Source organism: Inquilinus sp. KBS0705 (assembly GCA_005938025.2).
GTDB lineage: Bacteria > Bacteroidota > Bacteroidia > Sphingobacteriales > Sphingobacteriaceae > Mucilaginibacter.
The window spans coordinates 2074986-2190328 of sequence record VCCI02000001.1 but is presented as its reverse complement, the minus strand read 5'-3'; the positions used below and the strand labels follow the sequence as shown (position 1 = coordinate 2190328).

Below are 115343 nucleotides of genomic sequence, written 5' to 3'. Positions count from 1 at the left end.
TGTTATTTATAACATAAACTACATCACAAAATGCAATCTGACCTTAAAGAGTTTCTTGTAACAAATAATTATGAATTTGTCGAAAACATATTTGACGGAATAGATTGGGCAAAAAATGAATTTGTTAAAGGAAATACCACTGACGACAGAAAACTGGCCAAAAGCGCTAATGGCGGTAACACAATTATTTATCTTGGAGCAAACAAAGACTTCTTTATAAATAATTACAATTCCAAATACAATATAGCATTTGGGGGAACTGCGTTAAGGGAAGGTGACGGTGCTCAGGTCAACCATTTTATTTCAAAGTCAAATTTACTATCAATTGCAGGTCACACATACAATCATTTAAAAACAAATGCGGCTCTTTATAAAAATCCCAATTTTGACCCGGCGGTTTATTTAGATAGTATATCGGCACAGCCACAAGTAATCAAATTTGAGTCTGAGGTTACTTTTATAAAAGACACAACTAATACAAAACCTTATTTCAAATTTTTCAAACCAGCCGGAATACTTTTTTTAAGAGAACTTTTGATTCCATACCAGGTAGGTTACCAAATCGGGATTTATAAAAACCCTACTGGTGAATTTGCTTTTGCCTGGACATTATATTTTAAAGATTCAGTGGAATTGGCTAAAATCACTGACCTTAAAATTACCTCGCCTCATAACATTATTGTTTACGGCGCACCCGGCACTGGAAAAAGCCACTTTTTGGAAGACAAATCGATTGTTTTCGGGAACAGAAAGTCTCGCGTTACATTTTATCCTGATTACTCCTATGCCAAATTTGTCGGTAATTACAAACCGTCTACCTACTATAAGAAAGATGTAACAGGACATGAGTACCATGATTCAAAAGAATCACTGGCGAAGAATACTTCTATAATAAATGAACCGGTTATTGATTATGCATTTTCACCAGGACCGTTTCTTAAAGCGCTAACTGAAGCATTTCTATCGGCGGAACCCTATCTTTTATTGATTGAAGAAATTAACCGAGCTAATGCAGCAGCCGTGTTTGGAGAGACTTTCCAGTTACTCGACCGTAAAAACGGGCAGAGCGTGTATAAAGTTATGCTATCAGAGGAAGGAATGAAGTATCTGAAAAACAGATTAGGAGATAAGTACACTCAAATTGAAAACGGAATCTTTCTTCCAGCTAATCTTTATATTTGGGCTACCATGAACAGCGCTGATCAGGGGGTATTTCATATGGATGCGGCATTCAAAAGGCGTTGGAATTTTGAATATATACCACTAAACGAACATGAGTCAGAACATACTGACACTGAGATTCGCTTTGGTTTAAAAAAATACAAATGGAATCAGTTCAGAAAAGTCGTCAATGATTTCCTGATCGCGAAAAAGATTCCTGAAGACCGCCTAATAGGTCCATTTTTCATGGACAATGAAGAACTTACTAAAAGCAACTCTATAAGGAATAAACTTCTGCTTTATCTTCGGGAGGACGTAATGCGGCATAATCACCGCCAATTTTTCAAATATGATACGTTCAGTGAAATTACAGAACATTACGATGATACTAACGGCATTTTGACACATGAACTTCAACAGGCTTTAGATGCCATTGAAATTAAATAGTATCTATGCAAATTGAAGAAAACGGCATAGCTTACTTGTTTGAACAAGTTGAGGATTACAGTTTAGAATATGTTAAATCTAAACTGGGGATGTTGTTTAACCCTTTTTTACAGGCAGGGTTCCTTACCGTTAAAAACGATCTTGTAAAATTCAACTATGTGGGGATAGCAGCAAATGCTCGTAATGTTATCTGTGTTCTTCCTAAATATATGTTTCGCAAAACGATTCTTGAAGAAAACCTCATTAATGAGGGACGAACACTTATTAAAATCCTTAAACAATATGACATCAATACCAGCTATTTTGGGAACAGAATGGAATTTTATGATCAGTCTTCTTCGTCCGAGACCAGCGAAATAGCCATTGCAGATTTTCTACTGAAGGATTACCTGAGCCATGGGATATGGAGTTACCAAAATAAATACATAGCAGAGGACGATTCAAATGAAGTTTTATGGGAATATACAGTAGAAAGATCACAGCCGGTTATTTCAAAATACCCATATTATTTTAATGTCTTTTCCCAAGGAAATGAAACACTGTCTAACACAGTTATAAGCAGAATTCACAAGTGGGGGATTTCCTATGTTGCTTCACGTTATTGCGAAATCCTTGACCTTGAGATCACTTTTGATGAAATAGAATCTACTGATATCGAGGAACTCGGCGATCAGGAATACCTCATTGAAATAATTAATAAGGAGTTAAGGATAACGTTCAACGACAGGGATATTACGCTGTTAAAAAGCCTTAAAGAACTATTGAAAATCGGGACAAGTACAAATGTACAGGACTATACTCTTTATGGAAAAAATAAATTTGAACACGTCTGGGAAGATGCTGTTTCGTTTAATTTCAGGAATGAATATCGAGAATTTGCTGGATTTATTTCAAAGCCAGAATGGGTTGATTCGGACTTTGGTAAAATAACTGAAAAAAATACACTTCGGCCCGATGTTATTAAGTGGATTAAAAACGATACAAGGTCGGTAGTACTGATAATAGATGCAAAATATTACCTATTTGATTTTAACACAATAAATCAGAAAGCGGAAAACAATCCTGGCGTTGGGGATTTAGTGAAACAGTACTTTTATGAACTTGTCCTTAATCGCGCTACATCTAATGCAGATTGGTTAAAATACAAAACCAGTTACAGAAATATATTAATGTTTCCCGGACGTAATAGAAGCGCTCCTGCAATGACAAAAATTGGTGCTGTATCTCTTGAAAATTCAGCAATAGAAAAGCCAATCCATAATTTCCATCTGAATCCCTATATAATTTTTGATAATTATATCAAACAACAACCACTATCAGATTCCATGATAGAAACGCTTGCTGATCTCTGATAGGACAGCACAGAAAAGATTTGCATCAAACAAATTTCTATTTTTGTTCGGTTTGGAGACTTGTTGCATATCCTTACCTTTAAATATTATAACTTTATGGATTAGCGTAACTGCAAATAATGAAAAGCATCTCAATAAATAACAAGCTTTATACAGTTCAGGACACAAAAACCAGGATTACAATTGCTGATTCATTCGTTTTAGGTCCCAACAAAATTGGTGAAGGAAACGGAGAGGCAAAGTTATATGTAGGGTATGATAATGAAGATCTGAAGTCTTTCTTTGGTGAGCGGGGATTTGAAATAGACTGTTTTCTGCTCAGGAATGACCTTAATCTTTATCTTGATGAGTCCCGTACCGAATATCTACACCCAACTCAGGAATACAGACACAAAGACGAACTGCTTGAATATTGGGATGAAAGAAAACATCAGATTAATGCTTTAAACCAAACAATTTTCTTTACAGCTAAGGATCAGGATCAGATTGCCGGCCCCCGAGTGTACGTTAATTCAAATGATGCCGGGTATAAGCTCATAAGGGAAATATCTCTACCTGTTATCTCTTATCTGAATATCAGTAAAATGATTTCTGAAAGAGGGGACGTTTTATATTATTTCCAGCTATTTTCTGATTACAGCGATGAGTCGGTTGACGAGGAGGACGAAATAACACCTGATAATGAGGACTTTGTCCCGTTTGATCCAATGAAGATTTCCATTGATACTAAAGGTATTTCTATGGACACCATTCTAAGGAGAATTAAGCAGGGTACAATTAATCTTAATCCGGATTTTCAGCGAAATGAAGTATGGACTGATGAGAAAAAATGCAGGCTAATCGAAAGTTTGATGCTTAAAATTCCGCTTCCAATGTTTTACGTTTCGATCGATGACGATGGTAATTTTAACGTTGTAGACGGCCTTCAAAGACTAAGTACAATTAGAGATTTTGTACTGGGCAAAAGCTATTTAGAGACAAAAGATGAAAGCCTAAGCGGTTTTGGTATTAAATTAAAGAATCTCGAATTTTGGGGGCCGAGTTTTAATAATTTCCAATTTAAAGAGCTACCGGTACATATCCAAAACCGAATTATGGAAACGGAGTTTTCTTTCACAATCATCAATCCCGGAACACCGGAAGATGTGAAAAGAAATATATTTAAAAGAATAAACACGGGCGGAGTGCCCCTTACTGACCAGGAAATACGTCATGCATTGTACGTAGGTAACTCCACAGATTTGCTGAAATTACTGGCATCTAAACAAACATTTAAGAATGCCACCGATAACAAACTCAAAGCGAACAGAATGGTCGACCGTGAGTTCATCCTACGCTGTATTGCATTCATGATAAGGGATTATTCAAAATATCCCAAAAGCGGCGACGTTGACACATTTTTGAGTGATACAATGAGAATTATTAATGCAATGCCTGATTTTGCCCCTTCAACTACTAAAAAGCTATTTAATGAAAGGATTCATCGGGACGATATACAGATTGATTCTTTGAAAATGATAGAAGTAAGATTTCTGTCTGCCATGAAACGAACACAACTAATTTTCGGAGAACATAATTTCCGAACCAGTTATTACGGGCTTCGTAAAACTCCTGTTAACAAAGCCCTTTTTGAAACATGGGGAGCAATTTTTTCTAAACTTGAAAGTGAAGAATTTGAGATACTGGTCGAAAATAAAAAGGAGTTTATTAATGACTATAACCTTAATTATCTTTCTAAAGACAGTTTCAAGCAAGTAGTTTCTCGTAACGCGCTGAAACAAACTTCAGTTATTGAGCGCCATTCAAAATTAAATACATTAGTTAAAAAATACCTGTTATGATAAAATCCATTCGCCTATCTGGGTTCAAGTCTTTTTTGGAACGAGATATCAATCTCAGCCCACTTACGGTTTTGACAGGTTTGAACAGCAGCGGAAAAAGTTCGGTAATCCAGGCATTGCTTATGCTCGAAAAGGCTTCGAAAAGAGAAAAAAGTGTGTTGCTTTATGGGCATGGAACAGCCAAAGAATTAAGGAACTCAAATTCATCAGGCAATATTGGATTATCTGTGCAGCTTGAAAACGGCGAACTTTCGATCGAGATTCCGGTTGAAGAAACAGATTATAAAATAACAAGTGACGGAATACCTTCAGACTTTCCTGAAATAATTTATATAGCAGCAGATAGGTTCGGCCCAAGAGGTGGTATTCAGATTTATAATGATGCAAACCTCATAAATAAAATAGGGCCTAATGGTGAGAACGTTCTTCAGTGCATAAGATCTTACGAATACGAACATCTTGCTGAGACTCTTGTATTAAAAGAATCTGAAAATGATCAGTTTATATTTGTACTTCAGTCCTGGTTAAATAAAATATCACCTAACACTAAGTTCAGCTTTGAATTAGTTGAACTGAGTGATATTTCTTACAGTATGTTTAATCAACACAGGTCGACTAACGTAGGCTTCGGTCTTAGCTATATATTGCCGGTAATAACAGCACTTTTGGTAGGGACCCTTATAAAGAACAGTGTTGTAATAATAGAAAATCCTGAGGCTCATCTTCACCCAAAAGGTCAAACAGAAATTGCGAACCTGATAGCTTTATGCACACGTGCAGGATCACAGGTTATTATAGAAACGCACAGTGACCATATTTTTGATGGAATAAGAATTGCGGCGAAACGCTTCGGCGATTTTGGTGATAATGTGCAATTCCATTGGTTTGAATTGGATAAAAATCAGCTTACTGATGTTGCATCACCGATACTTGATAATGATGGTAGATTAGATGAATGGCCAACAAACTTTTTTGACCAGTTTGAAAAGAACTCCTCTGAACTTTTGTAAATGAATTTATTTTACTTAAACACCCTTACGCCGGACGGAATTACCCATGAAGTTATATCCTCAGCATTTTCAGCAACCTACAGTGAATATAATACACTGAAAAAAAAATATCCTGACGATGTAGACGGGATTGTCACCGTTACGGATGCTCAGCAAGTGATGCTTTCTGCTGATAACTTTTCGCTTGCGATGTGCATAGGCAGTTTGGATCGAACTATGAGATCTGCGGCATACAGCGCTTTTACAAAATATCCATTTAATTCTCACTTTATAGAAGCTAACGAAGAGGAAATGATAATGAACGACTACACTTTGTTAGTCGGCCTAAATCCAAAAGATGCGTATTACCTTAAAGTTGTGGCAGATAATGCTGGGTATGCTTTCAGTATGGGTCTGAATGAAGAACTTAGAGTGCATCCTTTATCAATACCAGGAAGTGATGGAAGTATTACAGAACTTAATAACCTGTATGGCGAACCTGCAAATACTAATGAAATTGAAAAAATAATTGTCTTAGCGAGACGTGAGAAATTAGGAAATTTTGAGAGGTTACTTGATATTTCGGGAGATAACCATTTCAGTCCAAAATTTCAAAATGGTTTTGAAAAACTTGATGCAGATACGCAAATGGCAGTTATCAGTAGGGTAGAAAAAGCAATAAAACGAGACGGAACATCAAAGTTTTTTCCTGATAATGATCTTATTAAAGATGTTACCCCTGACAATGAAAAAGAAATTAATGTTTGCGAACTTCGAATATTTAATCCTGCTGCATACAGACTATATTTTTATGAAACAAAAACGGAGGTGATTTTTGCGTCTATAGATAAAAAACCGACGAAAGAAGGCAAGACCAAAGAGCAGGATAATCAAATCAAAAATGCTGCATCGACAATTAAACAAACATTGATTCTTAATGGTCTTATATAACCAAAATTATTATTATTTGAGGCTTCAAATTACCCATGTATAATAGTGTTTTTAAATTTCATCAAATTAATGAACATTCGCTTGAGGGATTAAAAAAAAGTGAAGTTTTTTGTAATCATTACCAGGCATTTAATGATCCGTTTGAATGCTGGTCAATTATTCAAAAAGGAATTCCGCATTCAGTAAATGAGAAAAGTCGCTATGCTGACGTTTACCGGGCATGGGGTTTTGATGAACCAGATTATAGTGCAGAAGGTATAAACCGATTATTTGAATACTGTGAACAGTTTATTAATGATTATTCACAAAGTATATCAAAGTATCTTGATAGTGCTCGCATTTGCTGTTTTAGCAGAGAGATTTCAAATTTACTTATGTGGTCGCATTACACTGATGGTCTTCGTGGTTTTTGTATCGAATTTGATGCAGATGAATTGGTAAAGCTGTCAAATAGAGCTTTGGTTCTTAAAGTTAAATACAAAAGAAAACCTGTATATTTCGATACAATGGTTTACAATGTTGCAGCTGATCAAGTTGACTTCCACGAGATGGCCATCGATGAAGAACTGTCTTACAGAAGGTATGTCAAAAGCCATAACACACAGAATATTAGAAATTATTCTGATTGGCTGAAAAAATCGAAAAAATTATTATTTGATTTATATACAAAACAATTTGGTGTTAAACCACTTGAATGGTGCTATGAAAAGGAAATGCGGCTAATATTTCATTCTGAGAATAATGAACTTTCAGGTGAACTTTTCAACTACCCTAATTCTGCCGTTAAATCCATCATATTCGGCGAAAAGATCAATAGCGAAAACCGAATTTATATAACTGATTTAGCTCGTGCGATATATCCAAACGTTCGTTTTGGTATGGCTATTCGAAATATAGTTGATTACCAAATAAACATCAATTTTTTATAATACAAAATAGAATTTATTATGAGTATTAGACACTGATTATTAGAAAAAGACCTCAATCGTATGTTTTTACGATCTTTGAATTCCAATTCATATTTCTCAAAAACTAAATTTACCTACTATTAATCGCTGGTAAAATGGCAACCAATTACAATGGGTATAGTGGTATGATCTGGGCTTTGTCCCCACTGATAGATGTAGGGACTCGCTATCCTCACCACTTATAAAAGTGGTCCTGGCCTTCCACTGCTATCGCAAACGCGGTATGTTGGCTATGGCACACAGGACATGCGTGCGCAAGTGATTGGGTGTTTTAATATTTGAATTATTTTATTGATGCTTTTACAATTGTAAAATAAACAACCGCAAGCCAATTAATAAAATGTTCGTTTAATAATTTATAAAAATCGTTAGGCTCAATCATTTCAGATGAAGTAATATTGCGTTGGCCTCCGGAAGCAAAATGAAAATATCTATTTCTCAAATGAATCAAAAGATTAATAGTATCGCGGTTCTCCATTGTGATATCAGAAAACTCATTGAATCCGACAATATTTATAGCAGGATCATTTGACTTACAAAGCATATTTAAAATTTTATAATAGCTTTCCCTTATATCTTCATTATGAGCAGTTATGTTAATTTTAACCTTATACTCTAAAAATTCATCTTCAAAAAAGTCATTGATAAAAAGGTTGAAAAACTTCAATTCTGAATTAGACCCTTTAAAAAAATTCTGCAACTTGTTAAACGTTCCAACATAATCGGTCGCTTTTGACGCATAGAGCATTGGAAATGTATATGACATACGCTCCAATATTCTATAAATATGTAGAAAAGCCAGCGTATGGACACCATTTAATTTATAATAATGATAAAAACAATACTCATTAATCAAATCTTTAAATAATGGGATATTGCTGGGATTACTAGCAGTTAAATACTTGTCTAAAATACCTAAAGTGGTCGTCGAAGAAAGCGGTTCGGTAAACAAATTATTTGAAAAGCGCTTTCTATCCCTTTTACCTAAAACCGAATAATTTGTTTTTTGCTTAATTATTTCCCCTGTGATATTATTTTTAATATCCAAAGAACCTATTAACAGTCTATATAATTTTCCTTCTTCCTTAATAGTTTTATCTAACCTTAAAGAATTTGGAAGCTTTTCATAGTTTGACAAACTAAAAGGTTCACATAATTCAAATTGTTCAAACTTTGGCATTATATCTCTTGCGATAATACATCAATTAATGTTGTATCATTTAACTCAAACAAATCTTCAAAGTGTTTTATATAATAGTACACTGTTTTTCTCCTTATATCGCCAACTCGTATCTTAGAAACATCAAAATATTCAAAAGCTGTTTCATAAATTTTAACATGTTGTTCGAATTCATTATCTGATAATTTTACTACAATATCATAGGACTTCGAAATCGCTGCACTAAATCCCAATAAATTGTTAACATTTTGAAACCATTTTTTTAAGTAATTATTTTTGTTTGTAAAATTATCAATCAAGTCTATTATCTGAGTAAATTCAATTACTTGTTCTTTTATATTAGTATCAAGGATTTTATCTGCAATTAACTCATCCATTTTTTCCTCGATAATTTTCGCATTATCTATATTGATAGACTTGCTTAAAAAGGCTAAATATGCTTTTATAAAATCAGCTTGCTTAAACGCACCTGGTATAGGCTTTTTTGATTTTAACTTCTCGGTTTGGATAGCCACGGATGAATTAGAAAAATCATAAACGTTACTCGCAATAATTTCAATCTGATGCCGTGCAGTCATTGGCTTCTGACCATTATTTAGAGTTATCATTCGATACAATAATTTATCCATCGAATCACATAATATAATATTGACAAAAACGGGCCTAGACATTTCAATTGAATAATCCTTTCTATGTGCAGCTCTTTGTAGAGTTCTCAATCTTTGTAAACCATCTAAAATAAAAGCACTCTCGATTTCAGTATTTATTATTTTTTCTACCTGTGTCAATTCCATCGTTGTCAACTCCAAACCGACAAAAGCCAATGTAATTGGCGGCATAACGCACCCCTTTAAAATGTCATTTTCGAGCCTACTATAAAACTTTGGGTCTTGTCCTTTACGCTGTATTTCCAGCCGATCTATAAGAGGTAGAAAATTAGATAATGCAAAGTCGTAATTTGTTTTACCGGTAATGAAATCACCATTTATCACTTCGTCTTTATCAATCGAAAAAAGCTTGATTGCCATTTTATCTTCTTTAGAAATTTATATAATGTTATTAAATTAATTCAACAAAACAAATTAATATATAACCCATTTCGAAGTGTAAGTTTTCATTGCTCTTCTGTAAAGTTTTCCCAACCTGCCGAAATTTGTGATCATAAATTAAATAATCTTCTATGAAACTTTCAGTAATCCTTTCTCTCCAAAAATTTTACTTTCTAATACTGCCATGTTATTGCTGATTTTACGCTTAGTGATCTTAGCATAAATCTGCGTTGAGCGCAAATCTTTGTGGCCTAATAACTTTCCGACAGTTTCTATTGGAACATCATTTTCAAGAAGAACAGTTGTCGCGAAAGTATGTCTCGCTGTATGAGTAGTAAGTTGCTTTTTGATGCCGCAAATTGTTGCTACTTCTTTGATATAGGCATTATATCGAACGTTGCTATTAACGGGAAGTAATTTATTTTCATTCACGCAATAAGAATGATTTCTATACTTTTCGATTATTGCCAGGGCAATGGGTAATAATGGTACTGTTTCTTCAACGCCAGTTTTCTGCCGATCTTTTGTAATCCATAATTTACCATCCAGCCCCTTGAAAATATTTGCCGGTTCAAGTTTGTAAACAGTTTCGTAGGCATAACCCGTAAAGCAGCAAAAGACATATACATCCCGTACCTCTGCCAAACGTTCTACTGAAATTTCTTTTTCATACATTCCAACTAACTCATGCATTTCAAGTGTTTCTCTATCAGGATCTTTATAGGTGCATTTAAACCCCGAAATAGTATTATGTTTAATCCAGCCTTCATCAATGGCACGATCTATAATCTGCTTTAAAGTTTTCACATATTTCATAGCGGTGTTATCCCCAACATTTTCCATAGTTAAGTAATGGAAGAAATTAACAGCAAATGCCATTTCAATGTCTTCTAACGCTATATCACCGAGTTTAAGTTTTTTCTTTAGGAAATCCAGTACTTTATCTTTCAGTCGCTCATAGCGCCCCAATGTACCCTTGGTGCCTTTGTTTTTATTTACCCGCTCGGCAAATTCTTCATTGTGTAATTTAAAAGCTTGCATAAGCGTTTTTTGTATTACCTCTTTTGGCATGTAAGCTTCCTTAACCATAGATGCTGTTACCTTTTTATTTACAGCAACAAGTTGATTATAGTGTTTTTCTAACTCTACCCTTGTTTTTGCTAAATAACTATTTATCATCTTATAATCTGGACAATTCATTCCAGCTATAGCCGCTTTTTCGTCCCAGGCATCGGGATGTATTTTTTTACCGGATGAAAAACCGTCGCGTTTTCCGTTTATGGTAATTCTTACCCAAATTGGTACTAAACCATCTTTGGATGCCTTTTGACGGTTTAGCCAAAATAGAATTGATAGATCTTCATTTACTTTCATGAGATTTTGTTTAAAAAAATGATACAATACGTTTTTAAACTGAAAATCAAACTGATACAAGGCACCAGTATTAATTCGGTAACCTAATTTCGGAATAATTGATAGGTTACCGAATAGGTTACCGATTACTTTGAATTAGATTGAACTAACCTGCATTAAAATTCTTGAGAAAAATAGAGAGTGAGATTTCCAAAAAGTTGGTTTCTAAGCTAAAAACCGCGTTTAAACAAAAAAGAGCCTCTTTTTCAAGAGGCTCTTACTTCAAAACAGCTGAGAAACCCTGGTTATTTTGTTTCTCTCGTGATCCCGCTGGGATTCGAACCCAGGACCCCAACATTAAAAGTGTTATGCTCTACCAGCTGAGCTACGGAATCAACTTTTCCGTTTCCGTTAAAGTGGTGCAAATATAGGATTTATTGGTATTGCCTGCAAGCCCTTTTATAAATATTTGTAAAGTTTATAATAAGTGCCTAAAACACACAAAATTACATTTTAAATAAACCTAACTTACCTCTGTCGCCTGCTAATAAGATCAATTTGCCGTGCTTTGCCTTGCGGCAAACGTTGTAACTGGCGGCATCTATCTTTTGCCATGTTTTACCACCATCGGTAGTTAAGTTACTGCCAGATGTACCCGTAGCAAGGTAGGTATCGCCCCAAACATACTCTACACACGATTGAAAACCGGCCGGCCCCTTAAGCGGTGTATTGCCTTTATATAGGGCATTTTTATTAGGTAACAGGTATGCAACCGAGTCTGTACGGGTATCTTTGGCGTAATCGCCGCCTGCTATAATGGTTTGGTTTTTACCCCATGCAAACGAAAAGGCCCCCATACTTTGTTTGCCGTTTGTTAAAGGCAATACAGTAGCTGTCCAATATAATGCTTTGGTAGGCGAGCTTAAAATGCGGCTGTTGCCACCACCGGTAACAATGGTTATGGTGTTTTTATTTACCCGCAGGCAGGTGCCGCTGGCTGCAAACGATGCTTCGCCTTGCAGGGCAACAGGTGCGTTGGCGGGTTGCTGCCAGGTTTCGCCACCATCAATAGTTTGCAGTAATAGTAGCTTACCGTTTATAGGGTCGCCCAATATCCAGCCGTGTTTGGCATCGGCAAAATCCATGGCATCTAAAAAGTAAGCGCTATCGGCCATATGGTATGTTTGCTGCCAGGTGAGGCCACCATCAATGGTTTTTAACACCACTGCTGGCGTACCCGAAGCCATTATTACCGCTTCTTTATCCGAAAACGCCTCAATATCTCTAAATTCAGCCTTTTCGTGATCTTTTACCTGCGACCATATCCAGTTTTTGCCGCCGTTTGAGGTAATACCAATTGTGCCTTTGCTGCCGCTAACCCAGGCTACGCTATCATCAACAATCGATAGGCCACGTATGCTTGTTGGCCTTGCTTGCGCTAAAGGGATTATACTTTGCGCTTTTACTGCCGATGAGATCAATATTAACGCTATAAATAGCAAGTGCTTTGTTTTCATATTTATTTTACGCGGGTCCAATTTTCTGTTCTGCCCAATAACGATATACCCACATAGCCGCGCATTTTTAAGACATCGCCCTTAAGTGTCATTTTACAACTATAAGTTTTCCCCGATTTTGGGTCGTAAATGGTGCCGCCTTCGTAAGTGTCTTCACCGTCGAAGGTAAAATCCTTTAACAGTTCGATACCTTGCTTTGGGCGAGACTGCAGGGCTTTATCGGGATTGAATTTATCTAACTTGGGCTTTCCGTCCTCTTCGTTCGGGAATTTAAGCCATACCAGTTTACCAAAAAACTTATCGCCCCGTTTATATATCTGTACATGGCCTTCGCCTGTTGAATTTAACCATTTTCCGATAATGGCATCGGCATTTTGGGCAGATGCTAGGGTTGTACAAACCAGCGCGAAAAGAATTAAGATAGTTGCTTTTTTTATCATTATGATAGTAATTATTTACCCGAAGTTAGCCTTTAACAAGCGCTTTACAAAGCGTATTTTATTTAACAATTATTTAAATAGCAATACATAAAAATTTATATTTGCAGCCTTGTACCAGCCCGGATGGCGAAATTGGTAAACGTTGCGGTCTCAGAAGCCGTTGAGAATTGTCTCTTGAGAGTTCGAGTCTCTCTTCGGGCACATCCATCTAATTGAAAGTCTTAAGTTTAAGTTTTAACCTTTGCGGTTAGTAACTTTAAGCTTAAGGCTTTTTGCATATAAGGCCCGGGTGGCGAAATTGGTAGACGCACCATCTTGAGGGGGTGGCATTCGTAAGGATGTACGAGTTCGAATCTCGTTCCGGGCACACCTAAAGCTTAATAATTTGTTAAAATTATCAGAACATTTATAATACTTGGTTGTAGTATTTTTATCAAAACTATATACCATGTCAACCTCGTCTAATTACGATCCTAAATCAACTACTTTATCTCTGGATAGGGATAATGGTAAAATACTTAACCTGTATTTTGAACCGCTTTACAGCCGCATAAATAAGGCAGTAAGGGCATTTAAATTGTACCGTTCTAACAGAAACGGCGACAGTATTTTTAACCACCTGAGCATCCCCGGCGAGATAGGGGATAACATACCCGGATTGGATGTGGTAAACAGCAAAGATTATTTAGGCGAGTTTACCTTTTTTGATGATACCGATAGCGGCTGGAAATATAGCGGCAAGCTATTGTCTGTTCGCGAGCAACAGCGTGTTGCCGCTTACATAAAAGCGATCTCTAAAAAGTTCAAGGCGTTTATTTCGCATTAAAAACCTGTAAAGTATCGCTGTGCAAAGCGATTTTTACTAACAATATAACTAAAGGGGCCGGTTTGTTAACAAATTGGCCCCTTTGCTTTAATATTTAGGTGTTGTAACTAAAAAATATAAAAAACGTTTATATTTTTACAGATACCAAAACTATTGCAATATGAAATTAAACAAATCGATCTACATTTCGGCTTTAATTGTATTATCAATTGCCGTTTTTCCGGCATGTAAAACCAAAAAGGCATTGCCGCCGCCACCGCCGGTTACTGAGCCTGCACCAACGCCGCCGCCAGCTCCGGCACCCGCACCAACACCTGCTCCAACACCACCGCCGCCACCACCAGCGCCGCCTAAACCCGATTACAACTTTAGCAACATACAGTTTGAGTTTAACTCAGGGATATTAAAAACCAGCGCTTACCCTATTTTAGATAAAGCCGCTGCTGCCATGAAAATGGATAACTCGGTTAAATTTGCTTTAGAGGGTAACTCATCGGCCGAAGGTACCGAGGCACATAACCAGGCACTTTCGTTAGAAAGAGCTAATTCGGTTAAAACTTACCTGGTTAACACAGGTGTTAATGCCGATAATTTATCTGTAAAGGGTAATGGCGAATCTAAACCGATTGCACCGAACACTACTGAAGAAGGCAGGGTATTAAACCGCCGCGTAGAAATAAAAAGACTTTGGTAAAAAGTAATTAATACAGTAACAAAAAGCCCGGCCTAATTTTAGGCCGGGCTTTTTTATATAGTTATTTTTTTAATAAACTCTCAGGATTTACCGGGTTGCTAAGTAATTGCTCAAATAATTCCCAGCGCTTTTGCGTATTGTTGGCGGTGCCGCCATTGCGTTCGATGTAGTTTTTAACAATATCTTGCCCATAGTTGTAATTGATAACATAGCTTCGGTTTTTTTTAATAAAGCTGATAGATTTCTGTGCAGTCTCGTCATTCATCAGGCAATATTTTTTTAGGTAGCTTAATGCTTTACTTTGCGACATGCTGCCATCCAGCAAGCCACGGGCGGCCTCGTTACGGGCGTAGTTTAATTGATTTTTGATAGCCAGGGCTTTAAAGTATAAATCTACGCCAGCGGTATCTAACCCGGCAAGGGGCAGTAATACACTTTTGGCAAAGCGCACTTTATCATCGCCCGGAAAAGCAAGTTCTATACCATAATTGGCACTGCCTTCGGCTATTAACGATTGGGGACTAAACAGCGGGTAAAGTGAAATTTCTACCCATCGTCTATCATGATACAGGTTTTTCTCTAACAGGCTGTTGTATACATGGTGCCCGGGATAGCTCTCGTGGCTGCCTACATCAATGGCCCTGTCAATAAAAATTTTGATATCGGTATTTATTTGTACTACGCTTTTATAATTGCCTTTATACCAGTTATAGCCATTCCAGGGCTTGTTGTTTACAAACTCCAAATCTAAACTTTCGCCGGCCGGTAGTTTGTAATGGCTTTGCGTGCGTTTACGGGCCTCGGCAATAGCGGTTTTAAATACCGTATCCAACTTATCTTTTGGGATGACAAACTTATTGGCCAATTTTTGAAACCTATCGTTAACGTTTCCTTTGCCGGGTAATAGGCTATCCAGGTTATCAATAGCGGTTTTAAAATGGTCTTCATCGTATACCGGTGCGGCAACGCCAAACAATTCTTTAGATTCCTGGTCAAAGGGTTCTTCCTCACCCGAGTAGATGCGTATGCGCCTGCCAAAGGCAAGTAACTGACCATATATCCACCCGGCCCTTATACGGTTACTATCAACGTCGGATTTACGGGCAATAGGCTTCACATCATTCATTAGTTCGTTGATAGATGCCAGCAGGCTATCTTTAGGGAACTCCCCGGCAACTGTTGTTTTAGGTTTTAAGGAGTCGGGGCCATAGTAAGCATCCACAAAATCGGTGTCGTACTGGCCAATGCTTAGGCCCAGCCTTACATATTCGGCTGCCATTTGGTTCAGCTTTTTTGTTTCGGCTTTGTTTGCTTCACTTTGCTTGCACGATACTGCAAACAACGCTATTGATAATAGCACTAATAACTTTTTCATATAGGTAGGTATTCTGCCGGCAAGGTAGCAATTCCGGTTAAAACCTTAATTACCGGTTATCAATTAACATCTAAACCCTTAATTTGTGATTTATATTCTGCAGGCAGTAAAGCGCCTTTTAAAACACTATCAATTTTTAATGCCCGGCTTAATTTATAGCCCGCTAAAACGGGCCTAATCCACACTCTTTTATCAATTGCCAGCATATGGCTTACAATTTTTGGGGTAACAATAGCTTGTACCTGTAACAATAGGCTATAACGAATGGCACCGAGGTGCTTTTTATACTGCTTGTACAGGTCGGTTGTGAAATCGCTTTTCAGCAGGTTGTTTTCCAGGTGACCGGCGCGCATTATTACCCAATCCATATAGGTAAGCGGGAGGCCTTTCAGGCCCATACGATCGCCGACACGATAAAAAACATCAAACACATCCTGCTTTTCGGCTTCGGTAAGTTTACGCTCCAGCAACTCGAATGACCGGATAGAGTAATCTATCAGCATGAACAACACATCGCGGTAAGCCCAGTCGGGTATTTGCGCGCCACGGGCATTTTCAACTGATTGGTGTATGGCGGTAATTTTATCAATGGCTTTTAAGGCGTCGTCAAGTTCTGAGAAGATGATCTGCCGGGCGTAGGTAACCGTAGAGAACAGCCTGCCCAGCGGGTCGGCAGGTAGTTTACCGGTAAAATATAACCAGTCTACCGCCTTGTTTAAGGCAAACTCGGCGGCCGAGCCTGCAAAAATAAACAGCACTGTATCGGCCTTACCCCAAATGGTACGCACAATTGAATTTTTGGCTACAAATTGTTGCATACCGCATTAACGTTTAAAAACCGGTTTACTGTTAAATACCCTCGGATTATTTATCCATTCGATAAACAGCACCAACAAGATACCTAAAATGTAAACCAAAATATCCGTCCACGAAAAAAAGGTGCCTAATATCATCCTGGCAGGTTTTGAATTTTGCAACCCCAATAAACTAACCAAGTGCAGGTATTGTAATCCTTCAACAATAAAGGATATAACTAACACTACTAAAGCAGCCGTAAGTACACGGATGTTGGTGAAGCTTTTTATAAAGCAATACATTAATATCACTACTAAAAAATCGCCTCCAAACGGGCGTATATAATTATCATGTACATACACGCCAATATAAACCTCGGTAATGAACAATAGAATGGTAAGGAAAAAATATTTGATGTGGAATTGGAACATTAGCTATAGCTGTATTGTCTTTGAAATAATATATATGTATTAACTGCGCTTAAATTTAACTACTGAGTTTCGTTTATTTACTAATGTATTCCTATATAGTAAGCATATTAGTCTGTTTCCTTAAAATAGCCAGCTTACGGTATAATTAAGTTTAAATTATTATTAATATCTGGCACTTTCACTATAACATACTCTTAAAAGTGGTAGGAGGCACATTTTGCCTGCTTATAATTATACTATAAGTAAATGCCCCAACCACAAAAAGCAAAACCCAAATACAGGCACTCGCTTTGCAAGCCCATGTATACAATGATATTTTTTATAAAAAACATGGTGTGCCTTAGTTGCCAAATGGTAGTGAAGCACGAACTGGAAAAACTTGACCTAACCTTATATATAGTTGAGTCGGGAAAGGTTGAAATATTAGAACCTATCTCGATAGATAAAATACAAAAATTTAAAGAGGCATTGGTACGTTCGGGCTTAGAGTTGATAGATAACCGTAAAGATATTCTGATAGAAAAGATCATACATGTAATAACAGAAATGATAGATTACTCTAACTATGATCTGAATACTACCTTCTCGTACTACTTAAGTAAAAAACTAAACCTTGATTATACTTATTTAGCCAATGTTTTTTCGGAAGTAAAGGGTACTACCATAGAGCAGTATATTATTTCAACTAAAATACAAAGGGTAAAGCAGCTTATTTGCCACAAAGAGCTTAACATGACCGAGATATCCTGGAAACTGCACTATAGTAGTGTGGCCCACTTGTCTACCCAATTTAAAAAAATAACCGGCATCACTCCATCACAGTTCAAGCACATTGAATGCAATAGCCAGTTACTACCTCAAATGTGTGAATTATAGAACTTATTTAAAGAATTGTGTAACAGCCGGGCTTTAGTTACAAGGTAGGTTTGTAGCGTATTAAAATCTGCCTAATATTTTTTTAATACACTAACAATTTTAAAATCAACCTACATGAACAAAAAAACTACCCCTACTACGGATGGCTCTTATATGCGTAAAAGCATAGAGTACACCGGAGTAATTAAAGCCATCTGGTCAATCGCACTGCTCCTGACCATTATAACTGCTTGTAAAAAAGACAACTACAAAGGCGAAATAACCGGTAACTGCCCTGTAGTGGTTTCGACTGATCCTACGGATAAAGCTATCGACGTTGTGCTTAATAAAGTAATAACGGCAACCTTCAATACTAATATGGCTGCTGCAAGCATTAACGATAAGACTTTTCTGATTAAACAGGGAAGTAATATTGTTAGCGGAAAAGTAGCCGCAACTGCCGATGCTAAAGTATTTACTTTTACACCAGACCAACCCCTTTTGCCATTTGTGTTATATAACGGTACTATTACAACGGGTGCCACTGATAGCTTACGCACAGCGATGGTAAGCAACTATACATGGTCGTTTACTACCATACCGCAGGTAACCCTAACATCAAACCCTGTAGCAGGGGGTGTATCTACAGGTGCCGGTTTATTTGCCCAAGGTTCGGATGTTACCGTAACCGCTACACCAAACACAGGTTACACCTTTACCAACTGGACAAAGAACAAAGTAATTGTTTCTACCAGTTCGGACTATTTGTTTAAAATGGCCGGTAACGCTGCTTTGGTAGCTAACTACGCGGCAGTACCCGCCGGCAAATTCGCGGTTAATTTATCGTCAAGCCCGGTAGCAGGCGGTACAACTACGGGTGCAGGCTCATTTACTGCAGGTACAACTGTAACGGTAACAGCTAAGGCTAGCTCAGGTTACACCTTTACCAATTGGACACAAGCCGGAACGGTAGCTTCTACCAGTACCAGTTATCCGTTTAAAATAACCGGCAACCGCAGCCTTGTAGCACACTTCACAAAAGTTGCCGCGGGTAGCTTCGCTTTAAATTTATCATCAAGCCCTACCGCCGGTGGCACTACAACTGGTTCGGGGCCTTATACCTCCGGTGCAACTGCAACTGCAACAGCCAAGGCTAATGCAGGTTATAACTTTAAAAATTGGACCAATAATGGCGCAATTGTATCTGCCAGTACCAGCTACCAGGTTGTAATGAACAGCGATGTTACGCTTGTAGCCAACTTTGTAAAGGTTACACCAGGCAATGTGGCGCTTAACCTATCATCAAACCCTGCTATTGGCGGTACAACTACCGGCTCAGGCTCGTACGTTATAGGTACTACGGCCACCGCTACTGCTAAAGCCAACACAGGCTATAGTTTTACTAACTGGACACGTGCCGGCAATATCGTATCTACCAGTACCAGCTATCAGGTTGTAATGACTGCTAATACCACACTTGTGGCCAACTTTACTAAAGTTGTAGCAGGTAACTTTGCGCTTAATCTTTCATCCAGCCCGTTTGCCGGTGGTAAAACTGTAGGTTCCGGTTCGTTTGCTTCGGGCACATTAGTAACTGCTACGGCAACAGCTAATATAGGTTATACCTTTACAAATTGGACAGATAACGGTGTGGTTGCCTCAATAGCTGCCAGTTATAAATTCGCGTTACTTGCCAACAGAACGTTAGTGGCTAACTTTACACTTATCCCACCTATTGGCCCGCCGCCAATAAATTTAGGTACAGCCGGCAACTTTACAGCATTGACTAAATCAGGCATATCTACAACAGGTGTAACATCTATAGTAGGTAACATTGGTGTAAGCCCTATATCGGCTACATCTATCACCGGATTTGGGTTAATTATGGATGCCAACGGGCAATCTTCGCACACGCCGATTGTTACAGGTAAAGTATTTGCAGCAGATTACGCTGCCCCTACACCAGCTAAGATGACCACCGCTGTTAATGATATGCAAACCGCATATACAACCGGCATGGGCCTGGTAACACCAGCACCTATTGTAGACTTATATGCAGGTAACATTAGCGGCAGAATATTGCCTCCAGGGTTATATAAGTATAATACAGGCGTTTTAATTACAAACGCCGGGGTTACACTAACGGGTGGCCCGAATGATACCTGGGTTTTCCAGATATCTCAAAACCTTACTGTAAATGGTAGTGCGAAAATTACCCTGTTGGGTGGTGCACAAGCTAAAAACATATTTTGGGTAGTAGCAGGCCAGGCAACATTGGGGACCAATGTAAACTTTAGCGGTATTATATTAAGCAAAACGCTGATATCGTTAAACACAGGCGCAAGGGTTAATGGTAAACTACTGGCGCAAACAGCAGTTACCTTAAACGCAGCTACAGTTACAACGCCATAATATTCAAATATATCAGGCCGGCCCGTTATGTTGACGGCCGGCCTTTACCCCTTTAATCACTTAAAAAATATTATATCATGTCATCCATTAATAATTTAAAACAAAAGTTTTCCATCCTGTTAACGATGGTGCTTTTTGCCTGCACTACAGTGCATGCGCAAACTACACAGCCTACCTGGTGGTATGGCCTTTCGGGCGCTGCAAATTTTAACTTTTACACCGGTACAACACAAGTATTAAGCAATGGCCTTATTGCGCCAACTGCTTTCCATAAAGGTAATGGTGTACGCCCTTACGGGTCAATATTATTAGAGTACCGCCCTAAAAGTGTTGTAGGCCTTATGTTAAATGTGGCTTATGATGGGCGTGGTGGTAAATTTAAAGATGTTGTAGCGCCATGTAACTGCCCCGCTACATTGAGTACCAATACCAGCTATGTTGCTATTGAGCCCAGCATACGTTTAGGTATACCACAGTCTGGCCTATACTTTTTTGCAGGTCCGCGTGTAGCTTTTAATGTTAGCAAAAGTTATGCTTACACACAGCTTAAACAACCCGATGCTAACGGTGATCTTAGCGATATGCGCAAGTCCCTGCTTTCGGGCCAGGTGGGTGTTGGCTACGATATCATGACCACATCACCTGCAAGCAGCACACAAATGAGCATATCGCCGTTTGTTTCGTTCCACCCTTATTTTGGACAGGATCCGCGCAGTATCGAAAGCTGGTCGGTAACTACCGTTCGCGCAGGTATAGCATTAAAGTTTGGCAAGTCTAAAAAGACGATTTCTGAAGTAACAATTACACCGGCCTACCGCGATTTCCTTTTTACGGTTCAAGCACCAAAAAACATCCCTGTAAAACGCGAGGTAAGCGAAACCCTGCCGTTGCGTAATTCGGTATTTTTTGATGAAGGGTCAACCCAGATTTCGCCACGATATGTAACCCTGACCACAGCTAATGCTGCTGCTTTTAAAGAAACCAAATTGCAAACCGCATCAGAAGAAAGCATGAGAGGCCGATCTGCAAGGCAATTAAATGTTTACCACAACATTCTGAATATACTAGGTGATCGTTTACGGTCAAACCCAAGCGCGGTGATCACCCTTACCGGTGCATCGTTACGTGGCCCTGCCGAAGGCGAAATGCTTGCCCAATCGGTAAAGCAATACCTGGTTACAGCATATGCCATTGATGGTTCACGGATAGCAGTTGTTGGCCGGACTAAGCCGCTTATCTCTTCAGAACAGCCGGGCGGCAGCAAAGAGCTTTTGCTTTTACGTGAAGGCGACCGACGAGTTGATATTACAAGTGCATCACCCGAGCTACTAATGGAAGTTGGTGGCGGCATGATGAAGCCGGTTAACTTTACAACCATACAGCCCGATCCGCTTGACAGCCGCGTAGTTTTAACGGTTGATAGCGCGCAGCAGTTGCTTAAATCATGGTCAGTAGATGTTGCCGATAATGCCGGCACTGTTCAACACTACGGCCCTTACACACGTAACCAGGAAAGTATACCCGGTTCGGCTATATTAGGCAATAACACCCAGGGTGATTACAAAGTGGTAATGACCGGCGAAACACGTAAAGGCCAACCCATACGTAAGGAAAGTACTGTTCATCTGACACGCCAAACCGAAACTATAGGAAAGGCTTTACGCTACAGCATTTTGTACGATTTTGATAGCTCAAATTCAACAGCATCGTATGATAAATTTTTAACCAATGTGGTAGCTCCTGCTATTGCCGATGGCTCGACAGTTATTATACATGGGCATACTGATGTGATAGGCGAAGAAGAATATAACATGAAATTATCGCAGCAACGTGCCAATGATGTACAAACTACATTATCCCGTGCATTAACTGCAGCCGGTAAAAACAATGTTAAGTTTGAAACCTTGGGATTTGGCGAGGATACCAGCCATGCACCATTTGAAAACACCGTTCCCGAAGAGCGCTTTTACAACCGTACCGTTATTATAGATATTATACCGGTTAAATAACAAAGCATTTAAACCAAAAAGGCGGGAGTGATCCCGCCTTTTTTGGTTTACAATAAAATTTTTTAATAATTATATGTTCCACCAATACGTCCACTTAACGGTTAGCTGCCGGTTTTTGACTGTAAAGGGCGATGGTATGGAGTTGTCGCCATAAACTATAAAAAAGTCGGATGCTGGTTTGTAGCGCCATTGCAAACGGCTGTTAATATTCATGTTTTTAGCCTGTTCGTTGTACTGCACAAAAGTGGTAAAGTACAGGGTGTTGGTAAATGTAACATCAGCCCGTGGTCCTATCAGCCAAAATTTGTTACGACCATAGGGGGCAGGCAGGTTCAAATTGGTATAGGTGGTGTTCAGTATCAAATTTACATAAGGCTGAAAGCGATAGCCTATTTGCCCGGTAACGCTAAACCTGTCGCCATTTTGATAATATCCGCCGCGGGCTACATCAAACAGATAAGTAAATACACTTTGTGGTTTTGATGCAAATTGCACATCAATGGTTTGCCAGTGATTTACGCTGCCGGTTGGTAGCATACCTTTGCCGGTATTGGTAGGGTCAAAAGGGCGCAGTAGCTTTACATAATCATCAAGGCCCGAAACAGTGAAGGTAGCGCGGCTGCGTAGAGTGATTATGTAAGATAGGATGCTTTCGTTATCGGTACGTTTAAAGCTTTCATCAAAAAAGTATACGCCAGAGTATTGTAAGCCATGCGATAGTACACCGCCACTCTTAGGAAAAAAATTATGCAGCAGCAAAGGGCTAAGCTTATTATACCCTGTGCGCGGTACGTAGCCTACTTCGGCATTGTAGTTACGGCCCACATACTCTTGCTGTATATATGCCGTCCAGTATTTACTAAGGTATTGTACGTGGCCGGCGCCAACGTAATCATGGCCGCTTACGCCGGGGCTGAAAGATTTCATCCCCATAAGCTTACCCGTTATTAAATTGTTTGACGATGCAAGGTTAAATTCGGCCCCAATATTACGATTATAACCCGGTGCTGTGTTACCTGCAGCGGGAGCACTACCCGTAGCGTCCTTATTCACAAACATAAAGGCGATGTTTGATCGCGATAATACACGCCTTTGCAGGGTAACAATGCCAAAGTTTTGCCCCGGCAAGTTAGCTGTGCCGGATTGCCCGGTTTGCACATCCATTACGCCTACACGCCAGTCTTTATCTATTTTCCCGGTAAGTCTTGTGCCAAAGCGTATGGGTGCATTTAAACCTATTCTGCGCGAAAAGAAAGGACGGATATCACTATAGCCAAAGTTGGCGAACAAATCGCCGTTCTCTAAAAAAAACTGACGCTTTTCGGGAAAGAAAAGCTCGTACCTGTTAAGGTTAATTACCTGCTGGTCTACATCTACCTGCGAAAAATCGGGGTTAACCGTCATGTCTAGGTTAAGCGACGAGTTGAGGGCCACTTTTACATCGCCTCCGATATCTTTACGCCAAACGGCAGGCTTGCCCCCGTTCTCAAAATCTTTGGTAACACCGCCCAATACGTAGGGTATAACCGATACATTGCTACTGGCAACGGGTGGCTCTTCGTCCCAAACCAGGGTGCCGGTATAGGCCAGTGATGCCGTAGGGAACTGCCTTGGCACAGGTGCCCAGCTCGATTTTTCGGTAGTGACAAGGTCATTGCGGCTAAAGTTGATACCCCACTCGCGTATGCCCTTTTTATAACGGATACTTTTAAAGGGAATGGCCGCTTCCAGTACCCATTTATCGGGGTAGTTTTTTACCTGTGAGTACCACTTGTTATCCCAGCTAAGGTCAACCTTCCCACCTTCGTACATCGTTCCGTCCCATTGTGCGCCGGCAGCGTTAGCGCCAAAGCTAAAGCCATCGGTACGGGCATCAAAGGGGTCCATAAACAGCAAAAAGTTATCATTTTTTACAAAGCTAAAATCGCGCTTAAGCGACTCGACCATATATGGCCCCGGGTTGGGTGTATAACACGTAGCCACTAAATAAAGGTTGTCTTTATCATAAGCCATACGTACGGCGGTTTTTACTTTGGCAAAACTGGTATCCATGGGCAATACCAAAAAGAAATCAGCAGCCGAGTCGGCGCGTGTCCAGTCGGCTTCGTCGGCTACACCATCAATTTTTATAGGACCGGTAGTTTTTTTTATATGCAGCCGGTAATTGGCATTCTTTTTTTGTTGGCCAAACAAGGTGCCGCAAAACAGGCACAAGCATAGCAGTAGTAAGGTGAGTTTAGCTGTTGACAATGTTGAAATAGGTTATAAAATTATATCAGGGGTATATAAAAACAATAATATGGATTAAAACCCATATTATAAATGCATAACACTATTAATACAAAAAGCCCGTTAATGGGCCTTGTTTTTGCTTCTTAAGATTATATTGCGGTTGACAGTAAATGCTTAATAAATTTGCATGTAGCAGACACTATTTGGCAAACACTGCGTCTTAACCTTTTATCTTAGCAAAAACACACTAGATACCATATGGAAAATACGTTACAGCAACTTTACGGTAACATTGATATATACCTGTTCGATCAGCTTTTAAAAGGCCGTTTCGACGATTGCAGAAAGGTGCTTGATGCCGGATGTGGCGGTGGACGCAATCTTATTTATTTTTTAAAGAATGGTTTTGAAGTATTTGGCATCGACCCGAATCCCGAAGCGATAACAGCAGTGAAGGTATTATCGCAAACACTTGCTCCATTTAACCCCGTTAAAAATTTTGTAACAGGTATCGCCGAAGATATGCCATTTGATAATGAAACATTCGATTTGGTGATTGCAAGCGCTGTGTTGCATTTTGCCGAAAATACCGGGCATTTTGATGCCATGCTGCGCTCGATATTTAGGGTGCTTAAACCAGGCGGTTACTTTTTTGCCCGCCTGGCATCAGACATAGGTATTGAGGAACAGGTGACACTGCTTAGCGACCGCCGCTATATTTTGCCCGACGGATCTGAACGCTTTTTGGTGAACGAACAAATGCTACTCGCTTATACCGATGTTTTAGGCGGAGAGCTTTTTGAACCACTTAAAACTACCAACGTACAAAATTTAAGATGTATGACAACCTGGTGCGTACGGAAAAAATAGCACCCTAAATTGTATTTTAAGATTGGGATTACTGCTATTACCTATTTTTTAAAGCCTGTAAATCGCATTGTAAACTATTATCCCAATTGCCTGTAACTGCCGCGGCGTTGTAAGTAGATTGAAGGAACTTTAATAATGTTTCTTCGGGATGGGCTGATTGTTGTACCACTTCGTAGGTTAAAAAAAATTCGCCCATTTCGGCGCTGTAAAATGCCTCAGGCGGGCTCACTTGCTGTAGTCCAAATGTTTGTGGAGTTGGGTAGCAGTACGAATAAAAAGCCGGTTGCGGGAAAGTATCGCTACCGGGCCAAAAGCCACATGAGCTTACCTCGTGAGAATAAGCCTCCTGCATTATCTCCAATGGTATATTGGGTGCACCACCGGGATGCAGTGGGGCGGTACGGCCGCTAAAACGTGTAACTGCCAGATCGAACGCGCCCCAAAAAAAGTGTACCGGGCTACATTTACCTGTAAACCCGGCTCTAAAAATTGTAAACACATTATTTATCTTCACCAATGCCTGCCATAAGTTATGCATCGCATCAGCATTATAAGTACAAGCCGTATGGTTATCAGCAAAAGGTATGGCTGGGTCAACCTCGTTAGGTACTGCATAAATTTCAACATCAATACCCGTGGCTTTTAGGTTATCCATTAAATCAATATAAAAAGCAGCTATAGTTTTGGCTCCCAGCGGTACCGAGCGTTTATTACCTGTACTGGTAATAATATGCAATTGATGATCAATAAGATCGAGGTTTATCTCGAAAACACCATCAGCATATGGAATGCTACCAGTGGTTAAACCGTTGGCGCTCACATATAGTGTTACATGCCAACTATGGTTTATCCAGGGTGTTTTGGCAAGGCGTACCTTGCCTATCATCTGCGCCCACATATGTACGGTCGCAACTGTGTCTTTTATATAATGGTAATCGAGTATTGGCCAGGCAGAATTGGTAGATGTGCTCATACCATAAAGGTAATGAACCAGCTTGTGATATTTACAGGAATAATGGGAGAAATATATTGCCCTACACAATTTACACCATTTCGGGAATCGTTATCAGATCAATGTTCTTTACCAAAAGCTTTTTCTCCTGCTTGCAGGGCAATGGTTAAATGGTTGCCATCTGGTGGTTTAGGGCAGGCATAACCGCTACCAAAAGCACAATACGGATTGTAAGCTTTGTTAAAATCAATGATTACTGTGCCATCTTTAATATCTCCTTCGCGTAAATCTATGTAACGACCGCCGGCATACGTTTCTTTACCGTTGGTTTCATCGGTAAATGGTAAAAATAAATAATCTTTATAAGCCTGGGTTTTAGCCAATGCTACACTACGATAAACAGTAAGTTGCATCGGTTGGCCTTTAAGCGTAAATTTAAGTAATGCATAAGGCACATACTCGCTGCCTGTGCCGCTAAATACAGGCATAATAAACGATTGATTATTTAACATTAGCGCTGATTTTGCCTCCACTTTATATGTACTATCTGCATCATAAAAGCGCAGGTAGGACAGGTCTTCCTTTTTTAGCGGAGAACGTTTATCTTCCAAAAAATCATTCATATAGCCTTGCCGATAGCTGGCGATTTGAGCCTGGTAGGTTTGGGCTAAACTACTAAGGGCGGTGCTTAATATTAACAATAAACTTAATGCGTATTTCATTAGTTGTTATTTATCTATTGCATTATACTGGTGCAATATATAAATAACCGTGATATTAAGTTGCAATGAGCCTGGCATTGTGCTTAAAGTTATTTTGGTAATACCATTCAACGATACATACTCCGTCGCTCCACGTTAATTGCCCGTCGGCAGCCAGTTTTGATATAAGTACAGAAAGGTTATGTAAAGTCGCGCTTTTAATATCGCCATCTAAATTTTGTATTATTCGAATAGTGCATCTGGTAATTTCCTGTGGGTCGTTTAAATCACTGCATTTGTCCGTTAATTTTAAATTGGTTAATATGAGCGGGATACCAGCGCGTAAGACTTGCTTTATTTTATCGTCGATATCACCCGGTATTATTAAAGTAAGCATATCAGTAAAAGGTGATTCGACAATAGTTTTAATATTCTCTGTTATAACAACGCCAATGTGTACCGCTTTTTTAAGATCGGCAGGAAAGTGATTAAACAATAACCGAATGCTGTTCCATATTTTGTAGATAAGTGATGTTAAACTCATAATAGAATGGTTAATATTTTTTAGTTTTAATGTTTTCTACTTCGCGCTGTAATAAGGCTACCTGGCCCTCCAAAACCTTTAATCTGATTTCGTTTACCCTATTTTGGGCATCCTGGGTTACCTGAACGTCGCGTATTGCGCCCTTCAATTCAAAATAGGTCGTCATTACCGATACTACTATACTGGCGGTACTAATAATAGTTACTACAATATTTTTGATAGTTATACCTTTTAGTTGCCTGTGTTCTATTGATGTCATGATAAAAATAATGCGCGCTCCTGTTCGCGGCGTTTAGAAAGTGTTTTGCAAATTATTTTTTTGCCATTTTGTTGGTCTGTTATTTTATCCCATAAAAGGAATTGATCTGCGGCAGCGGTATAATCGCCTTTGTTAAGCATTTTAACTAATGTAGATGTTGCCATTACTCCCGTGCCTAAATTGTAGGTGAACGATACCAGCGCATCAAATTGATTTTGATTAAGCGGAACTTTAACCCCGTTATTAACCGCATCAACATATTTGCCTAACGTATTTTTAAACAGGGCATCGGCTTGTTCCTCGCCGGTCAATTTATCGCCAGGTTTAATGGCTTTGTCATCGTGGTACTTAGTAGACCCATAACCGATGGTCCAAATGCCGGCAACGTCGCGGTAGGCGTTTAGCCTCAACCCTTCAAAGTTTTTGATTACCGCTATACCGTGATCACTTAACTTCATTTTTTTCATGGTTGATGGGTTCATATTGTTCAACTGCGAATTGACTGATTACTGTTATTGTTGTACCTGCAGTTATTAAAATAGTACAAAGTTTTACAGGTATACCTATTACTTGGGTAAGAGAAGTACCCAACCCAGCCAGGCTGACACCAAATAATTGCGCCCGTTTAAAAAATGCAGGTGTAGCGCTTAACAGGCGCTTGCCTAAGCTTAATTTTTTTTTCATTGTGAAATTGTTTACTTTGTAAACAGTGAAGAAGTTGGATTATATAACCGTGCTACGGGCCATAGCTATTCTAGGTGTACTAATTGTTCATGTGAGTCTGCAATCAATTAATATTGAAAAGATACACCCTTACATAATTGCCATAATAAATAACGGAGCACGTGGTGTACAATTATTTTATTTACTAAGTGCTTTTACGTTATTTCTTTCTTTTAGCAATAGGGTAAATGAAAAAAAGACTGTAAGGAACTATTTTATTAGGAGATTTTTTAGGATAGCACCTTTGTATTATATAGCAATAGTTTATTATTTATGGCAGGATGGCTTTGGACCTCGCTATTGGTTGGGGAATGATCCCAGTATTTCATTAGGGAATATAATATCAAACTTCACTTTTACCCATGGCTTTAGTCCATATTGGATAGCAAGCTTGGTGCCTGGCGGGTGGTCGGTAGCAATCGAAGTTGCATTTTACTGCTTAGTCCCTTTTTTATATTATAGAATCAAAAATATCCAACAAGCATATAATTTTTTATTAGTCACGTTGGCAATTAGGTTTATTTTACTCTTAATTTTCCAACATATAATTTTAATACCCGAAAATCGTTTATGGAACGAGTACCTCTTTTTATATTTCCCAAATCAATTGCCCATTTTTGCATTAGGTATTATCTTATATTTTCTCATATATAGTGAAACGTATGAAATTAATTTAAAATCCCTTTTATTGGGGGCGATTTTTTTGCTTGTGGGATTTTCTCTTGAGCAGCAATTGTTAATATATAATTTATTTCTCTTCGGGCTATCCTTTATATTATTAGTAATTGCTTTACAGAAATATCATCCTAAGATATTATTCAATCAAGCATTTTTGTACATAGGGAAGGTTAGTTATACACTTTATTTAACACATTGGGCAGCAATTTATTTTTTGAATAAATTCAGGCTTATCAACTTTTTCGAGAAAGTAAATGAACCATTTGCAATTATTAATTTAATAATAAATTATTTAATAGTATTATCAATAAGTTTATTTTTTTCGTGTATTCTAAATTACTTTATTGAAGAGCCCTTGCAAAAATTTGGCAAAAAAATCATTAATCACACCTCTGAGAAAATTTGTTAGATTGCTCTACCTAAAGTTGTTTGAAAAGCTTGAATTGCTGCATAATGAGCGGCTTCCTCTGTCGCTGTTAGTCCATAACCTATTGCTGCATAAGAACATAGCCTCTCTGAGGCATATTGCACGCTATCGCCATTGTTAAGACAACCAATCCAGATATTATTTCCAGAGGCACCACTTATGTTTACATTAGTATCTCGGACTAAAGTGCCATTTTTATATAAACTTCGTTTATTATAGTTCACCCGACTAGTTGTAAAGAATCCCAAATCAGAATATGATTCAGAAACTCCAGTTCCTGTACTATCACCAATTGATGTGTAACTATTACCTCCAAGTTTTATACCTAACCAAAAAGGACTGGTGCTGTAAACCCCTATGTCAATACCCGCTGATGTTACCGCTCCAGAATAATAATGTAAGCTACAATTTAAGTAATTAAAAACATCGGCACCAATGCCTCCAAAATGGGTATCAGCATATGAACCACTATGCCATGTGACGCCATTTAGACTATAAAATGGGCTTCCGATAAAATCCAAACGATATGCAACGTCTAAATCCCTTGGATCTCTAAGATTTAATTTATTGGATGTTTCGGTGGCACCAACAAATGGATAAATAGCAGGTAATTTATGCCAAATATTCGCTTCTATTAAATCAGATACTAATGTTTGTATAGCTGATATTTGTGTGGCGTCTGTAATTCCGGCTGCATCTATAAAATTAGATGCATAATCAACAGGGATTATGGGTATAGAACCAGTTCCCGCCAAAGCAGTTATAGTATCAGCTACAGCAATGGCTAATATATCAGCTCCTGCATCTGTTAAATGGACCTTATTGTAACCGTCCGAGTCAGGGTCTTTAAAATAAGTAGTATTATCCGGGGCATTGTCTGCAAATATTTCTGGATGCTCCGAAAGGTCAACATAAGCATCACAAATAGTAGCATAATTAGATGCTAGCCACGCGTTAAAAGTATTTCGTCTGGAAATATTATTATAGCTAATGGATGCTGCATATGTGTCTTTTCTAGAAAGCACAGGTACAAGTATAACTTTAGCGCCTGCATCTTTTAAGGTACCGCATGTTTCAGTAATTGCTGTAACAAAAGCTGTTGAGTCCATTGTGCAAAGATCATTAGCGCCAAAAAAGACGATACAGTAGATATCAGTATAAAGCTCTTTGTTAAAACGACCAATAGTTGGAATTAAATAGTTTGGGTTAAAATCGACAGCCCTCCTGCCGGGGTATGCCATATTATAGCCATCAATATCCAAGCCTGTTAATTTTGATATAGTTTTAACTGGATAAGAATTAACGCCAAAATAGTTGCCGCTTGCGCTTGTACCAACACCGGTTGTACCAATTCCCGCAGTCAAACTATCACCTATAAAAAATGCTTGTATTTTTTTGGGAGCTAATGGGGCGTTAAAGGCTACAGCATTTTTAAGTGCAGCACTTGCCGGGGTATCTCCAATTGCTTTTACACGTACCTTTAATTGATCTATAGGAATATCCACGTTTAACCCTTGGGTAATAGTATAAGATCCATCGCTATTATTTAAAGTGTTTCCAGTATTACATGCTATCCATAAACCATCGTTGATTTGATATTCGTGATCTGTTAAAATTCTAATTGCCATATGTTTTAAGGTAAAAATGTATATTCCCCACCAATAAAAGTGAATGTATCTTCGTTATTATCAACCACCCCAGCCGTTGGTGGCAAGGGAGGCGTTGGTAATTTATACCTTAATTCACCTGTTGATGTTCTATACATGGTATATGTATCAATGTTAGCTATTATTGCTTCTTCTTCATTTTCATGTATTGGGGCACTATGAATAGCAGCCAACAAATCAAATGTGTCAGGTATTTCAGCCCACTCAGTATCAAAATTACTATTTGATGCTTTTTTTAGCACCTGGCCGGCTGTCCCGCCTGTAGCTACTCCCGGGCCGGTGCTGCCTGTTGGGCCGGTTGGCCCTGTAGCTCCGGTTGCGCCAGTGACACCTGTGGGGCCGGTTAAACCGGTTTCGCCTTGTTCGCCTTGCGGGCCTACAACTTGTATTCCCGTGCCCCATGCGCCCGCTGTTTTTGGGCCGAAGAACCGATAAGCAGTAGTATTAAGATAGAAATCGCCGTTGGCACCGGTAGTGTTTGGCGGATTGCCTGCTCCATTCAAAATGGTCCTTCCGGCTATGCCTGCACTACCTGTATCTCCTTTTGCACCCTTTGGGCCTTGCGGACCGGTTTGCATTGAAAATTCCTGAGACCATGTACCGCTTGCTTTTTTGTAAAAAATACCCGCTTCGGTATCAATGTAGGTATCGCCGTTTTTGCCGGTTGCTGTTGTAGGTGTGCCGGGCCCATATAAGGTTGTTCCATCGGCTGGGTCATCAATTGCGGGGAGAGTGAAAACAACGGCCCACGCACCCGATATTTTTTGAGCGAACTGGCCGGAATTAGTTTTTAAAAATACATCTCCGTTTTTGCCCGAACTGTTTTGTGGCAAAACAGTGCCAAATGTGATGCTTGAACCTGTAGATAAATTGGCAGCAAGATATTGCAGTAGCAGATTAACTGAAAATTGATAATCTACGCCACTTTTAACCAAAACAGATATATCGGTAGACGCTATGCTTGTAGCTATGGGCAGCTCACTTATTTTTTTGTCAGTAGCCATTAGTTTAAAAATTCAGTTAGTAATTGATAGTTGCAGCGGTTATAGCCGGTATAGTTAAAGTCAGACCGATCGATACCCCTTATGCGTGGGCCGGCTTGCCTGCTACTTTTGTTTTTTTGATTGTAATGCCATGCCGGAAAGTTTTCCTGATGATCCGCTAAAAACCTTTCGGTTTCGTTAGCATAGGCATTTGCTGTACTGCGTTGTTGTTGTACCAATTTTACAATATCTTTTATGGCAATTGCATTGGCATTATCGTAACGTTTGATAACCGGGCCGGTTGCGGTATAGTGTACAGCATCCGCTTCAATAAAGCGTGCGAAGGTGAAGTAGGCCAGTACGGGTTGTAAACCTTGGTATAAAACAATATGTCCGTGCTCATCTAAATACTCAGTGCCATTTAATAAATCTTTGTAGTGTTGTGGAGCATCATCTTTTAAGGTGGCATCTGTATCCAGGTATTTAATAAGGTCGTAATACAAGGCATAGCCTAAAAATGGTTTAATATCTAATTCCTGCGCTTTTTGTATAAATACTTTTATGCGCCCGGGTTTTATGTTTGCCGCGATATCCTCGTATCGTTGCAGTGTGGCAGGTATAATCAGGTTTAGCATATCGAAGCCCCCCAACTTCCGCCGGCTGGCAGCGGAATATTTAAAGTTTTGTTCATGTTTGTGGATATAATGAGGTTAATAATCCCCTCGGATTTAAATAGCGCACATTGCCGTAGCCTCTTCCTGTTTAAAGCCATAAGCATACATTAGTGTAGCAATTTTGCTTTGGGCAGGTATGGTAGACTGTAACAATTGGTTAATTGCCGGTCCGGCTTTTATACCAGCCAAATCATCGGATACATCGGCTGGTATAGGGATAATGTTCCAGTTATCAGTTGGGTTAAGGTTGGTATAAAAGTGACTAAACAGTTCTTTTAATGTTTCAGCTAACTCCAACCTGTCGGGTGCGGTGTTGTCGTTAAATTGCCTTATGGCTTCTGCTTTTTCGCCGCCATTGCTTAATCCCGATGATTTTTCGGCGTTTACCAATTCCTTAGGTACCGAAAACCCTTTTATAATTCTGGCCTCTACTGATCTTTCTGTTGTTTCAAAAAGCTTGTCGTTGTTTTGAATTGCATACGGCTGAAATTCGGGTTTGGCACTTTCGTCTTCATATTCAATCACAATTATTTTTTGAGCGCTTTTGGTGCCCTGGAAACTGCCCAGGTCTTTCTCTAATTGCGAAGGCCTGTTCGCCGTATCGCCATAATCGCTACTATTATCAGCTTCCTCGCGGCGCGCCTGCATAAACAACATGGTTGATGGCAAAAAGCCGGTGGTTACTTCGCGGTTGTTAAATATTTTGATACCGGCCTCGGTCTCAAAATCTTCCCAAACCGAATCAGCTTCTATCAAGGGGTAATCATCAACTTCGGGGTTAAAGTAAAGTAATTGCCCTTTGTATTTTTCCCATCCGCCAACGGCTTTTACCTGCTGCCTAATTATTTCTTCATCAGGATTGTAGGGCTCCAGAAAGGTGATTTTGCTGCGCATGATATTTTTCCAGGTTTTGCGGCCCCAATCATTGTAAATGGCAAACTTGCAGGCAGTATCTGCGTTATCGGTATCACCCATGCGGATGTCCTCGAACTTTACATAGTTTACCGATGCTATTTTAAAGTTAGCGTTGTAATTTTTATGGATACCAAAGCCGCTAAACAATGCTTTATCCGTTGCTATTACTTTTAATAATTTAGCCAGGGTAAGGCCCTTGTTATTGATAGCTGTTTTGCCCAACCCGCCATCTTCGAATCCGTTACCGGCAATAAATTTAGCCCGCTTGTTCCAGCAATCTTTGGCGGTGGGCGATTGTGCTACCAGTTCCAGCATACGCTGCGGATAGGCATTATCCGAATCGTAATTTAATATGCCGAAAGTTTGGTTGGGCCTTACCAGTATACGCGGTTCAATTTGTGGTAAGTAGGTTTTCATATTATTGGGAGATTACACTGATTGTTGATGATTGCACAGGTTCTTTTTGCGCGGATATCCTGATTCGTTTAGCTCTTCGCTTAGGTGTAGTTACTTCCTGACTTTCGACTTTACCTTCTTCTGGACTCGCTTCAAACAACCCAGCTATATGCGGGTATCGTTCCAGGTACCATTCGGCTTCTTCATCGGTCAGGTTATCATTACTATGTACCGCCGGCGAACCGGGGACAAACTGATGCAGGCCTGGTTTTAATATGTATTTTTTCATGGTTTGGTTAATGGCTAATAGTTTATAGTTGATGGGTTATGATGGTTCATGATCAGTGCTGATCATGAACCATCAACTATGAAACAATTAATCTACCAGTGCTTCAATTGCAGCAATAGTGCTGGCATAAGTTGCGGTACCGCTTGTTGGTGGTATTAAAACAGCACGTGGTGGGTAAGGCTCTTTTAGCTTATCGGGGTTGGTTAATTTTATTTTGTAACCACCGTCTACTGTTTCTTCGGCTGCGCTACGCTCAGCTTCAGATACAATAAGGCCGTTTACTGCTCCGAATAACTCAATAGCCGAATCGCCTTGTTTATGGTTGTTTACTGCTATTGCGCATACACGGCCATAGCCCATTGCCATTAATTGTGCCTTTACGTCGGTTGATATACCTGCTATGTTAAAATCAATTTCTTCGGTGTAACGTGGGCCAACCTGTGTTTTGGCCAGCTTGCTCATGGTGTTAAAGCTGTTGTTGGTACCCTCGAATTTGTAAATTTTAGCTGCGCTGACGGCCGTTAGGCCTTTAATTATCAGCGGATTTGTAGTGTCGTAGGTAAAGGTGATATCATCCTGGTTAAAAATGTATATCGCATCTTCTATACCGGCTGTAATTGGCGCGCCTGTTCCAAGGGCGAACCCTGCATTTATTTTGTTGTAAATTGACATTTGTTAATTATTAAATTAGTGATTTAAAGAATTAGTGATTGAGTTATTGATTAATAAAGAAGCTGGATTACCATTTTTAGGTTAATTCACTAAATCAGTTAATTCAATAACTCAATGAGTGAGTTTACGCGCTTAAATAGAATAACTCGTTAGCAAATTTGTAGTTAACTGCTGCTTTCATGCGGGCTTTCATACGTACCACGTTATCGTTGGTGTAAGGCTTCATGTAAACGGTTGATAGTTCTGATGCATCACCTAACAGATCGACACCCAAGAACAGGTTTGACGACCGCGCACCCAATATAGTATTGGCCTGCCAGTGGTTCATTAGTTGTAAAGGTACACCCAGGTAATCCATCTTTTTAGGATCGGTGAAGGCGTTTAGCACGTTTACTGCTTTATCGGCCTGGGCCTGTGCATAAGCATAGCCAACATGTAAGGGTATCTGCAGATTAAAATCTTCCTGACTGCGGTCGGCAGGATCAAGCTGGGCATAGATGCCGGTTAACACATCCAGTACGTTGCTGCTGTTAATGTAGCTGATGGTTGCCCCGCTTGATGTACTGCTGAATGTGGCCGGTTTGCGGGTGTTTACGTCGTTGTAGTTGCGCACCAGCTTAAAGGTGGTTGCACTTAGTACTTGTATAAAGTACGACTGCCCCTGCACATCGATACCTGCGCCGCCGTTGGTGGTGTCTTTGCTGGTGCCGGTTACTGCCGTAACGGTTACCACATCGCCATCTTTTAAAGTAGCGGTAGAGCTTACGGTTACTACGCCCGATGCACTGATGGCGGTAGCCGCCATAGAGGTGTTTGATTTACCCAGACCTACTTTATATACGCCGCTTGCCGCTGCAATAGTTGGTAATAAACCGGTGAAGGGCGCGGTAAAAGCTGCTTCTTTGGTGGCACTTTTGCCCAGCCAGTACAAACGCTCATTAGCTATTTGTATTTTGGTTAAGTAGCGCTGCACCATAAAGTCGCTAAGGTCTACTACGCCTTCGTAATCCTGGAAAGCACCGGGTTTAAGCTGCTGGGTTTCCCACGATTGTACCAGCTTGTCCCATTGTTCCTGTTTCATAAATTCGTAAACTACAGGGTCAAGGTAGCTTTCGTGCTGGGCGGCGGTGGTGGCCTGGTCTGTAAAGGTGCCCGATGGGTCTTGCAGTACCACATCATCGTCAACATCAAGTATTGCCTTGCGTGCCTTAACGTCGTTAATAACGGTGAGCAGTCCACGCTTTACGGAGTCGGCCTCCAGCAGCGTGCTTGCCATAAAACCCGCCAGCGCTTCGCCGGCATAGGTGTTGTTTGTAAATGTAAATTGAGCCATGTTTGTTGTTGTAATGTTTAAATGTTCTAAGGTTGTAATGTTGATGTATGGTAGGTAAGAATGGGATAGTAAGGGCAAACCTTACAACATTCTAACTTTCCAACCTTACAACATCATTTTGCTACCGCCTTTTTAACCGCGCTTTTGGCCAGCGGACTTTGCGGGGCAAAAAAGGGCTGGGTTTCAGTTTTGGCCTTGCTGCTGCGTTTTGATCCTTCGGGCGTAAAGTCGCTTTTTATCTCGTTTTTCACTTCCTCGCGGGTTTGTTTCAGGCGGTTTTGTGCATCCTCAAGCGCGGCTTTGGCCTCGGTTAGTAAGGCGTTTTGGGCATGCAGGCGGGCCTTTACTTCCTGCAGGCGGTTTTGTATGGCGGCGGGTTTTTGTAGCGATTTGGTTTTTGCTACTGGTACGCCATCTTCATCTTCCTTATCATCCGCAGGTATTACACTTTGTACCTTGCCTTCTTTTACGGCTAATTGCTGTCCATCGGCGGTGGTGTAGGTGTCGGTAATGGCGGGCGACGTAAGGTCTTCGTCCTGGTAAACCTCGGCACCGGTGCAAAGCTCGCCGCTGTGGTGCAGGGTGATTTTGTCTGTAATGGTTTGCTTGTGCATTACTTTTTTAAAGAAATTCATGATCTTGTCTAAAACCGATGTGGTCCGTTCGATCAGGTCTTTGTTGTCCGTGTTCATATTGCTTTTGTTGGTTAAGATTTTGTTGATACAGCGCTGGTAAACCGCGGGCGCTGTATCGGTATATTTTTTAATTAAGGCACTGTTGATTATGGTATCTGTATAATCCTCAATGGCATCTACAAAGCCCAGGTTTAGGGCCTGGTCGGCTGTCATCCAGGTAACGGAGTTGATCAGGCTGTTAACCGTTACTCCGTCAAGGCCGCTTTTGTCCATGTATATCTGCGCCAGGCGCGATTGCACTACATTCAGCATCTGCACATCTTTCAGCAACTCATCGGCATTGCCGCCGCTGCCTACCATGGGCTTGTGTATCATTAGCAGGGCGTATTTACTCATTACTATTTTGTTGCCTGCCATGGCTACTATTGATGCTGCCGACGCTGCCAGGGCATCTATGTAAGTGGTTACATGGCCGGTGTATTTCTTTAGCAGGTCGTATATGGTAATGGCATCAAAGGCACTGCCGCCAACCGAGCTGATGTGTACCTCGACATCCGCGCCCGCTGCTGCCTGCAACTGGGTTTGGATATAGGCGGACGACAGGCTGCCCGAGCCAATGCAATCCTTTTCGGTATCGTATAGGTATAGTTTCATGTTTGTTTTTTTGTGATTACTTTGATTACGATGATTTCACCGATTGGATGACCTCACTGATTTACCTTGTTGGTTCGCTTGAACGGTGATTATGGGATTATCCTGATGCGCTTGATTTGAAATCCTTGCCTCCTTTAATCAGGAAAATCAAGGTTGAGATAGCTATTGGTTTTGTATGCCGATTGGCATAAATCAAAGGTCGGGATAATGTTTTAAATAGTTCGTGACACTATTTTGTCACATGGTTGGTTTTTGTCTGAACCTTGATTTATGGGATTATCCTGATGCCCTTGAGTGAAATCCTTACATCCTGTAATCTTTAAATCAAGTAAATCATGGTTCAGACAACTGGTATATAACAAATGTCGGGATAAGTTCTCAAATAGTTCGTGACACTATTTTGTCACATGCCGTCGAAACTATCCAAAGCGCGCCAAATAGTGCGTTTATCTTTATCAAATTTTAGTTCGGCTTCTAATACGGCCTGGTACTTGGTTAGGCCGCGGGTTTGCATTTGCGCGTTTATCCATAAAAATATCTCGCGGTACAAAAAAACCTTGGTAGTAATAAAACCGGCCTTATACATGGCCGAAAATACCCCTTCATCAAACAGGGTGTTGGCAAGTTGGATGTTCATGTGTTGGTGTTTATAAGTTCATAGTTGATGGTTTATAGATCATGGTAGCTTCTTTAGTTGAATCGGCAATTGACATGAACCATCAACTATGATCTATGAACAATTGCAGCTACCTTTTAGCTTTCACCTTTTACCTCTTACCTCTTACCTCTGCACCTTACAGGTTCACCCTGTTAACCGTTTGGGCCAGTATGTTTTGCTGGTTGTTTACGTCCTTCACGTCCACATAAATAGGGGGGAAGTTGTTGATCATCTGGTAGGCCAGGGTGTTGGCCATGTCCTGTATATCGTTAACAGTCTGGTTGTAGTAGCGGTTGGCGTTACCGCCATCGGTGTAAATACCGCCTATGGCATAGCCCCTACCGGTATTGGGTACCGAAAAATCCCTGCCGCCGTGGGCCACGTTTATGGCACTTACCAGGTTGCGGGCCCAGGGGTTGCGCATGGCTTCAGACACCACCACCGCCTCGCCGCTTCGCAAAAAGGCATTGGTATTATCGGTACGACTATAGCCGGGCAAAACCGCCCCGCGACCGTCGGACACGAAGTGCCCGCCCCTGGCATAAGCAGGTGGTTTTTGGGCCACTATGGTGGCTACCTGCAGAGCGGTAGATGCAATAATGCCCGGTATAACAAATGGCGCCAGTATGCCTGTTTGCGATGTTGCCTTGGTAATGGCCAGCGCGCCGTTTACAATGGCCTGCAGTACCGAAGCACGCTGCTCGGCTTTAAAGGCCTTCACTTTCTCCTGCGCCTCTTTTTGCTTGTACTTATCCTCAATGGCTTTGCGTTGTGTGGCGGTAAGGCTGGTGTTGCTTAGCTCGCTGGTTTTTTGTGCCTCCAGGCCCTTTATTTTGGCATCACTCTGGCTTTTAATGTTATTGCTGATGATAGAGAAGGCCTTATCAGACACCTGCTGCGCCGTGTTTAAGGCAAACTCCTTACGCTGCTGCTCGTATTGTTGGATAGTGGCTGTAATTTCTTGTTCATATTGCTTTCTTATCTCAGCTGTGTCTTGCCCTGCTTCGGCAGCTTTCTGTATCTCAAAATTGTACTTATCTGTAATTAGTTTCTTTTCTGCTTCAAGCTTACTTCCGGGCACCAAGGCATTATTTATAGCTTTTTCGTCACTGCTGATGAGTTCACTTTGTTTTTGTGCTTCTACAAGATCTTGCTGGTGTTGTAAGGTTTTTTCCAGGTCATCCTCGTTCCATATTTTTACAAGTTCGCCAATGCCAAGGCGATATTTTTCTTCGAGTTTGCGACTTTCAGTATAATATTCATCCTGGCTTATTATTTTTTGCTCCCGCTGTTTTTTGAGCTCATCCGTTTCTTTTTTATAACTATTGATTTGCAATTCAAATTTTGCGCTAATAAAATCTGAAATTTTAATAAGCTCCATGCCCGGCTGGCTATTCTGATGCGAATCACTTTTCCCGCGGAAATTTTGTACAGCGTCAGGGCTATTGCCCGTTTTAGTAGTTGATGTAGTAGTATTGGTGCTTTTGTTATCCGTGAGGGTATTTGTACCGTACTTTTCCACCATCGTATCAATTCCTTGCTCAAATTTTCGATTTTGTTTATTCAACAAGTCATTATCGGTAAACAAATTGTAAATAATTTTATCACTTGCCTCAATTTGTTCGTTAAGCTTATATATATCACCATACAATACTCGAGAAGATTTGTCAAACATTTTTTTATCAAGTTCATTTTTTATTTTTACTTTTCGCTCATCTATTTCCTTCTCGAGACTTTCTCGCTTACTTAATAAGGTTAAATTATTTGCTCTTTCGGTCGTTATTTTTTGTTCATTATCTATAGAGCGTGTTGCATTTGCAGTAATTTTATTTTTATATGCTTCAGCATACGCAGTAGCTAATATTTGTTCTTTTAGATATTTGTAGGCATCGCCTGCTTTACCGGCAATTATAGTTTCATCGCTGGTATTTTTGAATGATTGCGGCCACTGCTCTCTTAACGCTCCTATTACTTTTTTTCTATCTTCCAAAGATAAGTTGTGATTTTGTGTAGCCCGGTATAAACTATTCAGAGCGGTGAGTTCGGCCTGTGCAGATTGTGTTCCTTTTATTCTTGTTTGTATTATACCATCTGTAATGATAGCATTATCTTTCATAGCCTTGCCAAAAGAACTTAACCGCGTCTCGCCCTTTAAAAGATTGCTTACCCAATCTATAATTGCCCCGCTGTAAGACGCTAATAAAGTAACCCCAACGGAAATTATGGCGTTCCACGAAAACATGGATGAAGCTAATTCTTTTAAAATGCTCTTTGGCTTCTGACCGGATTCGGCCAGCTCTTTATTTTGTGCGTTAAGTTTTATTAATGAATCTACTACATCCGGCAACTTTTCACCAATCGCTTTTAAACCACTTTTTATACCATCAGCAAATTCCGGTAGTTTACTATTTAATCCGTTTATGGATCCTTTTAAATTATCTAAAGCATCTTTATAATCTTTAGCTTTTTTGATGTTATCGTCTGTAATCGGGTTATTAGTTTGGTCTGCCATGTTTAAATGTTTTATATGCCATTTGGCATAAAATTATCGTTTTGTTAATTATGTTTTATTTTTCGGTTTTATTTGTCCGAGGTATCCCAGTACATGATATAATAATTTTTATCGGCATAAATATAGCCGGGAGGTACATCTCCGGGAATAAGGTATTTTTCCGCTAAAATATTTTTTACCGGTTCTGTGCTATACAAAAGTAACGTTAGTTTTTCGCCTGTATGAGCGATATCTGTAATAAAAACCTTATCCTTAAATATGCCAAGTAAACGATTTTTATTTTTCCGTAAATTATCTAATAATATAACAGCACCTGATGAAACTATTTTCAGATCAGAAGAGTTATTCAGGCCTTGCCTGGCTAACATTTTTTTGCCGTTATCCAAATTAGCTTCATCTATATCTTTGTCTGTAAGGGGCCTTAACAATCTGTATAGCGTAATGGCTTTAAAAGATGTGTCTTTAAAAACCTTGTCTCGTGCGTAAACACTATCGCCCGTACCAAAGTGATGGATTTTAGAATAATGATAATAACGCATTACCAAATCCTTATTTATCCAGCCAATAGCTGCAAGAAAAACTATAGCGATAAAGATATATAAGAAATATTTTTTTTTGGGATAAGAGCTACTATCTGTTAACATTGATTTACGTTTGCTAATATTATTGGTAAATATAAAAAACTGGTTTGTTAAAAGCAAGTGGTTCTTAAATAATTGAGGTGCGGTATAAAACGACTTTATGCTGTAAGTAATTAATACTTATCCATAACTGCTTTTTGTAATTCGTTGAGCGCGGTTTTATACTCCTGTGCTTTTTTAATGTTGCCGCCGGTAATACCGGCGTTTGTTTGTTCTGCAGTAGTTATTATGTTTTATATGTTAATTGGAATATGCATGATTAATTTGAATGTATATTTTACTACTATTTTATTTATTTGATCGTTCTGAATTTTTTTAATTCCTGATTAGTTACATCAAAGGGGGGGATGTAATACTTATTGTCAGCCCAAACATAACCGATAGGTAAGTCATTGATTTTAAGATCACCTTGTATGAGCGCTTTTTTATTTGGTAATATCTCATAGAATGTATTTGGGTAATAGTCTTCGTTTTCGTTTTCGAGTAAAATATTACTTCCTTTATATTTGCCAATACATGCCGTTTTATATTTGCAAAGACTATCGGTACTTATATAACAATTAGACCTAATAATATAAGATTTTCTGTTGGTTTTAATACTTTGTATAGCTAACGCTTTTTGATCTGCAGATAATGGCAACCTATCAATTTCATTTGGGCCTATAGGACGAATAATCCGGTAAAAAGTTATCTTGAAAGAGCCATATTTCCCGATGGAATTGACCATTCCGCCGGGCGCATAAACGTTAGAATTAGATGTGAAAGGGTTAGTTTTAAAGTCATAATATTTTAAAAGTAGATAATCACGATAGTAATAACCTGTACATATTGTTACAATTAAAACAGCTAGTACAGCTAAAGTAACTCTGGAACCCTTCTTTTTTTTGGTAGCCGGGTTGTTCATGATTGACATAATAACGATTAATTTAGGTTTGCTAATATTATTGGTAAATATAAAAAACTGGTTTGTTAAAAGCAAGTGGTTGTTAAAAACTTTAAGCTCATTTGAGCAGTTTCAAAATAGCCCCTAAACCCTTAACCCCCAATCACCAACCTCCAATCACCACCCTACAACCTCATCAGCTCTACCTTTACCGGCTGGCCCTTACGCCAGCTGTCTATTTTATTAATGTAGTAGTAGGCGCCATCCTGCTGCAGGTAAATGGGTATCAGCAGGTCCAGCTCTAAAATATCGCGGGGGCTTAGCATAAAGTAGCGCACCACTTTTTTGGTTTGCTGTAATATCTTCTCCAGTTCGGGGTAGTATTGTTTGCGCAGCTCATCCCATAGCAGGCTATACTGGCCGCCGGTTTTGGCAAAATAGGGTACAGATATCCAATCGTTTACCGGTATATCATTAGCGGCATTGCCGTCGGTAAATTTAATGGTTTTAAACTCGGGCAGTTTTAGCTTTTGGTCTATCAGTATACGGGGCGATACGCCGGTGTTAAAATCGCCGTTCTCGTCGGCCATTTTTATTTGGGCAATGCTGCCGCCAATATAAGGGCGATTTAGGGTGGGGGCAAACTGGCTCTCCAGTAGGTCGGCAGTGGCGGGCAGGGTTTTATCGGCTACGTTTATCTGCGCATCGGCAAAGCCTTTGGGCAGCACGGCATCATCCTCTTTATACTTTAGGTAATTTACCTGTGCGTAATTACCCAGCTGAAAGCTGACGGTCTTACCCTGATCGATGCATTTTTTTGTCCAGTTGTTGGCTACCGGTATATTATTCACAATATCGCGAAACGACGCGAAGTTAATGGTGCGGGTATTGGTATCGGTTTGGCAAATAATGCCAAAGCGCTGCAACACATCCTTCAGCAAATCCTTCTGACTGATATCGGGGAAAATGCGCTCGCACTGTACCTCCTGGCCGTAAAGCACGCCCTGTTTAGTGGGGGTAACCTCTAAAGTAGCCCCCGCGTAAATGGTAAAGTAGGCGGGGCGGTCGCCGGTAAATTCATACCAAACGCTTAGCTGGTCGCCAATGGATAGGTCAACCGTGGCCGATATAACGGTATTCTGAGTGTCTTTGTAGCCCACAATACCACCGCCCGTGCCACTCAGCCGTTCATAAGGGTCGGCAAGGTCAAATCGGGATTCGGTTAGGGTTACTTCGCTACCGGTAGTATTTACTTTAATAAAAATACGTAGTGCCGACGGGTCCTTACTATTTACCCGCCCCTGGAAACGTATTTTAGGTATGGTTACCTTTACATCAACTGTGCTTATTTGCTTTGCCGTAAACACCGTGCCCGAAAACTGGCCGGCCGGGTCGGCATTTACCGCCGGGAAGGGTATAACGCGAATGTTGTCTTCCTTTGGGATATGGCTTACTGCATAGTTGAGCGCAATAGCCGTTTGCAGACCGTTTTGGTTAGGCTGGTTTTGGTAATCGCTGCCATGCTCAAAACTGCTATTGCTAAACTGGGCTATTAGCAGGGGGTATAAAGGGTTGCTTAGTAACCAACCGGTGCCTTTGTAGCCATTGGTAGCCAGCATCAGGTCGATAGCGGTTTTAATAAAAAAGCCGGGGCGCAGGTGGCGCACATCTACCTCGCAATCGCCGGCAAAATTATATACCAGGTTGCCATAATCAACCACGGGCCATATCCAGCCTTCGGTATGTGTTTGCGATTTAACTACATTATCTACATTCCAGGTATGCTGGTAGGGCAAAAAGGGTTGTTTAGCTCCATAGGGCGTTGTTTTATCGCCCATATTGTAAATACTGCCGCTAATGGCATCAAAAAAATCTACATTGCCGCTTAGTACGGTAATGGCCGCGCTATCCTGCTCCACCTCGTTTAAAACGGCTATGCCATAAGGCACTATTTCTAAACCGTCCTGCACAATTTTGGCCTGGTAGTTAGTATAGGGCAGGTTGGTGGTAAAGGCCACATCATCCGGGAAACCCAGTATTTGCCGGTTGCGCTGTGTTAAAGGCAGCCTAAACTGGTTGCTGGTATTGCCCTGCTGATTTTTTACCTCGGCCAGGTTGTTGATCTGGAAGGTAAGGGCAATAGGGCTATCGTCGGCGGTATCAACCAGTTGGTCGTTTAGGTATAGTTGGAGGGTGTTCATTTTTTTATTTGGGGCGATAATTCTTTAAGAAATTGATTATGTTAGCGTAAATTATTAACCAGATCATTATAGATGAAAAGCAAGTACTTGCTGTTTATTTGCTTGTTAGCTTTAGGCTTTGCTGCCTGTAAAAAGGAGGACAGTTATCCAAAAAAAATAATTGGCAAATGGCGTATAAAAGAAATTAGACGCCAGGTATTTGACACTACCGGAGTTAAGATTAGTGATACAGTTGTAATTGCCGGAGCCAGTGCTGGAAATTACTTTCTATTTAATGCTGACGGAACCGGCGAAAAGCATCCTGCGGATGGGATTGGTGCTGCAAAAAATGACTTTACTTACAAAATTGAAGGCAATAACTTAAACCTTATGTTACATACCACTGAATCAGGGACACCTTATGAAGATACTTATATTATATTAAAATTAAGCAGCGCGGAAATGACTTTAAGTCATGGTGAAGATTATATTAATCCTAAGCGTCATTGGGTGGTAGACGTTACCTGGAAAAAATAAACCTTTAGAACCAGTTAACCTTTTTACATGAAATACAAATACCTAATATTCATCTGCTTAATAACTTTTGGTTTTGCTGCCTGTAAAAAGGAGGACAGTTATCCAAAAAAAATAGTGGGCAATTGGAGTCCTGGTGATACAAGGAGACAGTTAGTTAAGAATGGTGTCACTACATATGATTCTACATTTGTTTTTTCCGAGCCAGCATATATTTATTTAACTTTTAATAGTGATGGGAGCGGTAAGTATTCTCAGCGAATTCCATTTAATTATAAAATAGTCAATAATAAGCTAATGCTTGAAAGGCTTATTGATAACGCTTACATGGAAAGGGATACTTTTACCATTGCTAAAATATCTGATGCTGAAATGATATTACATTGGGATGTGCCGTTCGAGGGCCAACGTTTTGTGGAAGATCGTCATTACAATAGATTTAAGTAATTACAAACTACTTCCTACTGCCCCTGCACATTTATAGCCGGTAAATTAAACGTTACACTAAAAGGTGCCCGGCCGTTGCGGGTTTCGTACTCGCTGTAGGTGGCTGTATTAATGACGATGGTTTGCCACTTTACCGGGTTTTTGTTCACCATTATTTGCACCTTGGGCGAGTACTTGATAGACTGCAGCCCCTTAATATCGGCTACGGAGAGGTCTTCGGCTATCACCTTCATTTTTTGCCCCGCCGTTTTGCTGATTACCTCTTCAATGCCTTCCTGGTTCTCCCAATCCAGTACGTAGCTTTTAATGATGGTAGCGTTTTGGACATCGAGGCTAACCTCCTGGTTAAAAACAAAGCGATAGTAGTTCCAACTTCCTGTTAAACCCACCCACCGCAAGTAAACCGACTGGTCGTCAATGGCATCGTCTACCCGTATGGTTTGGGTTTGGGTGATAGCGCGTACAGTGCCACCATCGTTATATTTAAGGGTGATGTTGATAAAATATACCTCATCGCCAAAGCTTGTATCTATCAGCATGCGGTTTAGGCCCGCGCTGCCGGAGATGGGCAGGTTTTGTATGGTGTTGCGCGCCAATACCAGCTTGCTGCCATCCTCGCTTAATAACCATGATCCACTGTTGTTTAAATAATGGCTGTCGCCGGCGGGCAGGGCCAGGGGCTTGCGGTTAATATCAAGCGGTACAATTTCGCAGTATACGTTGTTGCCGTCCAGTTCATCGCTGTAAATAAAGCCGATATCAAAAGGGTAGCCGTTGCTGTAGGCCGGTTCGGTAAAGTCGCTTAGCCATTTGGCTTTAGGGGTGCCGGTTACTGTAGTTAAAAAGGGCACATACTCCAGCAAATTACCGCCGTTGGCCTGCCCTAATTGTCGGGCGGCATAAACTACGTAGTAAGGGTCGGGTATGTTTACAAAGCCCGATGTTTGCGTTTCGCCGCCCTCGTCCCATTGCTCGGCGTAGGCTATTGTATAACCGGCGCACAGGTTACTATCGTTATAGTAGGGCTGGGTATAATCGCTGGCATCGGCAGCGCGTAAAAGGCTTTGCAAAAAGTTTGAGATATCTGCCCGGGTAATGCCTTTGCCATCGGGGCGGTTGGTGGCCGTAATGCTGCTTTGTATGCCTATTATTTTATCGGTAAAGGTGATTTTTGTAGCCACACTGTAATATGGTCTAAGGCGGTTAATGTTGATAAAACCCGTAGCCGTACCGGTATAAGCTGCATCAATAATAAGCCCTGTGGATCCGTTATTGCCCAAAACTTTGTAGGTGCCGGTATATTTATTAGTTTCTACGTATACCATATCGCCGCTTACTACCGTGCTAACATTGGTATTTACAGTTAAACGCACTTTTTGGGTAACGCTATCTAAAGCTGCGGCGCTTATGCTAAAATCTTTCCGCTGATAGGTAAAAATCACCGGGTTAAACGCCGCGTTCCAGCGCGAGGTGTTGCCGTGCAGGGTTACCGAAGGACCGCTAAGCAACAAGTTTTTTACCACCGGTACCGTAACGTACGTTTGTGTTTTGCAGCCGTCGCCATCTTTGGCGTATACGGTTATAAAACCCGCGCTAAGGCCGGTAAATGTGGCCGACGATTGGTAGTTATCATCATCCAAACTATAAGTGATGGGGCCGTTGCTTGATGTAGCCTGTACGGTTATCCGCGCATTATTTGCGCCCGGTGCCGATTCGGCCTGGTTAATGGTCACCTTTTGTATAGCCAGGTCGCAATTGGGTGCAGCGGGCTCGGGGTTGGTATCAGGTGGGGGGCTGGTGTTAAAGCCGGTTATTTTAAAATCGGTGTAATAAGGGTTTAAGGGGTCGCTGTCGTCCAGTTTGCCGTTGTAGATACTCAAACTCTCGCCCGATATGTATACCGTATAGCTATCGATGTACGAATTAATGGTTTGCTGATAGGTAACCGCTATGCCGTTGCCATTGGCAAACTGGCCGGTATTGCTGTCGTAAATTTGTATGCTAACAATGCCAAAAAAGCCGGTGCCGGTTGTAGACAGGTATTTGATGTTTATTCTGGGGATTAATGCCATGGTGGTAATTAATGGTTTAGTTGATTTTAGCTGATCAGATCGGAATACATGGTGGTTAGGGTGATGGTGAGGCCAATACCGGTGGTGTTTACATCAAACTTGTTGTAAACTGGCACACATTTGGCCTTTTCGCCTGCCTTAACGCGGAAGTAACGGCCATCGCCGTCGCGGTATTTGGCCGCCTTTACCATAAACTCGTTGGCCATTTGCAGGGCCTGCTGCACATAGGTTTCGTTTTCGGCGGTGTATTGGCCAAATTCGGTTTTGTACAAAAACTCCAGGTACAGGCTAAATACGTTATTTACCGAGCCATTTACCTGCGGCGATACCACTATGGGCTGCAAAGGGTAAAGCATTACACAGGGAAAGGCGGCATCATCTGCCAGGGTGTTCAATTCATTTTCGGTGCCGTATAAAAAGGATGGCGAGGCGCTCAGGCTATCCGCAATGGCGTTTATTTGGTTACGCATGGTGTTGTTTTGGCCCCCCAACCCCCTGAAGGGGGAGCAATTAAGGTTATCAGTTACAGGGATGTTATGTTAAATATTAAGTTCCCCTTTGGGGGGTTAGGGGGCTACCACCTCGCTATATTTCCGCTGATATTCCGCTTCGGTTTTGTTGAGCAGTAGCTTGGTGAGTACGCGCTCGTAGGGTAGTGCAAGTACGGCGGCCCATTTGGTTACATCGCCGCCGGCTAAGGCGTTAATGGTGTTGATGTATTTAAACTTTTCGAAAGCTTGTATGCCCGCCCGCTTTTCCAGAGCTGTAGCAGCCGATGCCAGCAGCTTGTTCTCGGTTTCGATAAGGCGGGATAGTTCATAAAAAAATGTTTGGCTATGGGCAGTGCCTCCGTTACCCCAAGTGTTTTAATGGTTTCGGTAAAAGCGGCGGCGGCATATTCGTCGTATCGGTTGCCTGTGGCGCGGCAATAAAAATAATAGCCCAATACCTTGCAGCAAGCCTTAAGCGATGGGTTAAAATGCTTCTGCCAGTTGTCTTCGCCGGTTTGTTTAATGTGTTCGGCTATCTCGTCGGCTATAATGTCTTTAGCGGCCATAAAGGCACCCGCGGGCTCTACTGCTAAGTTTTTTATAACGCTTACTGTTACCGGCTTGCCATCTATACGCAGCGTTATCTTTTTTGGGATGGTATCGCTATTGTACAAATATTTTATCTGCTGCGATAAGCCCAGCACCGCATCGGCAAATACCGCGAAATCGTTTGCATCACGCACGTTTTGCAGATCGGTAAGTGGTATGCCCGATAGTATGCTTATAGCATCCAGGTCGGTAAGCAACGCACTATCCTGCAGGGCCATCATTTGCCCCAGCGTAACCTCGTGCAAGGCCGATGGTATGCGCACAGGCAATTTATCATCAATGGTTTTAAGTGTTTTTTCTATCATATGCTGCCCCCTGCCCCCTGAAGGGGGAGTTATCCACGGGAATGGTTTTTTATATCAATTAATAAGAAATTAGTTCTTCAAAAACTCCCCCTTCAGGGGGCGGGGGGGCGGGCAGCCTGCTTTTGATGCCTTTACCGGCCTTTATTTTTAGTTTGCCCAGTGCTACATAACGCAGGGGGTCTATCAGGTGGTTGCAGGTATCTATGGGCGTGTTAAGGCTTTTACCGGTTGCGTCGGTTTTCCATTTATACTTGTCCAATTCTTTACGCAGGTTAACACTGCCACGGGTTACGTTAATGCGGTATCGTTTTAAAATATCTATAGAGTTGTTAATACTATCGGCACCTTTTTTTGCGCCGGTTATGTACCAGCCCAATCGCTTAAGCTCCTCTATCGATTTTGGTTCGGCGCTATCGGCAATAATTTCGGTACTTTGGCTTATGCCTGCCTTTAAAAGCTTTTTTGATATATCGGTATTGGTTAGGCCTGTTTTATACAGCACTTCATCAACCCATAGCTCGCCGTTTTGCTTATAAACCAGCAGGCATCCGGTTTCGTCGTTAGTAAAGCCAAAATCAAGCCCTGCAGCCAATAATTTGGCATCGGGTGGTATGGCATCGCACACGTACCAGTTTTTAAATACAAGGCCGGTTATTTTGCCCGTAAGCCCGCGGGCATAAACCTTCCATAATTCTATATCTTCGTATTTAAGTGCTTCTATCTTTTGGCGTAGCTCGTCGGTAATAAAGGGGTTGTGCCTATGGTCCGATATAAAAAGCTGTACGCCATCATTCCCTATCAGCTTGTTATGTACCCAAAAGCTGCTGTTAGGGTTATAATCAATAAAAATACGCTTACGGGTGCGCAGGGCCAATTCGTGGTACACGCCCCATTTAATGCCGTTGGCTTCGTTTATAAACAGGTGATCGCGCTTGCCCGATTTGGCATCCTGCGCATCGGCATAGCTCTTGTACTCTATAATGCTGCCGTTCCAAAATTCAAATACCCTATCGGTACTGTTAAATTTTTTGATGGCGCGTTGCAGTGAAGGCGATTCGGCCAGTATGCTTTTAGCATCGCGCAGTACACCGCTTTTAAGGTTAGGTATATCCTGCCCAACAACGGTAATAACCTGTTTGGGGGTCTCGTAGGCCAGGCAAAACAATACCTGCTGTATGGCGTATGTTTTACCTGAGCTGGTACCACCCTGGTTAACAACAACCTGCGCGCTTGCATCATAATTGTATTTAAACAGGGCGGCTGTTTGTTTGTAAAATAAGGTAGACATATTGGTAGTAATTTAATGGGCAATAGCGTGCTTATTCATCTATCAGTACATCCTTTTCGGTAGCGGCAGGGTGGGGGCCCGATATCACTATCTCTATTTGTGGGTTGTCTGTTAATTGTTCAGGGGTATCTGCAGCCTTCTCTTTCCAGCCCATGGTTTTTAAGGCAAAAATTGCGGCAGTGGCCGATGGCTGGTGCAGGCGTTTTTCGTATTCGATCTCCACTTTTAACTTAGCCCGTTTCACAATGTCGGCGTTTGCGCCTTTAATTAGGTATTCTTCAAAATCGGCGAGGCTATTAAAGCCAAGTGCCGCGGCCAGGCCGGTAAAGGTTGGCGGTTCGGGTGTTATAGTGTAAACTTTTTTGCCTTTAAGATTATAGTATTTGCCTTTAATGCGCACAAAATAGGCATCAATAAGGGCTGTGCAATCCCTTGCTGTTAAGTAGTGTTTCATAAAATGGTTAGTTTATGTATAATATGCCGATTGGCATAAAGTATATACAAATGTAGTGAATATATTTTAGAATTGCTAATATTTTTAGATTTATTTTTTGTATAATAGTTATAGCGATCCGTTGATTAACATAGTAACAATCTCCCGGCGATATATGCCGCTTGTCCTACGTGCCGTTGACTCACCCCGACATCGCTGCGCTCGTCGACCCTCTCTCCGCTTTGCGGAAAGAGGGTTAAGAAACTAAAGCTCCCCTCTCTACTGCGTAAAGAGGGGGCAGGGGGTGAGTTAACTCGCCGGGCGGATATGCCGCGCCGTTGTCTCACCCCGACATCGCTGCGCTTGTTACCCCTCTCTCCGCTGCGCGGAAAGAGGGGTAATATAAAAGAAGTTCCCCTCTCTGCCCAATAGAAAGGGGGCAGGGGTTGAGTTAACTTGTAAAGCTGATGTGCCGCCGTGCATGTAATAAGTTTGATACGCTACATTTTTACTTTTTCGGCAGCAAACCTTTTATGCCCGGCTTCCGTTTAATATATAACGTTAAAAAATGTTAAAATAACAGTTGTTTGGATTCGCCGGGGTTGTTGCAATCGGTAAATTTTCATAATTTTATAACATTATTATACCTATGCAAGCAAAAAGGTTTACAAGCTGGTGTATTTATCTTGTTATGCTCCTCACGGTTATGGCTACCTCATGCCAAAAAGATACCGGCGAAAAGGAGCTGGATAAGCGTAAATCTGCCATGAACGCCGATAGTGCTATCAGCGACGTTGGCGCTCCGGATAACTTCCTGGCCGACTCGGGAAAGGTAACCTTTAAGCTGCAAGACAGTACTTACACCTTTGATGCCACTACAGATTCGGTTGCGTTTGTAAACATGGTGATAAATAAAGAACGCTATTTTGGTATAACAGCCATTAACAAGGCGCATACGCTAAGCTTTGGTATTAGCTCTAAGGGTTCAGCAGCATCTAGGGTTAAAAAAAATGTTGCAGGAGCACAGCTTTTATTTAAGCCTGATGAATTGCATGCCGAGCAATTTACCCTAACACCTTATGCAGAAGCAGATGATGCCGGCAAGATAAAACTATCGGTATACCGGCAAAAAAAGGTATTGGCCAAGGGTACTTTCAGCACTTACTTTTCTAAAAACGGTAAAGAAAATTCTACCCTTTACCCTGTTGAGGGCAGCTTTGAACTACTGATAAAATAGCAAGCTTATATATTGACACTGCATTGTAAAAAACATCTTACAAGCCCATCAATCCTACCGCCATCCTTTAAAAAACCGCCTTTTTTACGTACCTTTACACAAAAATAAAGGAGATTAATGAAAGTATTTATTGGAGGCCTTCCACTGGAAGTAAGTGAGGCCGAACTAAATGCGGTTTTTGGTGATTTTGGGCCGGTTAAGTCGCTCAGAATAGTTAAAGACCGTGAAACAAAAGAGAGTAGGGGTTTTGGGTTTGTTGAGATGGTGAACGAAGATGAAGCTAAGGAAGCAATAAGGTGCATGAACGGTCAAAGCTATTACGGCAAACGTATTACTGTTAACATAGCCGAGGATAAAGGCCCGGGGTTTAACAGTGGCGGTAATAACAGAGGTTTTAGCCGCAACTAATACAAAAGCGCTACAATATTTTTAAAGCCCTGGCAAAAGCCCGGGCTTTTTTAATTTCAGTTAATTTTTGGTTTACTAATAGTTATATAATAGTAAATTAACTCCTTTCCTGCCCTAATAGCCATTTTTTTGGTTTTTTCTTTGTAAGCTTGTGTAGCACTACAATGCTATTGATAAAAATTGGGCTTTATTGGAAGTATAAAACGCCGATGGATCAGGTTAACCGGGTCTTCGTCAGATTTTCCGTTAGAATACAGGATATTTCACTCGTTGTGTATAATTGCCGTACTGGCACTTGCCTATAACGTTCCGTTTAATTACCTTATTGGGTTACCTACTGTTGGGCTGCTTAGTTTAGTAGCCTGTATTGGGTTTACTGCACTTTACTATCGTTCGCGCTTTTAGGTAAAATACAATCTACCATTATTATTTTCACGGCGCTGGGCAACCTGCTTTTCATCACCAACTTTGTACTCAATTCGGGCACGCTGGGCCCGTCGGATTTGCTAATGGGGCTTTGCATATTTCTGATACTTTGCGTGGTGCCCAAAAATCAGCAAAAGGTGTGGATAGCCATCAACATCTTTATTATGCTGAGCCTGCATTTTATAGAGTATTATTACCCGCATTTTATACCCGATACATACAGCAGCCGCCAGGCGCGTTACTGGGATATTTCATCCGCTTATGCGGTGGTAGTGATTGTGTTGTATTACACCGTAAACTATTTAAGGCATAACTACGAGGTTGAAAAGCGGTCGGCAGCCGATAAGGCCGCAGCCATTGAGTTAAAAAACCACCAGATAGTACAGCAAAACCAGGAATTGGAACGCATCAACTCCGAGCGTAATAAGCTTATGTCTATCATAGCGCATGACCTGCGCTCGCCTTTAAGCAATATTCAAAACTACCTGGAACTGGTTACAGAATATGAACTGGATACCACCGAAAGGCAAATGGTAGAGGGCGACTTGTTAAAAGTTACTCGCAGCACCATTGATATGCTGGGCAAACTGCTGGTATGGTCAAAGGCGCAAATGGATGGTGTAAACGTTAAGCTGGGCTACATTACCCTGCGCGACGCCCTGTATAACACCATCGAGCTTGAAAAAGCCATCGCGCTTAAAAAGAACATCACCCTAACCGCCCAGCTAAACTGGGATGTTAAAATTATAGCCGATAACGATATGCTGCAGATGGTTATACGCAACCTGCTTAGCAACGCCATTAAGTTTACACCAGAGGGTGGCCAGGTAACTTTTAAAGCCAAACAAATTGGTGCCGAGTGCTGGCTGATCATCCGGGATAACGGCATCGGCATATCTGCCGAAAAACAGGCCGAGCTATTCTCGTTAAGGGCACAATCAACCTTTGGTACTAACAACGAGCGTGGTGTGGGCCTGGGCCTGCTACTATGTAAAGAGTTTACTGAGCTGCAAGGCGGCCGCATATGGCTTGAAAGCCACCCCGATGGGGGTACTGTGTTTTATGTATCGATGCCGGCGGGATAGGTGGAAGTTAAAAGTTTAAAGTCAAAAGTCTCCGGATCACTTTAACTAATGCTAAGGATACTGTGATACGGTGATCATCTTTGAATAGCAACCGATACACCATATTTGCAAACAATAACGCCTTTATGACCGTTTGTTAAAATAAGCTTTTTAACTTTGCTGTTATGAAACCGGGTGATAAGGTAATTTGCATAAACGATAAAATTGATCCAGACAAAAGCGAGGAAATACGCCGCGATTTTGAAATATGGATAACCAGGGACAAGGAGTATACCATCCGCGAGATACTGGACAACAATGGTATTGTAACCGGTGTATTGTTGGATGAGGTACACAACTTTCCCAAATTCTTTAAACTTATAAACCGTTACCAGGAGCCTGCCTTTGCCATCTGGCGTTTCCGCAAGCTAAGCTACGCCACCAAACCTTCCGAAGCCCTTAGCGAAACCGAGGAACTTGTTGAGGTTGAGCAGGAGATAGACAGGCTGGTGAAGAGTAAGTAAACACTCCCATTTTCAATACCGTCATTTTTGGCACTAAATCATCTGAACATCTAAAGCAATTCCAGTTTATGCTATATATGCTATATGGCATAATATTAATCAAAGGTTTCGTTCTCTACCAGGTAGGTAAGCACATTGCGCAGGGCTGCTTCGCGGGCCCAGGTTTGCTCGGTAGGGCTGGCGTCGTCGCGGTACCAGGTAAGGGCTTCGCTTATCTGTACGCGTGTTTTGTAAACAAACTGTTTGTTAGGGTGTAGTCTGTTACCCTCGTAGCTGTTCAGGTTTTCGTCTTTAATTACTTTGGCAAACTGTTTGGCGGTTAGGGTAAGTAACAGGCATTCGTCAAGAGAGTTCTTAAAATCGTGTTTGTCTTCCAGCCAAAGGGTTAGGGTATCGTCGGCCAGGTCGTGTTCGGCAATGCTTATGCGGCTGTAGTCGTAATCAACAGATATGATGAGCCACCATAGCTGGTCTTTTAGTTTTTGAGATAGTTTCATGAGTTTATTTTTTTACTGTTTGTTTGTTTATTGGTCGGTTGCGTTGATAGTTGTTGTGGAGTTGCGTTTGGGCTTTATCCCTTGGCCTCAAAAGGCGGCAACCAGCCGGGCATGTATTTTTGTATTTCGATTATCTGCTGCTTATATTTTTGGCAGGTGGCCTGGTAGGCCCGGATGCGGTGTTGTAAATTCTGATCGAGGTTTTTGATTTTACCATTTTTGGTTTGGGGGCGAAGGGCGGAGTAAGCGATGTACATAATTTTTTATTTATTTTTTCTTTAATTTCTTTAAGTAATAATTTGCTTTGTAAATATTTTGTGTTACATTAGCATTGTATAACGGGACAAATATAAAGAAATATCTTTATTATAATCAAGAAAAAATTGTAAAATAATTCTGTGTGATATGGAAGACTCATTAAAGCCTAATAAAATTAAAACGGTACGCCCTGAAACGCTGGAGTTTATAATTTTATATAATCAATTACGGGGGAAAGCTTTTAGCAATAATTCGGAGCTGGCCGAGACGCTTGGCTTTAATTCGGCAAGTTCTATTACCGAAATTATTAAGAGCAGGCAAAATATTGATCCTGAGAAATTAAGAGTTTTTAAAGAAAAATACAGAGATTTATTAGGTGGTAAAAAATATACGGAGAAGCCTGTAGTTTCTGTGTTGCGTGAGGAAGGTATACCGATGTATGAGATAACTGCAACTGCCTCGGGTGTTGAGGTTTACAACGATATTAATGATGCTCACCCGGTAGGGCGTATGAATTTTCCGGGTATTGAGGAATGTGATTTTGCCTTGCCGGTTTGGGGGCATTCTATGTATCCTTACTTAGAAAACGGCTGTTGGGTGGCTTTAAAGATAATATCTGATAAAAAGATACTTCCCGGCGAGGTTTACTATATTGAATGGGGCGATTACCGCATGTATAAACGCCTGTTAGCCAGCGATAACCCCGAGGAGGTTATAGCCCATTCGGATAATGTTACCGAGATGGTGGGTAACCGTTTAAAGTACGCGCCGTTCTCTATCCGTATAGATGAAATTAAGAAGCTTTGCCTGGTTAAGGACATTCATAAAAAGCATAATCATTAATAGATGTGCAGATAATCAGTTATATATGGTCATACGACTTGCAACCCTAACAGATATACCTCAGATAATGCAGATCATAGCCGAGGTGGTGCCTTTAATGCGTGCTGCAGGCAATATGCAGTGGGATAGCACTTACCCTAACCCTGATGTTTTTAGGCAGGATATTGAGCTTGGCCAACTATGGGTAGCTGATATTGAGGGAGATATAGCCGGGGTTACGGCTATCACTACCGAGCAATATCCCGAATATGAGCAGGTTGGCTGGGATACTAGCGAAACGGCTATTGTTACACACAGGCTGGCGGTTAGTCCGCGGCATAGGGGTAAGGGCATTGCAGAGGCTTTACTGTTACAGGCAGATAAGGTGGCTGCAGAGCGTGGCATTAATTTAGTACGTGTTGATACTAATAGCCAAAATGCTGCAACCCAAAGGCTTTTCCCCAAGGTGGGTTACACATTTGGCGGCGAAATAACCCTTGCGTTTAGGCCCGGATTAAGTTTTTATGTTTACGAGAAACGACTATAAGGGTTAATTTTCTTTATGGTTTTTATATGATATAAGTTTGGTCGCTATCAGCTAGATTTGAACTTGTAGGGATGAAAAATACTGCTTACATCAAAATTCATACACTATGGAATACAGACAATTAGGCGGCTCGGGTTTACAGGTGCCTGTGCTTAGTTTTGGTACTGCTACATTTGGCGGCACTAACAAGTTTTTTAAAGCCTGGGGCAATACCCAACTGGACGACGCTAAGAAGATGGTAGGCCTTTGCCTCGACGCGGGCGTAAACATGTTTGATACGGCGGATGTTTACTCAAACGGCACATCTGAAGAGATATTAGGCCAGGCGCTGGAAGGCCTGCGCGACAGGGTTTTAATATCTACCAAGGCTACTTTTAGGATGAGTGACGATGCCAATGATGTAGGCTCATCAAGGTTTCATCTTATTAAATCGGCCGAGAATAGCCTGCGCCGCTTGCAAACAGATCATATAGATATTTACCACATGCATGGCTTTGACGGTAACACACCTGTTGAGGAAACCCTGCGTGCTTTAGATGACCTAATTAGCAGCGGTAAAGTACGTTACATTGCCTGTTCCAACTTTTCGGGCTGGCATTTAATGAAATCACTTTCTGTATCCGAGCGTTATGGCTGGGCCAAATATATAGGCCACCAGGCATATTACTCGCTGTTAGACAGGGAATTTGAATGGGAACTTATGCCTTTAGGTATCGACCAAAAAGTGAGCACCATTGTATGGAGCCCACTGGCATCCGGCCAGTTGGGAGGTAAGTTCCGCAGGGGGCAGCCTATACCGCAGGATAACCGACGTAGCCAGGGTGGCAGCCATGGCCCCGAAACTGATTTTGAGCGCCTTTATAAGATTGTGGATGTATTAGACGAGGTAGCCGAAGAAACCGGCAAATCGGTAGCGCAAGTGGCCATTAACTGGCTGATAAAGAGGCCGACAGTAGCTAATATTGTTATTGGGGCCCGTAACGAAGAGCAGCTAAAGCAAAACCTTGGCGCAGTAGGATGGAGCCTTACTATCGACCAAATTAAGAAGCTGGATGCGGCAAGTGAGGTGCCGCCAATATACCCATACTGGCATCAAAGGCAGGATACTAAGCTAAACCCACTACCAAAATTTTATTAATAAAAAGAGGCTATCTTTAAAGGTAGCCTCTTTTTTTATCCCTCTTTGTATTCCACAGCCTTACTTAAAGCTTTCCACTTTTTTTGGTTGCTATGGGGAGATCTATTCTTTTTTTTTGTCCCTGATTGGTTAACTAATATAAAATTATATTCCATTAATACAAGTACTAAAAAAGAAAAAGCCAGGCGGGGTGATTTTTCATGATGAGATTTTCGGCCTATTTTGGAGGCGTATTTTACAATTTAAGTGACCAAAAAGTTCACGGAAAAAATAACGATAACCAAGCATTGACAACTTCTTTTAAAAAGTTGTCAATGCTGTAATTTTAATTGTTACAATTGCTTTAGCATTATGTTTTTAAAGTAGGCCTTATGCCCGTGGTCTTGCAGGGCAATGTGGCCTATTTTGGCCAGGCCGTATTCGGGGTGGTCTTTCCACTTGCCTTCGGCTTTTTTCTTTTGCCAGTCGGCATCCCAGGCAGTAAACTCTAGTATCTTTTTGCCGTTTAGCCAGTGCTCTACATGGCCGTGGTCAAATACAATTTTACTGGTGTTCCATTGGCCAACGGGCATTATCTTTTTTTGATCGTTGGGGATGTGCATGGCATAATCGGCACCAGTTTTTTGCCACTCTTCTAAAACATCAGGTACCCAGCCAATATCATCAATTATCTGGTACTCGGGGCCGGTCACATAACTGGCATTGTACTTTTTGTCTTCAACAACATGGTATAAAACGCCACTGTTGCTGGCTTTGTCAATCTTCCATTGCCAGGTAAGTTCAAAGTTATCGTACTGGCCATCGCTAATAATGTCGCCGCCGGTATCGGTGCCTTTTACCGCGCCAAGGCAAACCAGGGCGCCATCTTCAATTTCCCAGTTTTGTACCGGCGTGGTCTTATTAAAGCTGTGCCAGCCGGTAAGGTCCTTACCATTAAACAAGCTTACCCACTGGCCCTTTTTTGCCTGTGCAAAGCTTTGCGCAAAGGTAAAAGCCATAGCTGCTGCAAGGCTTAAGGTTTTTAATTTATGCTGCATATAAATATTATGATTTCACCATTTTCATTTTTTCAGGATCCCAAAACATTGGGGCGTTTTTAAAGTAACTATCGTTACATAGCAGGGCAGGGGCAGCCGCGCGATAGCCAAAAATAGCATCCTCGGTTACTTTGCCGTTGGTACGTATAGCGGTTATAAAGTTGTTCATGTGGTCGTAAGGGCCGCCCAAATAACCTTTTTCAGCGTCGAAGGTTATTTGCTCGGGTGGCAGCATTTGCTTGCGCCCGCTGGTAGCCTGGCCCATTTGTTTCATTTTTTCGATATAGAAAGGGTCGGTGTTATCAATTACCTTGTTACGTTTAAGGGTAACCCTGTCCCATTCAACATCCATAGCACCTTCGCTGCCCACTAAGCGCAGGTAGGTAGTGCCACTGGTGCCATCAACAAAGTTACAGCGCAGGCTTAGGTTAAACGCCGGGTGTGCGGCAGCTTTAGCATAATCAAATGTACCCAGCAAAACATCAGGTACTTCGCGGCCATCGTTCCAGTAGCGTAAACCGCCTGACGCGTATATTTTATTAGGGCCCATTGAGCCGGTTATAAAGTGCAGGCTGCTAAACAGGTGCACAAATAAGTCGCCTGCCATACCGGTACCGTAATCGGTATAATTCCTCCAGCGGAAGAACCTTTTTGAATCAAACGGGCGTTTTGGCGCGTTGCTGATATAGGTTTCCCAATCAACCGTTTGTGTTGAAGCATCATCGGGTATAGGGTATTGCCAAACTTCTACCGCGCCGCGGCGTGCCCAAAAGCCTTCGGCGTAGTTTAATTCGCCTATGGCGCCTGATTTTAGCAGTTCGCGGGCTTTCTCGTTACCTAAGCTGGAAACACCCTGGCTGCCAACCTGGAAAACCTTGCCGGTTTCCTGCTGCGCTTTTATTACTGCAGGGCCTTCCATTACCGAGTGTACCATCGGCTTTTCGCAATAAACGTGCTTGCCTGCATGCATAGCATCAACAGAAATTTGCTGGTGCCAGTGGTCGGGCGTGGCTATAATTACCGCATCTACATCTTTACGGTTAAGTATCTCCTTGTAAACTTTGGTGGTATAAATATCTGCACCCCATTTGGTTTTGGCGTCTTTTAAGCGGCCATCGTATAAATCGCATACGGCAACCAGTTTTACGCCGGGTATTTGCAGGGCGGTGTTAGTATCCGACGAGCCCATACCGCCGGCACCTATCAGGGCAATGTTCACCTGGTCGTTAGCGCCAATGCGGTTATACTGTTGTTTCAGATAATGAAAACTGCCTTGATTTTTATCTGCTGCAATTAAGCTGCTGCCTGCTGTTACTGCCGCGGCAGTAGTGGCCAGCTTTTTAATAAAGCCCCTGCGGGATGCTTCCGGGTTTTCTTCTTTCATGATGGAATTAGCATTAGGTTTGTTGTACGGTGAAGATATAGGTTTCCCGTAATATTTCATAATTGAGTTCGTATTTGAGGGTTTATAGTGAAGTAAGTAGCATTAACGATTAGCCTTTTTAGACTAATTTAGCTGAAATTAGCCTTTTTATGCTAATGTTGATGCTGCAACTTGCGATGCCAAGTTTAAAAAACAGGGACTTAATAATCTCAAGTTACAACGGTGTGACTTCAACTAAACCAAAACCGTTATCTTTGCCGCCACAACACATGAGCAAAACTGTAACACCGTACCAGGACAAGCAGGGCACCAAAAAAGAGCAGGTGGCCGATATGTTTAACAATATATCAAAAACCTACGATTTTTTGAACCACTTTATGTCGCTGGGTATTGATATCATCTGGCGCAAAATAGCAATTAACGAGCTGAAGGAACTTAAACCACAGCTGATATTGGACGTGGCTACCGGCACCGGCGATTTTGCCTTTGAAGCTTTATCCATACTTAAGCCTAAAAAGATCATCGGTGTAGATATCTCCCGGGGCATGCTGGATATTGCCGACCAAAAGATATTGAAACGCAAACTATCTGATAAGTTTGAAGTAAGGCTCGGCGATTCGGAAAAGCTGCCCTTTGAGGCTGATGAGTTTGATGCCGTAACTGTGGCTTATGGCGTACGCAATTTTGAGGACCTTGAAAAAGGCCTTACCGATATATACAGGGTGTTAAAACCCGGTGGTAAAGCAGTGGTGCTTGAGTTTTCAAAACCAAAGGGCTTCCCCGTAAAGCAGCTTTATCAATTCTACTTTAATTATATTACCCCGGGTATTGGCAAGCTTTTTTCAAAGGATGCCAGGGCTTATACTTACCTGCCCGAGTCGGTAGCGGCCTTCCCTGATGGAGCGGCTTTTACCGCTATAATGGATAAGGCAGGCTTTAAACATACCAAAAGCAGGCCTTTAGCGTTTGGTATCTGTTCAATATATACCGGTATTAAATGATCAAAACCCGCTACTTCATCTTTATTTTATTGATGGGCTGCAGCAATTTGCTATTTGCGCAGGCATACGGTGGCGGCGCCGACCAAAACGACCTGAGTTTTGGTTTTACATTCTCGTTTGTACAAAGCAGTTTTAAAATTGTAAAAAAGCCCGATTGGCGCAAACCATATTTTGATGCTGATGTGAACCGAAACATTACCGACTCGTTAAACAGCATCAGCTCAAAAACACTACCCGGCTTTGCAGTGGGGTTTATAACCCGCTACCGCCTTACCGACCATTTAGAGGCACGTATTACCCCGGCTTTGGTGTTTGCCGACCGGTCGCTTAGTTATGCCTATAAAACCCCATCGCAGGATGTAGATAAATCGGTACAAACCACCACAGTTGATTTCCCGCTGCAGCTAAAGCTGAAGTCTGATCGTGTGGGTAACGTTAGGGCTTATTTAATAGGTGGGGCCAAATTTTCGAATGCTATCGGTTCCAAAAAAAACAGCGATGCCAATGCAAGTCCGCTTGAAAAAGCGGTTAAAAATGTAAAGAGCTACTCATCGTATGAGGCTGGTTTTGGCTTTGACATTTATTTTGAATACTTTAAGCTATCGCCCGAAGTAAAATTAAGTAACAGCTTTACCAATATGCTGGTTCCCGAAAATCACCCCTATTCAACCCCTATAAGCTCGCTTGGCCTGCATACCATTATGTTTAGCCTTTACTTTGAGTAATGGTTACCTAAGCTTTACATTCTTTTATCGGGTACAACAAAATAAAAAACATAATTTCGCTGCGGATAGTTATTATACCTATGGCTAAAATTGCATTGATAACAGGAGCTACCGCCGGGATAGGCGAGGCCTGCGCACATACCTTTGCCCGCGAGGGTTTTAACTTAATACTTACCGGCCGCCGTATGCAACGGCTTGAACGCCTTGCCCAGCAACTAAACGATAAGTACAATGTAGAGATAGCGATTTGCTGCTTTGATGTACGCAGCCGCCAGGCCGTTATTGATAACCTTAACAACCTGCCCGCCGAATGGAAACAGGTAAACGTTTTGGTAAACAACGCGGGCCTTAGCCAGGGGCTCGACCCCATTGATAAGGGCGATATTGACGATTGGGAAACAATGATAGATACCAACATAAAGGGTTTATTATACGTAAGCAAAGTGGTAAGCAACTGGATGATAGATAATGGCTTTGGCCACATTATTAATTTAGGGTCGATAGCCGGGAAAGAGGTTTACCCTAACGGCAACGTATATTGCGCCACCAAGCATGCGGTTGATGCGCTTAATAAAGGTATGCGGCTTGATTTGGTAAACCACGGCATACGGGTTACCGCTGTACACCCGGGCGCTGTAGAAACCGAATTTTCGGAAGTGCGCTTTAAGGGCGATAAAGACAGAGCAAAAAAGGTATACGACGGGTTTGAGCCATTAGTAGCACAGGATGTAGCCGAAACCATTTGGTTTGCAGCATCGCGCCCGGCACATGTTAATATAAACGAACTAACTATAATGCCTACCGCGCAAGCGGCTGCAACTGTAATAAACAGGAAGTAGATTTGCAGATGTGCAGATTACAGATGTGCAGATGAAAAAAAGTATGTCATGCTGAGCTTGTCGAAGCACAATTAGATAGGTCCTCGACGGGCTCAGACTGACAAGTGAAAATATATATGTCATGCTGAGCTTGTCGAAGCATAACTGGATAGGTCTTCGACGGGCTCAGACTGACAAGTGGAAATCATAAATAAGAATAAAATCTAAGATCGTAAATCTAAAATCACAAACAGGATGTCTCTTATCACTCAAATAGACCAGGATATTAAACAAGCTATGCTGGCCAAACAACCCGACAGGCTTAGGGGCTTGCGTGCCATTAAATCGGCATTATTAGTAGCAAAAACCGAAAAAGGCGCCGCTGACGAATTAACCCAGGAGGCCGAAATAAAAGTTTTGCAAAAGCTGATAAAGCAGCGTAAAGAGTCGGCAGATATTTACAAGACGCAAAACCGCGAGGATCTGTACGAGATAGAGATGGCCGAAATGTATGTAATAGAGCCCTACTTGCCGCAGCAAATGAGCCGTTTTGAAATTGAAGGCTATATACAACAGTTGATAGAGCGCCTTGGCGTAACCTCTGTTAAGGATATGGGCCGCGTGATGGGGGTTGCTAATAAAGAACTTGCCGGCCAGGCCGATGGTAAAACAGTATCGGAAGTGGTAAAGCAACTGTTAGGATAATTTATTAGTATTATATTGCAAGCTATCGGTATTAAACTAATTTTATATCGATATTTCACAAATTTTAGACTGATGTTAAAAACGGTCTGATATATTTACACATAAAAAAGATATCAAGTATATATGGATCTGGCACTTAAAGAAGAACAAGGTTTTAGTTACATTGAAGCAGGCGAAGGCCAGCCGCTGCTGCTTTTACACGGTTTAATGGGCGCGCTTAGCAACTGGGAAAGAGTTGTTGAAGAATTTAGCCCAAATTACCGCGTTATTTTGCCAATGCTACCTATTTATGACCTGCCGTTGCTAACTACCGGGGTTCGTGCTTTATCAAAGTATATACATAAATTTATAAAGTTTAAAAAGCTTAGTAATGTAGTGCTGTTGGGTAACTCGTTAGGCGGGCACGTAGGCTTAATATATGTATTGGCGCATCCGGGGTATGTAAAGGCCCTTGTTTTAACCGGCAGTTCGGGCTTATACGAGAACGCTTTTGGCGGCTCGTTCCCGCGACGCGAGAGTATAGAGTTTGTGCGCGAAAAAGTGGCTTATACCTTTTACGACCCCGCTACAGCAACTGATGAGCTGGTTAACGAGGTATTTGCAACCATTAACGACAGGCATAAGGTAATACGCATATTGGCCATGGCAAAATCGGCCATACGCCATAACATGAAAAAAGACCTGCGTAAAATAACCATGCCGGTATCGTTAATATGGGGCCGCGACGATAAAATTACACCACCCGAAGTGGCTGTTGAGTTTAACGAATTGCTGCCAAATGCCGAATTGCACTGGATAGATAAGTGCGGGCATGCGCCAATGATGGAGCGCCCCGAAGAATTTAATAAGTACCTTGGGATGTTTTTAGATAAAATAAAAAAATAATATGCTTGCAATTGAGCTGATAAGCGATGCGATACCCCCTGTACACACTTCTGATACCATACAGAAAGTGTTTGACCGTATGGCGGAGTTTCGTGTGCGCCATTTGCCAATTGTAAACGAAGAGCAGTTTTTAGGCCTTTTATCTGACGATGACCTTATACAGGAGCCCGATTACCAGGCGCAGATAGGTTCGCTGGCACTGTCGCTGGTTAACCCTTATGTTTTGGAAGAGCAGCACATATACGATGTGATACGCTTGTTTCACGAGCAGCAATTAAGCGTTGTGCCGGTACTTAATGCTAAAAAGGACTACCAGGGCTTAATATCTATTAATACCATGAACGAGTATTTTGCCAAGCTAACATCGGTATCGCAACCGGGTGGTATCATTGTGCTCGAGATCAATAATAAGAACAACTCACTGGCGCACATGAGCCAGATAGTAGAATCGGATAACGCGCAGGTGCTAAGCTCCTATACCCGTACCTTCCCCGATTCGACCCGGATGGAGGTTACTCTTAAAGTTAACAAGCAGGATATATCTAATATTATAGCTACTTTTTTACGCTACGAGTATGATGTTAAGGCTACCTTTAATTACACCGACCATAACGACAACTCGATGGACCGGTTTGATTCGTTTATGAATTACCTGAATTTGTAGCATGAAAATAGCAGTTTACGGCAGGCAGTTTAACGACCCATCGGTGTTCCCATACATCCGCCAGGTGTTCGACAGCCTTTTGGCGCATAAGGTAGATATCTACATCCATCACCAGTTAAACGATTATTTGCAGGGTAATATAGATACCTCGGCCTATAATGTACTGGAGTGTAACGAAAGTATACAAGACCATATTGATGTATTTATAACCCTTGGCGGCGACGGCACACTGCTGGATATGGTCACTGTTATCCGCGATTCGGGCATCCCCGTTATCGGTATAAACTTTGGCAGGCTGGGCTTTTTGGCCAGCATAAACAAAAGTGATATAGCCGCTGCCATACACGCGGTGGTAAATAAAGAATTTACCCTGGACAGCCGCGAGCTGCTGGTGATAGACTCTGAACAAAAGATATTTGGCGATAATAACTTCGCGCTTAATGATGTAACCATCCACAAGCGCGACGACTCGGCCATGATCACTACACATGTATCGCTTAACGGCGAATTTTTAAACTCCTACTGGGGCGATGGTATCATCGTATCAACATCAACAGGTTCAACAGCTTATTCGCTAAGCTGCGGCGGCCCCATTATCTTTCCGCAATCAAACAGTATAGCGCTCACACCGGTAGCGCCGCACAATCTTAATGTAAGGCCCATTATATTGGCAGACACCAGCTCATTATCGTTTGAAGTGGAGTGCAGGGGTAACAATTACCTGGTATCGTGCGATAGCCGTACCGCCATCATTGATAAAAGCATGACGTTTAAGGTATACAAAGCCGATTTTACCCTCAATTTAGTACGCTTAAATAATGAAAGCTACTTATCCACGTTAAGGAACAAGTTATTATGGGGATTAGACGCCCGTAATTATTAAATTTGCCTTAATGCCCAAATTTTTAACCGCATTATTATTACTGTTTATAGCCCTTAACGCAAACGCCCAAACCTGGGAAATAGGTGGTGGTGCAGGCGCGGCAGGTTACATAGGCGATTTAAACGCCAACCCGGTAAAGCCAAGCGGTGCATCGGGCGGGGTTTTTGTTAAACGTAACTTTAACGGATACCTTGGTTTAAAACTCAACTACGCCTTAGGGCAAATTGGTGCCGATGATGCCAAATCTTCTATAGAGCAGTTCCGTAACCGTAATTTAAGCTTCACCGACCCCTTAAAGGAGCTAAGCATACTGCTGGAGTTTAACTTTATGAAGTATATACCCGATGCCGGCCATAACAGATATACACCTTATGTATATATAGGCGGCGGGCTTGCCTCATATAACCCACGTACCATTTTTAACGGACAAACCATTTACCTGCGCTGGCTACGTACCGAGGGGCAGACTAAAGAGTACTCAAAAAATGCCATCGTAATACCTTATGGCGCCGGTATAAAATACAACCTGGGCGGTAAATGGACAGTTGCCGCCGATGTAGGTTACCGCTATACCAATACCGATTTTTTAGATGATGTTAGCGGGGTTTATGCCGCGCATGATAAGCTGCCTTTTGGTCCCTCGGTTAAGCTGGCAGATAGGTCGGGCGAAAAAACCGGTGTATATATAGGTACGCCGGGCTCCCAGCGCGGCGATTTTAGGGCTAAGGATATTTATATGTTTGCCGGGTTTACCATATCATACACCTTTGTTACCGAGAAGTGTTATTTTGAGCAGTAAAAAGCCGTTATATAAAATATAATATCTTATTTGTTTCAATAGACAAAATATAATTTTGTCTATTGAAACAAAGCATTACATTTATACGTTTTATAATTAATAAACCAATTGTTTAACCTTAAACTGTAATGCCATGGCCGAATTAAACTCAACCCCCGAAAAAAGCGGTAATAAACCCCGTGCTAAAAAGCCACAGTTACGTGTAGACCTAACGGCAATGGTTGACCTGGCTTTTCTACTAATCACCTTTTTTATGCTTACTACCACGCTTAGCAAACCACGCGCAATGAAGATTGCCATGCCCGTGGGCGACGAACCCGCGGGTAGTGCCGCATCGCGCAGCATGACCATTTGCCTGGGCAAAAATAACCAGGCCATATGGTACTTAGGCGAAGCCGATAAACCCATAATACCGGCAACAATTACCAATTACACCCGCTACGGTTTGCGAAGGGCGATAAACGAGACCCGCCAAAAAGTAAGGAAAGAAACAGGTAAAAGTATGCTGGTGATCATCAAACCGTCTAACAGCTCTATTTACAGCGATCTGGTAAACACACTGGATGAAATGAATATAGCCGATGTGCAGCAATACGCCATTGCCGATATTGCCCCAAAAGATATCAACTTGTTAAAACAGAATAAGGCCTATTAATAGGTATATACAAAACACTGTCACCAAAAGCTTTTAAATTTATACCGATATTTACATTGTTAAGCTGCAGGTATATATAGCAAATTCCCCGTTGTTTTGGTGACAGTGTTTTTCTTCTCCTCGTGGATTTCTCTCAAAAAGTCCGATTTATTTCTTTTTCACTGCATACTAAAATAATACAAAGTAAGTTTTACCTTTGTCACCTGAAAAAAATAGCATAAGTTATTGAAAGCTTTGCTAAAAACGTGTTTGAATTTAACAAAGCCGTGTGTTTAACAGCCCTAAAAAGGCGGTTAAAAACGATGATAAAATGAGTTATAAAGATCAGATTGATTTGCAAAAATTGCCCCGCCATGTAGCTGTAATTATGGATGGCAATGGCAGGTGGGCAAAAGGTAAAGGCAAATTAAGGGTTTTTGGCCACCACAATGGTGTGCTTTCTGTTAGGGACGTTGTAGAAGGCGCGGGCGAATTGGGTATACAATATTTAACCTTATATACCTTTAGCGCCGAAAACTGGAACAGGCCTAAATTTGAGGTTACTGCTATAATGGAATTGCTTATCAGCACAATAAATAAAGAGATTGATAAGCTAATGCGCAATAATGTACGTTTAAATGCCATCGGCGATTTAAACATGTTGCCCGGCAAATGCCACCAGGAACTTAACAATGCAATAAATAAAACATCAGTAAATACAGGGCTGGTGCTAACACTGGCGTTAAGCTACAGCTCGAGGCGCGAAATTGTGCACGCTGCTAAAAGCCTGGCTGCCAAGGTACAAAGCGGGGAGGTACAACTTGCCGATATTGATGAAAATATGTTTGAAGATAATTTATATACCGGCGGTATGCCAAACCCCGAACTGTTGATCAGAACGAGCGGCGAGTACCGTATTAGTAACTATCTGCTTTGGCAAATTGCCTATGCCGAGCTTTATTTCACATCAAAACTATGGCCCGATTTCAGGCGCGAAGATTTGTTTGAAGCTATACTGGATTACCAGAAACGCGAACGCCGTTTTGGTATGACAAGTGAGCAGGTAAACTAAATTTTTTCTTTTAACACTTTTTAACAACTGTATAAATTATTTTTAGCCCACTAAAATATTCGAATGAATAAAGTTTTTTTTGCTATTCTTTTCTCCGTTATAAGCACCGCCGCAATGGCTCAGGTTACGGGTACAGCGCAACCTACATCGTTGACGAGGGCTGCTGCTGATACTACTTTAAGCTACCTTAATCCTAAAGAATATATCATTGGTGATGTTACCATAACAGGCGCCAAATTTTTAGATAAGGATGTTTTATTGCAAATATCTAAGCTAAATAAAGGCGATAGGATATCCTTGCCCGGCGAGCAAAATGCCAACGTAATAAAGGACTTGTACAAACAAGGCCTTTTTGATGATGTGCAGCTAAACGTTACCCGCATAAACATGGATACCATTTACCTTGAAATTGCTGTGGTGGAGCGCCCGCGTTTATCGCGCCTGCACATCACCGGTATACGTAAAGGCGAAATTGAGGATGTGACCAAAAAGCTAAACGATAAAACAGGTAAGATTGTAAACGAGAATTTGATAAGCACTACAAGCGCTATCATTATTAAGCACTTTAACGAAAAGGGTTATTACAACGCAACTGTAAGTATCAAGCAAACCAAAGACCCCGGCGACCCCAATAGTGTGATACTGGATGTTGCGGTTGATAAGAAGAAGAAGGTAAAAATAAACAGCGTAACGTTTGAAGGCAACAAGGCTTTTTCGAGTTCGAAACTGCGTAAGTTTTTACCAAAAACACGCGAGCGTAAGTTTTATAACATATTTGGTTCTAAAAAATTCAAAGAAGAGCAATACGCCGAAGATAAAGTAACCCTGGTTGAAAAAATGCAGGCTAAAGGTTACAGGGATGCTGAGGTGGTTAGCGATACTGTTACCAAACGCCCCGATAATACCGTTGATGTAAGGATAAAAGTTTACGAAGGCCCTAAATACTACTTTGGTAATATCAAATTTTCGGGTAATGCCAGGTTTGGTTCAGAGTTGCTTACCAGAGTACTGCAGATAGAAAAAGGGCAGGCATTTAGCGAAGAAGAATTAGGCAAGCGTTTAACAGGCCCAACGCCTAATAATGATGACGTGTCTTCATTATACTTAAACGATGGTTATTTAACCTTTAATGCCGACCCTGTACAAACAAGGATACATAATGATACTGTTGACCTTGATATACGTATTTACGAGGGGCCGCAGTACACTATTAACCGTGTTATATTAAAAGGTAACGATGTTACCAATGATAAGGTAGTAATGCGCGAGATACGTACTAAACCGGGCCAAAAATTCAACAAGGAATTGTTGATACGCAGCGCGCGCGAAATTGGCCAGTTAGGTAACTTCGACGAGCAAAAAACCGAACCAAGGCCAACAAATATTAACCCGGGTGATGGTACGGTTGATTTGGTATACAATGTGGTTGAAAAGCCTTCCGATCAGATCGAGCTTTCGGGTGGTTTTGGTGGTGGCCAGTTAGTGGGTACTTTAGGCTTAACGTTCAACAACTTCTCGTTACGTAATTTATTTAATGGTAAGGCTTACCGCCCGCTGCCAAAAGGCGATGGACAAAAACTTAGCTTAAGGGGTCAATCAAGTGGCAGGACGTATCAAAACTTCTCGTTCACTTTCTCCGAGCCATGGTTAGGTGGTAAAAAACCTATTTACTTTGCGGTATCAGCTTATACACAAGGTAGCTCAACAGGGCAGTACTATCCAAAAACAAGCCCTAACTATAACAACCTGCGTATAAACGGTGTGGGTGTTACATTGGGTAAAAAGCTAAACTGGCCGGATAACTATTTCCAGTTAAACTACTCGCTTAACTTCGACCACTATAATTTGGATAACTATCCGGGTTACCTGTTCCAAAACGGTACATCATATAACATTAAGCTAACCCAGGAGCTGAGCCGTAACTCGATAGATATGCCTTTGTACCCTACATCGGGTTCAAACATAAAGTTAACTATACAGGCTACGCCACCGTACTCGTTGCTTAATAACCTCAATTACAAGGTTGCCACTCCCGAAGAAAGATACCACTTTGTAGAATACTACAAATGGAAATTTGATGCGCAATGGTTTGAAAGGATAACCGGTAAGTTGGTATTAATGTCGCAGGCACGCTTTGGTTATTTAGGCCAGTATAATTCACTGGTTGGTCCATCTCCGTTCGAAAGGTTTAAACTGGGTGGTGATGGTATGCAAAGCTACCAGTTTTTACAGGGTACAGATATCATTGGTTTAAGGGGTTACGAAAACTTCTCTATAGTGCCAATTGGTTCAAACTTTAATGCAAACACCAACCAGGGAAGCGCCATATACGATAAGTTTACCATGGAGTTAAGGCACCCTGTTATTACAGGGCAGTCGGCTACAATATACTTACTGGCCTTTGCCGAAGGTGGTAACGTTTGGGATAATATAAACCAGTTTAATCCGTTTAACGTTCGACGCTCGGTAGGTTTTGGCGCGAGGATATTTTTACCGATATTTGGCTTGCTTGGGCTTGATTATGGTTACGGCTTTGATCAAATACCCGGGGCTCCTACAGCAAACAAAGGTCACTTCCATTTTACAATTTCACAGAGTTTAAATGGCGGATTTAATTAATTTTGCTAACCGTTTATGAAAAAAATAATTTTAATACTGTTTTTTACGTTTACAGCTTTCACAGCGGCATTAGCGCAGCGCTTTGCTTATGTAGACTCTGATTACATCCTGAAACACATGCCCGAGTATGCTTCATCGCAAAAGCAACTGGCAGCATTATCAGACCAATATCAAAAAGATGTTGACGCCCGTTTTCAGGAGATTGACCGTTTATACAAAGCTTATCAGGCCGACCAGGTGCTGATGACAGCTGATATGCGTAAACGCCGCGAAGCCGAAATTGTAGACAAAGAAAAAGCAGCTAAAGATTATCAGCGCAGTATATTTGGCCCTGATGGAGAGCTTTCAAAGAAAAGTAATTCGCTAATTAAACCAATACAGGATAAAGTGTCTAAAGCTGTACAAGCAGTTGCCGAAAGCGATAACCTTGATATGATATTTGACAAAAATGGCGAGGTTATAATGCTTTACGCTAACCCACGTTACAACAAAAGCGATGATGTAGTAACACGTTTAGGGCTTAAGCCTGGTGTATTTGCCAAATAAAAATTTATATTTAAAAAATCAGAACTATTATTAAACACAGAACAGGAAAAATGAAAAAATTATTTAAAGTTGCTTTAGTTGCAGCAGGAATGTTATTTGCAGGCAACTTTGCCCAGGCTCAGTCTAAAATTGGTCATATAAACTTTAGCCAGTTGATTGATATGATGCCAGAAACTAAAACAGTTAAGTCTCAGTTAGAAATTTACCAAAAGCAATTTATTGATCAGTTAACAGCAATTAATACTGAATATCAAACTAAAGGCCAGGCTTACCAAACAAAAAGAGCTACCATGACCGATGCTGCACGTACAGCTGCAGAAAACGAATTGCAAGATATTGCTAAACGTTTACAAGATTACCAGGCATCTTCTCAACAACAAGTAGAAGCTAAACAACGCGAATTAGGTAAACCACTTATAGACAAAGCACGTGGCGCCGTACAATCGGTAGCTAAAGCTAAAGGTTATACCTACGTGTTAGATACTACAAGCGATTACCTTGTTGTAGCACCAGAAGCTGACGATTTGATGCCGGCTGTAAAATTGCAGTTAGGTTTAAAATAATTCTAAAAATTTAATTATGTACAAAAGCGCCCTCATTGCAGGGCGCTTTTTTTATGTTTGTATATGTCATCTGCTAAACCAATAGGGGTATTTGATTCGGGTATAGGCGGCCTAACGGTTTTTCGCTCAATTATTGAGCAATTGCCTGGTTACGACTACATCTACCTGGGCGATAACGGCCGGGCGCCGTATGGTAACCGATCTTTTAAAACTATACACCAGTATACCTGGGAATGTGTGCAGTGGATGTTTAAGCAGGGTTGCCCGTTAGTTATTTTGGCCTGTAACACCGCGTCAGCTAAGGCATTACGCACCATACAACAACAGGATTTGCCCAAACAGCATGCAGATAAGCGTGTATTAGGCGTTATACGCCCTACTGCCGAAGTTATTGGCAATTATACCAAAACCAAACAGATCGGCGTATTAGGCACAACCGGCACTGTACAATCCGAATCGTATTTGATAGAGATAGCACACTTTTTCCCTGAATTACAGGTTTACCAGCAGGCTTGCCCACTATGGGTACCGCTGATAGAGAACGGCGAATACAACAAGCCCGGTGCCGACTACTATGTACAAATGTACCTGGACGAGCTAATAGCACAGTCGGCAGATATTGATACTATATTGCTGGCCTGCACCCATTACCCTTTGCTTCAGGATAAGATAAAGGCACATTTGCCTGCTAATGTAAACGTTGTGGCGCAGGGCGATATAGTAGCCAAAAGCCTTGTAGACTACCTGCAGCGGCATCCCGAAATTGAAAATAACCTTACCAAAACCGCCGAAAGGCAGTTTTTTACTACTGTAGACGATACCCCGCAGTTTGACCACCATGCATCTATGTTTTTTGGTAACGAGGTTAAAAGCAGCTTTGTTGATGTAAGGGAAGGCTGCGAGTAATAGATGTGCACAGCTATTGCACGCTTAGCTGTGGCGCATTCCATTTTTTTGCATTGGTAGCTATAAACTTTTCTTTTTTTTTGCACTTGTGCGGTTAACTAATATAGTATTATTTTTGATATAAAAAAGTTTAAAGTGCCAATTGGGTAAAATTTCAAGACACTACTACCTACTAATGAAACGGGGGTGGGCGGGACGCCTCCAAAAAATCAACTACTAAACTGGTCAACTAAATATACAGCAACGGCCAAACTATCGGCGGCATTTATTAAGTTTGCACCCAAAGCAAACGCCCTTGAATTTTTACCTTACATATTTTATTATCGCCGCCGGTTTATTTGCTTTTGTAGGCTTATTTACCATGGTGGGCGTATATGCCGAGCGTAAGGTAAGTGCCTTTATACAAAACCGCCTCGGCCCAATGGAAACGGGTAAATACGGCTGGCTGCAAGTGCCTGCCGATATTATGAAGATGGTCCAAAAAGAGCTTATCATCCCGGCGGCGGCAGATAAGACTTTGTTTTTGCTGGCACCCGCAATTATATTTTTAGCCGTATATATGGCTTTTGCCGCCCTGCCATGGGGGCCGGGCCTGGTACCTGCCAAGATCAATATTGGCTTGTATTACATTTTCGCTATTATATCTATCGAAACGCTGGGCATACTGATGGCCGGCTGGGGATCAAACAATAAGTATTCTATATTAGGCGCAATGCGCTCGGCGGCGCAGATCATATCATATGAGATACCGGCCGGTTTTGCCCTGATATCTGTAGTAATGATTGCGCAGAGCCTGGATCTGCAGGTTATTGCTATACAACAGGGTATCCTGGCAACCGAAGTTAACAGGTTTTTTGGGGTATGGGATGTATCGCACATTGGGGGGATATTCGCATGGAATGTATTTAAAGCCCCGCACCTGCTTATTGCTTTTGTGATATACTTTATAGCCTCGCTGGCCGAAAGTAACCGCGCGCCATTTGATATCCCCGAGGCCGAATCGGAGCTGGTAGCGGGTTTTCATACCGAGTTTACCGGGGTACAGTTCGCGCTGGTGTTTTTAGCCGAGTATTCGATGATGTTTTTGGTTTCGATGATTGGGGCCATACTGTTTTTAGGTGCCTGGAACACGCCTTTACCCAATATTGGGTCGGTGGCATTGGCTACATGGACAACAGGCACCATTTGGGGCATTTTATGGATTTTGATAAAAACCCTTGCGTTGGTAGGGGTGCAAATGTGGATAAGGTGGACGCTGCCCCGCCTGCGTGTTGATCAGCTGATGAACCTGTGCTGGAAGGTGCTTACACCACTGGCATTTGTATGTATGCTGATATCGGGCGTATGGCGTTTGTGGGTAATGTGATGAAGAAGTTAAAAGTCGAAAGTTAAAAGTCGAAGGTCAATAGGTACGGTAGGAATAGTAGTCGGTGAAATCAAAAAAATAACATCGGTGTAATCAAGTATGATAAAGAGAACATTAAACGGTTTTACAACTGCATGGAAAGGATTAAGCCTTACCATAAAGCAGCTTTTTGCGTCAAACGCTAAGCGGCCTGTTGTATCCGTTACCGATAATAACTACTTCAAACAAAAGGAAAGCACCAACACCATACAATACCCGCACCAGGCACTGCCTGTGCCCGAAGTGGGCCGTTACCAGTTGGATGTAGAGATTGACGATTGCATTGTATGCGACCTGTGTGCCAAAATATGCCCGGTTAGCTGTATCGATATCGAATCGATAAAATCTACCGAGGGCTCGATAGGCGAAACATCCGACGGATCTAAAAAGCTGCTGTACGCGGCCAAGTTTGATATTGATATGGCCAAGTGCATGTACTGCGGCCTGTGTACCATTGTGTGCCCAACCGAGTGTATTGTAATGACCAACCAGTACGATAAAACGGTATTTGAACTAAAGGACCTGAACTACGAATTTTCGGACATGGCGCCCGAGGTTGCTGCCGAAAAACGCGAGCTGTTAGAAAAACAACAAGCCGAAAAGGCCGCCGCTAAAGCCGCCGCCCTAAAAGCTAAGGAGGGCGGGGCATGAGCTTGATACAGGTGCTGTTTTACCTAATGAGTTTTGTTACGCTTGGCTCGGCGGTGTTGGTGGCTGTTGGCAAAAACCTGGTGCGCAGCATTTTTATGTTTTTTATCACCTTATTTGGCCTGGCGGGTTTATATGTATTGGCCCTGGCCGATTTTGTGGCCGTTACCCAGATAGTGATATATGTAGGCGGCATATTGGTGCTGATACTGTTTGCCTTTATGCTATCGGGTAAAGAATCGTTGGAAGCCGCAGGTAAGCAAACCAACCGTTTCATCAGCCTTGGGAATGTGCCCGCTTTTTTATTATCCGGACTGTTTTTGGTGGTGCTGCTAAACGTGGTTTTAAAAGTCGATGTAAATAACCTGCCCTGGGTAAAAACCGCCATACATGCCCATAATGTAATAGGGGTTAACGATACGGGCATCAACAACATCGGTATTAATTTAATGACAAGGTATTTGCTGCCCTTTGAGGCTATATCGGTATTGCTGATGATAGCCTTGGTAGGTGCCGCTCATTTATCCCGGAAGGAGGATAGCCGCGTATGATCACTTTAAACGATTTTATGCTGGTGAGCGCCATGCTGTTTTGCCTGGGGCTGTTCATCATCGTATCAAAAAAGAATGCCATACAAATACTGATAGGGATAGAATTGATGCTGAATGCCGCCATTTTAAACCTGGTGGCCTTTGGTAAGTACGACCGTATTAACAACAGCGGGCAAATGTTCGCGTTGTTTGCCATAGTACTGGCCGCGGCAACAACCGCCGTAGCACTGGCTATTATACTAAATGTATACCGCCGGTACAAAACCATTAACCCGGATAAAATTAACCAGTTAAAAGATTAGGGATGAGGAAAATGGCCTGCATAACAATTAATAAAATGTCATCTCGAACGAGGTACGAGGAGAGATCCTGTTCATTATGCAATATCGTATACCTGTCAATCGAACAAGATCTCTCGTCGCTACGCTCACTCGAGATGACAAACACCAAAATGCCATCTTAAATGATGTAATTGTTATCACTAAAAAGCTAAAACAAAAAATTGACCCCAACCATCTCCCATACCGACGCGCAAACTATAACCCTTGCTATTATAGCAGTGGTATTGCCTTTTGCTGCGTTTGTAAAAAACTTTTTTATCCTCAATAAAAGTAAATGGGCGGCATGGGCATCTACTATAGCTATTTTCATCAGTACTGTATTAGCCATTACCGTATTTTTTAGGGTTTGGAACAAACCTGCCATACACGTGCAACAGGTGTGGTTTACCATTGGGGCAACCAAAGTGCAGGCGGGTATATTGCTAAATAACCTTTCGGTACTATTGTTGGCACTGGTATCGGTTATTGCGCTGCCGGTGCATATTTACTCTACCGCCTACATGAAGGGCGACGAGGGCTACCACCGTTACTTCCGTTACCTTAGCTTTTTTTGCTTTAGCATGCTGGCTTTGGTGGTAGTAGATAACTTAATATTATTTTACGCTTTTTGGGAACTGGTGGGCTTTTCGTCTTACCTGCTCATTGGCTTTTGGTACACCCGCGATAGCGCCGTACAAGCCAACAAAAAAGCCTTTATCATGAACAGGATAGGGGATATTGGTTTATTGACTGCCATCATTATCCTGTACACCCAATTTGGCACTTTTGATATTGATGCGCTTTTTGGCAGCCACGGGTTGGTGGTTAATTCCACCATAGTAAACGGCGAGTGGGTATCGGGCATCAATCATATCCCGGCTGTTTGGCAATACATTACCTTTGGCGGTATATTTTTAGGGGTTGCGGCAAAATCGGCCCAGTTCCCGCTGCATACCTGGCTGCCCGATGCCATGGAGGGCCCAACATCTGTATCGGCACTCATACACGCGGCAACTATGGTGGCTGCTGGCGTGTTTTTACTGGGCAGGGTGTATCCATTATTTAACGATGTCGAACTAACTACCCTCGCTATCATCGGCTGTTTTACAGCCTTTATGGCGGCTACAATAGCCCTTACCCAAAACGATCTGAAACGTATACTGGCCTACTCTACCATATCGCAATTAGGGTTTATGGTAATGGCCATGGGTGTTGGCGCTTATTCATCATCGCTGTTCCATTTGGCTACGCATGCCTTTTTTAAATGTCTGTTGTTTTTGGTAGCGGGTATCGTTATCCACCAGGTAAAGCATATTAAGGACGATAATAACCTCGACATCGATCCGCAGAACATTCTGCATATGGGCGGCCTGCGCAAAAAACTGCCCTTAACGTTTATTGCAGCTTTGGTAGGTGGGTTGGCCCTTGTGGGCTTGCCGTTTACATCGGGCTACCTGTCAAAAGATGGGATATTGATACAGGCCTTCGACTGGAGCGACGGCAGGAGCGGCATTTTTAAACTGGTGCCTGCATTAGCTTTATTAACCAGTTGGCTAACGGCTTTTTATGTGGCAAGGCTTATAGTAAAAGTATTTTTTGGCGAGTTCCGCCTACAAAAGGTTAATCCGCACATCAGCATACACATGGGCGATGGCGGCTGGCAGTATAAACTGCCGCTGGTACTGCTGAGCATTTGCTGCCTGTTCCCCCTGTTTTCATGGAATCCTTTTCTTTACGAGCATGCCTGGGTATTTGAGGGATTTATCCCCGCTAACTATTTGGCGCGTTACAATATGTATCATACCATCATCCCTGTGCTGGTAACTATTTTGGGCGTGGTGGTAATGTATGGTGCGTACGCAATTTATGTAAAACGCAATAGCTGGTCGTTCCCGCAAACGGGGCTGCTGTACCGCCTGTCGTTCCACGAGTGGTATATCGATACATTTTATACCCGTGTAGTTGTTAAATTTATACTGATATTGAGCAATGCCCTGTATTGGTTCGACCGCAAGGTGATAGATGGTTTTGTAAACCTGTTAGAACGTATAGGCCGTTGCATAGCCGGTTGTGCCGCCTGGTTTGATAAATACATTGTAGACGGTTTGCTGCACCTGTTTGCCGGTATAGTGCAGTATATTGGTAATTTTGCGCGCCGGTTTCAAAGTGGTAAAATTCAATACTATATATTTAGCATGCTGCTGGCGGTAATTGCTGTATTTATTTTAAAACTGATCTGGACCTGATGAACATATTAACCCTGCTCATATTTTCGCCCATACTGTTTGGCTTCATTATTTTGCTGCTGCCATCATCTGTACGTGCAAGTTTTAAATACATTACCCTGTTTGCTACCCTGCTGCAATTATGCTTCGCGGTTTATATATACCTTAACTTTAAAACCGGGGCAGCCTACGCGGGTGTTAACCAGCAAGACCAATTTCAGTTTGTGCAAAAGCTACCCTGGATAAGTCTTGATTTAGGTGGCGTTGGTAAAATGCAGATAGAATATTTTGTAGGGATAGACGGTATATCGGTAACCTTATTAGTCATGACCTCGCTGGTGATGGTGATAGCCGCTATAGCGTCCTGGGAGATAAAGAGTAACCTCAAAGGTTTCTTCGCGCTATTTCTATTACTGGATATGGCCGTTATCGGCGTATTCTGCGCGCTTGATTTTTTCCTCTTCTATACCTTTTACGAATTAATGTTGCTGCCACTATACTTTTTAATAGGCATGTGGGGCGGCGTACGGCGCGAGTACGCGGCTATCAAATTCTTTTTGTACACCTTGTTCGGCTCGGTGTTTATGCTGCTGGTGATGGTGGGTTTATACCTTTCGGTTAAAGACCCGGTTACGGGTAGCCATACCTTTAATATCATTTATATGATGGACCCGGCCAATTATGTGGAAGGCTCTGTATTTTCGGTATTGGGCCATGCAACCATATTTGGTATGCCTGCGCGTACGGTGGGCTTTGTGGTGCTGTTCATCGCCTTTGCTATTAAAGTGCCGGTAGTGCCGCTACATACCTGGCTGCCCGACGCGCACGTTGAAGCGCCAACGCCGGTATCTATCATACTGGCGGGTATCTTATTAAAAATTGGCGGTTACGGTATTATTCGTATCTGCATGGGTATATTCCCTGATGTGGCTTTTTCCGGTGCCTACTGGCTGGGCCTGCTTGGGGTAATATCTATATTATACGGGGCCTTTAACGCTCTGGCACAGCGCGACCTGAAACGGATGATCGCCTACTCGTCGGTATCGCACATGGGTTTTGTGCTATTGGGCATAGCCTCGGGCACTGCCGAAGGTGTAAGCGGCGCGGTGCTGCAAATGGTAAGCCACGGCTTTTTATCAACCATGCTGTTCTTTTTAGTGGGGGTAATATACAACCGCGTACACGACAGGGACATCTACAACTTCCGCGGCTTGGGCACATTAATGCCTAAGTATACGGTATATATCATGGTAGCTTTCTTTGCCTCGTTAGGCTTGCCGGGTTTCTCGGCATTCGTAGCCGAAGCATTTACACTGGCCGGCGCGTTTAAATCACACTCGGTTAACGGGCTGCTGCCTTACTGGTTTGCATTGGCCGGGTCGGTAGGTATCTTACTAAGCGCCGCCTACTTTTTGTGGACATTGCAACGCATGTTCTTCGGCGGCTTGTCGCTAAAAGGCGGCGATGTTTGGAAAACCGCTTTAAGCGATATCAACTTCCGCGAAACTATTACCCTGTTGCCGTTGGCTCTGATGGCCCTGGCCCTGGGTATCATGCCATCCCTTGTACTGGGCAAAATAAACGATTCGGTGCTGGCGCTGATACAGTTTATGCATATTAAATAATATTTATTTGCCGGTGGTTTATGGAAATGGCGACAGCCATGCATCCTGTAATAAAATTAACCACCATGACCAGATCTTTATTATTTGCAGTATGCCTTATCATGTGCATAAACGGTACCCTAAAAGCTGACGACAGCCAAAAAGTATCATCAAAAGTTGAAAAAGTAACTTTGTTTTTAAACGGCGCGCAGGTAACGCGCACCTCAACGGTAAGCATTGCACCGGGTACCAGTACGCTGGTATTCGAAAATATATCGCCGGGGCTTGATGTGCAAAGCATACAGGTAAAAGCCAATGGCGATTTTACTATACTATCGGTAAAACACGAACTTAATTACCTGAACGAGCAAGCTAAACAGGTCCGCATTAACGAGCTGCAGGCGCAGCAAAAGATATTGCGTGATAAGCAGTCGTTGTTGAATGCCTCACTTGCTATAAACCAGGAAGAATATAATATGCTGGTAAAAAACCAGGTAGTAGCCGGCCAAAACTCCGGGCTGGATATCCTTAAACTAAAACAAGCACTCGATTTTCAAACACAGCGACTTACTGATATTAAAAAGCGGGAGCAGACCATTAATAATCAAATTGCTGATTTGAATATTGAACTACAAAAATACGACAAACAAATAGCCGATATATTAAAAGGCAGCAGCACGGCCACCAGCAATATACTGGTAACGGTATCCTCAAAAATTACAACGCAATCGCAATTTGTGTTAACCTATTTGGTAAATAATGCCAGCTGGTACCCCACTTATGATATTAGAGCGAAGAACGTAAACAGCCCTATAACGATATCGTACAAAGCCAATGTAACCCAGCAAAGCGGCGAGGACTGGAAAAATATAAAACTTACGCTATCTACCGGCAACCCCTCAGTTAGTGGCGGCAAGCCGGAATTGACCCCATACTTTTTAAACTACGGGATGTATTACGCAGGGCAGCAAGGCTCCATTACCAAAGTTACCGGCCGTGTGTTTGACCCGGCTGATAATTCTGCAATTGTGGGCGTAAGTATACGTGTAAAAGGCACATCAATAGGTACACAGACAGATGCGGCGGGCAATTACTCTTTACAGGTACCAGCCGGTAACCCTATGCTGGAATACAGCTATATAGGTTATGAAAGCGTGGATCGTGCAGTTAACATGCCAGTAATGAATGTGGCTTTAAAGGTCGCTAACAATGCTTTAAATGAGGTGGTGGTAACCGGTTATTCTTCGGGATATTTAGAAGGACGTGCCGCAGGAGTTCAGGTTGATAAAGCAACTCAAGTAAGGTTACGTGGGAAATCTGAATTTAGTTCAACCCCTATTGAAGTTGCACAAACCGAAAACCAAACCAACGTGGAGTTTGCTATTGCCAACCCCTACACAGTACCCAGCGATGGCAAGCAGTACCTGGTAGAGATAAACGAAGTAAATACCAACGCGATTTACCAGTACTACGTAGCACCAAAGGTAAGTACCGATGTGTTCCTAACCGCCCGCATTACCGATTGGAATAAATACAATTTTCTTTCGGGCGAGGCTAATTTGTTTTTTGAGGGTACGTTCATCGGCAAATCGCTGATTGATACGCACGCCACTAACGATACGCTTAGCCTATCCTTAGGTACTGATAAAAACATTGTGGTTACCCGCACCCTGCAAAAGGATCTTACCGAGAAACAAACCTTCGGCTCAAATAAAAAGGATACCCGCGATTGGTTGATAACCGTTAAGAACCGGAAAAGCCAGGCTATAAACCTGTTAGTAGAAGACCAGATACCCGTAACCCTTAACTCGGATATTGAGGTAGAGGCTCAGGAGGTAAGCGGCGCGCAAACAGATAAAATTACTGGCAAAATTTCATGGAATTTAACATTAAATTCGCAGGCAGAAAAACAACTGCATTTGAAGTACCAGGTTAAATATCCTAAAAATCAATCAGTCATAGTTCAATAATAAATGAAGGATCTGTTCCCAAACATACCCAGCCAGTTAAATGATGTTTTAGGCAGCTTGCCCTACTTTGTGCCCGAGCTTTATTTGACCGCGTTGTTTATTGTGGTATTGGTAACAGATCTTTTATTTGGAAAAAACTCGGCCAAACTATGCCGTACCGTTGCCTATGCAGGTATGGCTATAGTAATGTTTAAGGATATTGAGCAATTGCCCCTGGTGGGCGGCAATGCCAACTTTTTATTCAATGGCATGCTGCTGCTGCATAAAACAGCTATTGTATTTAAGTTTATAATTGATTTGCTGGCAGTAGTGCTACTCATGTATTTTGCCTGGGACAACCGCCTTAAGGCCCATAAAAAAGGTTTGTCGGATTTATATACCATTGTGGTGGGTTCGGTTTTGGGTTTGCATTTAATGACCATGGCCGTTAACCTGCTATCTATTTACCTGGCTATCGAAATGGTATCCATCGCATCGTACCTGCTGGCATCATACCGCACCGAGAATGCTTTAAGCGCCGAGGCAGGTTTAAAGTACGTGCTGTTTGGCGCTGCTGCTTCGGCGGTAATGTTGTATGGTATATCGCTTATTTATGCTTACAGCGGCTCTTTAGATGTGCTGTCGCAGGATATGGCAAGTGGATTGGTACAGGCTAATACGCTGAGCGTATCGTTCGCGCTTACGCTGGTGTTTGTGGGTATAGGCTTTAAGCTATCGTTTGTGCCGGTACATTTTTATGTACCCGATGTTTATGAAGGTGCGGCCACCCCGGTTACGGCCTACCTGTCAACACTGCCCAAAATAGCTGCCTTTGCTTTAACGGTTAACTTTATGTCCATCTTCATATCGCCCAACGGCTTCTACGCCAACTGGAAAGGCTTTGATTTTGAGTTGGTATTGTCGGCTATTGGTATCGTTACCATGGTGGTGGGTAATTTTGCGGCGGTATGGCAAAACAATGTAAAGCGTATGCTGGCCTACTCGGGTATAGGGCATACGGGTTTCGCGCTAATGGCATTGGTTACCTTTACGCCGCAGGGCCTTTTGGCATTAAGCTATTATTTGTTGATGTATGGGCTGGCTAACATAGCGGCACTGGCACTGGCCAACTATTTTGAAAACACCGAAGGCATTACCGATGTACGCGACTACAAAGGCCTGGGCTTTAAATACCCGGTAGCTTCGGTAGCGTTTGTTATCGTATTGATATCCCTTACAGGTATACCGGTTAGCGCGGGTTTTACAGGTAAATTGTTTGTGTTTTCGGCAGTATACAGCATATATCAGCAAACACATAACGTTTGGTTAATGGCGCTAATGGCCACCGGTGCGCTAACTACGGTGGTAGGCTTATTCTATTATATCAAAATTCCGCTTAACCTGTTCCTTAAACGTACCGAACTGGTAGTAAGCGAGCATAAACGTTCCTTTACATTAGTTATTCTATCATCAATTATTGCGTTGCTATTAATTATTTTCGGCATATTCCCTAATTTGTTGATAAAGTACATGTAATTTGTAGTTTTTTTTACAATTTTCATTTTTAGTAGCATAAATTTTCTAAATTCAGGCCGTTTTAAATAAATGGTTTTAATTTGATATGAAACGTTACTTCCCTTTCTTCGTTATCCTGGTTATTTTAGCCCTCACGTTTATTTTTCCATCGGTTGAGTATGATAAATCGGTAAAGCCCGAATTTAATACAGGCGATATTGCATGGATGCTGATGTCTACCGCGCTGGTGCTGATAATGACACCTGGCCTTGCCTTCTTCTATGGCGGTATGGTAAACAAAAAGAACGTGATATCTACCATGCTGCAAAGCATTGTATGTATGGTTATCATTACGGTATTATGGGGTATATTTGGATTTAGCCTGGCCTTTGGCGATAGCATTGGTGGTATCATAGGCAACCCATCTACCTATTTTATGATGAAGGGTATGTTAGGTAACGCATCATGGAAACTGGCACCAACCATTCCCTTGCTGTTGTTTGCCATGTACCAGTTAAAGTTTGCCATTATTACCCCGGCGCTCATTACCGGCGCCTTTGCCGAGCGCATCCGTTTTAATTCATATATCATCTTTTTGGTGCTTTTTTCGGTATTCATATTTTCGCCGCTGGCACATGCCACCTGGCATCCCGATGGCGTTTTGGCCAAATTGGGTGTATTGGATTTTGCCGGGGGAACGGTTGTACATATGTCGGCAGGATGGGCGGCTCTTGCCTCTGCGCTGTATTTAAAACGCCGTAACGAGGCTAACCACTCGCCGGCACGCATTACTTATGTAATGATAGGTACGGGCTTGCTTTGGTTTGGATGGTTTGGTTTTAACGCGGGTTCGGCATTTGGTGCCAACCATTTGGCGGTAACCGCGCTGGCTACCAGCACAACGGCGTCGGCAGCAGCAGGCGTTACCTGGATATTTTTTGATATGCTACGCGGTCGTAAGCCATCGGCAATGGGTACCTGTATTGGTGCCGTGGTAGGTTTGGTGGCTATAACCCCGGCCGCAGGCTTTGTAACTGTTCCGCACTCGCTGGCTATTGGTATCATATCGGCGGTGGTGAGTAATTTGGTGGTTGAATGGCGCACCCGTACATCAATTGACGATACGCTGGATGTGTTCCCCTGCCATGGGGTAGGTGGTATGGTGGGTATGCTGCTAACCGGCGTATTTGCCAACCAGGCAGTAAACCCGGCCAATGTTACCGGCGACGGCTTATTTTTTGGCCATACCCATTTGTTTTTGATTCAATTGCTGGCTTTGGTGGCAACTTCTATATTCTCGTTCTTTGGTTCGTTGCTGTTATTAAAAGTAACCGATATGATATCGCCGCTGCGTGTATCGGCAGAAGATGAAATATTGGGGCTGGATATTAGCCAGCACGGGGAGAAGTTGTAAACCTTTTAAAGGAAAGCCCGGTAATGCCGGGCTTTTTTTATTTGCAATAGATTATATTTGGGTATCAACAACCCTTATCATCTATGAAAAAGCTTTTATCATCTGTTCCCTTGCTTTTAATAGTCATAGCCGCAACCGCGCAAAATAAACCCGACGAGGGTGGTGTGTTTTTGTTGCATAAGTTTGAGCAGCATATAGGTAAAGAAACCTACACCGTAGAGAATAATAAAGACGCCAAAAAGTATACAGTCGATTTTAAGTTTGTGGATAGGGGCAGCCCGGTGCCGCTAAAGGCCGAAATAAAGGTAAACCCCGCCGGTGACCCGCTGGAGCTGACCATTAAGGGGAACACTTCCAGGTTCTCTACAATAGATGAACATATCACCCTAAAAGGGAACACTGCAGAAATAAGGGTGGGCGATTCTACCTATCAAAAGGCTATCAGTGCGTTTACTTTTCCAATAGCGGGTTATTCGCCTGCTACGGTGCAGCAGTTGCTGTTGCAATATTGGAACAATAAAAAGCAACCAGCCAGAATTAACACCTTGCCTTATGGTGCTTTGCAAATTAAAAAGGACGGGATAGACCAACTGACTTTTAAAAATAAACCGATCACCTTTAACCGCTATCTCATCAGCGGATTGATATGGGGTAACGAGTTTGTATGGACGGATAATAACAACAGGTTGATATGTGTTTTAACCATTGATGCCGAGGGCGACAAAACCGAAATGATGCGTGAAGAATATGAGTCGTTGCTGCCCGAGCTGATCCATCGCGCGGCGGGCTACGGTATGGCGGCCTTTACTAAAAAAGCACCTATTGCTAAAGCCGCTAAAGGGATTGTAATTATTGGCGGTACTATTATTAATGTTGAGGATGGCACCAAAACGCACAATGGTTACCTATTAATAGAGGATGGTGTAATAAAACGCATGACCCAACCGGGGGAAGTCAACCTTAAATACAAACCACAGGTGATAGAGGCCGACGGCAAATACATATTGCCCGGCCTGTGGGATATGCACGCGCATTTTGAGCAAACCGAGTGGGGCCCTGCCTATTTAGCAGCAGGCGTAACCACCGTGCGCGATTGCGGTAACGAATTGGGTTTTATTGATGGTATACAAAAAGCGATAGATAGCGGAAAAGGCATTGGGCCTAAAATATTAATGGCTGGTATTATTGATGGTAAAGGCCCAACTGCCCTGGGTATTATACAGGCCGATACCAAAGAGGAGGCCATTAAAGCGGTTGATACTTATAAAGCCCGTGGTTTTGACCAAATAAAGGTGTACAGCTCGGTTAAACCGGATATTTTAAAGGCTATTTGCGACGAGGCCCACAAAGTAGGCTTTACAGTAACCGGCCATATACCCAATAAAATGACCTTACAGGCGGGGGTAGACTCGGGTATGAATATGGTGAACCATATACAATATGTGTACTCGATGATGAAACGGAATAAAGACCGGTCGGTGAATTTTGAGGACTCTACCACTATTGCAGCAATTAAATTTATTAAGGATCATCATACCGTTATCGACCCGACTATTGGGGTCTATGACCTATCGTACCGAAGCCTGAGCGAAGATGTAACTAAAATGGAGCCCGCGTTTTACACGCTGCCTTTACCGCTGCAAACACAGTTTAAAACTACGGGAGAGGACTCGGCCACAGCAGCCAGATTTAAGCCTTTATTAACAAGTATGAAGCATATTGTTAAGCTATTATACGATGCAGGTGTACCCGTAGTAGCCGGTACTGATATGGGTTTCCCGGGCTTTAGCGTTGCACGCGAGTTGGAACTGTATGTTGATGCAGGCCTTAGTCCTGCACAAGCCCTAAAAACAGGCACACTTATCCCGGCGCAGGTAATGGGTTTAGATAAAAAAACAGGCTCTATCGCTACCGGTAAAAATGCGGATATAATTATTGTAGATGGCAACCCGCTAACCAATATACGCAATGTGCGCAATGTTAAAGTAGTAATAAAAGGCGGCAAAGTTTACGGCCCGGGTACATTGCATAAAATGGTTGGGTTTAGTAAGTAGCGATGTGGCAGGCCTGTAGGCGAGTGGTTCGACAAATACTATTACTTCGTTTACTGATACAACCCTGCCTTAAATCGTTTTGCCAAAAAGCCGGTTGCCTTATTTAGGTCAATATCTGCTACTACAACTCCCGCCTGTCCGTAGGGCTGGTGGGCAATACATTTACCATCAGGCGATATAATGGATGATGTTGATTCCTGGTATTTGGTGGCATAACCTGCACTGGCAAAGTAAATGGTGTTTTCCATCGCGCGCATCATCATGGCTTTTTCGTAGTATGGGCTGTTTTTGTCGCCCCACTCAGTTATTTGTACACCTTCAAAATCGTTGCCGGTAAAATGCGGATGAAACACCACTTGTGCACCTTCGCGCGCTGCCCAGCGTACCGATTCGGGATAGCGGAAACCTTCATGGCAAATGGTAATGCCAAATTTTAAACCGTTCACTTCAAAAATATGGCGCTGGGTGCCGGGTATCCATATAATGTCTTCACTTGGGTCCAACTGATTTTTGGTTTGATAGCCTAATACCTCGCCGGTTTTTGATACAACATGCGCAATGTTCAGTAATTTATTGCCATCGTACCAGTCCATTGGTATAATAACGGCAATGGCATACGCGGCAGCAATTTCACAAACTTCAGCCAGGGCCGTTTCCATTTTTTCTGCCGAGCCCGCTTCGGGGGTGTAAGGCTTCATGGGGTAGCCGGGTAAAAAACTCTCAGGGAAACAAACAATTTCGGCACCCTGGTCCGCGGCATCTTTGGCCATGCTTTTTATTTGCGCTAAACCATTGTTAATAGATGTTGGGTAAACAGGGGAAGCCAGCGCTATTTTCATTTTTGTAGTTTTTAAGCGGTATCACCAAAGTTAGCACAAATGTTTAAATGTGATAGTGTTGGATATGTATCGCGTAATTAACTCTTTTAACTCGCAATTGGGGTTATTGCTTTATGTGATAAAGCGTTATTAAAATAAAAAATTAACGTTAATAAAAAGTACCAATTAATGACAATCGGTTTAAACACTATTCATTATAATTTATAACTTTGCGGGCTCATTACCAATCATGAGCGATCAGATTAAACATGAATGCGGTGTGGCATTTATCCGCCTTTTAAAGCCACTCTCTTTTTATCAGCAAAAGTACGGCACTGCGCTGTATGGTTTAAACAAGCTTTACCTTTTAATGGAAAAACAGCACAATCGCGGGCAAGATGGCGCGGGCGTTGCTACCATTAAACTGGATATAAAGCCGGGTAAACGATACATTAGCAGGCACCGATCGATGGCATCAAATGCCGTGGCTGATATATTCGAGTATATCCAGAAAAAATTTGCGGAGATACAAAAGGAAACGCCAGAGAAAATGGCCGATACCGAATGGCTCAAAGAGCACGTAAGCTTTACCGGCGAAGTGTTATTGGGCCATTTGCGTTATGGTACTCATGGTAAAAACAGCATCGAAAGCTGCCACCCTTTTCTGCGCCAAAACAACTGGATGACCCGAAACCTGGTTATTGCCGGTAACTTTAACATGACCAATGTTGACGAACTGCTGCAACAATTGTACGACCTTGGCCAGCACCCCAAAGAGCAAGCCGATACCATTACAGTGCTGGAAAAAATAGGGCACTTTATTGATACCGAAAACCAGGGCTTATTTGACCAGTACAAACGCGAAGGGCTTGACGATAACATGGAGATCAGTAAAATGATAGCCAATGATATGGATGTTGCCAAAATTTTGCGTAAAAGTGCTAAAAACTGGGATGGTGGTTACACCATAGCCGGTATACTCGGCCACGGCGACGCCTTTGTAATGCGCGACCCTGTAGGCATACGCCCGGCTTATTATTATTATAACGACGAGATTGTAGTTGCCGCCAGCGAACGCCCGGCCATACAAACCGCCTTTAACATCCCTATTGACCAGATACGCGAAATTAAACCCGGCCATGCGCTTATTGTTAAAAAGAACGGTAAGATAACCGAGGATATGTTTAGCGAACCGAAAGAGAAAAAAGCATGCTCGTTTGAGCGTATTTACTTCTCTCGCGGCAGCGATGCATCTATCTATCGCGAACGTAAGCAACTGGGCCGCCTGCTTTGCCCGCAAATATTAGGCGCGGTTGATAATGATATTAAAAACACCGTGTTCTCATACATACCAAATACTGCCGAGGTAGCCTTTTATGGCATGGTAGAAGGGGTACATAAATACATTAAACAATACCAGCGCGACAGGCTGCTTAACCGCGAAGATAAGATAAGCGAAGAAGAACTGACCGAAGTGCTGGCACTTGCCCCACGGGTAGAAAAAATTGCCATTAAAGATGTTAAACTGCGCACATTTATAACCCAGGACGCTGACCGCAGCGAAATGGTAGCCCATGTTTACGATACTACTTATGGTTTAATCAAGAATGATACCGACACTTTAGTTGTATTAGACGATTCGATAGTGCGTGGTACTACCTTAAAGCAAAGCATCCTGAAGATATTAGACCGTTTAGGCCCTAAAAAGGTAGTGGTGGTATCATCAGCACCGCAAATACGCTATCCGGATTGCTACGGCATTGACATGTCGCGCATGGGTGAGTTTGTTGCTTTTGAGGCAGCCATAAGCTTATTAAAAGAACAAGGTAAAGAAAGCATTATTAATGATGTTTACCTTAAGTGTAAAGAAAGTTCGAAATTGCCTAAGGAAGAAGTGGTGAACTACGTAAAAGCTATTTACGAGCCATTTACCGATCAGGAGATATCTGACCGTATTGCAAAAATTATTACACCAAAAAATATTACAGCCAAGGTGCATGTGCTTTATCAAACTTTAGATAACCTGCACAAAGCATGCCCCGACCATACCGGCGACTGGTACTTTAGCGGCGATTACCCAACCCCTGGTGGTAACAAAGTAGTAAACCGCGCCTTTGTTAACTGGATGGAAGGTAAAAACCAAAGGGCATACATGTAATTTGGAGTTATAGCTAAAACGAAAAAAGCGAAAGGTATCAACCTTTCGCTTTTTTCATTTATATCTTTTGCCATCATCTACACGCCAAACTGCTGCAAATGATGGTCCAGGTGTTTGTAAAGGAGTTTATCCCACTCGTGTGTGGTTAAGTGCCCAAAAAAAGGATGCGTTTTTTTGGTAATACCTTCAGGCCCGTCTATTGCAATGCGGCGTATATAATTGGTTAGCTTACCTTTCTCAAAGTTAAAGTCTCTTTCGTGTTTCATACGTGCTTGTTTAAAGGTGGGTAGGTTTTTGCCAAATGGGGCATCGCCCATTAGTTTCTTTTTGGCCATCCCGCCAAATAAATAGCCCAGCAGGTTACGTTTTAGGGTAAGTTCTTCAAAGGCGATTTGTATGGGTACCTGGCAATGTGCCAGCATTTGCGAAACGCTCATTTTACCCCAAAGGCCCGGTGTCGACGCATTTAATTTGTCTATACGGCTAATAAGTTCCAGGTTGTCCTGGTCGTTATATAAGCTTTTCATTATGATTAATTTAGGTATCTAAATATATGGAAATATATTAATAGATAATTAAATGTATTTCGATATTTTTCGTCTTAAATTAAATGAAAAAATCCAAAGAAAACCAGCGCGAAAACTGCATACAGGCACAACAGAATGGGCTAGCAGTAAGCCCATAACCTTCAGCTTGCAAATCACTTACTATTATTCAATAATGTTTAGTATACTTGATAAGCCTTCAAATAACCGCTTACATGACCGATACCCTCTACGATACGCTGCATGCCGAAGGACTCATTAGCGATGAGTCGTTAGATAAGGTTATCAAGCAGCAACAAAAGCCGATCCTGTTTTCGGTACATTGGGAAATTAAAACCTTGCTTTATGTAGGTGTATTAACCTTAACTACAGGTTTAGGTATATTGGTTTACGAAAATATAGAAACAATAGGGCACCAGTTTGTTTTAGGCCTTATCGCGCTTATTTGCGCGGGTTGTTTTGCTTATGGCTTTAAAAATGCAACTCCATTTACGCCTGATAAGGTTAAAGTAACTAATGCTTTTTTTGATTACATTATTTTATTAGGCAGTATCAGCATGCTTATTTTTGTGGGCTACCTGCAGTTTGAATATAAGGTGTTTGGTACCAACTACGGTTTGGCAACGCTAATACCCATGCTGGTGCTGTTTTTTATAGCTTATTACTTTGATCATATCGGCATATTAAATATGGCCATTGCTAATCTTGCGGTTTGGATGGGTGTATCGGTAACGCCTAAGGCGCTGTTGCTTAACAGTAATTTTGATAGCCAAACCATTGTGTATACCTACCTGGTTTTAGGGTTGATGCTGCTTGGGGCGGCCTTGTTAACACAGCGTTACGCATTTAAAAAGCACTTCAAATTCAGTTATCAGCATTATGGTTTGCATGTAACCTATATATCGCTGTTGGCAGGTTATTTTAACTATTATGAGTCATGGCTTGCTGCTATATGGATGCTGGGCATTGTAGCATTATCGCTGGTGATGTATAGCGATGCTTTTAAAAATAGATCGTTTTACTTTTTATTACTGGTGGTGTTATACAGTTATATTGCTTTAAGTTGTGTAATTATACGGTTGTTGTCGCTTGGGGAAAATGAGGGTTTAATATCTTTTATCTTCCTTTATTTCATAGCATCGGGCATTGGCTTTATATGTTTCCTTATTAATATCAACAAAAAATTAAAGTCGGCATGATCATATATAACAAAACGTGGCTGGCTAATCTGCGCTTGCAAAACCAGGTAAAAAAGGATGTTGAAAAAGGCAACGTAGCAGCGGATGAGTTCAAAGCTATCGCCCAACAATATCCCGTAGGGTTTTATACCCCGCACTTAATGATACGCGTAGGCCTGTTTATATTAACCTGTGTTATCGTATCCTTTGCCGATAGTTTTATCACCTTATTTCTTTATCAAACACATGTAGCTACAGGTGCTGTATGGTTTATTTGCCTGGGTGTGTTAACCTATGTGGGGTTAGAAGTTGTTGTTAAGAATAATTTCCATTACCGCTCGGGTGTTGATGATGCCTTACTGATCATAGCAGGGGGGCAGTTTGCGGGCGGCGTTGCTGTGCTGGCTTTTGCAGGCGGTATAGATAGTTTTATATTATTATCGTGGTTTGTTTTTATGATAGCGGCTTATTTAACCCTGCGCTGTGCAGATATGTTTGCAGCTACCATTGCATGCCTCGCATTTTTTGCCTTCGTGTTTTTTGTTTGGACAAAATATATACCCGCCGGTTTATCTACCGCGCCATTTGTCATGATGGGGGTATCGGCCTTGGTTTACTGGCTGGCACATAAATATAATCAACATATCAATGTCGTTAATTATGCCAATTGCCTGATAATATTGCAAGTGCTTAGCTTGTTGGCCCTGTATGCATCGGGTAATTACTATGTAATACAAACCCTAAGTACCGATATGGCAGGGCGGACCGGCCCGGTACCGTTTGGTACTGTATTTTGGGTGTGGACGATAGCCATGCCTTTTGTATACATTGGCTTGGGTATACGTAAAAAAGATGTTGTGCTGCTGCGCAGCGGGCTTGTACTTATTGCTTTTGCTGCTATTACCTTCCGCAATTATTACCACATACTGCCGGTTGATATCAGCTTGTGTATAATTGGCGCAGTAGTATTAGGTATGGTGTATGGGGTAAATAAATATCTTAAAACGCCCAAACACGGTTTTACTACTGACGAACCCGACGATGTGAATTTGATGGACAACTTGCGGGTAGAATCGTTAATTGTAGCCGAAACGTTTTCGCATGCACCCGCTGCGCCTGCTGATGGATCAAAGTTTGGGGGTGGCAGTTTTGGGGGCGGGGGCTCTACCGGCGAATTTTGAGGCTTAGGTAACCGCCGGCGCGTCGAATATAAAATGGGTAACCAACCTGTCCATAAGCACCAGTGAGGCTATAATAAGCGCGATACCCGCAACTTCGTTAAGGCGGTGAACAAGCTTTACAGATATTTTATCGCGAAGTTTATTGGCGTAAAAAGCTTTGGTAGCATCAAGCCCAAATTGTACAATAAGGATGGTAGCAAACATAACGGCTATTTTTATAGAGCGGTTATGCACACCTGCATGGTAAACGGTACTGGCGGCGCCGATAACTACCGTCCAGTGAAACAGGATGGTAGGGTTAAAAATGCACATCACAAATCCCTTAAAAAAGTAACCGGCATGGTTAATTTTATTGGGGATAACATTTTTGTAATTAACATCGGCTTTTTTAAATATGTAATATATGCCAATGGTAAATAATACAAGGCTGCCAACTATACCGGCAACTGTTTTATCATGTGCCGAAACATCAAAGTATTGCGAGCCGAAAAGGATAGCGCCTACAAAAACCATGTCGCTGGTTACTACTCCAAGGGCCAGTGATACACCTGCATGAAAACCTTTCTCAATACTGGTTTTTATTAATGCGAAAAAGACGGGGCCTGTTATAAATGTTAGCACTAATCCAAATCCAAATCCCGATATAATGGCTTCTATCATTAAGTAAAGCTTATGTCCTGGTTATACACTAAGGTAAAAGGCAGGACGAATATGCAATTTTTATCTGTTAAACACCAAAAGTTAAGATGTGATTTATATTTTGAAAAAATTATGGGCATAATTATAAAATTTAATTTAAGTTTAGTGTTTCAAACACACCAATCGTAAATAAACCTGATTAATAATGGAACAAAACAATACTAAAAGCTATGGCTCAGCATTATATACGCTGGCTACAGTGTTTTTCTTTTGGGGCTTTTTAGCCGCTTCTAACGGTATTTTCATACCATTTTGTAAAGCGCATTTCAGCTTAACGCAATTTGAGTCGCAATTGATCGATTTTACTTTTTACGGCGGATATTTTATAGGCTCACTTATTCTTTATTTTGCTTCGGCTATCAGCCGTGTAGATATCCTTAACAAATTGGGGTATAAGAATGGTATTATCATAGGTTTAGTTATTTCGGCGGTGGGCGCTTTAATAATGGTACCTGCAATTAACTCGGGTTCTTTCGCGCTTATTTTGGCTACGTTTTTTATTATAGCGTTAGGCTTTTCGCTACAACAAACCGCTGCCAACCCCTTTGTGGTTGCATTGGGCACGCCCGAAACGGGCTCTAACCGCTTAAACTTTACAGGTGGTGTAAACAACTTCGGTAGCATTATGGGCCCGGTAGTAGTAAGTATTGTACTATTCGGATCGGCCAGTAAGCTAATTAAGCCAGAAGATGTACAGATATCATCAGTCAATAACCTGTATTATATATTAGCCGGGTTATTTATAGCAGTAGCTATATTCTTTTGGGTATCTAAACTACCAAGCGTAACCAGCGACGAGAAAATAGAACCAAGCAGCAAAGCAAACCTGCCATTAGGTATTATATTCATCGCCTTTTTATTGATTTTGGCAGCCGGCCCGCTTAGCGAGTACACACACGTAGCCAAATCGTTATTTGTGTATGCATCGTTGTTTATAATACTGGTTACGCTTATCGGTTCTGTTTCGGCAGCCGGGGGTAGCACTAATAAATCTGGCTGGGGCGCTATGCAGTATCCGCAATTGGTTTATGGTATGATAGCCATTTTTACCTATGTGGGTACCGAAGTTACCATACAAAGTAACATGGGTGCTTTGTTAGAAACCGCTGCTTTTGGTGGATACAAAGCATCGGAGATAGCACCATTTATATCGCTTTATTGGGGCAGTTTAATGATAGGCCGCTGGACAGGAGCCATTGGCGCGTTTAACCTTTCAAAAACAACTAAAATACTTTTAACAGTAGTTGTGCCTTTTGTAGCATTTGGTGTAGTGTTAGGTGTAAATCATTTAAGCGGTACTAATGTTACCAACCTTTACCCTTATGCAATTTGCGTAGTAATATTGATAGTTGGTTTCTTATACGGCCAGCAAAAACCTATCCGCACATTAGCAGTGTTTGGCATTTTAGGTGTGATATTTATGATAATTGGTTTAATGACAACCGGCATAATTGCTGTATTCGCGTTTATTAGCGGTGGCTTATGCTGTTCAATTATGTGGCCTTCTATATTTTCGCTGTCTGTTACGGGTTTAGGTAAATATACCAGCCAAGGCTCGGCATTCTTGATTATGATGATATTAGGCGGGTCTATTATTCCACCGGTACAAGGCATCCTTGCCGATACCAGTGGTATTCACTTGTCATACATCGTACCGGTAATTGGCTTTGCTTACCTTGCATTTTTTGCATGGAAAGCGGGTGCTATATTACGTAAACAGGGTATTGATATCGACCACGTAGAGGTATCAGGAGGGCACTAATCTCCACTCATATATGGATAAACCATCGTTCGAACATATTTTTATGAACCTGGCAACCGACCTGGCCCAACGCTCGCACTGCGTTAAGGCCCAGGTCGGTGCCGTTTTAGCTAAAGACACCCGCATTATATCTATAGGATATAACGGCCCCCCCGCAGGTACGCATAACTGCGACGAGGAGTGGCCCGACACAGGTTGTGCCCGCGACTCGAAAGGCAGCTGCTCGCTTGCACTGCATGCCGAAGAGAATGCTATACTGTATGCGGTGAAGAATGGCGCTAACTTAGAGGGCGCTACCTTATATACCACGCTGTCGCCATGCCTGCCATGTGCCAGGCTGATATTTTCGGCGGGGATAAAGCATGTTTATTACGATAAATCGTACGCTAAATATAAAGGCATACCCAGCGATGAAGGTGTTGATTTTTTAAACCGGTTTGGTGTAAAGGCCGAACAAATGCCGGAAGGGGAGTAGAAATAAGAGTCAAGAAGTAAGAGTCAAGAGTCAAGAATACGAAACTGCCTCTGCAGCTGCTACCGCCACTTATCTACTTTTTCAGCTTCTCTACCTTATCCAAAGCAAACTGCAGCTGCTCATCGGGGGTTAGGTTGGTATTATCCAGTACAATGGCATCCTTAGCCCTTACCAGCGGACTTTCCTCTCGGGTGGTATCTGCATAGTCGCGGTGGGCAAGGTTCTCAAATACCTCTTCTAAGGTTATGTTAGGGTTTTTAGGGCTTATCTCTTTAAAGCGGCGTTCGGCGCGCACTTTGGGGTCGGCAGTCATAAATATTTTAACCGGTGCATGCGGGAACACTGCCGTGCCAATATCCCTGCCATCCATTACAATATTTTTTGACTGGCCCATACGCTGTTGTTGTTTCACCATTTCGCGGCGCACCTCTTTAAGGGCCGATACCTCACTCACCTTTTCAGATACAGGCATCTGGCGTATCTCTTCAGATACTTCTTCGCCGTTTAGGGTAATATGGGTTTCGTAATCGCGCGAGTGGAAATTAAGATGGATGTCTTGCAAAGCCTGCTCTATGCGGGCATGGTCATGCACATCAATATTGTTTCTTAAAAAATATAGGGCAACAGCGCGATACATGGCGCCACTATCAACATATATATAATGCAGCTTTTTAGCCAATGCTTTGGCCAGCGTGCTTTTGCCACATGATGAATAGCCGTCAATAGCTACTATAATATTATTGGTCATCGGTTAGCGAAGTTACGACTTTTGGCGTTTACCTAAGCTGCCTTACAAATTTTTGTTTAACCCCATATAAGCAACTAATAACTAAATTTGCAGCCATGAACTTAAATAAGGCCGACCTGCAAAAAGAAATATCGTACAAAACATCGCGTAGCGGGGGCAAGGGCGGGCAAAACGTGAATAAGGTAGCTACCAAGGTTGAACTGCTTTTTGATATAAATATCTCAGCTTTATTTACCGATGAGGAGAAACTGCTATTAAGCCAAAAGCTGCAAAGCCGTTTTAATAAAGATGGCCTGGTACAAGTAATATGCGACGAAGAACGCAGCCAGTTTTTAAATAAAGAAATAGCATTGGAGCGATTGATCGTACTACTAACAAATGCCCTAATAATACCCAAAACGCGTAAAAAGTTAAAAGTAAGTAAGGCTGCTAAACTTGCGCGCTTAGGCAATAAAAAATTACAAGCAGACAAGAAAGAAAGCCGTAAACGAAACTTTGATATTAATTAAGTGGCTATTTATTTTCAAAGGTGTAATCAGTAATCATAGTAATCTTTACTAATCTATTGTTCTTGAAGTAATAATAGTGCTTAATACCATCTACAACTGATATCAACTTTATAATATTAGTTGGAATTAAAGGCGGCTTATTAAAAAAAACATTAAAGAAATATTCTTTTGATATCCCAATTTCAATCTTATTCTTCAAATGAAAGTTGTTGTCATTTATATCGGCTGATACTATCTGTTGCCGATTTTGCTCTATGTCATAAAAAAGCTTCATCCTACTCTTTGATGTTTCTATTTCAGTTAAACCTGTAGTATCGCCGCCAGCAGAACTTAACCGTATATTTTTTAAAGTCGAGTTTGTGACCTGTTTTATGATAGCATTAACATCAGCATGTTTGCCAAAAGGATAGTATAAGTAATCCACACCTGATATTAACTTGAGCGTATCGTGATTGAAAAGAATCTCATAAAAATCGTTAGGTTGCCTGAGTGTCTTTTCTAACATCTTTCTTAACGATGATGTATCATTAAGTGTAGTCCTTTGAGAAGTTATAACAGTTAAGCCTTTGTCACTTTGGGTTTTGGGCTTACAGGATGCAAAATAAAATAAAACCGCTATTGCAACAAGGCATTTCATGAAGTGATATTAATTAAAGCGGTAAATTAAAGTAGCCGATCCCCATTGCTGCGAACGTACCATCTGCTTTACTTCCTTACTTCTGAATATTACCGAAAAATCAAAAATAAAGCGGCCGCCGGTGTAGTTTACGCCTAAATCGTTACTTAGTACAAAGGGTTTTTTATCCAAAACTATCTCCTGCGTGCCAGGTTCGGGGTGGTCTTTAAACATACTGCCTTGTATGGTGGCATCATAGGCTACTAAATTCGCCTGCGGCTTATAGTAAAAAAAGAATTCGTGGTTATGTAAAGGCGAGGCCACAGTGTTTTTTGAGGCTGTACTTTGTGTACTTGCGGAGTGAAACAACTGGTTAAAGTTGCCTAAGCGCAACATAGGGCCCAAGCCTGCACCGGTAAAGCCGTTACCCAGGTTGGCATAGCTTGTAAATGTAACATCGGCCCAATCGCCCCGGGTTAGTAGTTTATTGTACTCGGCAGACAGGTTTAGCTCGGCATCATTACGTATCTGATACTGCCAAGCGGTAAGTTTATAAAAACCGAATGTATTGTGTATGAAATTTTGGATAGGTTCGCCGCCTGCCGCCGGGCCAACCACACCTAACTTAGCACTTAACTTGAGGTTGCTTTCGTTTTTGTACAGCAAGTTTAACGATGCCCCTGCATAAAGGTAGCCAGCAAATGGCCTGTCTAAGTAGGTAACATCAGGTATGCCGCCCGATTGCGCGTTGTATATTTTTTGCCCGGCTTCAAAACCTAACACCTTATTAGCCAAACTCTCGTTTTTGCCGGCATCCAAAGCATGGCGATAGTAGATATATATACCGTTAGTGTAATACCTGTCAGACCCCTGCGCCAGGAACGAGTCATTGTCTGATTGTATACCAATTTCGCTGCTGTGGGTTTGTGCAAAGGTGCTTATGCTTGTAAAAAGGCAAACGGCTAATACAAAAAATTTATTCTTCATCAGGGTTATTAAAGGTAGGGCTAAAATAAAAAAAGCCCCGTTAATGCGGGGCTTTTTAATAATTATATTTCTTAATTCAAAACCGGCTTGGTTGTTTCTTTTTCTTTAACGGTAAGGTCGAGCGGGTTGCTTACCTTTTCATTTAATAAGGCCAATCCAATTACCTCGCCCATATCGGTTACGTAATGGAATTTAAGGTCTTTTATATAATCTTCTTTAATCTCCTGTATATCTTTTTGGTTTGATTTGCACAGGATGATCTCTTTAATATTAGCGCGTTTTGCAGCTAATATTTTTTCTTTGATACCACCTACAGGCAATACACGGCCGCGCAGGGTTATCTCGCCCGTCATGGCTAAATTTGGTTTTATCTTACGTTGTGTAAATGCCGATACCAACGCGGTAAGCATAGTAACACCTGCCGATGGTCCATCCTTAGGAGTGGCGCCTGCCGGTACGTGCACATGCACATCCCATTGTTCAAACAGTTTTGGATCAATATTAAAATCGCCGGCATGCGCGCGCAAATAAGCTAACGCGATAGTTACCGATTCCTTCATAACATCACCCAGGCTACCTGTTAAGGTTAGTTTGCCATTACCGGGGCTTAGGCTGGCTTCTATAAATAATATATCGCCACCAACTGATGTCCAGGCAAGGCCGGTTACAACGCCTGCAATGTCGTTATTTTCGTATAGGTCTTTGTCGTAAACAGGGGCGCCTAATATCTTCTCTACTTCTTTTTTATTTACCTGCGGGTTGTATGGCTCTTCCATAGCGATGTTTTTAGCAACACCACGTATTACCGAACCTATTCTTTTCTCTAAAGCACGCACACCCGATTCGCGGGTGTAATCCTCTATAAGCTTTTCAACCACCTCATTCTTTATCACCACATCTTTGGCAGTTAAGCCATGTGCTTCGCGTTGTTTTGGCACCAGGTGGCGTTTGGCTATCTCTATCTTTTCTTCGATAGTGTAACCGTTTACTTCTATGATCTCCATCCTGTCTAACAGGGCTGGTTGTATACTGCTTAACGAGTTTGCGGTAGCGATGAACATTACGTTAGACAGGTCGAAATCCATCTCTACGTAGTTATCGTAAAAAGTGCTATTCTGTTCAGGGTCCAACACCTCTAAAAGCGCCGACGATGGGTCGCCTCTAAAATCAGTGCTTACTTTATCTATCTCATCTAAAATAAATACCGGGTTTGCAGCGCCTGCTTTTTTAATAGATTGTATGATACGGCCCGGCATAGCACCTATATAAGTTTTACGGTGGCCACGAATTTCGGCCTCGTCACGTACGCCACCCAGTGCCATACGTACATACTTACGGCCCAAAGCTTTGGCAATGGATTTACCTAACGATGTTTTACCAACACCCGGAGGGCCAACCAGGCAAAGTATAGGGGCTTTCATATTGTGCTTTAGTTTAAGCACTGCCAAATATTCTATAATGCGTTGTTTTACCTTATCCAAGCCAAAGTGGTCTTTATCTAAAACTTTGCTGGCGCGCTTAAGGTCGAAGTTGTCTTTGGTAAACTCGTTCCATGGCAAGTCAAGCAATAGCTCTAAATAATTTATCTGAACCGAGTAATCTGCAGCGGCGGGGTTGGTGCGGGAAAGTTTTTCAAGCTCTTTGGCAAAATGGCCTTTAACTTCCTTGCTCCAATTCTTTTTAATGGCTCGCTGGCGCAGATTGTCTATCTCAAGGTCGGGCGATGTGCCGCCCAATTCTTCCTGTATGGTTTTAAGCTGCTGATTTAAAAAGTAATCGCGTTGCTGCTTATCCAGATCTACACGTACTTTGGTTTGTATCTGGTTTTTAAGCTCCAGCATTTGCAGGTCGAGCGTTAGATGCTCCAGCACCATGTTTATCCTGTCGCGCAGGCTGGCGGTTTGTAATAATGCCTGCTTGGCCGCCATATCGGCATTCATGTTTGACGATATGAAGTTGATCAGGAAAGAGGTGCTTTCGATATTACGAATGGCAATACCTGCTTCGCTTGGTATATTTGGCGATAGCTGTATAATATTCATGGCCATGTCTTTAACAGACGATACCATGGCTTTAAACTCTTTATCCTCTTTGGCTTTTATCTCTTTAAAAGGTTCAATACTGGCCTTAATGTAAGGCTCGGTTTGCACCTCCTCCTTTAATACAAAACGTTTTTTACCCTGCAAAATAACGGTGGTGTTACCATCGGGCATTTGCAGCATTTTTATAATAAGTGCTATTGTGCCAACATTGTGTAACTGGTTAAAGGTAGGGTCCTCTATACTTACATCCTGTTGTGCAACAACCCCGATAAGGCGCTTGCCTTTGTTAGCGTCGCGTATTAATTTGATAGATTTATCGCGCCCTACAGTAATTGGTATCACTACGCCCGGAAACAATACCGTATTGCGTAGCGGAAGTATAGAAATTATATCTGGTACCTGCTCGTTATTCATTTCCTCCTCATCCTCTGATGACATTAGGGGGAAAAACTCGGAATCTTCGTTTATAGAAGGCATCGTATTTTTAAAATCGAATGGATCAAAACTCATTAATTACCTATTATGTATAATAATCAAACGTCATATTGTCAGCAGACAATAACTTCCGGTCTTCAAATACAGGTTAACTATTATTAATTATTTATATAAATATACCGTTTCAAGAGCTGTGCCAATATTCTTAATAACTATATGGTAATTACGAATGGTCTGTAACTATTTGATTACAAGATACTTGTATGAGTTAAAATAAATTAACTTTATTTTAACTCAATTATCGAAAAGTGGAAATAAAGTCAGATGTGGTAATGTCTGTTGAAATCTGTACCCAATTAAATTTTAAACAGCTTATTGGTAACCTAAGAGTGGGCCATGCCAGTATCAGCATTTTTTTGATTTTCTAATTCTTCAAAGTATTTCTTGCGTACTACAGTAGTCATTTTATGGTCGCCGGTATGGCTCCAGCCGGGTGGCATAATAATGTAAAGTACTTTATTTTTAATACCCGGGGCTTTGTATACATCTTTAGCCAATGCTACAATCTCGCCAAAATAAGCATCCAAAAAGCTGTTTTTTATCATAGGGCGGCTAATACCATATTCAATAGGTATGCTGCGGTCTTCGGGGTGATAAGTGCCAAAAACCTTGTCCCATATATTCAACAGGTTGCAAAAGTTGGTGTCCATGTATATAATGTTACGCGCGTGGTGCACACGGTGGTGCGATGGCGTAAGCACAATATTATTTAAAAAGCCCAGCCGGCCATCCTCTATTATATTTTCCCCAACGTGTATCAGCGATCCCCAAAAGCCATCAACAAACATAATTACAAACAACATGGGTGGGTTTACACCCAATAAAAGGCATATGGTGGTGCGTATAAAATCGGCATAAGGCGCTTCTAAAAAGAAATGGGCATAGGTTACCGATAGGTTCATGCTTTCGGGCGCGTGGTGGGTAGAGTGCAGGCACCAAAGTATGCGCACTTTATGGGCCAGGTAATGGTATATAAAATGTGCAAATTCCCATATAACGTAGCCATAAATAAACCAGTACCACGTAAATGTGGTTTTAAAAAGCGCGAGGGGTAAAAACCATTTAATACATAAGCCTACCATGGCAATGGATATTACCCGCCCCACAAAGGCATTTAACACGTATGTGAAAAAGGATATTTTATAACTGATAACCTTAAACCGTTTATAAAATGCCGCCCGTATGATCTCGAAAAGCAGTACAAATGGTGTAACAGGTATCAGTATAGATACAATCCCTTCATAAGTGAGGAATTTACTATAATCGCCGGATTTGATGATATCTATAAAATTCCCCAGGCCCCAAAAGCCTGTAAAATCATCACTTATCGCTTTTAAAAAGTCCATTTCAAATTATACTTTGGTACACAATATAATGCCGCTTTATTATTAAACGCAATTAACTCAACAAAAGCATATTATACAATGCCGTTGCCCCATATGTGTATAACTTTAACAAATAAAAATTATTATTTGGCATAATAATTCGTTGTATTGTTAGTTAATACATTGTTAATTGTTACTTAGTATAAGTACTTAATGAGGCTGTCGGCTATAATCTCACTTATTATCTTCACATCCGTAGAATCTTCGTCGGCACAAAACGCTTATGTGCGTATGGGCCAGCAAGCCTTTATTGATGGTAATTTTAAAGCCGCTGTGCAACAGTTAGAAAAAGGGTGCCTGGTTGATTCGACCAACGCCAATGCTTACTGGATGCTGGGTTACTCATACTATCACAGCGAAAACTACCGCAAATCAATTGTAGCTTACACCAAAGTTATTTTTATAAACCCCGTTGATGCCACTGCTTATTATTACCGGGCACGGGCCAAAGGTTTTTTAGGTAAAGACAGCTTTTTATCGCCGCAGGAGCGCGAAAAATATTTGTTAGGGGCCATATTTGACCTTACAAAGGCCATAGCTATAGACCCTACCGAACAAAACAAAAGCTACCAAACACGCGGCATTGCTTACCGCGAATACGGCATATTTAAGCTACAACCCAACACACCTACTTACGATAGGGTACGCGGTATCAACTCGTTAAAAGCATCAATTGCCGATTTGCAAAAAGTGTTGAATGATAACCCTGGCCGGTCAGACATAGCCGCTTTAATAGACCTTTCAAAAGAAAAATTAGCTTCGGCTAACGGCCACCACTAATCAAGTCGCCTTTAACTACATAGTTATTGGCACCCATTACCTTTACTTGCTGCGTTTTTTCTATCAGGTAATTTAAATCTGGTTTATAGGTCAGTTTCTCAGTGGTTTTATACAGGATATTTTTTGCATCGTTCACTATATAAATAGATGTTACCTGTCCGTTTAGTTTGCTGATAGTTATTTGGCGGGTTTTAAGCTCGGGGTATTTGGCTTTGTAGCTAATGCCGGTTGCCGATGAATCTACTGTGTAGCTTAATTTCCAGGCAGGTTTGTTAATGTCCGATTCGGTAAACAGGTTTAGCTCTCGTGCCCAATTAGTAATATGTACCGTTTTACTTTCGGTAGCGCCATTATGCTCCACGTGTTTGTTTACCGGTGGGTTAAGCTTAGTTAAGCGGGCAGCTTCTTTTTTAAAGTATTCTTTCAGGTCAAAATATTTCAATTCTGCGCCTGTTTCCTTTATTTCGGGTTTATTGCAGGCGTATATGCCACATAAAAGCAGCAATACGCTTGTAATTGTTAAATACTTTGTAAACGGTTTATACCAATACATTGCCGGTCATTTCTGCAGGGATGGGTACGCCCAAAATTTGTAAAATGGTTGGTGCAATATCGCCCAATTTGCCATCTTTTACCTGCTTTACATCACTATCAATAACAATACATGGCACCAGGTTAGTGGTATGCGCAGTATTTGGCGATCCATCCTCGTTTATCATATAATCTGCGTTACCATGGTCGGCTATGATGATAAACGAATAACCATGTTGTAAACCGGTTTCAACAACTGCTTTGGTGCAGGCATCGGCAGTTTCGGCGGCTTTAACTACCGCGCTAAAAACACCTGTATGGCCCACCATATCGGTATTGGCAAAGTTTAAGCAAACAAAGTCGGGCCATTCGGCTTGCAGTTCGGGTATAATCGCATCGCGTATACCTTCGGCGCTCATTTCGGGCTGCAGGTCGTAGGTGGCTACTTTTGGCGAGGGTACTAAAAGGCGTTTCTCGTTTATAAACTCTTTTTCGCGTCCGCCCGAGAAGAAGAATGTAACGTGCGGATATTTCTCGGTTTCGGCAATACGTATCTGTTTTTTATCGGCTCCTTCTAACACTTCGCCAAGTGTTTTGCTCAGGTCATCCTTACGAAATACTACTTTTACGTTCTTAAAAGTTTCATCGTATGATGTCATGGTTACATAATGTACATCTAGCGGGTGCATATTATATTCCGGGAATTCCTTTTGGGTAAGTGCAAGCGATATCTCGCGGCCCCTGTCGGTACGGAAGTTAAAGCATATTACCACATCGCCGTTTTTAATAACCGCTACTGGCTTGCCTTCGGTATCAACCTTAACTATTGGCAATACAAATTCGTCTGTAACACCTTCATCATACGATTTTTGAATAGAGGCAATGATATCCTGCGATGCCTCGCCATCGCCGTTTACCATCAGATCATAAGCCTTTTTAACACGCTCCCAGCGGTTGTCGCGGTCCATAGCATAATACCGGCCAATAGCCGATGCCAGTATAGCGGGTGTATCGGCAATGTGCTGCTCCAGCTCGGTAATAAAATTGATCCCCGAGTTAGGGTCGGTATCGCGGCCATCTAAAAAGGCATGTATAAATACTTTTTGCAGGCCAAGGGCATTGGTAGTATCTACCAAGCCCTTTACGTGTTTAATGTGCGCATGCACGCCACCATCGCTTACAAGGCCTATAAGGTGAACATCTTTATTATTTGCTTTCGCGTAATTAAATGCTTCCAGCAGGGTTTCGTTCTGTAAAAATTCGTTATCAATAACGGCTTTGTTTATACGGCCAAGTTCCTGGTAAACCACACGGCCTGCACCCAGGTTCATGTGCCCTACTTCCGAGTTGCCCATTTGCCCTTCGGGCAAACCAACTGCCAGGCCCGATGCTTCCAATTTTGAATTTGGGTACTGTTTAAGCATCGCGTCAAAAAACGGTGTATTTGCTGCTACAATGGCGTTTGAACTATCATTACGGCCATATCCCCAGCCATCTAATATAATTAATGCTACTTTTTTTCTGTTTTCCACAATGCAAATATAAAAGCAACGTTTAAACATTGTATTTAATACACATTTATTTTTTATTGCAACTTTTTTTTAGTTTATTGGTCATATACTTATGATGAAGCTAAGATGTTTGCCGCTGCTGGTGCTGTTATTTATAGTGCCTTGTGTTGGTTTAGCCGGTCCAATTGAAAAAATAGCCGAGCTAATAAAGCAGGGGAATAGCCATGAACTGGCTAAATATTTTGCCAACAGTATAGATGTAAGCATATTAGACAACTCTAATAGTTACTCAAAAACCCAGGCCGAAATAATACTGGAAAAGTTTTTTAAAGAAAACAAGCCCAATGCGGTTAAACTGTTGCACCGTATCAACTCAAGCACCACCTATAATTTTGGTGTATTGATACTAACTACCGATAAAGGAAAATACCGCATATCCTACACGCTGAAAGAAGTGGATAAGACCATGCAGCTAATAGAGCTGCGTATTGAGAGCGAAAAAACCTAATTAATCGTCAATTGTTCTTACTTTTGAAACTCAAAAATAAAGGTTTGGACAAAGAATTAATACACCGTTTTATAATTGATGCTTTAAATGAAGATGTTGGCGATGGAGACCACACATCATTAGCCACTATTGAAGCAGGCACACAAGGCAAAGCAAAACTTTTAGTAAAAGATACCGGCATATTAGCAGGCGTTGAGCTTGCTGCCGAGATTTTTTATATTGTTGACCCCAGCTTAAAACTAACCGTTTTTTTACAGGACGGCGCCGAAGTAAAGCCCAAAGATGTTGCATTTGAAGTGGAAGGCGATGCCCGTAACATTTTAACGGCCGAACGCCTGGTACTAAATTGTATGCAGCGCATGAGTGGCATTGCCACCAAAACCAACCAGATAGCCGATCTTTTACAAGGCACTAACGCTAAGGTTTTAGATACCCGCAAAACCACCCCGGGCGTGCGCTATTTAGAGAAATGGGCGGTGCGCATAGGCGGCGGTACCAACCACCGTTTTGGTTTGTATGATATGATACTGATCAAAGATAACCACGTAGATTACTCGGGCGGTATAAGGCGCGCTATAGAAAATGCTAATAATTATCTGAAAGAAACAAACAAAAAGCTGGCAATTGAGATTGAAGTAAGAAACCTTGACGAATTGGAACAAGTTTTACAAACCGGCCATGTAAACCGCATTTTACTGGATAACTTTAATTTTAGCGACCTAAAGCAGGCCGTAAACATAATTGAAGGCAGATATATTACCGAAGCATCGGGAGGTATAACTATTGATAATATAAGAGACTACGCCGATTGTGGTGTAGATTATATATCAGTAGGGGCGCTTACCCACTCCGTAAAAAGTTTGGATCTCAGTTTAAAAGCTGTTAAATTATAATGATATATTGCGGTAGTATAACATCAATTTAATAATATTGCAGGCAGATGCTATCAATCTACTCGATTTCAGCGCTTATTCTGGCTTATCTTTTTGGATCTATACCCACGGCTGTATGGATAGGGCAGGCGTTTTATAACATTGATGTACGCGAATATGGCAGCGGCAATGCCGGTGCTACCAATACATTCAGGGTTTTAGGTAAAAAGGCAGGCATACCCGTTATGCTGCTGGATATTTTAAAAGGGTGGACCGCCACCAACCTTGCCTATGTTATAGGTGTATCTACCACCGGTGCGTACCATTCAGTTGCTTTTACTAACTACGAACTTGCACTGGGTATAGCCGCTGTAATGGGCCATTTGTTCCCGGTGTTTGCCGGCTTTAGGGGCGGTAAAGGCATTGCAACACTTTTTGGAATGATATTGGCTATTAACCTGCCGGCTGCTTTACTTTGCGTGCTGGTATTTATTGTAACCTTGTTAATTACGCGCTATGTATCATTAAGTTCAATATTGGCTGGTTTTACTTATCCTATCGGTGTAACATTTATATTCCCGGTGTATATTAAATCAGTCATAATATACGGTATGTGCATATGTGTATTAATATTAGTTACTCATCAAAAAAATATCGAACGCTTATTAAAAGGTAAAGAGTCAAAAGTTAACTTATTTAAAAAGAAAAACAGCCTGACTTAACCATGAAAAAACTTAGACCAATTTTGGCAACTGCAATAATTGCAATTGCCTTGTATGCCTGTTCAACTGTGCCGCTTACCGGCCGCTCGCAATTAAGCTTAGTAAGCGACGATCAAATTAACCCTGCAGCCGCACAGGCCTACCGCGAACTTTTATCAGATCCTAAAACAACTGTTATTACCAATACTTCCGATGCGCAACGTGTAAAAACTATTGGTAACAGGCTTGCTGTAGCTATAGAAAGTTATTTAAAAGCTAACGGTTATTCCGATCAATACAATTTTGCATGGGAATTTAACCTGATACAAAGTAAAGAAGTAAACGCTTGGTGTATGCCGGGTGGTAAAGTGGCTGTATACAGCGGTATATTGCCTATAACCCAAACAGATGCCGGTTTAGCCACTGTTATGGGCCACGAAATTGGCCACGCTATAGCACACCACTCTGCCGAAGCCATGTCGCAACAACTGGCTATACAAGCTGGCGGTACCGCTATTGGTGCAGCTACAGGTAGTAAATCTGCCGCTACACAAGCCGCTATAAGCACATTATATGGTGTTGGCGGGCAATTGGCCACTTTAAAATATTCGAGAGATAAAGAAAATGAAGCCGACCGTTTAGGCTTAACCTTTATGGCAATGGCAGGTTACGACCCGCACTTAGCCGTAACTTTCTGGCAGCGTATGGCGGCACAAGGGAAAAATTCTACCCCCGAGTTTTTAAGTACACACCCTGCCGATGCTACCCGTATAGCCAACATACAAAAGCTGATACCCGAAGCAATGAAATATTACAAGGGTAAATAATACATTGTCGTTTTAAAACATTTACACGAAGGCTGCCTGATCATTCAAGGCAGCCTTTTTAATTTATTCGGTGAATTCGAACTATTTGCTGAAATTTGCTTTTTCAAATATATATGGCTGCAAAATCGCGCTTTTTAACTGCCCAATGGAAAAACCTGATAATGCTTAATTATGAGGTTGACCCCGAAATATTAAAACCTTACTTACCCGCCGCCACCGAAATTGACCTGTGGGAGGGCAAGGCATTGGTTAGTATGGTAGGCTTTTTATTTAAAGAGACAAGCGTACTGGGCGTTAAATGGCCTTTCCATGTGAATTTTGAAGAGGTGAACCTGCGCTTTTATGTACGCCATTTTGATGGTAAGGAATGGAAACGCGGAGCTGTATTTGTAAGCGAGATAGTGCCTAAAAGCATAATTGTATTTATAGCCAATAACCTGTATAAAGAGCATTACCGTGCCCTGCCCATGCGGCACAGCATCACAAAGGATGGCACAAACCATACCCGGTTTTTATACGAATGGAAAGTAAACGGTAAATGGAGCAAACTTGGCGCAACAGTGCGCAACAGCCTGGCCAACATACAACCCGGCAGCCCCGAGGAATTTATTTTTGAGCATTACTGGGGCTATAACCGCCTTACCGACTATAAAACCATGCAATACCAGGTAGAACATATTAGCTGGCAAATAGCCGAGGTTACAGATTATGTATTTGAGGCCGATATTGCCGAATTATATGGCGACGCTTTTGTGCCCTATCTTACTAAGAAACCGGTATCAGCCTTTTGGGCAAACGGATCGGATATTGCGGTTAGGATTGCGGATAAGCTGCTGCTTGACCCAGTACTTCCAGGATAGCCTTTGCTTTTAACAGGCATTCGTCGTATTCTTTTTCGGCATCAGCGTGGTAGGTAATGGCACTGCCCACATGAAACGACAGGTATTTTTTTGTTGAATTATAAAGCAAAGTCCGTATCACCACATTGAAATCAAAATCATCATCTGGACTGAAATAACCCACAGCGCCGGCATATACACCGCGTTTGCTGTTTTCATATTGTTCCATCAGTTTCATAGCGCTTATTTTTGGGGCTCCTGTCATGCTGCCCATCGGGAAGGTGTTTTTTATCGCTTCTACGGCACTAACATCCTCCCTTAGCTCGCACACTACTGTTGAAACCATTTGATGTACCTGCGTAAAGCTATGTATGTTAAACAGGTCTTCGGTTTTTACTGTGCCCGATTTTGCCGAGTGGGTAAGGTCGTTACGCACCAGGTCTACTATCATCACATTTTCTTGTAATTCTTTTGGATGGTTGCGTAACTCGTTTTTTAATTGTTCATCAGTTTGGTGGTCGCTATCCCGGCGGGCTGTACCCTTTATAGGCTGCGATATTAGTTTAATGCCGCGCTTAGCCAAAAAGCGTTCGGGCGATGCGCACATAATATAGTTGCCCTGCCATTTAAAAAAGGTAGAGAAGGGGTTGGGCGACAAGCTATTTAATTTTTGGTAAATAGATAGGGCGTCTACCTCTGCATCAGCTGCAAAAAACTCGTGGCAAAAATTGGTTACATAAATATCGCCCCTAACTATATGGTCTTTTATTTTTTCTACCGCGTCTATATAATCTGCCTTTTTAAATCGGGGGTGTAGTTTGATGTTTGATGGTTGGTTGTCAATTACAAGTTCTGTTGCATTGATAGTTTCGTATACATCATCCGCAAGGTTGCCTGTTATGTGGGCTATTCCATCTTTTATGCTGATTACAATCTCCGGTGCAAAAAAGTACAGATCCGGAAAGTTAAGATGGTCCGCATTGTTTGATTGCAGGTGTTCCGTTTCGTTCTTAAGATCATAACCAAAAAAGCCGGCTATCCAGCCCGGGTTTTTAGCGCGAAAAGCGTCCAGTTGTTCAAAGGCATTACCCGCGTTAACAATAAGCTCGGCGGTGGAGTTAACGGCTATCAACGTATCAAACTTACCATATGGGTCGGTAAAGTTGTTGCTATCCAGGTAGCAGGCAGTATCAAAACCGGCGGCCCAATTGAGCGCTTTTTGCTTAAATAAATCTACATCTGTTAGCTTAATGATCACCTGGCAAAAATAGCTTTTAAATACAAAAGGCCCTGTATTATCGGAGCCTTTTTATAGTTTGATATCAGTATTACATTAGTGCAATACCAGGGTTTGTTTCCTGTCTGGCCCTACAGATAACCATTTTATTGGTACATTCAATTCCTTCTCCAGGTAATCGATGTATGATTGTAGTCGCTCCGGTATCTCATTCAGTTTCGTAATACCTGTTAGATCTTCATTCCAGCCATCAATTTCTTTTAGCACAGGGTGCGCATCTACAGAACATATATCATATGGCATGTAGTCTATTTCTTCGCCTAAATAATTATAGTGGGTGCAGGCATATATTTTATTAAATCCGCTTAATACATCTGCTTTTGTCATTACCAGTTGGGTAACGCCGTTAAGCATTATAGCGTATTTTAAAGCCGGCAGATCGATCCATCCGGTACGGCGTGGCCTGCCTGTGGTTGCACCAAATTCGTGCCCTATACGGCGTAATTCTTCGCCTGTTTCATCATTCAATTCAGTAGGGAAGGGGCCGCCGCCTACGCGTGTGCAGTAAGCTTTAAATATGCCTATCACATCGCCAATTTGGCTTGGGGCAATACCTAAACCAGTACATGCGCCTGCTGCAGTAGTGTTTGACGAAGTTACAAACGGATATGAACCAAAGTCGATATCCAGCATGGCGCCTTGTGCACCTTCGGCCAATACTTTTTTACCGCTTTTTATATAATCATTAACCAAATGCTCGGAATCAATCAGCGGGAATTGTTTAATAAACTCCACAGCTTCAAAAAACAATTCTTCACGCTCGCTAAAATCGGCAACTTCGCCATACATGGCCTGCAGCATTGATGTATGTTTATCAACCAGTTTTTGGTAACGGTCTTTAAAGTCGGGCAAGGTAATATCGCCTATACGCAAGCCGTTACGGCCGGTTTTGTCCATATAAGTTGGGCCAATACCCTTTAATGTCGATCCTATTTTGCCATCGCCCATCTTTTTTTCAGAGGCGGCATCAAGCAACTGATGGGTTGGTAAAATAAGGTGAGCCTTTTTGGCTATCATCAAATTCTTTTTGGCTAAAAGGTCGTGCCCGGCATCTTTTAGCTTATCAATTTCTTTTTTTAGGGTGATAGGGTCTATTACAACACCGTTACCTATAAGGTTCATGGTGTTATCAAAAAATATACCTGATGGTATAGTGTTCAATACAAACTTTTTACCTTCAAACTCTAAGGTGTGGCCGGCATTTGGGCCGCCCTGAAAACGGGCTATAAGGTCGTACCCTGCGCTTAATACATCAACAATTTTACCTTTACCTTCATCGCCCCACTGGAGGCCTAATAATACGTCAACAGCCATTAAATATATCTTTTGTTGTAATAAGTGTTAAAATGATTTTTGGTGGTTATTAATTACGATACCTTTCTATCGCAGAAACCCTCTCGTAGTTTGGTGCAGTTACCATACAGGTTTAACGAGTGGTGCTTTATTTCGAATTTTAAAATATCGCCCATCATACTTTGTATCTGCTGTATTCGCGGGTCACAAAACTCAACTACTTTACCGCAATCAATGCAAATAATGTGGTCGTGCTGTTTATAGCCGTATGATTTTTCGAACTGGGCCATGTTTTTGCCAAACTGGTGTTTGGTTACCAAATCGCACGATACTAAAAGTTCGAGGGTGTTGTAAACCGTAGCGCGGCTTACGCGGTATTTCTTATTCTTCATGTGGATGTATAACGATTCCACATCAAAATGATCGCTTCTTGAATATATTTCTTCAAGTATGGCAAAACGCTCAGGGGTCTTCCTCAGGCTTTTGTTTTCGAGGTAGGCCTCAAAAATCTTTTTTACCAATGCAATGGTTTCCTGTACAGGCATAAAATTGAATTACCACCAAAGGTATTAATTTTTTTTAGTTAGTTGTTCAGGTTTATTGTTTGATTATGTTCATTTTTCACAATAACCCCTCACCATATCAGCTTAATTAAGCATTCATTTCGCTTACGACGCCTTCTCGATAGCCGAATCAAAACGGGTAACGCCGGTGATGCCTTTTACCAGTTTTAGATTTTTTATCAGGTTTTCAAGGTGCTCAGTATCATTAACATACACCATAAGCGATCCTTCAAAAATGCCGTTATCGCTATCAACTGTAATTGAGCGGATATTCACCTTAAAATCCTGCGAAATAACGGTGGTAAGCTTATTTATTAAACCAACATCGTCAATACCGGTAATGCGCAGGCCGGTTAAAAAGGCTAGTTCCTGTTGGTTGGTCCAACGGGCCTTTACAATACGGTAGCCATAATTAGCCATAAGCTTTGCAGCGTTAGGGCAGTTGGTGCGGTGTATTTTTATGCCATCGCTAACGGTTACAAAACCAAATACATCATCACCGGGGATAGGGTTGCAGCAGTTAGCCAGCTTGTAATCAATTTTTTGCAGGTCCTCGCCAAAAAGCAAAACATCACTGTCTTTGGTTTTTATATTGCGTACAAGGCTTTGCAGCTGCTCGTTCTCTATTTTGTCCTGCGGTTTGTTCTCAATTACTTTCTCCGAAGCCTGGTATTCCTTCAGGTCCTTCATATCAAGCAGGCCCTTAGCCACGTTGTAAAACAAGTCCTGGGTTGATGGTAGCTTAAAGAAATAGCTAAGCTTATGTATGTTTTCGGAGTTATAAGTGATCTTTAACGATTTCAGTTTCCGTTCAAGTATTTCTTTACCATCCTCGGCAACCTTGCGTTTTTCTTCTTTTAAGGCCGATTTAATTTTGGCTTTTGCCTTAGCGGTTACCACAAAGTTTAGCCAATCTTCTTTAGGGCTTTGCTTGCTCGAGGTAATTATTTCTACCTGGTCGCCGTTTTGCAGCTTATAGCTTAGCGGTACCAGTTTGTGGTTTACTTTGGCACCAATACAGCTTGCGCCTACATCGGTATGTATCTCAAAAGCAAAATCAAGCGCAGTGGCATTTAATGGTAACTGTATCAGCGCGCCTTTTGGCGTAAAAATGAATATCTCATCGCTAAACAGGTTCATTTTAAAATCATCCAGGAAGTCGAGCGCGTTAGAATCGGGGTTTTTAAGCATATCCCGTACTTTTTGCACCCAAAGGTCGAGCCCGCTATCGGTAGACGATTCTTTGTATTTCCAGTGTGCGGCAAAGCCTTTTTCGGCGATCTCATTCATGCGTTTGGTGCGTATCTGCACCTCAACCCATTGGCCGCGCGGGCCCATTACCGTGGTATGTAACGATTCGTAACCATTGGCCTTGGGCGATGATATCCAATCGCGTAGCCTGTCGGGGTTTGGCCTGTACTGGTCGGTTACTATCGAATAGGCTTTCCAGCAGTCGGCTTTTTCGTTCTCCGGCGTGCTGTCTAATATAATCCGGATAGCAAAAAGATCGTACACCTCCTCAAAGGGTATCGACTTTTTCTTCATCTTGTTCCATATAGAGTGGATAGATTTTGGCCTGCCGAATATATCGGCATGCAGATCCTGACCCTCCATCATTTTTTTTACCGGCTCTATAAAATCATGAATAAACTTCTCGCGTTCGGCCTTTTTTTCGTTCAGCTTTTTTTTGATGAACGAGTAGGTTTCGCGCTCCATGTACTTCATAGACAGGTCTTCCAGCTCAGATTTTATGGCGTATAAACCCAGGCGGTGCGCCAGCGGCGCATACAGATACACCGTTTCTGACGATAGTTTAAGCTGCTTATCGCGCGGCATAAACTCCATTGTACGCATGTTGTGCAGCCTGTCGGCCAGTTTTATCAGTATCACCCTTACATCATCGGCAAGGGTAAGCAGCATTTTACGAAAGTTTTCGGCCTGTAACGAGCTATTGGTATCAAATACGCCGGATATTTTGGTTAAACCGTCAATTATTTTGGCAACTTTTTTGCCAAATTCCATCTCAATATCTTCCAGCGTAACATCAGTATCCTCAACAACATCGTGCAGTAGGGCACATACAATTGAAGTAGTACCCAGGCCAATTTCTTCGGCAGCTATTTGGGCAACGGCAATAGGGTGGTATATATAAGGCTCGCCGCTTTTGCGGCGCATATCTTTGTGGCTTTCCAGCGCCATATCAAAAGCCTTGCGTATCATGCGTTTATCGCCTTTTTGCAAGGTAGATTTGCTGGCACGCAATAACGCCCGATATCTTTTTAGTATCTCGTTCTTCTCGGCTTCCAGGTCAATCACTAAATCTTTCATGTATCAGCGTGTGTTGTACGTACTATCATAAACCTGCAAGAAAATTTATTATTGCAGGTTATTATAAAATAACAAAATAAAATGCGTTAATTTTGTATCAAGTAAAAATATGAAATTTATTGTTTCTATAGTTTTGTTTTGTTGTGTATTAACTGTGGCCAAAGCCCAGGACGAACAGCCTGCAAAACCAGTTATATTAGGCAAAAATGATACCGTAAAAACTTACATGACAAAGTTAGACGGCGAGTTGGTACCCTGGATAGTTTTACATGAGATCACTATTCGCGATAGCCGCATATTTGCATCGGCGCAGGATAGGGCCAACTTTAACCGATTGCGTTACAATGTATTAAAGGTATTGCCTTATGCAAAATTCGCTGCTCAGCGCTATACCAAATTACAGCGCGACCTTGCCCTTACCGGCGATAAGAAGAAACAAAAGGAACTGATAAAAGGTTGCGAAACCGAGATAAAGACCATTTTTAATAAAGAGGTTAAAAACCTTACCATTACTCAGGGCGAGATTTTGATCAAACTCATCAGCCG

The 115343-nt window shown here is 41.8% G+C and carries 108 protein-coding genes, 3 tRNA genes and 2 pseudogenes (1 of these 113 only partly in view); 61 read left to right on the top strand and 52 right to left on the bottom strand.

Translation table 11 applies throughout. The features are described 5' to 3' along the window. Nucleotides 1-30 precede the first annotated feature (30 nt). The 6 genes from FFF34_009650 to FFF34_009625 all read left to right on the top strand — a co-directional run bounded on the left by FFF34_009650 (nucleotide 31) and on the right by FFF34_009625 (nucleotide 7670). Entirely contained in the window at nucleotides 31-1608 is a 1578-nt protein-coding gene (locus FFF34_009650; protein ID TSD67629.1) for a hypothetical protein, read from the top strand. Between the two features lie 5 nt (nucleotides 1609-1613). After that, nucleotides 1614-2960, top strand: a complete 1347-nt coding sequence (locus FFF34_009645; protein ID TSD67628.1) for an LlaJI family restriction endonuclease — start codon at nucleotides 1614-1616, stop codon at nucleotides 2958-2960. Nucleotides 2961-3079: 119 nt separating this feature from the next. Continuing rightward, complete coding sequence (locus FFF34_009640) at nucleotides 3080-4801, top strand: DUF262 domain-containing protein (GenBank protein ID TSD67627.1); 1722 nt, start codon at nucleotides 3080-3082, stop codon at nucleotides 4799-4801. Further along, a complete protein-coding gene (locus tag FFF34_009635) occupies nucleotides 4798-5811 on the top strand; it encodes a DUF3696 domain-containing protein (protein ID TSD67626.1) in 1014 nt (337 codons plus the stop codon). The genes FFF34_009640 and FFF34_009635 overlap by 4 nt, the downstream gene beginning before the upstream one ends. After that, nucleotides 5812-6741: a hypothetical protein gene (locus FFF34_009630; protein ID TSD67625.1), complete on the top strand. Its 930-nt coding sequence runs from the start codon at nucleotides 5812-5814 to the stop codon at nucleotides 6739-6741. A 35-nt stretch (nucleotides 6742-6776) separates the two neighbouring features. Beyond that, nucleotides 6777-7670, top strand: a complete 894-nt coding sequence (locus FFF34_009625) for a DUF2971 domain-containing protein (protein ID TSD67624.1) — start codon at nucleotides 6777-6779, stop codon at nucleotides 7668-7670. A 322-nt stretch (nucleotides 7671-7992) separates the two neighbouring features. On the opposite strand, the gene FFF34_009620 is transcribed toward FFF34_009625, so the two are convergent. The 6 genes from FFF34_009620 to FFF34_009595 all read right to left on the bottom strand — a co-directional run bounded on the left by FFF34_009620 (nucleotide 7993) and on the right by FFF34_009595 (nucleotide 13248). Beyond that, nucleotides 7993-8889, bottom strand: a complete 897-nt coding sequence (locus tag FFF34_009620; GenBank protein TSD67623.1) for a hypothetical protein — start codon at nucleotides 8887-8889, stop codon at nucleotides 7993-7995. Then, nucleotides 8889-9917 carry a hypothetical protein gene (locus FFF34_009615; GenBank protein ID TSD67622.1) on the bottom strand — a complete coding sequence of 343 codons (1029 nt, stop codon included), beginning with the start codon at nucleotides 9915-9917 and terminating at the stop codon, nucleotides 8889-8891. The genes FFF34_009620 and FFF34_009615 overlap by 1 nt, the downstream gene beginning before the upstream one ends. A gap of 150 nt (nucleotides 9918-10067) precedes the next feature. After that, on the bottom strand, nucleotides 10068-11312 hold the full coding sequence (locus FFF34_009610) for a site-specific integrase (protein TSD67621.1): 1245 nt from the start codon (nucleotides 11310-11312) through the stop codon (nucleotides 10068-10070). Between the two features lie 298 nt (nucleotides 11313-11610). Beyond that, nucleotides 11611-11686: transfer RNA gene (locus FFF34_009605), tRNA-Lys, on the bottom strand. Nucleotides 11687-11797: 111 nt separating this feature from the next. After that, a complete protein-coding gene (locus FFF34_009600) occupies nucleotides 11798-12808 on the bottom strand; it encodes an oxidoreductase (protein TSD67620.1) in 1011 nt (336 codons plus the stop codon). A gap of 2 nt (nucleotides 12809-12810) precedes the next feature. Continuing rightward, a complete protein-coding gene (locus FFF34_009595; protein TSD67619.1) occupies nucleotides 12811-13248 on the bottom strand; it encodes a DUF2147 domain-containing protein in 438 nt (145 codons plus the stop codon). Between the two features lie 117 nt (nucleotides 13249-13365). Between FFF34_009595 and FFF34_009590 the strand changes: the two genes are divergently transcribed. The 4 genes from FFF34_009590 to FFF34_009575 all read left to right on the top strand — a co-directional run bounded on the left by FFF34_009590 (nucleotide 13366) and on the right by FFF34_009575 (nucleotide 14768). Beyond that, nucleotides 13366-13449: transfer RNA gene (locus FFF34_009590), tRNA-Leu, on the top strand. 82 nt (nucleotides 13450-13531) lie between these two features. Continuing rightward, nucleotides 13532-13615 (top strand) — tRNA-Leu (locus tag FFF34_009585). A gap of 81 nt (nucleotides 13616-13696) precedes the next feature. Then, nucleotides 13697-14074 carry a hypothetical protein gene (locus FFF34_009580; protein TSD67618.1) on the top strand — a complete coding sequence of 126 codons (378 nt, stop codon included), beginning with the start codon at nucleotides 13697-13699 and terminating at the stop codon, nucleotides 14072-14074. Nucleotides 14075-14234: 160 nt separating this feature from the next. Further along, nucleotides 14235-14768, top strand: coding sequence for an OmpA family protein (locus FFF34_009575; protein TSD67617.1), 534 nt, complete (start codon nucleotides 14235-14237; stop codon nucleotides 14766-14768). Between the two features lie 61 nt (nucleotides 14769-14829). On the opposite strand, the gene FFF34_009570 is transcribed toward FFF34_009575, so the two are convergent. The 3 genes from FFF34_009570 to FFF34_009560 are packed head-to-tail and all read right to left on the bottom strand — an operon-like array spanning nucleotide 14830 to nucleotide 17369. Next, nucleotides 14830-16143 (bottom strand): hypothetical protein, encoded by a 1314-nt coding sequence (locus FFF34_009570; GenBank protein TSD67616.1) that lies wholly within the window; start codon nucleotides 16141-16143, stop codon nucleotides 14830-14832. A gap of 59 nt (nucleotides 16144-16202) precedes the next feature. After that, nucleotides 16203-16961, bottom strand: coding sequence for a DUF2236 domain-containing protein (locus tag FFF34_009565; GenBank protein ID TSD67615.1), 759 nt, complete (start codon nucleotides 16959-16961; stop codon nucleotides 16203-16205). Nucleotides 16962-16967: 6 nt separating this feature from the next. Further along, nucleotides 16968-17369, bottom strand: a complete 402-nt coding sequence (locus FFF34_009560; protein TSD67614.1) for a DUF2809 domain-containing protein — start codon at nucleotides 17367-17369, stop codon at nucleotides 16968-16970. A gap of 309 nt (nucleotides 17370-17678) precedes the next feature. Here FFF34_009560 and FFF34_009555 point away from each other — a divergent pair, with 309 nt between their 5' ends. From FFF34_009555 to FFF34_009545, 3 genes are all read left to right on the top strand, one after another. After that, nucleotides 17679-18245 (top strand): helix-turn-helix transcriptional regulator, encoded by a 567-nt coding sequence (locus FFF34_009555; GenBank protein TSD68007.1) that lies wholly within the window; start codon nucleotides 17679-17681, stop codon nucleotides 18243-18245. 114 nt (nucleotides 18246-18359) lie between these two features. Then, nucleotides 18360-20636 (top strand): DUF3494 domain-containing protein, encoded by a 2277-nt coding sequence (locus FFF34_009550; protein ID TSD67613.1) that lies wholly within the window; start codon nucleotides 18360-18362, stop codon nucleotides 20634-20636. Nucleotides 20637-20713: 77 nt separating this feature from the next. Further along, nucleotides 20714-22645 carry an OmpA family protein gene (locus FFF34_009545; GenBank protein ID TSD67612.1) on the top strand — a complete coding sequence of 644 codons (1932 nt, stop codon included), beginning with the start codon at nucleotides 20714-20716 and terminating at the stop codon, nucleotides 22643-22645. Between the two features lie 69 nt (nucleotides 22646-22714). Here FFF34_009545 and FFF34_009540 read toward each other — a convergent pair whose 3' ends face one another. Further along, nucleotides 22715-24868, bottom strand: coding sequence for a carbohydrate binding family 9 domain-containing protein (locus FFF34_009540; GenBank protein ID TSD68006.1), 2154 nt, complete (start codon nucleotides 24866-24868; stop codon nucleotides 22715-22717). A 267-nt stretch (nucleotides 24869-25135) separates the two neighbouring features. Between FFF34_009540 and FFF34_009535 the strand changes: the two genes are divergently transcribed. Beyond that, complete coding sequence (locus FFF34_009535; GenBank protein ID TSD67611.1) at nucleotides 25136-25747, top strand: class I SAM-dependent methyltransferase; 612 nt, start codon at nucleotides 25136-25138, stop codon at nucleotides 25745-25747. Between the two features lie 37 nt (nucleotides 25748-25784). On the opposite strand, the gene FFF34_009530 is transcribed toward FFF34_009535, so the two are convergent. The 6 genes from FFF34_009530 to FFF34_009505 form a co-directional block, all read right to left on the bottom strand. Continuing rightward, the gene (locus FFF34_009530) at nucleotides 25785-26720 is read right to left on the bottom strand and encodes a hypothetical protein (GenBank protein TSD67610.1); all 936 of its coding nucleotides are present in this window, start codon (nucleotides 26718-26720) and stop codon (nucleotides 25785-25787) included. 98 nt (nucleotides 26721-26818) lie between these two features. Next, on the bottom strand, nucleotides 26819-27421 hold the full coding sequence (locus FFF34_009525) for a DUF1684 domain-containing protein (protein ID TSD67609.1): 603 nt from the start codon (nucleotides 27419-27421) through the stop codon (nucleotides 26819-26821). Nucleotides 27422-27476: 55 nt separating this feature from the next. Beyond that, nucleotides 27477-27944, bottom strand: a complete 468-nt coding sequence (locus FFF34_009520) for a hypothetical protein (protein ID TSD67608.1) — start codon at nucleotides 27942-27944, stop codon at nucleotides 27477-27479. 10 nt (nucleotides 27945-27954) lie between these two features. Next, complete coding sequence (locus FFF34_009515; GenBank protein TSD67607.1) at nucleotides 27955-28203, bottom strand: hypothetical protein; 249 nt, start codon at nucleotides 28201-28203, stop codon at nucleotides 27955-27957. Continuing rightward, a complete protein-coding gene (locus FFF34_009510; GenBank protein ID TSD67606.1) occupies nucleotides 28200-28670 on the bottom strand; it encodes a lysozyme in 471 nt (156 codons plus the stop codon). The genes FFF34_009515 and FFF34_009510 overlap by 4 nt, the downstream gene beginning before the upstream one ends. Then, nucleotides 28648-28887, bottom strand: coding sequence for a hypothetical protein (locus tag FFF34_009505; GenBank protein ID TSD67605.1), 240 nt, complete (start codon nucleotides 28885-28887; stop codon nucleotides 28648-28650). The genes FFF34_009510 and FFF34_009505 overlap by 23 nt, the downstream gene beginning before the upstream one ends. Before the next feature lie 25 nt (nucleotides 28888-28912). On the opposite strand from FFF34_009505, the gene FFF34_009500 reads away from it, so the two are divergent. Then, nucleotides 28913-30013: an acyltransferase gene (locus tag FFF34_009500; protein ID TSD67604.1), complete on the top strand. Its 1101-nt coding sequence runs from the start codon at nucleotides 28913-28915 to the stop codon at nucleotides 30011-30013. Here FFF34_009500 and FFF34_009495 read toward each other — a convergent pair. From FFF34_009495 to FFF34_009435, 13 genes and pseudogenes are all read right to left on the bottom strand, one after another. Further along, a complete protein-coding gene (locus tag FFF34_009495) occupies nucleotides 30010-31659 on the bottom strand; it encodes an SGNH/GDSL hydrolase family protein (protein TSD67603.1) in 1650 nt (549 codons plus the stop codon). The genes FFF34_009500 and FFF34_009495 overlap by 4 nt on opposite strands. Before the next feature lie 287 nt (nucleotides 31660-31946). Further along, nucleotides 31947-32057: pseudogene (locus FFF34_009490) on the bottom strand (collagen-like protein). 644 nt (nucleotides 32058-32701) lie between these two features. Next, nucleotides 32702-33316, bottom strand: a complete 615-nt coding sequence (locus FFF34_009485; protein TSD67602.1) for a hypothetical protein — start codon at nucleotides 33314-33316, stop codon at nucleotides 32702-32704. Between the two features lie 93 nt (nucleotides 33317-33409). Next, nucleotides 33410-34687 carry a hypothetical protein gene (locus FFF34_009480; GenBank protein ID TSD67601.1) on the bottom strand — a complete coding sequence of 426 codons (1278 nt, stop codon included), beginning with the start codon at nucleotides 34685-34687 and terminating at the stop codon, nucleotides 33410-33412. 1 nt (nucleotide 34688) lies between these two features. Further along, nucleotides 34689-34955 (bottom strand): hypothetical protein, encoded by a 267-nt coding sequence (locus FFF34_009475; GenBank protein TSD67600.1) that lies wholly within the window; start codon nucleotides 34953-34955, stop codon nucleotides 34689-34691. Between the two features lie 87 nt (nucleotides 34956-35042). Beyond that, nucleotides 35043-35627, bottom strand: a complete 585-nt coding sequence (locus FFF34_009470; GenBank protein ID TSD67599.1) for a hypothetical protein — start codon at nucleotides 35625-35627, stop codon at nucleotides 35043-35045. Nucleotides 35628-35751: 124 nt separating this feature from the next. Further along, complete coding sequence (locus FFF34_009465) at nucleotides 35752-36960, bottom strand: hypothetical protein (protein TSD67598.1); 1209 nt, start codon at nucleotides 36958-36960, stop codon at nucleotides 35752-35754. A gap of 113 nt (nucleotides 36961-37073) precedes the next feature. Further along, a complete protein-coding gene (locus FFF34_009460) occupies nucleotides 37074-38249 on the bottom strand; it encodes a hypothetical protein (GenBank protein TSD67597.1) in 1176 nt (391 codons plus the stop codon). A gap of 403 nt (nucleotides 38250-38652) precedes the next feature. Beyond that, nucleotides 38653-38886, bottom strand: coding sequence for a hypothetical protein (locus tag FFF34_009455; GenBank protein TSD67596.1), 234 nt, complete (start codon nucleotides 38884-38886; stop codon nucleotides 38653-38655). Between the two features lie 157 nt (nucleotides 38887-39043). After that, a complete protein-coding gene (locus tag FFF34_009450) occupies nucleotides 39044-41419 on the bottom strand; it encodes a hypothetical protein (protein ID TSD67595.1) in 2376 nt (791 codons plus the stop codon). 68 nt (nucleotides 41420-41487) lie between these two features. Further along, on the bottom strand, nucleotides 41488-42063 hold the full coding sequence (locus FFF34_009445; protein ID TSD67594.1) for a hypothetical protein: 576 nt from the start codon (nucleotides 42061-42063) through the stop codon (nucleotides 41488-41490). 289 nt (nucleotides 42064-42352) lie between these two features. Beyond that, nucleotides 42353-42964, bottom strand: a complete 612-nt coding sequence (locus FFF34_009440; GenBank protein TSD67593.1) for a hypothetical protein — start codon at nucleotides 42962-42964, stop codon at nucleotides 42353-42355. A 164-nt stretch (nucleotides 42965-43128) separates the two neighbouring features. Then, entirely contained in the window at nucleotides 43129-45144 is a 2016-nt protein-coding gene (locus FFF34_009435; protein TSD67592.1) for a hypothetical protein, read from the bottom strand. A 72-nt stretch (nucleotides 45145-45216) separates the two neighbouring features. Between FFF34_009435 and FFF34_009430 the strand changes: the two genes are divergently transcribed. Beyond that, nucleotides 45217-45660, top strand: coding sequence for a hypothetical protein (locus FFF34_009430; protein TSD67591.1), 444 nt, complete (start codon nucleotides 45217-45219; stop codon nucleotides 45658-45660). 27 nt (nucleotides 45661-45687) lie between these two features. Beyond that, nucleotides 45688-46104: a hypothetical protein gene (locus FFF34_009425; GenBank protein TSD67590.1), complete on the top strand. Its 417-nt coding sequence runs from the start codon at nucleotides 45688-45690 to the stop codon at nucleotides 46102-46104. 14 nt (nucleotides 46105-46118) lie between these two features. On the opposite strand, the gene FFF34_009420 is transcribed toward FFF34_009425, so the two are convergent. The 5 genes from FFF34_009420 to FFF34_009400 form a co-directional block, all read right to left on the bottom strand. Continuing rightward, nucleotides 46119-48176, bottom strand: a complete 2058-nt coding sequence (locus tag FFF34_009420; protein TSD67589.1) for a hypothetical protein — start codon at nucleotides 48174-48176, stop codon at nucleotides 46119-46121. A 26-nt stretch (nucleotides 48177-48202) separates the two neighbouring features. Next, the gene (locus tag FFF34_009415; GenBank protein TSD67588.1) at nucleotides 48203-48646 is read right to left on the bottom strand and encodes a hypothetical protein; all 444 of its coding nucleotides are present in this window, start codon (nucleotides 48644-48646) and stop codon (nucleotides 48203-48205) included. 224 nt (nucleotides 48647-48870) lie between these two features. Continuing rightward, nucleotides 48871-49581: a hypothetical protein gene (locus FFF34_009410; protein ID TSD67587.1), complete on the bottom strand. Its 711-nt coding sequence runs from the start codon at nucleotides 49579-49581 to the stop codon at nucleotides 48871-48873. Between the two features lie 58 nt (nucleotides 49582-49639). After that, entirely contained in the window at nucleotides 49640-50869 is a 1230-nt protein-coding gene (locus FFF34_009405; GenBank protein TSD67586.1) for a terminase, read from the bottom strand. A 31-nt stretch (nucleotides 50870-50900) separates the two neighbouring features. Next, complete coding sequence (locus tag FFF34_009400) at nucleotides 50901-51323, bottom strand: hypothetical protein (GenBank protein ID TSD67585.1); 423 nt, start codon at nucleotides 51321-51323, stop codon at nucleotides 50901-50903. 685 nt (nucleotides 51324-52008) lie between these two features. On the opposite strand from FFF34_009400, the gene FFF34_009395 reads away from it, so the two are divergent. The 4 genes and pseudogenes from FFF34_009395 to FFF34_009380 all read left to right on the top strand — a co-directional run bounded on the left by FFF34_009395 (nucleotide 52009) and on the right by FFF34_009380 (nucleotide 54961). Continuing rightward, entirely contained in the window at nucleotides 52009-52539 is a 531-nt protein-coding gene (locus FFF34_009395; protein TSD67584.1) for a hypothetical protein, read from the top strand. Between the two features lie 117 nt (nucleotides 52540-52656). Further along, the gene (locus FFF34_009390; protein TSD67583.1) at nucleotides 52657-52947 is read left to right on the top strand and encodes an RNA-binding protein; all 291 of its coding nucleotides are present in this window, start codon (nucleotides 52657-52659) and stop codon (nucleotides 52945-52947) included. 180 nt (nucleotides 52948-53127) lie between these two features. Continuing rightward, nucleotides 53128-54458 (top strand): annotated as a pseudogene (locus tag FFF34_009385) (HAMP domain-containing histidine kinase). A gap of 164 nt (nucleotides 54459-54622) precedes the next feature. After that, nucleotides 54623-54961, top strand: coding sequence for a hypothetical protein (locus FFF34_009380; GenBank protein ID TSD67582.1), 339 nt, complete (start codon nucleotides 54623-54625; stop codon nucleotides 54959-54961). Between the two features lie 95 nt (nucleotides 54962-55056). Here FFF34_009380 and FFF34_009375 read toward each other — a convergent pair whose 3' ends face one another. Together FFF34_009375 and FFF34_009370 are read right to left on the bottom strand one after the other, a co-directional pair. Continuing rightward, nucleotides 55057-55458, bottom strand: a complete 402-nt coding sequence (locus FFF34_009375) for a hypothetical protein (protein ID TSD67581.1) — start codon at nucleotides 55456-55458, stop codon at nucleotides 55057-55059. 74 nt (nucleotides 55459-55532) lie between these two features. Further along, on the bottom strand, nucleotides 55533-55715 hold the full coding sequence (locus FFF34_009370) for a hypothetical protein (GenBank protein ID TSD67580.1): 183 nt from the start codon (nucleotides 55713-55715) through the stop codon (nucleotides 55533-55535). A gap of 148 nt (nucleotides 55716-55863) precedes the next feature. Here FFF34_009370 and FFF34_009365 point away from each other — a divergent pair, with 148 nt between their 5' ends. The 3 genes from FFF34_009365 to FFF34_009355 all read left to right on the top strand — a co-directional run bounded on the left by FFF34_009365 (nucleotide 55864) and on the right by FFF34_009355 (nucleotide 58223). Then, nucleotides 55864-56559, top strand: a complete 696-nt coding sequence (locus tag FFF34_009365) for a S24 family peptidase (protein TSD67579.1) — start codon at nucleotides 55864-55866, stop codon at nucleotides 56557-56559. Between the two features lie 25 nt (nucleotides 56560-56584). Continuing rightward, nucleotides 56585-57085 (top strand): GNAT family N-acetyltransferase, encoded by a 501-nt coding sequence (locus FFF34_009360; protein TSD67578.1) that lies wholly within the window; start codon nucleotides 56585-56587, stop codon nucleotides 57083-57085. Between the two features lie 106 nt (nucleotides 57086-57191). After that, entirely contained in the window at nucleotides 57192-58223 is a 1032-nt protein-coding gene (locus tag FFF34_009355) for an aldo/keto reductase (GenBank protein ID TSD67577.1), read from the top strand. A gap of 332 nt (nucleotides 58224-58555) precedes the next feature. Here the strand turns inward: FFF34_009355 and FFF34_009350 are convergent, their stop codons facing one another. Together FFF34_009350 and FFF34_009345 are read right to left on the bottom strand one after the other, a co-directional pair. Beyond that, nucleotides 58556-59260: a DUF1080 domain-containing protein gene (locus FFF34_009350; GenBank protein ID TSD67576.1), complete on the bottom strand. Its 705-nt coding sequence runs from the start codon at nucleotides 59258-59260 to the stop codon at nucleotides 58556-58558. A gap of 7 nt (nucleotides 59261-59267) precedes the next feature. Further along, nucleotides 59268-60644, bottom strand: coding sequence for a Gfo/Idh/MocA family oxidoreductase (locus FFF34_009345; protein ID TSD67575.1), 1377 nt, complete (start codon nucleotides 60642-60644; stop codon nucleotides 59268-59270). Nucleotides 60645-60913: 269 nt separating this feature from the next. Here FFF34_009345 and ubiE point away from each other — a divergent pair, with 269 nt between their 5' ends. The 24 genes from ubiE (at nucleotide 60914) to FFF34_009225 (ending at nucleotide 87149) form a co-directional block, all read left to right on the top strand. Then, entirely contained in the window at nucleotides 60914-61645 is a 732-nt protein-coding gene (gene ubiE, locus FFF34_009340) for a bifunctional demethylmenaquinone methyltransferase/2-methoxy-6-polyprenyl-1,4-benzoquinol methylase UbiE (protein ID TSD67574.1), read from the top strand. Continuing rightward, complete coding sequence (locus FFF34_009335; GenBank protein ID TSD67573.1) at nucleotides 61642-62370, top strand: PorT family protein; 729 nt, start codon at nucleotides 61642-61644, stop codon at nucleotides 62368-62370. Before ubiE ends, FFF34_009335 begins: the two co-directional genes overlap by 4 nt. An 80-nt stretch (nucleotides 62371-62450) precedes the next feature. Beyond that, on the top strand, nucleotides 62451-63209 hold the full coding sequence (locus FFF34_009330; GenBank protein TSD67572.1) for an SDR family NAD(P)-dependent oxidoreductase: 759 nt from the start codon (nucleotides 62451-62453) through the stop codon (nucleotides 63207-63209). A gap of 234 nt (nucleotides 63210-63443) precedes the next feature. Further along, nucleotides 63444-63893 (top strand): GatB/YqeY domain-containing protein, encoded by a 450-nt coding sequence (locus FFF34_009325; GenBank protein ID TSD67571.1) that lies wholly within the window; start codon nucleotides 63444-63446, stop codon nucleotides 63891-63893. A gap of 123 nt (nucleotides 63894-64016) precedes the next feature. After that, the gene (locus FFF34_009320; protein TSD67570.1) at nucleotides 64017-64778 is read left to right on the top strand and encodes an alpha/beta hydrolase; all 762 of its coding nucleotides are present in this window, start codon (nucleotides 64017-64019) and stop codon (nucleotides 64776-64778) included. A 1-nt stretch (nucleotide 64779) separates the two neighbouring features. Beyond that, nucleotides 64780-65442, top strand: coding sequence for a CBS domain-containing protein (locus FFF34_009315; GenBank protein ID TSD67569.1), 663 nt, complete (start codon nucleotides 64780-64782; stop codon nucleotides 65440-65442). Between the two features lies 1 nt (nucleotide 65443). After that, nucleotides 65444-66325, top strand: a complete 882-nt coding sequence (locus tag FFF34_009310; protein ID TSD67568.1) for an NAD kinase — start codon at nucleotides 65444-65446, stop codon at nucleotides 66323-66325. Between the two features lie 10 nt (nucleotides 66326-66335). Beyond that, the gene (locus FFF34_009305) at nucleotides 66336-67124 is read left to right on the top strand and encodes a porin family protein (GenBank protein TSD67567.1); all 789 of its coding nucleotides are present in this window, start codon (nucleotides 66336-66338) and stop codon (nucleotides 67122-67124) included. 133 nt (nucleotides 67125-67257) lie between these two features. Then, the gene (locus FFF34_009300) at nucleotides 67258-67779 is read left to right on the top strand and encodes a biopolymer transporter ExbD (protein TSD67566.1); all 522 of its coding nucleotides are present in this window, start codon (nucleotides 67258-67260) and stop codon (nucleotides 67777-67779) included. A 310-nt stretch (nucleotides 67780-68089) separates the two neighbouring features. Next, on the top strand, nucleotides 68090-68830 hold the full coding sequence (locus FFF34_009295) for an isoprenyl transferase (protein ID TSD68005.1): 741 nt from the start codon (nucleotides 68090-68092) through the stop codon (nucleotides 68828-68830). A gap of 63 nt (nucleotides 68831-68893) precedes the next feature. Next, on the top strand, nucleotides 68894-71449 hold the full coding sequence (gene bamA, locus FFF34_009290) for an outer membrane protein assembly factor BamA (GenBank protein ID TSD67565.1): 2556 nt from the start codon (nucleotides 68894-68896) through the stop codon (nucleotides 71447-71449). Nucleotides 71450-71464: 15 nt separating this feature from the next. Continuing rightward, on the top strand, nucleotides 71465-71995 hold the full coding sequence (locus FFF34_009285) for an OmpH family outer membrane protein (protein TSD67564.1): 531 nt from the start codon (nucleotides 71465-71467) through the stop codon (nucleotides 71993-71995). Between the two features lie 50 nt (nucleotides 71996-72045). Further along, on the top strand, nucleotides 72046-72558 hold the full coding sequence (locus tag FFF34_009280) for an OmpH family outer membrane protein (GenBank protein TSD67563.1): 513 nt from the start codon (nucleotides 72046-72048) through the stop codon (nucleotides 72556-72558). Between the two features lie 63 nt (nucleotides 72559-72621). Further along, entirely contained in the window at nucleotides 72622-73464 is an 843-nt protein-coding gene (gene murI, locus FFF34_009275; protein TSD67562.1) for a glutamate racemase, read from the top strand. A 295-nt stretch (nucleotides 73465-73759) separates the two neighbouring features. Further along, nucleotides 73760-74830, top strand: coding sequence for an NADH-quinone oxidoreductase subunit H (locus tag FFF34_009270; protein TSD67561.1), 1071 nt, complete (start codon nucleotides 73760-73762; stop codon nucleotides 74828-74830). Nucleotides 74831-74929: 99 nt separating this feature from the next. Continuing rightward, nucleotides 74930-75520 carry a 4Fe-4S dicluster domain-containing protein gene (locus FFF34_009265; protein TSD67560.1) on the top strand — a complete coding sequence of 197 codons (591 nt, stop codon included), beginning with the start codon at nucleotides 74930-74932 and terminating at the stop codon, nucleotides 75518-75520. Further along, nucleotides 75517-76068, top strand: coding sequence for an NADH-quinone oxidoreductase subunit J (locus FFF34_009260; protein TSD67559.1), 552 nt, complete (start codon nucleotides 75517-75519; stop codon nucleotides 76066-76068). Before FFF34_009265 ends, FFF34_009260 begins: the two co-directional genes overlap by 4 nt. Continuing rightward, nucleotides 76065-76370 carry an NADH-quinone oxidoreductase subunit NuoK gene (gene nuoK / locus FFF34_009255; GenBank protein ID TSD67558.1) on the top strand — a complete coding sequence of 102 codons (306 nt, stop codon included), beginning with the start codon at nucleotides 76065-76067 and terminating at the stop codon, nucleotides 76368-76370. The genes FFF34_009260 and nuoK overlap by 4 nt, the downstream gene beginning before the upstream one ends. Nucleotides 76371-76606: 236 nt before the next feature. Then, on the top strand, nucleotides 76607-78634 hold the full coding sequence (locus tag FFF34_009250) for an NADH-quinone oxidoreductase subunit L (GenBank protein TSD68004.1): 2028 nt from the start codon (nucleotides 76607-76609) through the stop codon (nucleotides 78632-78634). Further along, nucleotides 78634-80238: an NADH-quinone oxidoreductase subunit M gene (locus tag FFF34_009245; protein TSD67557.1), complete on the top strand. Its 1605-nt coding sequence runs from the start codon at nucleotides 78634-78636 to the stop codon at nucleotides 80236-80238. Before FFF34_009250 ends, FFF34_009245 begins: the two co-directional genes overlap by 1 nt. 20 nt (nucleotides 80239-80258) lie before the next feature. Further along, a complete protein-coding gene (locus FFF34_009240; protein ID TSD67556.1) occupies nucleotides 80259-82187 on the top strand; it encodes a mucoidy inhibitor MuiA family protein in 1929 nt (642 codons plus the stop codon). A 3-nt stretch (nucleotides 82188-82190) separates the two neighbouring features. Further along, a complete protein-coding gene (locus FFF34_009235; GenBank protein TSD67555.1) occupies nucleotides 82191-83702 on the top strand; it encodes an NADH-quinone oxidoreductase subunit N in 1512 nt (503 codons plus the stop codon). Between the two features lie 85 nt (nucleotides 83703-83787). Next, nucleotides 83788-85095: an ammonium transporter gene (locus FFF34_009230; protein TSD67554.1), complete on the top strand. Its 1308-nt coding sequence runs from the start codon at nucleotides 83788-83790 to the stop codon at nucleotides 85093-85095. 83 nt (nucleotides 85096-85178) lie between these two features. After that, complete coding sequence (locus FFF34_009225) at nucleotides 85179-87149, top strand: amidohydrolase family protein (protein ID TSD67553.1); 1971 nt, start codon at nucleotides 85179-85181, stop codon at nucleotides 87147-87149. Between the two features lie 50 nt (nucleotides 87150-87199). On the opposite strand, the gene FFF34_009220 is transcribed toward FFF34_009225, so the two are convergent. Further along, on the bottom strand, nucleotides 87200-87988 hold the full coding sequence (locus tag FFF34_009220) for a carbon-nitrogen hydrolase family protein (GenBank protein TSD67552.1): 789 nt from the start codon (nucleotides 87986-87988) through the stop codon (nucleotides 87200-87202). A gap of 229 nt (nucleotides 87989-88217) precedes the next feature. Here FFF34_009220 and FFF34_009215 point away from each other — a divergent pair, with 229 nt between their 5' ends. Beyond that, nucleotides 88218-90125: an amidophosphoribosyltransferase gene (locus tag FFF34_009215; GenBank protein ID TSD67551.1), complete on the top strand. Its 1908-nt coding sequence runs from the start codon at nucleotides 88218-88220 to the stop codon at nucleotides 90123-90125. 77 nt (nucleotides 90126-90202) lie between these two features. On the opposite strand, the gene FFF34_009210 is transcribed toward FFF34_009215, so the two are convergent. Beyond that, a complete protein-coding gene (locus tag FFF34_009210; GenBank protein ID TSD67550.1) occupies nucleotides 90203-90652 on the bottom strand; it encodes a hypothetical protein in 450 nt (149 codons plus the stop codon). A gap of 233 nt (nucleotides 90653-90885) precedes the next feature. Here FFF34_009210 and FFF34_009205 point away from each other — a divergent pair, with 233 nt between their 5' ends. Next, complete coding sequence (locus FFF34_009205) at nucleotides 90886-91869, top strand: DUF2157 domain-containing protein (protein ID TSD67549.1); 984 nt, start codon at nucleotides 90886-90888, stop codon at nucleotides 91867-91869. Next, nucleotides 91866-93029 carry a hypothetical protein gene (locus FFF34_009200; GenBank protein ID TSD67548.1) on the top strand — a complete coding sequence of 388 codons (1164 nt, stop codon included), beginning with the start codon at nucleotides 91866-91868 and terminating at the stop codon, nucleotides 93027-93029. Before FFF34_009205 ends, FFF34_009200 begins: the two co-directional genes overlap by 4 nt. Before the next feature lie 3 nt (nucleotides 93030-93032). Here FFF34_009200 and FFF34_009195 read toward each other — a convergent pair whose 3' ends face one another. Beyond that, entirely contained in the window at nucleotides 93033-93689 is a 657-nt protein-coding gene (locus tag FFF34_009195) for a LysE family translocator (GenBank protein ID TSD67547.1), read from the bottom strand. A gap of 184 nt (nucleotides 93690-93873) precedes the next feature. Here FFF34_009195 and FFF34_009190 point away from each other — a divergent pair, with 184 nt between their 5' ends. Then, nucleotides 93874-95490, top strand: coding sequence for a sugar MFS transporter (locus FFF34_009190; protein TSD67546.1), 1617 nt, complete (start codon nucleotides 93874-93876; stop codon nucleotides 95488-95490). Nucleotides 95491-95503: 13 nt separating this feature from the next. Then, nucleotides 95504-95965: a dCMP deaminase family protein gene (locus tag FFF34_009185; protein ID TSD67545.1), complete on the top strand. Its 462-nt coding sequence runs from the start codon at nucleotides 95504-95506 to the stop codon at nucleotides 95963-95965. 73 nt (nucleotides 95966-96038) lie between these two features. Here FFF34_009185 and FFF34_009180 read toward each other — a convergent pair whose 3' ends face one another. Next, on the bottom strand, nucleotides 96039-96713 hold the full coding sequence (locus FFF34_009180) for a (d)CMP kinase (GenBank protein TSD67544.1): 675 nt from the start codon (nucleotides 96711-96713) through the stop codon (nucleotides 96039-96041). A gap of 95 nt (nucleotides 96714-96808) precedes the next feature. Here FFF34_009180 and FFF34_009175 point away from each other — a divergent pair, with 95 nt between their 5' ends. Then, nucleotides 96809-97222 (top strand): aminoacyl-tRNA hydrolase, encoded by a 414-nt coding sequence (locus FFF34_009175; protein ID TSD67543.1) that lies wholly within the window; start codon nucleotides 96809-96811, stop codon nucleotides 97220-97222. Nucleotides 97223-97226: 4 nt separating this feature from the next. Here FFF34_009175 and FFF34_009170 read toward each other — a convergent pair whose 3' ends face one another. From FFF34_009170 to FFF34_009155, 4 genes are all read right to left on the bottom strand, one after another. After that, nucleotides 97227-97859: a hypothetical protein gene (locus FFF34_009170; protein ID TSD67542.1), complete on the bottom strand. Its 633-nt coding sequence runs from the start codon at nucleotides 97857-97859 to the stop codon at nucleotides 97227-97229. Between the two features lie 9 nt (nucleotides 97860-97868). Continuing rightward, a complete protein-coding gene (locus FFF34_009165; GenBank protein TSD67541.1) occupies nucleotides 97869-98825 on the bottom strand; it encodes a DUF2219 family protein in 957 nt (318 codons plus the stop codon). A 71-nt stretch (nucleotides 98826-98896) separates the two neighbouring features. Further along, complete coding sequence (gene lon / locus FFF34_009160; GenBank protein ID TSD67540.1) at nucleotides 98897-101377, bottom strand: endopeptidase La; 2481 nt, start codon at nucleotides 101375-101377, stop codon at nucleotides 98897-98899. Between the two features lie 308 nt (nucleotides 101378-101685). Beyond that, the gene (locus FFF34_009155) at nucleotides 101686-102708 is read right to left on the bottom strand and encodes a sterol desaturase family protein (GenBank protein ID TSD67539.1); all 1023 of its coding nucleotides are present in this window, start codon (nucleotides 102706-102708) and stop codon (nucleotides 101686-101688) included. Nucleotides 102709-102900: 192 nt separating this feature from the next. On the opposite strand from FFF34_009155, the gene FFF34_009150 reads away from it, so the two are divergent. Beyond that, complete coding sequence (locus tag FFF34_009150) at nucleotides 102901-103527, top strand: hypothetical protein (GenBank protein ID TSD67538.1); 627 nt, start codon at nucleotides 102901-102903, stop codon at nucleotides 103525-103527. On the opposite strand, the gene FFF34_009145 is transcribed toward FFF34_009150, so the two are convergent. After that, complete coding sequence (locus FFF34_009145) at nucleotides 103511-104032, bottom strand: hypothetical protein (protein TSD67537.1); 522 nt, start codon at nucleotides 104030-104032, stop codon at nucleotides 103511-103513. The genes FFF34_009150 and FFF34_009145 overlap by 17 nt on opposite strands. Before the next feature lie 34 nt (nucleotides 104033-104066). Further along, nucleotides 104067-105620 carry a 2,3-bisphosphoglycerate-independent phosphoglycerate mutase gene (locus tag FFF34_009140; GenBank protein TSD67536.1) on the bottom strand — a complete coding sequence of 518 codons (1554 nt, stop codon included), beginning with the start codon at nucleotides 105618-105620 and terminating at the stop codon, nucleotides 104067-104069. 61 nt (nucleotides 105621-105681) lie between these two features. On the opposite strand from FFF34_009140, the gene FFF34_009135 reads away from it, so the two are divergent. The 5 genes from FFF34_009135 to FFF34_009115 all read left to right on the top strand — a co-directional run bounded on the left by FFF34_009135 (nucleotide 105682) and on the right by FFF34_009115 (nucleotide 109337). Continuing rightward, the gene (locus FFF34_009135) at nucleotides 105682-106077 is read left to right on the top strand and encodes a DUF4783 domain-containing protein (protein ID TSD67535.1); all 396 of its coding nucleotides are present in this window, start codon (nucleotides 105682-105684) and stop codon (nucleotides 106075-106077) included. Between the two features lie 44 nt (nucleotides 106078-106121). Next, entirely contained in the window at nucleotides 106122-106970 is an 849-nt protein-coding gene (nadC, locus tag FFF34_009130) for a carboxylating nicotinate-nucleotide diphosphorylase (protein TSD67534.1), read from the top strand. Nucleotides 106971-107017: 47 nt separating this feature from the next. Beyond that, nucleotides 107018-107671 carry a glycerol-3-phosphate 1-O-acyltransferase PlsY gene (gene plsY / locus FFF34_009125; GenBank protein ID TSD67533.1) on the top strand — a complete coding sequence of 218 codons (654 nt, stop codon included), beginning with the start codon at nucleotides 107018-107020 and terminating at the stop codon, nucleotides 107669-107671. A gap of 2 nt (nucleotides 107672-107673) precedes the next feature. Beyond that, nucleotides 107674-108477: a M48 family metallopeptidase gene (locus FFF34_009120; GenBank protein TSD67532.1), complete on the top strand. Its 804-nt coding sequence runs from the start codon at nucleotides 107674-107676 to the stop codon at nucleotides 108475-108477. Between the two features lie 113 nt (nucleotides 108478-108590). Beyond that, a complete protein-coding gene (locus tag FFF34_009115) occupies nucleotides 108591-109337 on the top strand; it encodes a DUF2071 domain-containing protein (protein TSD67531.1) in 747 nt (248 codons plus the stop codon). Here the strand turns inward: FFF34_009115 and FFF34_009110 are convergent. From FFF34_009110 to FFF34_009095, 4 genes are all read right to left on the bottom strand, one after another. After that, the gene (locus FFF34_009110; GenBank protein ID TSD67530.1) at nucleotides 109291-110574 is read right to left on the bottom strand and encodes an anthranilate synthase component I family protein; all 1284 of its coding nucleotides are present in this window, start codon (nucleotides 110572-110574) and stop codon (nucleotides 109291-109293) included. The genes FFF34_009115 and FFF34_009110 overlap by 47 nt on opposite strands. 75 nt (nucleotides 110575-110649) lie before the next feature. Further along, the gene (locus FFF34_009105) at nucleotides 110650-111927 is read right to left on the bottom strand and encodes an adenylosuccinate synthase (protein TSD67529.1); all 1278 of its coding nucleotides are present in this window, start codon (nucleotides 111925-111927) and stop codon (nucleotides 110650-110652) included. A 53-nt stretch (nucleotides 111928-111980) separates the two neighbouring features. Next, complete coding sequence (locus FFF34_009100) at nucleotides 111981-112451, bottom strand: transcriptional repressor (protein TSD67528.1); 471 nt, start codon at nucleotides 112449-112451, stop codon at nucleotides 111981-111983. Between the two features lie 123 nt (nucleotides 112452-112574). Continuing rightward, complete coding sequence (locus tag FFF34_009095; protein TSD67527.1) at nucleotides 112575-114797, bottom strand: bifunctional (p)ppGpp synthetase/guanosine-3',5'-bis(diphosphate) 3'-pyrophosphohydrolase; 2223 nt, start codon at nucleotides 114795-114797, stop codon at nucleotides 112575-112577. A gap of 109 nt (nucleotides 114798-114906) precedes the next feature. On the opposite strand from FFF34_009095, the gene FFF34_009090 reads away from it, so the two are divergent. Then, nucleotides 114907-115343, top strand: the 5' portion of a protein-coding gene (locus FFF34_009090) for a DUF4294 domain-containing protein (GenBank protein ID TSD67526.1). 181 nt of this gene lie beyond the right edge of the window; the window shows 437 of its 618 coding nt (coding positions 1-437); it begins with the start codon at nucleotides 114907-114909; its stop codon lies beyond the right edge, outside the window.

Excerpts from the sequence above, each read along its gene's own strand:
- FFF34_009650 (TSD67629.1), top strand. The coding sequence starts at position 31 with ATGCAATCTGACCTTAAAGAGTTTCTTGTAACAAATAATTATGAATTT.
- FFF34_009645 (TSD67628.1), top strand. The coding sequence starts at position 1,614 with ATGCAAATTGAAGAAAACGGCATAGCTTACTTGTTTGAACAAGTTGAG.
- FFF34_009640 (TSD67627.1), top strand. The coding sequence starts at position 3,080 with ATGAAAAGCATCTCAATAAATAACAAGCTTTATACAGTTCAGGACACA.
- FFF34_009635 (TSD67626.1), top strand. The coding sequence starts at position 4,798 with ATGATAAAATCCATTCGCCTATCTGGGTTCAAGTCTTTTTTGGAACGA.
- FFF34_009630 (TSD67625.1), top strand. The coding sequence starts at position 5,812 with ATGAATTTATTTTACTTAAACACCCTTACGCCGGACGGAATTACCCAT.
- FFF34_009625 (TSD67624.1), top strand. The coding sequence starts at position 6,777 with ATGTATAATAGTGTTTTTAAATTTCATCAAATTAATGAACATTCGCTT.
- FFF34_009620 (TSD67623.1), bottom strand. The coding sequence starts at position 8,889 with ATGCCAAAGTTTGAACAATTTGAATTATGTGAACCTTTTAGTTTGTCA.
- FFF34_009615 (TSD67622.1), bottom strand. The coding sequence starts at position 9,917 with ATGGCAATCAAGCTTTTTTCGATTGATAAAGACGAAGTGATAAATGGT.
- FFF34_009610 (TSD67621.1), bottom strand. The coding sequence starts at position 11,312 with ATGAAAGTAAATGAAGATCTATCAATTCTATTTTGGCTAAACCGTCAA.
- FFF34_009600 (TSD67620.1), bottom strand. The coding sequence starts at position 12,808 with ATGAAAACAAAGCACTTGCTATTTATAGCGTTAATATTGATCTCATCG.
- FFF34_009595 (TSD67619.1), bottom strand. The coding sequence starts at position 13,248 with ATGATAAAAAAAGCAACTATCTTAATTCTTTTCGCGCTGGTTTGTACA.
- FFF34_009580 (TSD67618.1), top strand. The coding sequence starts at position 13,697 with ATGTCAACCTCGTCTAATTACGATCCTAAATCAACTACTTTATCTCTG.
- FFF34_009575 (TSD67617.1), top strand. The coding sequence starts at position 14,235 with ATGAAATTAAACAAATCGATCTACATTTCGGCTTTAATTGTATTATCA.
- FFF34_009570 (TSD67616.1), bottom strand. The coding sequence starts at position 16,143 with ATGAAAAAGTTATTAGTGCTATTATCAATAGCGTTGTTTGCAGTATCG.
- FFF34_009565 (TSD67615.1), bottom strand. The coding sequence starts at position 16,961 with ATGCAACAATTTGTAGCCAAAAATTCAATTGTGCGTACCATTTGGGGT.
- FFF34_009560 (TSD67614.1), bottom strand. The coding sequence starts at position 17,369 with ATGTTCCAATTCCACATCAAATATTTTTTCCTTACCATTCTATTGTTC.
- FFF34_009555 (TSD68007.1), top strand. The coding sequence starts at position 17,679 with ATGATATTTTTTATAAAAAACATGGTGTGCCTTAGTTGCCAAATGGTA.
- FFF34_009550 (TSD67613.1), top strand. The coding sequence starts at position 18,360 with ATGAACAAAAAAACTACCCCTACTACGGATGGCTCTTATATGCGTAAA.
- FFF34_009545 (TSD67612.1), top strand. The coding sequence starts at position 20,714 with ATGTCATCCATTAATAATTTAAAACAAAAGTTTTCCATCCTGTTAACG.
- FFF34_009535 (TSD67611.1), top strand. The coding sequence starts at position 25,136 with ATGGAAAATACGTTACAGCAACTTTACGGTAACATTGATATATACCTG.
- FFF34_009530 (TSD67610.1), bottom strand. The coding sequence starts at position 26,720 with ATGAGCACATCTACCAATTCTGCCTGGCCAATACTCGATTACCATTAT.
- FFF34_009525 (TSD67609.1), bottom strand. The coding sequence starts at position 27,421 with ATGAAATACGCATTAAGTTTATTGTTAATATTAAGCACCGCCCTTAGT.
- FFF34_009520 (TSD67608.1), bottom strand. The coding sequence starts at position 27,944 with ATGAGTTTAACATCACTTATCTACAAAATATGGAACAGCATTCGGTTA.
- FFF34_009515 (TSD67607.1), bottom strand. The coding sequence starts at position 28,203 with ATGACATCAATAGAACACAGGCAACTAAAAGGTATAACTATCAAAAAT.
- FFF34_009510 (TSD67606.1), bottom strand. The coding sequence starts at position 28,670 with ATGAAAAAAATGAAGTTAAGTGATCACGGTATAGCGGTAATCAAAAAC.
- FFF34_009505 (TSD67605.1), bottom strand. The coding sequence starts at position 28,887 with ATGAAAAAAAAATTAAGCTTAGGCAAGCGCCTGTTAAGCGCTACACCT.
- FFF34_009495 (TSD67603.1), bottom strand. The coding sequence starts at position 31,659 with ATGGCAATTAGAATTTTAACAGATCACGAATATCAAATCAACGATGGT.
- FFF34_009485 (TSD67602.1), bottom strand. The coding sequence starts at position 33,316 with ATGCTAAACCTGATTATACCTGCCACACTGCAACGATACGAGGATATC.
- FFF34_009480 (TSD67601.1), bottom strand. The coding sequence starts at position 34,687 with ATGAAAACCTACTTACCACAAATTGAACCGCGTATACTGGTAAGGCCC.
- FFF34_009475 (TSD67600.1), bottom strand. The coding sequence starts at position 34,955 with ATGAAAAAATACATATTAAAACCAGGCCTGCATCAGTTTGTCCCCGGT.
- FFF34_009470 (TSD67599.1), bottom strand. The coding sequence starts at position 35,627 with ATGTCAATTTACAACAAAATAAATGCAGGGTTCGCCCTTGGAACAGGC.
- FFF34_009465 (TSD67598.1), bottom strand. The coding sequence starts at position 36,960 with ATGGCTCAATTTACATTTACAAACAACACCTATGCCGGCGAAGCGCTG.
- FFF34_009460 (TSD67597.1), bottom strand. The coding sequence starts at position 38,249 with ATGAAACTATACCTATACGATACCGAAAAGGATTGCATTGGCTCGGGC.
- FFF34_009455 (TSD67596.1), bottom strand. The coding sequence starts at position 38,886 with ATGAACATCCAACTTGCCAACACCCTGTTTGATGAAGGGGTATTTTCG.
- FFF34_009450 (TSD67595.1), bottom strand. The coding sequence starts at position 41,419 with ATGGCAGACCAAACTAATAACCCGATTACAGACGATAACATCAAAAAA.
- FFF34_009445 (TSD67594.1), bottom strand. The coding sequence starts at position 42,063 with ATGTTAACAGATAGTAGCTCTTATCCCAAAAAAAAATATTTCTTATAT.
- FFF34_009440 (TSD67593.1), bottom strand. The coding sequence starts at position 42,964 with ATGAACAACCCGGCTACCAAAAAAAAGAAGGGTTCCAGAGTTACTTTA.
- FFF34_009435 (TSD67592.1), bottom strand. The coding sequence starts at position 45,144 with ATGAACACCCTCCAACTATACCTAAACGACCAACTGGTTGATACCGCC.
- FFF34_009430 (TSD67591.1), top strand. The coding sequence starts at position 45,217 with ATGAAAAGCAAGTACTTGCTGTTTATTTGCTTGTTAGCTTTAGGCTTT.
- FFF34_009425 (TSD67590.1), top strand. The coding sequence starts at position 45,688 with ATGAAATACAAATACCTAATATTCATCTGCTTAATAACTTTTGGTTTT.
- FFF34_009420 (TSD67589.1), bottom strand. The coding sequence starts at position 48,176 with ATGGCATTAATCCCCAGAATAAACATCAAATACCTGTCTACAACCGGC.
- FFF34_009415 (TSD67588.1), bottom strand. The coding sequence starts at position 48,646 with ATGCGTAACCAAATAAACGCCATTGCGGATAGCCTGAGCGCCTCGCCA.
- FFF34_009410 (TSD67587.1), bottom strand. The coding sequence starts at position 49,581 with ATGATAGAAAAAACACTTAAAACCATTGATGATAAATTGCCTGTGCGC.
- FFF34_009405 (TSD67586.1), bottom strand. The coding sequence starts at position 50,869 with ATGTCTACCTTATTTTACAAACAAACAGCCGCCCTGTTTAAATACAAT.
- FFF34_009400 (TSD67585.1), bottom strand. The coding sequence starts at position 51,323 with ATGAAACACTACTTAACAGCAAGGGATTGCACAGCCCTTATTGATGCC.
- FFF34_009395 (TSD67584.1), top strand. The coding sequence starts at position 52,009 with ATGGCTACCTCATGCCAAAAAGATACCGGCGAAAAGGAGCTGGATAAG.
- FFF34_009390 (TSD67583.1), top strand. The coding sequence starts at position 52,657 with ATGAAAGTATTTATTGGAGGCCTTCCACTGGAAGTAAGTGAGGCCGAA.
- FFF34_009380 (TSD67582.1), top strand. The coding sequence starts at position 54,623 with ATGAAACCGGGTGATAAGGTAATTTGCATAAACGATAAAATTGATCCA.
- FFF34_009375 (TSD67581.1), bottom strand. The coding sequence starts at position 55,458 with ATGAAACTATCTCAAAAACTAAAAGACCAGCTATGGTGGCTCATCATA.
- FFF34_009370 (TSD67580.1), bottom strand. The coding sequence starts at position 55,715 with ATGTACATCGCTTACTCCGCCCTTCGCCCCCAAACCAAAAATGGTAAA.
- FFF34_009365 (TSD67579.1), top strand. The coding sequence starts at position 55,864 with ATGGAAGACTCATTAAAGCCTAATAAAATTAAAACGGTACGCCCTGAA.
- FFF34_009360 (TSD67578.1), top strand. The coding sequence starts at position 56,585 with ATGGTCATACGACTTGCAACCCTAACAGATATACCTCAGATAATGCAG.
- FFF34_009355 (TSD67577.1), top strand. The coding sequence starts at position 57,192 with ATGGAATACAGACAATTAGGCGGCTCGGGTTTACAGGTGCCTGTGCTT.
- FFF34_009350 (TSD67576.1), bottom strand. The coding sequence starts at position 59,260 with ATGCAGCATAAATTAAAAACCTTAAGCCTTGCAGCAGCTATGGCTTTT.
- FFF34_009345 (TSD67575.1), bottom strand. The coding sequence starts at position 60,644 with ATGAAAGAAGAAAACCCGGAAGCATCCCGCAGGGGCTTTATTAAAAAG.
- ubiE (TSD67574.1), top strand. The coding sequence starts at position 60,914 with ATGAGCAAAACTGTAACACCGTACCAGGACAAGCAGGGCACCAAAAAA.
- FFF34_009335 (TSD67573.1), top strand. The coding sequence starts at position 61,642 with ATGATCAAAACCCGCTACTTCATCTTTATTTTATTGATGGGCTGCAGC.
- FFF34_009330 (TSD67572.1), top strand. The coding sequence starts at position 62,451 with ATGGCTAAAATTGCATTGATAACAGGAGCTACCGCCGGGATAGGCGAG.
- FFF34_009325 (TSD67571.1), top strand. The coding sequence starts at position 63,444 with ATGTCTCTTATCACTCAAATAGACCAGGATATTAAACAAGCTATGCTG.
- FFF34_009320 (TSD67570.1), top strand. The coding sequence starts at position 64,017 with ATGGATCTGGCACTTAAAGAAGAACAAGGTTTTAGTTACATTGAAGCA.
- FFF34_009315 (TSD67569.1), top strand. The coding sequence starts at position 64,780 with ATGCTTGCAATTGAGCTGATAAGCGATGCGATACCCCCTGTACACACT.
- FFF34_009310 (TSD67568.1), top strand. The coding sequence starts at position 65,444 with ATGAAAATAGCAGTTTACGGCAGGCAGTTTAACGACCCATCGGTGTTC.
- FFF34_009305 (TSD67567.1), top strand. The coding sequence starts at position 66,336 with ATGCCCAAATTTTTAACCGCATTATTATTACTGTTTATAGCCCTTAAC.
- FFF34_009300 (TSD67566.1), top strand. The coding sequence starts at position 67,258 with ATGGCCGAATTAAACTCAACCCCCGAAAAAAGCGGTAATAAACCCCGT.
- FFF34_009295 (TSD68005.1), top strand. The coding sequence starts at position 68,090 with ATGAGTTATAAAGATCAGATTGATTTGCAAAAATTGCCCCGCCATGTA.
- bamA (TSD67565.1), top strand. The coding sequence starts at position 68,894 with ATGAATAAAGTTTTTTTTGCTATTCTTTTCTCCGTTATAAGCACCGCC.
- FFF34_009285 (TSD67564.1), top strand. The coding sequence starts at position 71,465 with ATGAAAAAAATAATTTTAATACTGTTTTTTACGTTTACAGCTTTCACA.
- FFF34_009280 (TSD67563.1), top strand. The coding sequence starts at position 72,046 with ATGAAAAAATTATTTAAAGTTGCTTTAGTTGCAGCAGGAATGTTATTT.
- murI (TSD67562.1), top strand. The coding sequence starts at position 72,622 with ATGTCATCTGCTAAACCAATAGGGGTATTTGATTCGGGTATAGGCGGC.
- FFF34_009265 (TSD67560.1), top strand. The coding sequence starts at position 74,930 with ATGATAAAGAGAACATTAAACGGTTTTACAACTGCATGGAAAGGATTA.
- FFF34_009260 (TSD67559.1), top strand. The coding sequence starts at position 75,517 with ATGAGCTTGATACAGGTGCTGTTTTACCTAATGAGTTTTGTTACGCTT.
- nuoK (TSD67558.1), top strand. The coding sequence starts at position 76,065 with ATGATCACTTTAAACGATTTTATGCTGGTGAGCGCCATGCTGTTTTGC.
- FFF34_009245 (TSD67557.1), top strand. The coding sequence starts at position 78,634 with ATGAACATATTAACCCTGCTCATATTTTCGCCCATACTGTTTGGCTTC.
- FFF34_009240 (TSD67556.1), top strand. The coding sequence starts at position 80,259 with ATGGAAATGGCGACAGCCATGCATCCTGTAATAAAATTAACCACCATG.
- FFF34_009235 (TSD67555.1), top strand. The coding sequence starts at position 82,191 with ATGAAGGATCTGTTCCCAAACATACCCAGCCAGTTAAATGATGTTTTA.
- FFF34_009230 (TSD67554.1), top strand. The coding sequence starts at position 83,788 with ATGAAACGTTACTTCCCTTTCTTCGTTATCCTGGTTATTTTAGCCCTC.
- FFF34_009225 (TSD67553.1), top strand. The coding sequence starts at position 85,179 with ATGAAAAAGCTTTTATCATCTGTTCCCTTGCTTTTAATAGTCATAGCC.
- FFF34_009220 (TSD67552.1), bottom strand. The coding sequence starts at position 87,988 with ATGAAAATAGCGCTGGCTTCCCCTGTTTACCCAACATCTATTAACAAT.
- FFF34_009215 (TSD67551.1), top strand. The coding sequence starts at position 88,218 with ATGAGCGATCAGATTAAACATGAATGCGGTGTGGCATTTATCCGCCTT.
- FFF34_009210 (TSD67550.1), bottom strand. The coding sequence starts at position 90,652 with ATGAAAAGCTTATATAACGACCAGGACAACCTGGAACTTATTAGCCGT.
- FFF34_009205 (TSD67549.1), top strand. The coding sequence starts at position 90,886 with ATGACCGATACCCTCTACGATACGCTGCATGCCGAAGGACTCATTAGC.
- FFF34_009200 (TSD67548.1), top strand. The coding sequence starts at position 91,866 with ATGATCATATATAACAAAACGTGGCTGGCTAATCTGCGCTTGCAAAAC.
- FFF34_009195 (TSD67547.1), bottom strand. The coding sequence starts at position 93,689 with ATGATAGAAGCCATTATATCGGGATTTGGATTTGGATTAGTGCTAACA.
- FFF34_009190 (TSD67546.1), top strand. The coding sequence starts at position 93,874 with ATGGAACAAAACAATACTAAAAGCTATGGCTCAGCATTATATACGCTG.
- FFF34_009185 (TSD67545.1), top strand. The coding sequence starts at position 95,504 with ATGGATAAACCATCGTTCGAACATATTTTTATGAACCTGGCAACCGAC.
- FFF34_009180 (TSD67544.1), bottom strand. The coding sequence starts at position 96,713 with ATGACCAATAATATTATAGTAGCTATTGACGGCTATTCATCATGTGGC.
- FFF34_009175 (TSD67543.1), top strand. The coding sequence starts at position 96,809 with ATGAACTTAAATAAGGCCGACCTGCAAAAAGAAATATCGTACAAAACA.
- FFF34_009170 (TSD67542.1), bottom strand. The coding sequence starts at position 97,859 with ATGAAATGCCTTGTTGCAATAGCGGTTTTATTTTATTTTGCATCCTGT.
- FFF34_009165 (TSD67541.1), bottom strand. The coding sequence starts at position 98,825 with ATGAAGAATAAATTTTTTGTATTAGCCGTTTGCCTTTTTACAAGCATA.
- lon (TSD67540.1), bottom strand. The coding sequence starts at position 101,377 with ATGAGTTTTGATCCATTCGATTTTAAAAATACGATGCCTTCTATAAAC.
- FFF34_009155 (TSD67539.1), bottom strand. The coding sequence starts at position 102,708 with ATGGACTTTTTAAAAGCGATAAGTGATGATTTTACAGGCTTTTGGGGC.
- FFF34_009150 (TSD67538.1), top strand. The coding sequence starts at position 102,901 with ATGAGGCTGTCGGCTATAATCTCACTTATTATCTTCACATCCGTAGAA.
- FFF34_009140 (TSD67536.1), bottom strand. The coding sequence starts at position 105,620 with ATGTTTAAACGTTGCTTTTATATTTGCATTGTGGAAAACAGAAAAAAA.
- FFF34_009135 (TSD67535.1), top strand. The coding sequence starts at position 105,682 with ATGATGAAGCTAAGATGTTTGCCGCTGCTGGTGCTGTTATTTATAGTG.
- plsY (TSD67533.1), top strand. The coding sequence starts at position 107,018 with ATGCTATCAATCTACTCGATTTCAGCGCTTATTCTGGCTTATCTTTTT.
- FFF34_009120 (TSD67532.1), top strand. The coding sequence starts at position 107,674 with ATGAAAAAACTTAGACCAATTTTGGCAACTGCAATAATTGCAATTGCC.
- FFF34_009115 (TSD67531.1), top strand. The coding sequence starts at position 108,591 with ATGGCTGCAAAATCGCGCTTTTTAACTGCCCAATGGAAAAACCTGATA.
- FFF34_009105 (TSD67529.1), bottom strand. The coding sequence starts at position 111,927 with ATGGCTGTTGACGTATTATTAGGCCTCCAGTGGGGCGATGAAGGTAAA.
- FFF34_009100 (TSD67528.1), bottom strand. The coding sequence starts at position 112,451 with ATGCCTGTACAGGAAACCATTGCATTGGTAAAAAAGATTTTTGAGGCC.
- FFF34_009095 (TSD67527.1), bottom strand. The coding sequence starts at position 114,797 with ATGAAAGATTTAGTGATTGACCTGGAAGCCGAGAAGAACGAGATACTA.